112 protein-coding genes, 1 tRNA gene and 3 pseudogenes (2 of these 116 running past the window's edge) are annotated in these 113547 nt (G+C 74.8%); 70 read left to right on the top strand and 46 right to left on the bottom strand.

The genetic code is table 11. From position 1 onward, the window contains the following. From HOP40_RS06100 to HOP40_RS06085, 4 genes are all read left to right on the top strand, one after another. Nucleotides 1-388, top strand: partial view of a PaaI family thioesterase gene (locus tag HOP40_RS06100; RefSeq protein ID WP_172155467.1) — the 3' portion only. Its footprint begins 359 nt before the window's first position; only the last 388 of its 747 coding nucleotides appear in the window; its start codon lies off the left edge, out of view; it ends in the stop codon at nt 386-388. Nucleotides 389-449: 61 nt separating this feature from the next. Then, nucleotides 450-1571, top strand: a complete 1122-nt coding sequence (locus HOP40_RS06095) for an AI-2E family transporter (protein ID WP_172155465.1) — start codon at nt 450-452, stop codon at nt 1569-1571. Between the two features lie 39 nt (nt 1572-1610). Then, a complete protein-coding gene (locus HOP40_RS06090) occupies nt 1611-2435 on the top strand; it encodes an SDR family oxidoreductase (protein ID WP_172155463.1) in 825 nt (274 codons plus the stop codon). Beyond that, nucleotides 2435-3457 (top strand): LLM class F420-dependent oxidoreductase, encoded by a 1023-nt coding sequence (locus HOP40_RS06085; RefSeq protein ID WP_172155461.1) that lies wholly within the window; start codon nt 2435-2437, stop codon nt 3455-3457. Before HOP40_RS06090 ends, HOP40_RS06085 begins: the two co-directional genes overlap by 1 nt. Here HOP40_RS06085 and HOP40_RS06080 read toward each other — a convergent pair. The 7 genes from HOP40_RS06080 to HOP40_RS06050 form a co-directional block, all read right to left on the bottom strand. Continuing rightward, on the bottom strand, nt 3454-4002 hold the full coding sequence (locus HOP40_RS06080; protein ID WP_172155459.1) for a VOC family protein: 549 nt from the start codon (nt 4000-4002) through the stop codon (nt 3454-3456). The genes HOP40_RS06085 and HOP40_RS06080 overlap by 4 nt on opposite strands. A gap of 28 nt (nt 4003-4030) precedes the next feature. Then, a complete protein-coding gene (locus HOP40_RS06075; RefSeq protein WP_172155458.1) occupies nt 4031-5638 on the bottom strand; it encodes a flavin-containing monooxygenase in 1608 nt (535 codons plus the stop codon). 36 nt (nt 5639-5674) lie between these two features. After that, nucleotides 5675-6613 (bottom strand): alpha/beta hydrolase, encoded by a 939-nt coding sequence (locus HOP40_RS06070; RefSeq protein WP_172155457.1) that lies wholly within the window; start codon nt 6611-6613, stop codon nt 5675-5677. Nucleotides 6614-6769: 156 nt separating this feature from the next. Beyond that, nucleotides 6770-7081, bottom strand: a complete 312-nt coding sequence (locus HOP40_RS06065; RefSeq protein WP_172155456.1) for an EthD family reductase — start codon at nt 7079-7081, stop codon at nt 6770-6772. A 135-nt stretch (nt 7082-7216) separates the two neighbouring features. After that, the gene (locus HOP40_RS06060; RefSeq protein WP_172155455.1) at nt 7217-8893 is read right to left on the bottom strand and encodes an AMP-binding protein; all 1677 of its coding nucleotides are present in this window, start codon (nt 8891-8893) and stop codon (nt 7217-7219) included. Between the two features lie 94 nt (nt 8894-8987). Further along, nucleotides 8988-11072, bottom strand: coding sequence for a molybdopterin-containing oxidoreductase family protein (locus tag HOP40_RS06055; protein WP_172155454.1), 2085 nt, complete (start codon nt 11070-11072; stop codon nt 8988-8990). Between the two features lie 4 nt (nt 11073-11076). Beyond that, entirely contained in the window at nt 11077-12696 is a 1620-nt protein-coding gene (locus HOP40_RS06050) for a class I adenylate-forming enzyme family protein (RefSeq protein ID WP_172155453.1), read from the bottom strand. Between the two features lie 99 nt (nt 12697-12795). Between HOP40_RS06050 and HOP40_RS06045 the strand changes: the two genes are divergently transcribed. The 17 genes from HOP40_RS06045 (at nt 12796) to HOP40_RS05965 (ending at nt 27244) form a co-directional block, all read left to right on the top strand. Further along, complete coding sequence (locus tag HOP40_RS06045; protein ID WP_172155452.1) at nt 12796-13245, top strand: hotdog family protein; 450 nt, start codon at nt 12796-12798, stop codon at nt 13243-13245. Then, nucleotides 13242-13694 (top strand): MaoC/PaaZ C-terminal domain-containing protein, encoded by a 453-nt coding sequence (locus HOP40_RS06040; RefSeq protein WP_240157539.1) that lies wholly within the window; start codon nt 13242-13244, stop codon nt 13692-13694. Before HOP40_RS06045 ends, HOP40_RS06040 begins: the two co-directional genes overlap by 4 nt. A 10-nt stretch (nt 13695-13704) precedes the next feature. Next, on the top strand, nt 13705-15093 hold the full coding sequence (locus tag HOP40_RS06035; protein WP_172155451.1) for a phytoene desaturase family protein: 1389 nt from the start codon (nt 13705-13707) through the stop codon (nt 15091-15093). Beyond that, entirely contained in the window at nt 15081-16223 is a 1143-nt protein-coding gene (locus HOP40_RS06030) for an LLM class flavin-dependent oxidoreductase (protein ID WP_172155450.1), read from the top strand. The genes HOP40_RS06035 and HOP40_RS06030 overlap by 13 nt, the downstream gene beginning before the upstream one ends. Then, nucleotides 16220-16594, top strand: a complete 375-nt coding sequence (locus tag HOP40_RS06025) for a nuclear transport factor 2 family protein (protein ID WP_172155449.1) — start codon at nt 16220-16222, stop codon at nt 16592-16594. Before HOP40_RS06030 ends, HOP40_RS06025 begins: the two co-directional genes overlap by 4 nt. Beyond that, nucleotides 16591-17613, top strand: coding sequence for an LLM class flavin-dependent oxidoreductase (locus HOP40_RS06020; protein ID WP_172155447.1), 1023 nt, complete (start codon nt 16591-16593; stop codon nt 17611-17613). Before HOP40_RS06025 ends, HOP40_RS06020 begins: the two co-directional genes overlap by 4 nt. Before the next feature lie 128 nt (nt 17614-17741). Further along, a complete protein-coding gene (locus tag HOP40_RS06015) occupies nt 17742-18950 on the top strand; it encodes a cytochrome P450 (protein ID WP_172155445.1) in 1209 nt (402 codons plus the stop codon). Nucleotides 18951-18960: 10 nt separating this feature from the next. After that, entirely contained in the window at nt 18961-19371 is a 411-nt protein-coding gene (locus HOP40_RS06010) for a nuclear transport factor 2 family protein (RefSeq protein ID WP_172155435.1), read from the top strand. 9 nt (nt 19372-19380) lie between these two features. After that, nucleotides 19381-20952 carry an AMP-binding protein gene (locus HOP40_RS06005; protein ID WP_172155433.1) on the top strand — a complete coding sequence of 524 codons (1572 nt, stop codon included), beginning with the start codon at nt 19381-19383 and terminating at the stop codon, nt 20950-20952. 20 nt (nt 20953-20972) lie between these two features. After that, complete coding sequence (locus HOP40_RS06000; protein WP_172155431.1) at nt 20973-22094, top strand: NDMA-dependent alcohol dehydrogenase; 1122 nt, start codon at nt 20973-20975, stop codon at nt 22092-22094. Nucleotides 22095-22103: 9 nt separating this feature from the next. Then, nucleotides 22104-22532 (top strand): nuclear transport factor 2 family protein, encoded by a 429-nt coding sequence (locus tag HOP40_RS05995; RefSeq protein WP_172155429.1) that lies wholly within the window; start codon nt 22104-22106, stop codon nt 22530-22532. Continuing rightward, on the top strand, nt 22529-22951 hold the full coding sequence (locus tag HOP40_RS05990) for a nuclear transport factor 2 family protein (protein WP_172155427.1): 423 nt from the start codon (nt 22529-22531) through the stop codon (nt 22949-22951). Before HOP40_RS05995 ends, HOP40_RS05990 begins: the two co-directional genes overlap by 4 nt. A gap of 136 nt (nt 22952-23087) precedes the next feature. Further along, nucleotides 23088-23822: a mycofactocin-coupled SDR family oxidoreductase gene (locus HOP40_RS05985; RefSeq protein ID WP_338053071.1), complete on the top strand. Its 735-nt coding sequence runs from the start codon at nt 23088-23090 to the stop codon at nt 23820-23822. Beyond that, nucleotides 23819-24580 (top strand): SDR family NAD(P)-dependent oxidoreductase, encoded by a 762-nt coding sequence (locus HOP40_RS05980; RefSeq protein ID WP_172155425.1) that lies wholly within the window; start codon nt 23819-23821, stop codon nt 24578-24580. The genes HOP40_RS05985 and HOP40_RS05980 overlap by 4 nt, the downstream gene beginning before the upstream one ends. Nucleotides 24581-24646: 66 nt before the next feature. Beyond that, nucleotides 24647-25330, top strand: coding sequence for a TetR/AcrR family transcriptional regulator (locus HOP40_RS05975; protein WP_172155423.1), 684 nt, complete (start codon nt 24647-24649; stop codon nt 25328-25330). 28 nt (nt 25331-25358) lie between these two features. Continuing rightward, the gene (locus HOP40_RS05970) at nt 25359-26189 is read left to right on the top strand and encodes an SDR family NAD(P)-dependent oxidoreductase (RefSeq protein WP_205347099.1); all 831 of its coding nucleotides are present in this window, start codon (nt 25359-25361) and stop codon (nt 26187-26189) included. Then, on the top strand, nt 26189-27244 hold the full coding sequence (locus HOP40_RS05965) for an MBL fold metallo-hydrolase (RefSeq protein ID WP_172155421.1): 1056 nt from the start codon (nt 26189-26191) through the stop codon (nt 27242-27244). The genes HOP40_RS05970 and HOP40_RS05965 overlap by 1 nt, the downstream gene beginning before the upstream one ends. Nucleotides 27245-27528: 284 nt before the next feature. Here the strand turns inward: HOP40_RS05965 and HOP40_RS05960 are convergent. Beyond that, nucleotides 27529-28750: pseudogene (locus HOP40_RS05960) on the bottom strand (IS110 family RNA-guided transposase). Between the two features lie 318 nt (nt 28751-29068). Next, complete coding sequence (locus tag HOP40_RS05955) at nt 29069-30865, bottom strand: acetyl/propionyl/methylcrotonyl-CoA carboxylase subunit alpha (protein WP_172155419.1); 1797 nt, start codon at nt 30863-30865, stop codon at nt 29069-29071. Between the two features lie 154 nt (nt 30866-31019). On the opposite strand from HOP40_RS05955, the pseudogene HOP40_RS36715 reads away from it, so the two are divergent. From HOP40_RS36715 to HOP40_RS05915, 7 genes and pseudogenes are all read left to right on the top strand, one after another. Continuing rightward, nucleotides 31020-32545 (top strand): annotated as a pseudogene (locus HOP40_RS36715) (acyl-CoA carboxylase subunit beta). Continuing rightward, nucleotides 32542-33351: an enoyl-CoA hydratase/isomerase family protein gene (locus HOP40_RS05940; protein ID WP_172155415.1), complete on the top strand. Its 810-nt coding sequence runs from the start codon at nt 32542-32544 to the stop codon at nt 33349-33351. The pseudogene HOP40_RS36715 and the gene HOP40_RS05940 overlap by 4 nt, the downstream one beginning before the upstream one ends. Then, nucleotides 33351-34124, top strand: a complete 774-nt coding sequence (locus HOP40_RS05935) for an ester cyclase (RefSeq protein WP_172155413.1) — start codon at nt 33351-33353, stop codon at nt 34122-34124. Before HOP40_RS05940 ends, HOP40_RS05935 begins: the two co-directional genes overlap by 1 nt. Continuing rightward, entirely contained in the window at nt 34121-35071 is a 951-nt protein-coding gene (locus HOP40_RS05930; protein WP_240157538.1) for an LLM class flavin-dependent oxidoreductase, read from the top strand. Before HOP40_RS05935 ends, HOP40_RS05930 begins: the two co-directional genes overlap by 4 nt. Further along, nucleotides 35058-36290: a cytochrome P450 gene (locus HOP40_RS05925; protein ID WP_172155411.1), complete on the top strand. Its 1233-nt coding sequence runs from the start codon at nt 35058-35060 to the stop codon at nt 36288-36290. The genes HOP40_RS05930 and HOP40_RS05925 overlap by 14 nt, the downstream gene beginning before the upstream one ends. 8 nt (nt 36291-36298) lie before the next feature. Next, nucleotides 36299-36490 carry a ferredoxin gene (locus HOP40_RS05920; RefSeq protein WP_205347098.1) on the top strand — a complete coding sequence of 64 codons (192 nt, stop codon included), beginning with the start codon at nt 36299-36301 and terminating at the stop codon, nt 36488-36490. Next, entirely contained in the window at nt 36490-37641 is a 1152-nt protein-coding gene (locus tag HOP40_RS05915; RefSeq protein ID WP_172155407.1) for an acyl-CoA dehydrogenase family protein, read from the top strand. The genes HOP40_RS05920 and HOP40_RS05915 overlap by 1 nt, the downstream gene beginning before the upstream one ends. 7 nt (nt 37642-37648) lie before the next feature. Here the strand turns inward: HOP40_RS05915 and HOP40_RS05910 are convergent, their stop codons facing one another. Further along, entirely contained in the window at nt 37649-38068 is a 420-nt protein-coding gene (locus tag HOP40_RS05910; protein WP_172155405.1) for a VOC family protein, read from the bottom strand. Between the two features lie 102 nt (nt 38069-38170). Here HOP40_RS05910 and HOP40_RS05905 point away from each other — a divergent pair, with 102 nt between their 5' ends. Then, nucleotides 38171-38743 carry a CGNR zinc finger domain-containing protein gene (locus HOP40_RS05905; protein WP_172155403.1) on the top strand — a complete coding sequence of 191 codons (573 nt, stop codon included), beginning with the start codon at nt 38171-38173 and terminating at the stop codon, nt 38741-38743. Between the two features lies 1 nt (nt 38744). On the opposite strand, the gene HOP40_RS05900 is transcribed toward HOP40_RS05905, so the two are convergent. Together HOP40_RS05900 and HOP40_RS05895 are read right to left on the bottom strand one after the other, a co-directional pair. Further along, a complete protein-coding gene (locus HOP40_RS05900; RefSeq protein ID WP_172155401.1) occupies nt 38745-39239 on the bottom strand; it encodes an SCO family protein in 495 nt (164 codons plus the stop codon). Next, nucleotides 39236-40708, bottom strand: a complete 1473-nt coding sequence (locus tag HOP40_RS05895; RefSeq protein ID WP_205347097.1) for a linalool dehydratase/isomerase domain-containing protein — start codon at nt 40706-40708, stop codon at nt 39236-39238. The genes HOP40_RS05900 and HOP40_RS05895 overlap by 4 nt, the downstream gene beginning before the upstream one ends. A gap of 104 nt (nt 40709-40812) precedes the next feature. On the opposite strand from HOP40_RS05895, the gene HOP40_RS05890 reads away from it, so the two are divergent. Genes HOP40_RS05890 through HOP40_RS05880 form a run of 3 tightly spaced genes read left to right on the top strand, consistent with a single transcriptional unit; the run spans nt 40813 to nt 44083 of the window. Then, nucleotides 40813-42327: a class I adenylate-forming enzyme family protein gene (locus tag HOP40_RS05890; RefSeq protein ID WP_172155399.1), complete on the top strand. Its 1515-nt coding sequence runs from the start codon at nt 40813-40815 to the stop codon at nt 42325-42327. 32 nt (nt 42328-42359) lie between these two features. Continuing rightward, nucleotides 42360-43481 carry a GAF domain-containing sensor histidine kinase gene (locus tag HOP40_RS05885; protein ID WP_172155397.1) on the top strand — a complete coding sequence of 374 codons (1122 nt, stop codon included), beginning with the start codon at nt 42360-42362 and terminating at the stop codon, nt 43479-43481. Beyond that, nucleotides 43475-44083: a response regulator gene (locus tag HOP40_RS05880; RefSeq protein ID WP_172155395.1), complete on the top strand. Its 609-nt coding sequence runs from the start codon at nt 43475-43477 to the stop codon at nt 44081-44083. The genes HOP40_RS05885 and HOP40_RS05880 overlap by 7 nt, the downstream gene beginning before the upstream one ends. 60 nt (nt 44084-44143) lie before the next feature. On the opposite strand, the gene HOP40_RS05875 is transcribed toward HOP40_RS05880, so the two are convergent. Both HOP40_RS05875 and HOP40_RS05870 read right to left on the bottom strand, forming a co-directional pair. Continuing rightward, nucleotides 44144-44220, bottom strand: a tRNA-Pro gene (locus HOP40_RS05875). A 35-nt stretch (nt 44221-44255) separates the two neighbouring features. Further along, the gene (locus HOP40_RS05870; RefSeq protein ID WP_172155393.1) at nt 44256-45197 is read right to left on the bottom strand and encodes a metallophosphoesterase; all 942 of its coding nucleotides are present in this window, start codon (nt 45195-45197) and stop codon (nt 44256-44258) included. Between the two features lie 35 nt (nt 45198-45232). Between HOP40_RS05870 and HOP40_RS05865 the strand changes: the two genes are divergently transcribed. Beyond that, nucleotides 45233-45703: a GatB/YqeY domain-containing protein gene (locus HOP40_RS05865; RefSeq protein ID WP_172155391.1), complete on the top strand. Its 471-nt coding sequence runs from the start codon at nt 45233-45235 to the stop codon at nt 45701-45703. Between the two features lie 96 nt (nt 45704-45799). After that, a complete protein-coding gene (locus HOP40_RS05860; protein WP_172155389.1) occupies nt 45800-45988 on the top strand; it encodes a hypothetical protein in 189 nt (62 codons plus the stop codon). Between the two features lie 47 nt (nt 45989-46035). On the opposite strand, the gene topA is transcribed toward HOP40_RS05860, so the two are convergent. The 3 genes from topA to HOP40_RS05845 form a co-directional block, all read right to left on the bottom strand. Then, complete coding sequence (gene topA / locus HOP40_RS05855) at nt 46036-48753, bottom strand: type I DNA topoisomerase (RefSeq protein WP_172167919.1); 2718 nt, start codon at nt 48751-48753, stop codon at nt 46036-46038. Nucleotides 48754-49035: 282 nt separating this feature from the next. Continuing rightward, nucleotides 49036-49644: a hypothetical protein gene (locus HOP40_RS05850; protein WP_172155387.1), complete on the bottom strand. Its 609-nt coding sequence runs from the start codon at nt 49642-49644 to the stop codon at nt 49036-49038. Between the two features lie 101 nt (nt 49645-49745). Further along, nucleotides 49746-52067 carry a sodium-translocating pyrophosphatase gene (locus HOP40_RS05845; protein ID WP_172155385.1) on the bottom strand — a complete coding sequence of 774 codons (2322 nt, stop codon included), beginning with the start codon at nt 52065-52067 and terminating at the stop codon, nt 49746-49748. 234 nt (nt 52068-52301) lie between these two features. Between HOP40_RS05845 and HOP40_RS05840 the strand changes: the two genes are divergently transcribed. Both HOP40_RS05840 and HOP40_RS05835 read left to right on the top strand, forming a co-directional pair. Continuing rightward, nucleotides 52302-53300, top strand: a complete 999-nt coding sequence (locus HOP40_RS05840) for a serine hydrolase (protein ID WP_172155383.1) — start codon at nt 52302-52304, stop codon at nt 53298-53300. Nucleotides 53301-53391: 91 nt separating this feature from the next. After that, the gene (locus HOP40_RS05835; RefSeq protein WP_172155381.1) at nt 53392-55776 is read left to right on the top strand and encodes a DEAD/DEAH box helicase; all 2385 of its coding nucleotides are present in this window, start codon (nt 53392-53394) and stop codon (nt 55774-55776) included. A 477-nt stretch (nt 55777-56253) separates the two neighbouring features. On the opposite strand, the pseudogene HOP40_RS36710 reads toward HOP40_RS05835, so the two are convergent. The 7 genes and pseudogenes from HOP40_RS36710 to ssd form a co-directional block, all read right to left on the bottom strand. After that, a pseudogene (locus HOP40_RS36710) lies at nt 56254-56484 on the bottom strand (Rv3654c family TadE-like protein); the annotation flags it as partial. Nucleotides 56485-56660: 176 nt separating this feature from the next. Next, nucleotides 56661-56996, bottom strand: a complete 336-nt coding sequence (locus HOP40_RS05825) for a TadE family type IV pilus minor pilin (protein ID WP_172167917.1) — start codon at nt 56994-56996, stop codon at nt 56661-56663. After that, nucleotides 56993-57208, bottom strand: a complete 216-nt coding sequence (locus HOP40_RS05820) for a DUF4244 domain-containing protein (RefSeq protein ID WP_172155379.1) — start codon at nt 57206-57208, stop codon at nt 56993-56995. The genes HOP40_RS05825 and HOP40_RS05820 overlap by 4 nt, the downstream gene beginning before the upstream one ends. A gap of 30 nt (nt 57209-57238) precedes the next feature. Further along, entirely contained in the window at nt 57239-57955 is a 717-nt protein-coding gene (locus tag HOP40_RS05815) for a type II secretion system F family protein (protein ID WP_172155377.1), read from the bottom strand. Continuing rightward, complete coding sequence (locus HOP40_RS05810; protein WP_240157536.1) at nt 57952-58752, bottom strand: type II secretion system F family protein; 801 nt, start codon at nt 58750-58752, stop codon at nt 57952-57954. Before HOP40_RS05810 ends, HOP40_RS05815 begins: the two co-directional genes overlap by 4 nt. Then, on the bottom strand, nt 58749-59918 hold the full coding sequence (locus tag HOP40_RS05805; protein ID WP_172155366.1) for a TadA family conjugal transfer-associated ATPase: 1170 nt from the start codon (nt 59916-59918) through the stop codon (nt 58749-58751). The genes HOP40_RS05810 and HOP40_RS05805 overlap by 4 nt, the downstream gene beginning before the upstream one ends. Continuing rightward, nucleotides 59915-60976: a septum site-determining protein Ssd gene (ssd, locus tag HOP40_RS05800; protein WP_172155364.1), complete on the bottom strand. Its 1062-nt coding sequence runs from the start codon at nt 60974-60976 to the stop codon at nt 59915-59917. The genes HOP40_RS05805 and ssd overlap by 4 nt, the downstream gene beginning before the upstream one ends. Nucleotides 60977-61449: 473 nt before the next feature. Between ssd and HOP40_RS05795 the strand changes: the two genes are divergently transcribed. Then, nucleotides 61450-62265 (top strand): HAD family hydrolase, encoded by an 816-nt coding sequence (locus HOP40_RS05795; protein WP_205347095.1) that lies wholly within the window; start codon nt 61450-61452, stop codon nt 62263-62265. A 343-nt stretch (nt 62266-62608) separates the two neighbouring features. Here the strand turns inward: HOP40_RS05795 and HOP40_RS05790 are convergent, their stop codons facing one another. Then, on the bottom strand, nt 62609-63361 hold the full coding sequence (locus HOP40_RS05790; protein WP_172155362.1) for an oxidoreductase: 753 nt from the start codon (nt 63359-63361) through the stop codon (nt 62609-62611). A 123-nt stretch (nt 63362-63484) separates the two neighbouring features. Here HOP40_RS05790 and acs point away from each other — a divergent pair, with 123 nt between their 5' ends. The 4 genes from acs to HOP40_RS05770 all read left to right on the top strand — a co-directional run bounded on the left by acs (nt 63485) and on the right by HOP40_RS05770 (nt 67431). Beyond that, nucleotides 63485-65455 (top strand): acetate--CoA ligase, encoded by a 1971-nt coding sequence (acs, locus tag HOP40_RS05785; RefSeq protein WP_172155360.1) that lies wholly within the window; start codon nt 63485-63487, stop codon nt 65453-65455. Nucleotides 65456-65477: 22 nt separating this feature from the next. Next, a complete protein-coding gene (arfB, locus tag HOP40_RS05780; RefSeq protein ID WP_240157534.1) occupies nt 65478-65885 on the top strand; it encodes an alternative ribosome rescue aminoacyl-tRNA hydrolase ArfB in 408 nt (135 codons plus the stop codon). Between the two features lie 118 nt (nt 65886-66003). After that, nucleotides 66004-66504, top strand: a complete 501-nt coding sequence (locus HOP40_RS05775; protein ID WP_240157533.1) for a phage holin family protein — start codon at nt 66004-66006, stop codon at nt 66502-66504. A 3-nt stretch (nt 66505-66507) separates the two neighbouring features. Continuing rightward, the gene (locus HOP40_RS05770) at nt 66508-67431 is read left to right on the top strand and encodes an alpha/beta fold hydrolase (protein ID WP_172155356.1); all 924 of its coding nucleotides are present in this window, start codon (nt 66508-66510) and stop codon (nt 67429-67431) included. 117 nt (nt 67432-67548) lie between these two features. Here the strand turns inward: HOP40_RS05770 and HOP40_RS05765 are convergent, their stop codons facing one another. Beyond that, nucleotides 67549-69123 carry a Na+/H+ antiporter gene (locus HOP40_RS05765; RefSeq protein ID WP_172155354.1) on the bottom strand — a complete coding sequence of 525 codons (1575 nt, stop codon included), beginning with the start codon at nt 69121-69123 and terminating at the stop codon, nt 67549-67551. Nucleotides 69124-69158: 35 nt separating this feature from the next. Here HOP40_RS05765 and HOP40_RS05760 point away from each other — a divergent pair, with 35 nt between their 5' ends. Next, complete coding sequence (locus HOP40_RS05760; protein WP_205347094.1) at nt 69159-69440, top strand: UBP-type zinc finger domain-containing protein; 282 nt, start codon at nt 69159-69161, stop codon at nt 69438-69440. Nucleotides 69441-69447: 7 nt separating this feature from the next. On the opposite strand, the gene HOP40_RS05755 is transcribed toward HOP40_RS05760, so the two are convergent. Beyond that, the gene (locus HOP40_RS05755; protein ID WP_172155352.1) at nt 69448-70515 is read right to left on the bottom strand and encodes a glycerophosphodiester phosphodiesterase; all 1068 of its coding nucleotides are present in this window, start codon (nt 70513-70515) and stop codon (nt 69448-69450) included. 163 nt (nt 70516-70678) lie between these two features. Here HOP40_RS05755 and purD point away from each other — a divergent pair, with 163 nt between their 5' ends. The 3 genes from purD to HOP40_RS05740 all read left to right on the top strand — a co-directional run bounded on the left by purD (nt 70679) and on the right by HOP40_RS05740 (nt 73950). Continuing rightward, nucleotides 70679-71944: a phosphoribosylamine--glycine ligase gene (gene purD, locus HOP40_RS05750; RefSeq protein ID WP_172155350.1), complete on the top strand. Its 1266-nt coding sequence runs from the start codon at nt 70679-70681 to the stop codon at nt 71942-71944. A gap of 107 nt (nt 71945-72051) precedes the next feature. Beyond that, nucleotides 72052-73176, top strand: coding sequence for an aminotransferase class I/II-fold pyridoxal phosphate-dependent enzyme (locus tag HOP40_RS05745; protein WP_172167906.1), 1125 nt, complete (start codon nt 72052-72054; stop codon nt 73174-73176). Nucleotides 73177-73197: 21 nt separating this feature from the next. Then, on the top strand, nt 73198-73950 hold the full coding sequence (locus HOP40_RS05740; RefSeq protein ID WP_172155348.1) for a potassium channel family protein: 753 nt from the start codon (nt 73198-73200) through the stop codon (nt 73948-73950). On the opposite strand, the gene HOP40_RS05735 is transcribed toward HOP40_RS05740, so the two are convergent. Next, nucleotides 73901-75043, bottom strand: a complete 1143-nt coding sequence (locus HOP40_RS05735; RefSeq protein ID WP_172155346.1) for a threonine aldolase family protein — start codon at nt 75041-75043, stop codon at nt 73901-73903. The genes HOP40_RS05740 and HOP40_RS05735 overlap by 50 nt on opposite strands. Nucleotides 75044-75194: 151 nt before the next feature. On the opposite strand from HOP40_RS05735, the gene HOP40_RS05730 reads away from it, so the two are divergent. The 6 genes from HOP40_RS05730 to HOP40_RS05705 all read left to right on the top strand — a co-directional run bounded on the left by HOP40_RS05730 (nt 75195) and on the right by HOP40_RS05705 (nt 80452). After that, entirely contained in the window at nt 75195-75707 is a 513-nt protein-coding gene (locus HOP40_RS05730; protein ID WP_172155344.1) for a SigE family RNA polymerase sigma factor, read from the top strand. A gap of 19 nt (nt 75708-75726) precedes the next feature. Then, entirely contained in the window at nt 75727-76467 is a 741-nt protein-coding gene (locus tag HOP40_RS05725) for a hypothetical protein (protein WP_172155342.1), read from the top strand. A 373-nt stretch (nt 76468-76840) separates the two neighbouring features. Then, nucleotides 76841-77419, top strand: coding sequence for a TetR/AcrR family transcriptional regulator (locus HOP40_RS05720; RefSeq protein ID WP_172155340.1), 579 nt, complete (start codon nt 76841-76843; stop codon nt 77417-77419). An 11-nt stretch (nt 77420-77430) separates the two neighbouring features. Next, complete coding sequence (purB, locus tag HOP40_RS05715; protein ID WP_172155338.1) at nt 77431-78840, top strand: adenylosuccinate lyase; 1410 nt, start codon at nt 77431-77433, stop codon at nt 78838-78840. Then, nucleotides 78837-79679, top strand: coding sequence for a phosphoribosylaminoimidazolesuccinocarboxamide synthase (locus tag HOP40_RS05710; protein ID WP_172155336.1), 843 nt, complete (start codon nt 78837-78839; stop codon nt 79677-79679). The genes purB and HOP40_RS05710 overlap by 4 nt, the downstream gene beginning before the upstream one ends. A 50-nt stretch (nt 79680-79729) precedes the next feature. Beyond that, nucleotides 79730-80452 (top strand): DUF2334 domain-containing protein, encoded by a 723-nt coding sequence (locus HOP40_RS05705; RefSeq protein WP_172155334.1) that lies wholly within the window; start codon nt 79730-79732, stop codon nt 80450-80452. Between the two features lie 48 nt (nt 80453-80500). Here HOP40_RS05705 and HOP40_RS05700 read toward each other — a convergent pair whose 3' ends face one another. After that, nucleotides 80501-81142: an MBL fold metallo-hydrolase gene (locus HOP40_RS05700; RefSeq protein ID WP_172155332.1), complete on the bottom strand. Its 642-nt coding sequence runs from the start codon at nt 81140-81142 to the stop codon at nt 80501-80503. Nucleotides 81143-81339: 197 nt separating this feature from the next. Next, the gene (locus HOP40_RS05695) at nt 81340-82329 is read right to left on the bottom strand and encodes an NAD-dependent epimerase/dehydratase family protein (protein WP_172155330.1); all 990 of its coding nucleotides are present in this window, start codon (nt 82327-82329) and stop codon (nt 81340-81342) included. A gap of 87 nt (nt 82330-82416) precedes the next feature. On the opposite strand from HOP40_RS05695, the gene HOP40_RS05690 reads away from it, so the two are divergent. The 11 genes from HOP40_RS05690 (at nt 82417) to purM (ending at nt 94985) form a co-directional block, all read left to right on the top strand. After that, entirely contained in the window at nt 82417-83172 is a 756-nt protein-coding gene (locus HOP40_RS05690; protein WP_172155328.1) for an alpha/beta fold hydrolase, read from the top strand. A gap of 20 nt (nt 83173-83192) precedes the next feature. Next, complete coding sequence (gene purS / locus HOP40_RS05685; RefSeq protein WP_172155326.1) at nt 83193-83444, top strand: phosphoribosylformylglycinamidine synthase subunit PurS; 252 nt, start codon at nt 83193-83195, stop codon at nt 83442-83444. After that, complete coding sequence (gene purQ, locus HOP40_RS05680) at nt 83441-84112, top strand: phosphoribosylformylglycinamidine synthase subunit PurQ (RefSeq protein ID WP_172155324.1); 672 nt, start codon at nt 83441-83443, stop codon at nt 84110-84112. The genes purS and purQ overlap by 4 nt, the downstream gene beginning before the upstream one ends. A gap of 31 nt (nt 84113-84143) precedes the next feature. Then, a complete protein-coding gene (locus tag HOP40_RS05675; protein WP_240157531.1) occupies nt 84144-85259 on the top strand; it encodes a PP2C family protein-serine/threonine phosphatase in 1116 nt (371 codons plus the stop codon). Continuing rightward, a complete protein-coding gene (locus HOP40_RS05670) occupies nt 85256-86848 on the top strand; it encodes a sensor histidine kinase (RefSeq protein WP_172155320.1) in 1593 nt (530 codons plus the stop codon). Before HOP40_RS05675 ends, HOP40_RS05670 begins: the two co-directional genes overlap by 4 nt. After that, complete coding sequence (locus HOP40_RS05665; RefSeq protein WP_172155318.1) at nt 86835-87287, top strand: response regulator; 453 nt, start codon at nt 86835-86837, stop codon at nt 87285-87287. The genes HOP40_RS05670 and HOP40_RS05665 overlap by 14 nt, the downstream gene beginning before the upstream one ends. 28 nt (nt 87288-87315) lie before the next feature. Beyond that, entirely contained in the window at nt 87316-89610 is a 2295-nt protein-coding gene (gene purL, locus HOP40_RS05660) for a phosphoribosylformylglycinamidine synthase subunit PurL (RefSeq protein ID WP_172155316.1), read from the top strand. Then, nucleotides 89607-89978, top strand: a complete 372-nt coding sequence (locus tag HOP40_RS05655) for a sterol carrier family protein (RefSeq protein WP_172155314.1) — start codon at nt 89607-89609, stop codon at nt 89976-89978. The genes purL and HOP40_RS05655 overlap by 4 nt, the downstream gene beginning before the upstream one ends. A 116-nt stretch (nt 89979-90094) precedes the next feature. Beyond that, entirely contained in the window at nt 90095-92284 is a 2190-nt protein-coding gene (locus tag HOP40_RS05650; RefSeq protein WP_172155312.1) for a putative bifunctional diguanylate cyclase/phosphodiesterase, read from the top strand. A 27-nt stretch (nt 92285-92311) separates the two neighbouring features. Next, nucleotides 92312-93850: an amidophosphoribosyltransferase gene (gene purF / locus HOP40_RS05645; protein WP_172155310.1), complete on the top strand. Its 1539-nt coding sequence runs from the start codon at nt 92312-92314 to the stop codon at nt 93848-93850. A gap of 61 nt (nt 93851-93911) precedes the next feature. Beyond that, on the top strand, nt 93912-94985 hold the full coding sequence (purM, locus tag HOP40_RS05640) for a phosphoribosylformylglycinamidine cyclo-ligase (protein WP_172155308.1): 1074 nt from the start codon (nt 93912-93914) through the stop codon (nt 94983-94985). Here purM and HOP40_RS05635 read toward each other — a convergent pair. The 6 genes from HOP40_RS05635 to HOP40_RS05610 form a co-directional block, all read right to left on the bottom strand. Next, entirely contained in the window at nt 94954-95328 is a 375-nt protein-coding gene (locus tag HOP40_RS05635) for a GntR family transcriptional regulator (RefSeq protein WP_172155306.1), read from the bottom strand. The two genes, purM and HOP40_RS05635, sit on opposite strands and share 32 nt — an antisense overlap. Beyond that, nucleotides 95322-96269, bottom strand: a complete 948-nt coding sequence (locus tag HOP40_RS05630) for a DUF1648 domain-containing protein (protein WP_172155304.1) — start codon at nt 96267-96269, stop codon at nt 95322-95324. Before HOP40_RS05630 ends, HOP40_RS05635 begins: the two co-directional genes overlap by 7 nt. Before the next feature lie 85 nt (nt 96270-96354). Next, on the bottom strand, nt 96355-96552 hold the full coding sequence (locus tag HOP40_RS05625) for a DUF3073 domain-containing protein (protein ID WP_172155302.1): 198 nt from the start codon (nt 96550-96552) through the stop codon (nt 96355-96357). A 62-nt stretch (nt 96553-96614) separates the two neighbouring features. After that, a complete protein-coding gene (locus HOP40_RS05620) occupies nt 96615-97862 on the bottom strand; it encodes an MFS transporter (RefSeq protein WP_240157530.1) in 1248 nt (415 codons plus the stop codon). Between the two features lie 177 nt (nt 97863-98039). Then, on the bottom strand, nt 98040-99122 hold the full coding sequence (ygfZ, locus tag HOP40_RS05615; RefSeq protein ID WP_172155300.1) for a CAF17-like 4Fe-4S cluster assembly/insertion protein YgfZ: 1083 nt from the start codon (nt 99120-99122) through the stop codon (nt 98040-98042). After that, nucleotides 99119-99496, bottom strand: coding sequence for a Fur family transcriptional regulator (locus HOP40_RS05610; RefSeq protein ID WP_172167902.1), 378 nt, complete (start codon nt 99494-99496; stop codon nt 99119-99121). The genes ygfZ and HOP40_RS05610 overlap by 4 nt, the downstream gene beginning before the upstream one ends. Before the next feature lie 275 nt (nt 99497-99771). On the opposite strand from HOP40_RS05610, the gene HOP40_RS05605 reads away from it, so the two are divergent. After that, entirely contained in the window at nt 99772-101631 is a 1860-nt protein-coding gene (locus tag HOP40_RS05605; RefSeq protein WP_172155299.1) for a hypothetical protein, read from the top strand. A gap of 45 nt (nt 101632-101676) precedes the next feature. Then, nucleotides 101677-102453, top strand: coding sequence for a hypothetical protein (locus tag HOP40_RS05600; protein WP_172155298.1), 777 nt, complete (start codon nt 101677-101679; stop codon nt 102451-102453). A gap of 24 nt (nt 102454-102477) precedes the next feature. Here HOP40_RS05600 and HOP40_RS05595 read toward each other — a convergent pair whose 3' ends face one another. The 8 genes from HOP40_RS05595 to HOP40_RS05570 all read right to left on the bottom strand — a co-directional run bounded on the left by HOP40_RS05595 (nt 102478) and on the right by HOP40_RS05570 (nt 106469). Then, a complete protein-coding gene (locus HOP40_RS05595) occupies nt 102478-103083 on the bottom strand; it encodes a heme-binding beta-barrel domain-containing protein (protein WP_172167900.1) in 606 nt (201 codons plus the stop codon). Nucleotides 103084-103100: 17 nt separating this feature from the next. Continuing rightward, nucleotides 103101-103229, bottom strand: a complete 129-nt coding sequence (locus HOP40_RS36345) for a hypothetical protein (protein WP_275691339.1) — start codon at nt 103227-103229, stop codon at nt 103101-103103. Nucleotides 103230-103388: 159 nt separating this feature from the next. Beyond that, nucleotides 103389-103688 (bottom strand): DUF1416 domain-containing protein, encoded by a 300-nt coding sequence (locus HOP40_RS05590; RefSeq protein ID WP_172155297.1) that lies wholly within the window; start codon nt 103686-103688, stop codon nt 103389-103391. Next, nucleotides 103688-104533, bottom strand: coding sequence for a sulfurtransferase (locus HOP40_RS05585; protein ID WP_172155296.1), 846 nt, complete (start codon nt 104531-104533; stop codon nt 103688-103690). The genes HOP40_RS05590 and HOP40_RS05585 overlap by 1 nt, the downstream gene beginning before the upstream one ends. Next, the gene (locus tag HOP40_RS05580) at nt 104530-104979 is read right to left on the bottom strand and encodes a DUF4395 domain-containing protein (protein ID WP_172155295.1); all 450 of its coding nucleotides are present in this window, start codon (nt 104977-104979) and stop codon (nt 104530-104532) included. Before HOP40_RS05580 ends, HOP40_RS05585 begins: the two co-directional genes overlap by 4 nt. 40 nt (nt 104980-105019) lie before the next feature. Next, nucleotides 105020-105094 carry a putative leader peptide gene (locus tag HOP40_RS36705; protein ID WP_372451465.1) on the bottom strand — a complete coding sequence of 25 codons (75 nt, stop codon included), beginning with the start codon at nt 105092-105094 and terminating at the stop codon, nt 105020-105022. Between the two features lie 67 nt (nt 105095-105161). Beyond that, entirely contained in the window at nt 105162-105596 is a 435-nt protein-coding gene (locus tag HOP40_RS05575; protein WP_240157529.1) for a thioredoxin family protein, read from the bottom strand. Nucleotides 105597-105653: 57 nt separating this feature from the next. Continuing rightward, a complete protein-coding gene (locus tag HOP40_RS05570) occupies nt 105654-106469 on the bottom strand; it encodes an LmeA family phospholipid-binding protein (RefSeq protein WP_172155293.1) in 816 nt (271 codons plus the stop codon). A 205-nt stretch (nt 106470-106674) separates the two neighbouring features. Between HOP40_RS05570 and HOP40_RS05565 the strand changes: the two genes are divergently transcribed. The 6 genes from HOP40_RS05565 (at nt 106675) to pstB (ending at nt 112649) form a co-directional block, all read left to right on the top strand. Then, the gene (locus HOP40_RS05565) at nt 106675-107418 is read left to right on the top strand and encodes a winged helix-turn-helix transcriptional regulator (protein WP_172155292.1); all 744 of its coding nucleotides are present in this window, start codon (nt 106675-106677) and stop codon (nt 107416-107418) included. Between the two features lie 10 nt (nt 107419-107428). After that, nucleotides 107429-108316: a mycothiol synthase gene (gene mshD, locus HOP40_RS05560; protein ID WP_240157528.1), complete on the top strand. Its 888-nt coding sequence runs from the start codon at nt 107429-107431 to the stop codon at nt 108314-108316. A 231-nt stretch (nt 108317-108547) separates the two neighbouring features. After that, nucleotides 108548-109672, top strand: coding sequence for a phosphate ABC transporter substrate-binding protein PstS (gene pstS / locus HOP40_RS05555; protein ID WP_240157527.1), 1125 nt, complete (start codon nt 108548-108550; stop codon nt 109670-109672). 132 nt (nt 109673-109804) lie between these two features. Next, nucleotides 109805-110773, top strand: coding sequence for a phosphate ABC transporter permease subunit PstC (gene pstC / locus HOP40_RS05550; RefSeq protein WP_172155288.1), 969 nt, complete (start codon nt 109805-109807; stop codon nt 110771-110773). A gap of 221 nt (nt 110774-110994) precedes the next feature. Beyond that, a complete protein-coding gene (pstA, locus tag HOP40_RS05545; protein WP_420821814.1) occupies nt 110995-111858 on the top strand; it encodes a phosphate ABC transporter permease PstA in 864 nt (287 codons plus the stop codon). 11 nt (nt 111859-111869) lie between these two features. After that, on the top strand, nt 111870-112649 hold the full coding sequence (gene pstB / locus HOP40_RS05540; protein ID WP_172155284.1) for a phosphate ABC transporter ATP-binding protein PstB: 780 nt from the start codon (nt 111870-111872) through the stop codon (nt 112647-112649). Between the two features lie 46 nt (nt 112650-112695). Here the strand turns inward: pstB and phoU (HOP40_RS05535) are convergent, their stop codons facing one another. Together phoU (HOP40_RS05535) and phoU (HOP40_RS05530) are read right to left on the bottom strand one after the other, a co-directional pair. Next, nucleotides 112696-113355 (bottom strand): phosphate signaling complex protein PhoU, encoded by a 660-nt coding sequence (gene phoU, locus HOP40_RS05535; protein WP_240157526.1) that lies wholly within the window; start codon nt 113353-113355, stop codon nt 112696-112698. 7 nt (nt 113356-113362) lie between these two features. Further along, on the bottom strand, nt 113363-113547 hold the final stretch of the coding sequence (gene phoU / locus HOP40_RS05530) for a phosphate signaling complex protein PhoU (protein ID WP_172155282.1). Its footprint extends 472 nt past the window's final position; only the last 185 of its 657 coding nucleotides appear in the window; its start codon lies beyond the right edge, outside the window; the stop codon is at nt 113363-113365.

Genomic DNA, 113547 nt, shown 5'->3' with positions numbered 1-113547 from the left:
GCCGGTCCTGTCGGCGACCTCGCGCTGCGCGGTGCTGCCGTCCTCGGGCCCGCCGCCGGCCGCGGAACCCTCGGCCGTGCTGCTCGGGATGCGGACGGGCCCGGACGGCGTGTCCGCCGTCGCCGACCCGGGGCTCGCGAACTACGGCGCGACGGTGCAGGGCGGGGTGCTCGCGACGGTGCTGGCCCACGCCCTCGACGTCGCGACGGGCGGGGTGGAGCTCGACGTCACGTTCCTGCGCGGGGTCGCCGTCGACGGCGCCGCCTTCACCGCCCGCGCGACGCCGGTGCACGCGGGCTCCCGGTTCGCCGCCGGCCGCGCCGAGCTGCACGACGCCGCCGGCCGCCTCGCCGCGGTGGGCGCGGCGAGCAGGTGGCTCACGCCCTGACGACGTGCGCGCGGCGGCCGCGTTGCCGGGTGCCGACCCGCGGGTCTGCCACGATCACCGCGTGACCGACGCCGCGCCCCCCACCCGCACGACGTGGTCGAACCCGTTGTTCGGCTTCGCCGCGGCCGTCGTCACGATCGCGGGGCTGCAGGCGTTCGGCGGGCTGCTCGGGCCGCTGTTCCTCGCGCTGGTGCTGATGGTGACGGTCGCGCCGATCGCGGGGGCGCTGCGCCGCCGGGGCGTGCCGCGCTGGCTCGCCACGCTCGTGACGCTGGGGTCGGTGTACGCGATCCTCGTCGCGCTGGTGGGGTCGCTGGTGTACGCCGTGGCCGAGCTCGCGCGGGTCCTTCCGGGCTACGGCGGGCAGCTCAACATCCTGCTCGGCGAGGCCTCCGAGCTGCTCGCGACGATCGGCGTCGGGCCCGACCAGATCCAGGCCGCGCTCGACCAGTTCGACGTCGGCAGCGTCGTCGGGGTGCTGCAGGGCTTCCTCGCGCAGTTCGCCGGGCTGCTGTCGAACCTGCTGCTGATCCTGTCGGTGCTGCTGTTCATGGCGTTCGACTCCGCGACCTTCCCCGAGCGCCTCCGGGCGCTGGGGCGCACGCGGCCGCACGTCGTCGAGGCGCTCACCGCCTTCGCCCACGGCACCCGCAGCTTCCTGGCCGTCGCCACGGTGTTCGGGCTGGTCATCGCGGCGCTCGACGTGGCGGTCCTGTGGGTCCTCGGCGTGCCCCTGGCGCTGCTGTTCGGGCTGCTGGCGTTCGTCGCGAACTTCGTGCCCAACATCGGCTTCCTCATCGCGCTCGCCCCGCCCGCGGCGTTCGCGCTGCTGGAGGGCGGACCGGGGCTGATGACCGCGGTGGTGGTGTCGTTCATGGTCATCAACGTGCTGCTGCAGACGGTCATCCAGCCGCGGTTCGTCGGCGACGCGGTCGGGCTGTCGGTGACGGTCACGTTCCTCGCGCTGGTGTTCTGGGGCTTCGTCGTCGGGCCGCTGGGGGCGCTGCTGGCCATCCCGCTGACGCTGCTGGTCAAGGCCCTGCTCGTCGACATCCACCCGCACACCCGCTGGATCGACATCCTCATCCGCGACGACGTGCCGGGCGCGGAGGCTGCGGAGGCTGCCGAGGACGACGCTGCGGAGGACGCGACCGCCGACCCCTCCGGTTACAGTCAGCCCTGACTGCCTCGCCTCCGCCTCGCCGACGATCCTGGAGCTCCCGTGACCGATTCCCTGAAGGACCGCACCATCGTCATGTCCGGCGGCAGCCGGGGTATCGGGCTGGCGATCCTCGTCGCGGCCGCGAAGGAGGGGGCGAACGCGGTGCTGCTGGCCAAGACCGACCAGCCCGACCCGCGCCTGCCCGGCACCGTGCACACCGCCGTCGCCGAGATCGAGGAGGCCGGGGGACGGGCCGTCGCCGTGGTCGGGGACGTGCGCGAGGAGGCCGACTGCGCGCGCGCCGTCGCGACCGCCGTGGAGACGTTCGGCGGCATCGACATCGTCGTCAACAACGCCTCGGCGCTGAACCTCACGGGCACCCTCGACCTCGCCCCCAAGCGCTACGACCTCATGCAGCAGATCAACAGCAAGGGCACCTGGCAGCTCACGCGGGCCGCGCTGCCGCACCTGTTCGCGAGCGACGACGCGCAGGTCGTGACGCTCTCGCCGCCGGTCAACCTGGCCCCGCACTGGCTCGGGCGGTTCCCGGCGTACGCGCTGAGCAAGATGGGGATGACGATCCTGACGCTGGGCTTCGCCGCGGAGTTCGCCGAGAAGGGCGTGCGCGCCAACTGCCTGTGGCCGCAGACGACGATCGCGACCGCGGCGGTGGTCAACCTGCTGGGCGGTGCGGAGGCGGCCTCCCGCTCGCGGACCCCGGAGATCATGGGCGACGCGGCGGTGGCGCTGTTCACCGACCCGCAGCGCCCGACGGGGCAGATCCTGCTCGACGTCGAGGTGCTGGCCCGGGCGGGGACGACCGACCTCTCGGCCTACGGCGGCACCGACGACCCCGAGCTCGACTTCTTCGTGGACTCGCTCTGATGCGGCTCGGGCTGGCGCTCGGGTACTGGGGGGCGGGGCCGGACCCGGCCGCGGCGGAGCGCGTCGCGGCGGCCGAGGACCTCGGCTTCGACTCGATCTGGACCGCCGAGGCCTACGGCTCCGACGCGCTGACGCCGCTGGCCTGGCTGGGCGCGCGCACCTCGCGCGTGCGGCTGGGCACCTCGGTCGTGCAGATGTCGGCCCGCACCCCGACGGCCACCGCGATGGCCGCGCTGACGCTCGACCACCTCTCCGGCGGCCGGATGGTGCTCGGCATCGGTGCGTCCGGGCCGCAGGTCGTGGAGGGCTGGTACGGGCAGCCCTACCCGAAGCCGCTGGCCCGGACGCGGGAGTACGTGCAGATCCTGCGCTCGGCGTTCGCACGCGAGCGCGTCGAGTTCGCCGGCGAGCACTACGCGATCCCGCACCCCGGCGGCGCCGGGCTGGGCAAGCCGCTGCGCCCGACCGTCCACCCGCTGCGCACCGATCTGCCGATCCTGCTCGCCGCGGAGGGCCCGAAGAACGTGGCACTGGCGGCGGAGATCGCCGACGGCTGGCAGCCGCTGTTCTACGCCCCGCGCCACGACGCCTTCTACCGCGACTGCCTCACCGAGGGCTTCGCCCGCTCGGGCGCCCGCCGCACCGCCGACGACTTCGAGGTCGTCTGCATGGTGCAGGTCGTCGTCGACGAGGACGTCGACGCCGCGGCCGACCGGATCCGCCCGATGCTCGCGCTCTACATCGGCGGCATGGGGGCGAAGGGCGTCAACTTCCACTACGACGTCTTCGCCCGCATGGGCTACGAGGACGAGTGCGCGCGGATCCAGGAGTCCTACCTCGCCGGGCGCAAGGACGAGGCCGCGGCCGCGGTGCCGCTGTCGATGGTGGAGCAGATCGCGCTGGTCGGGCCGCGGGGCAAGATCGCCGAGGAGCTGGACTCGTGGCGGAACTCGCTGGTCACGACGATGGTCGTGGGCGGCGGGCGGGCCGAGCTGGAGGTCGTCGCCGAGCTGGTCGGCTAGCCGCCCCGGAGCCGGGGCAGCTCGGTCTCCTCGTCCCACACGACGTCACCGGCCAGCACCTGCTGGGCGGTGATCCCCGGCACCGGCACGTCCCAGCGCACGGTCGAGTCCACGAGCTGCAGCAGCGTGCCGAACGCCGAGCGCGGCCGCACGTAGGCCTCCCGCCAGGCGGGCCGGCGCAGGTCGACGTCGACGAGCTCGTACCCCTGGGAGGAGAACGCCCCGATCGCCCGCTCCACGTCGTCGAACAGCAGGGTGACGTGGTGCAGCCCCTCGCCGCGCTTCTCCAGGTACGCGGCGAGGTAGGACGACGGGTCCGTCGGCTGCAGCAGCTCGACCTTCATCCCGCCCGCCAGCCGGAGCTGGAGCGTGCGGATGCCCGTGCCGGCGTAGTCGCCCCCGTTCATGAACCGCCCGCCGAGCACACCGCCGTAGAGGCGGTGCGCGTCGGCGATCGAGCGGGTGGCGACCGCGATGTGGTCGACGCACCGCAGTCCGGTGATGCCGTCCGGCAGGTCCGCCAGGTCCGGCACGGGCCCCGTCACGGTGCTCCCGGGTACCGGCGTGCCGGCCTCACTCGGCGAGGGCGAAGCCCTCGTAGCCCTTGGCCGCGACGTCGTCGCACTTCTGGCGGTACACCCCCACCCCCCCGATGTAGGGCATGAACACCCGCGGCTTGCCCTCGACGTTCGCCCCCATGTACCAGGAGTTGGCGGTGGGGTAGAGCGTCATGTTGCCGGCGTCCTGCACGTGCTGGACCCAGGCGTCCTGGGCGTCCTCGGTCGCCTCGATCGTGGAGTGCCCGCGCTCGCGGAGGAAGGCGACGCATTCGGAGATCCACTCCACGTGCTGCTCGATGGAGACCATCATGTTCGACAGCACCGACGGGCTGCCCGGACCGGTGATCGTGAACAGGTTCGGGAAGCCGGCGACGCCGAGGCCGAGGTAGGCCCGCGGGCCCTCGGCCCAGCGCTCCTTGAGCCGGACCCCGTCCCGCCCCCGGATGTCGATGGACGTGAGCGCACCCGTCATGGCGTCGAACCCGGTCGCGAACACGAGCGCGTCGAACGCGTACTCCCGGTCGGAGGTGCGCAGGCCGGTCGGGGTGATCTCCTGCAGCGGCGTCCGGCGGACGTCGACGAGGTCGACGTTCGGCCGGTTGAACGTCGCGAAGTAGTTCGTGTCCAGGCACGGCCGCTTGGTGCCGAACGGGTGGTCGTTCGGGCAGAGCGCCTCCGCGGTCTCCGGGTCGTGCACCATCTCCCGGATCTTGTTGCGGACGAACTCGGCCGCGGTGTCGTTGGCCGCCTTGTCCACGATGGTGTCGGTGTAGGACAGCAGGATCGAGACCAGGCTGCCCTTGTCCCAGCCGGCCTGGTAGGCCCGGTCGCGCTCCGCGGCGTCGACCTCGAGCGCCGACTGCGTGGGCAGCGGCACCGGGATGCCGAAGCCGGACTCGCGCGCGGCCTGCCGGTGCTCCGGGTAGCGGGCCTTGAGATCGGCCTGCTGCGCCGGGTCCAGCGGCCGGTTGCCCGCGGGCATGGCGAAGTTCGGGGTGCGCTGGAAGACGGTCAGGTGCTCGGCCTGCTCGGCGATCAGCGGGATGGACTGGATGCCCGACGAGCCGGTGCCCACGACGCCGACGCGCAGGCCGGTGAAGTCGACGCCCTCGTGCGGCCAGTGCCCGGTGTGGTACCAGCGGCCCTGGAACGTCTCCAGCCCCGGGATCTCGGGCGTCTTCGACGTCGACAGGCACCCGGTGGCCATGATGCAGAACTGCGCCGACACGCGCTCGCCGCCCTCGGTCGCGACGGTCCAGCGGCCGTTCTCCTCGTCGAACACCGCGGACTCGACCCGCGTCTGCAGCACGACGTCACGGCGCAGGTCGAAGCGGTCGGCGACGTGCTCGATGTAGCGCAGGATCTCCGGCTGCGTCGGGTACTTCTCGGTCCACTCCCATTCCTGCTCGAGCTCGGGGGAGAAGGAGTACGAGTACTCCATGCTCTCCACGTCGCAGCGCGCGCCCGGGTAGCGGTTCCAGAACCAGGTGCCCCCGACCCCGTCGCCCGCCTCGTACACCCGCACCGACAACCCCTGGCCCCGCAGCTCGTGCAGCATGTAGAGGCCCGACAGCCCGGCGCCGACGACGACGGCGTCGAACTCCTCGATCCGTTCCTGCATCCCGATCTCCTCCTCGTCGAGTCGTGTCGTGGACGGTCAGGCCGGCTGCCCGGCCAGGTGCTGGTGGACGGCGTCGGCGACGAAGCCGATGCCGGCGGCGCTGCCGGGCAGGATGTTGACCATCGTGAAGAAGCCGTGCATCTGGCCCTCGAACATCCGCTGCTGCACCGGGACCCCGGCGTCGCGCAGCCGGGCGGCGTAGGCCTCGCCCTCGTCGCGCAGCACGTCGTGCTCGGCGGTGAGCACGACCGCCGGGGGGAGCCCGGCGAGGTCGGCCGCGCGTCCCGGGCAGGCGTCGGGGTCCTCCCGTGAGGCCGCGGAGGGGGCGTAGAGGTCCCAGAACCAGATCATGCTGTCGCGGCTGAGCATCAGCTGGTTGGCGGGGTCGCGGTAGGAGCCGTTGTCGAGGTCGCAGTCGGTCACCGGGTAGACCAGGACCTGCAGGTCGATGGCCGGTCCGCCGGTGTCACGCGCCCGCCGGCTCACGACCGCGGCCAGGTTGCCGCCCGCGCTGTCACCGGCGACCACGAGCGGGACCCGGGAGCCGGCGATGTCCTCCACGCGTCCGGCGGCCCACTGCACGGCCGCCCAGGCGTCCTGCACCGCGGCCGGGTAGGGGTCCTCCGGCGCGAGCCGGTAGTCGACCAGGACCACGGCGCAGCCGGTCCGCTCGGCGAGGGTCCGGCCGAGGGTGTCGAACTCGCCGAGGGCGCCGATCACCCACCCGCCGCCGTGGTAGTAGACGAGCACGCCGCGGGGGGTGCCGGCCGGCACCAGGACCCGGACGGGGAACGACCCGTCCGGCCCCTCGACGACGTGGTCCTCGACGCGGGCCATCTCCGGGCCCGGGCCGTACATGTCCCCGAGCATCGCGGTCAGCCCGCGGGCCTCCAGGGGTGTCATCTCGTGGAGCGGCTTCATGCCGGTCCCGGCCATCTGGGTCAGGAACTGCGTGGTCGCGGCGTCGAGAGCCATGCATCCTCCTCGTGGGGGTCGGACGCGAGGCCGGTGTTCTGGCCCGGCGGCGTGACTCCGACCATAGCCACCAATCGTTAGTTTGAATAGCGTCCGAGTGGCGTCGAGTGGGGCCGTCGGCGCGACCGGCGCCGGAGCGCCGGCCGCGCGGACCGGTCAGGCGAAGCTCTCCGCCTCGCCGGCCACGATCGTCGCCCCCGCGCCCGCGAAGTTGGCGAGGTCGGCGTTCGCCGCCTGGCCCTCGGGCCCGCCGAAACCGGCCGCGAACGCCTCGGCCGACGCGAACTGCAGGGTCGCGACGAGGTGGTAGGGCGAGCTGCTCCCGTCGGGGGAGGGGCCCGCCCAGGACGCGGTGTACGCCTGCACCCCGGGGATCTTGGCGGCGAGCGGCGCGTGCACCTCCCGGTAGTGCCTGTCGAACGCCGCCGGGTCCTCGGGGTGGTTGTAGAGCACGGTGACCTGGTACATGTCGTCCCTCCATCGGTGTTCCTGCGCCCCAGCGGGCAGGTCGTCACAGGGCCGTGGCCCCGAGGTCGACGGGCAGCGCGATGCCCGTGACCGTGCGCGAGCGGTCCGAGGCCGGCCGCACGACCGCGTCGGGGGTCACCGGGAGGAGACCCGCTCGGCCTCGGTGATCCCGGCGGCGGCGAGCTCCTCGGCGATCCGCGCCCGCAGGTCGACCTTCTTCACCTTCGTCCCGGACATCGGCCACTCGGTCACGAACCGGACGTAGCGCGGCACGCGGTAGGACGCGATCCGCCCGACGCAGAAGTCGATGATCTCCTGCTCGGTGGCCTCGCAGCCCGGCTTGAGCTGGACGAACGCGGCGGGGACCTCGACGTAGTAGGCGTCCGGCGCGGCCACCACCTGCACGATGCCCACGGCCGGGTGGCCCAGCAGGAAGCCCTCCACCTCGGCGGCCGACACGTTCTCGCCGCCCACCTTGAGCATGTCCTTGAGCCGGGAGAGGAACGTGAGCCTGCCGTCGGCGTCGGCCACGACGACGTCGCCGGTGCGGAACCAGCCCTCGTCGTCGAAGACCTGCGCGGTGAGCTCCGGGTCGCGGAAGTAGCCGTCGAACGCGTTGGGCCCGCGGAAGAGCAGCTCGCCGGGCGTCCCGGGCGGCTGGTCCACACCCGTCTCGGGGTCGACGACCCGGCAGAGCATGCCGGGCATCGGGTGCCCGCCGGTCGTGACCCGCTTCTCCAGCGGGTCGTCGAGCCGGTTGAGGGTGAGGAACGCCGACGACTCGGTCATCGCCACGCAGGACACGTGGACGGCGTCGGGCAGCCGGGCGGCCATCGCGCGCAGCCGCTCCGCGACGCCCACGACCATCACCACGCGGATCCGGCTCAGGTCGTGCCCGGCGAAGTCGGGCCGGTCGAGCACCGGCAGCCAGATCGTCTCGAAGGCGGCGAGCGCGACCGTGACCCGCTCGCGGACGAGCAGGTCGAGCGTCGTGGTGGGGTCGAAGAACCGCGGGTGCACGAACGCGGCGCCCGCGGTGATGCAGGTGAGCGCGAAGGTGATGCCGCCGCCGTGGAACAGTGGGATCGCGGTCCACACGCGGTCCTCGGGCGTGAGCGGCATGCGCTCGTGGGCGATGCCGTCGGCCAGCCGGGTGACGGCCTCGTGGCTGAGCATCGCGCCCTTGGCCGAGGCGGTGGTGCCCGAGGTGTAGACCAGCAGCGCGGTGTCGCGCACCCGCACCGACGCCGCGGCCGCCGCGACGGTGCCGGGGTCGACGGCCGCCCCGAGCGCCTCGACGTCGGCGCCCGGTGTGAGTCCGGGCCCGCCCGGCCCGCCCAGGTGCACGATGCGGCGCAGCTCCGGGGCGGAGGGCAGGTCGAGCTCGCCCGCGGGCGCCCCGGCGAGGTCGGGGAAGGTCGCGGTGAGCAGGTCGGCGAAGTCGGGCTCGCCGGGGGCGGGCGGGGCGGTCACCAGCACCCGCATCCCGGAGTGGACGACGATCTGCGACAGCTCGGCGCTCTTGAACCGGGCGTTGATCGGCACCGCGACCGCGCCGATGTCGGTGACGGCGAACAGCAGCGCCACCAGGTCGACCGACGCCGGGAGCAGGATCCCGACCCGGTCACCCGGCCGCACCCCCGTCCCGACGAGCCCGCGCGCGAGCAGCTCCGCCCGTGCGGCGAGCTCGCCGTACGTGGCCCGCTCGGCGGGGAAGACCAGCGCCTCGCGGTCGGGGTGCTCGGCCGCGCGGCGGTGCAGCAGGTCGCCGAGCGTGGTAGCCGCCACGGGCCGGCGGGGCGTCGTGCTCACGGGTCCTCCGGAGGCGCGTCGGCGGGCGCGACGAGCGCCCCGGACACCTCCGGTCGCACCGTCGCGAGTGGTGGCCCATGTCACCAGACGGCCGTTAGTTTGTCATGGTCCTAACAGGTGGAACCCGGCGCCGAGATGATCGGGCCCCTCGGACCCGGGTGACGGTCAGCGGGACGTCGGTGAGCAGCGGCATCCCGGTCAGCGGGTCGACGTCGGCCCGGTCGGAGGTCAGCGCGCCGACCGCGGGCGCGCCCCAGCCGTGCGGCACGGCGACCGCGCCGCGGCGCAGGCTGTCGTCCACCTGCGCCACGCAGCGCAGGCTCCCGTGGGCGCTGCGCAGCTCCACCAGGTCGCCGTCGGCGATCCCGAGGTCGCCCGCGTCGGCCGGGTGCAGCCCGGCGGCCGCCGCCTCGCGGCCGGTCCGCGCCCCGCCGTCGTCGGTGAGCTGCGAGTTCAGGTGCCGGATCTGGCGGCGCGGGATCAGGCGCAGCGCGCCGGGCCCGGCCGGGACGAGCGGGGCGGCGGCGAGCTGCGCGACCAGCGCCGGGGGAGCGAGCCGCCACCGGCCGCCGGGCAGCTGGTCGGTGACCCAGCCGTAGACCGCGCGCTCGGCGAGGACCGGGCCGTCGGCCGCGCGCAGCGCGTCGAACCCGACCCGCCCGCGCCCGCCGATCGCGGCCAGCACGTCGTCGTCGGTGGCCGTGTCGGGGTCCAGTCCCGCGGGCAGCACGTCGACGCCGAGCCGGCGCCCCAGCTGGGCGAACACCCACCACATCGGCCGCCGCTGCGCGGCCGGCGCGACGACGGCGGCGGTGTACTGGGTGCTCACCTGCGGCACGTAGCGGTCGACGAACAGCGGCAGGTCGGCGCGCTCGAGCTGGCCCGCGGCGGGCAGCAGGTGGGTCGCGAGCGCGGTGGTGGCGGAGGGCAGCACGTCGACGACGGCGAGCACGTCGAGCCGGGACAGCGCCGCGGACACCCGCTCCGGCTGGGGGAGCGCGAGCATCGGGTTGCCCCCGCCGACCAGCAGCGCGCGCAGGTTCCCCGCCTCGATCTCGTCGGCCAGCGCCGCGGCGGGGTACTCGCCGTAGCGGCCGGGCAGCTCCGGGCGCGAGCGCGGACCGGGGGCGGCGGAGCCGTCGGAGTGCGGGAGCCGGCGGCGGTCGAGCTGGGTGAGGAAGCCGGGGTGGAACCACATCCCGCCCTCGCGGTCGTAGGACCCGGTGACGACGTGCAGCGCCCACAGCAGCCACTCCGTCACGTTCGCCGTGGCCGACATGGACACGCCGGTGCCGGTCTGCCCGGCGATCCTGCCGTGGCGGCGCACGGCGGCCAGCAGGTCGTCGAGGTCGTCGGCGGGCACCCCGGCGAGCGCCGCGGCCGTGTCGCGGTCGAACGGCGCGACGGCGGAGGCCAGCTCGTCGACGCCCTCGGCGTGCGCGTCGAGGTACGCGGCGTCGGCGCCCTCGGGCAGCAGCTCCCGGACGAGGAAGGCGAGCACGGCGTGGTCGGTGCCGGGCCGGACCGCCAGGTGGCGGGTGGCGAGCTTCGCGGTCTCCGTGCGGCGGGGGTCGATCACCCAGACCTCGCCGCGCTCGGCGAGCCGCCGCAGGCGGGCGGTCGGCATCGGCAGCGCGTTGAGGTGCCCGTGCGACACGACGGGGTTGGTGCCGACGAACAGCGCGAGCGTCGCGTGGTCGTGGTCGACGGCGGGGATCAGGCCCGGGTAGCCGCCCATCAGCTCCGCGACGAGCGGCTTGCCCGGCGTGTCGACCGTCGCCGAGGAGTACGCGCTGCGCGAGCCGAGTGCCCGCAGCAGGCGGGTGCCGGCGGTGCGCCCGGCCGGGTCGAAGGCGGCGCCGGTGGCGAGGAAGGAGCCGAGCGCGTCCGGCCCGGACTCCTCGATGATCGGGCGGATGCGCCCGGCGAGGTCGTCGAGCAGCTCCTCCCAGCCCACCCGGACCAGCTCGCCGTCGCGGCGCAGCACCGGGTGGTCGAGCCGGTCGGGCCGGTGGTGGAACGCGCCGAGCGAGCGGCCCTTGGGGCAGGTGTACCCGGCCGAGACGGGGTGCTCCCGGTCGCCGCTGACCTCGACGACGCGGTCGCCGTCGGTGGTGACCCGCAGCCCGCACAGCGAGATGCAGTAGCGGCAGTAGGTGCGGTGCTCGGTGGTGGCCATGCGGTCATCGCCCTCCGGACGGGGGTGGGGCGACCATCCGCGGGGCCTCGGTGACGCCGCGGGCGGCCAGTTCCTCGGCGATCCGGGCCCGGAGCCGGAACTTCTGCACCTTCGTCCCCGACATCGGCCACTCGCCGTCGGCGACGAACCGGACGTAGCGGGGGACCTTGAACGTGGAGATGCGGCCGAGGCAGTGGTCGACGATGTCCTGCTCGGTCGCGGAGGCTCCGGGACGCAGCTGCACGAACGCGGCGGCCACCTCGCCGTAGCGGGCGTCGGGGGCCCCCACGACCTGCACGATCCCGACCGCGGGGTGCTCGCACAGGAAGCCCTCCAGCTCGGTCGCCGCCAGGTTCTCGCCACCGATCTTGAGGCGGTCGTCGAGCCGGGTGAGGAAGCGCAGCGCACCCGTCCCGTCGGCGACGACCTGGTCGCCGGAGGCGAACCAGCCGTCGGCGTCGATGCGCCGCGCCGTGAGCTCCGGGTCGCGGTGGTAGGCCAGCATCCGGGAGACCCCGCGGAACCGGAACTCGCCGGGCGTGCCGGGCGGCACCTCGGCGCCGGTCGCCGGGTCGACCACCCGGACCTCCATGCCGGGCAGCGGCGTCCCGCACGTGGTGGCCCGGCGCTCGGCCGGATCGGCCGGCGAGCCGACGCAGCAGAAGCCCATCGACTCGGTCATGCCCATGCAGGAGAGCTGCACCGCGTGCGGCAGCCGGGCCTGCATCGAGCGCATCCGCTCCGGGCTGCCGACGTTGAGCACCAGCCGCAGCGCCGACAGGTCTGCCGCGGCGAAGTCCGGGTGGTCCAGGACCGGGAGCCAGATCGTCTCGAACGCCGGGAACGCGACGGTGCAGCGCTCCTCGACGAGCTGGCGCAGCGCGCGGCCCGGCTCGAACGTGCCGACGTGCACCATCCCGCAGCCGGCGGCCAGCGCCGTCAGCGCGACGTCGAGGCCGCCGCAGTGGAACATCGGCAGGGGCGTCCAGAAGCGGTCGTCGGGCGTGAGCTCCAGCCTCCGCGCCAGCGACGCGCCCACGTGCACGAGCGACGCGTGGCTGTGCAGGCAGCCGCGCGGCCCGGACGTGGTGCCCGAGGTGTAGAGCATCACCGCGGGGTCGTCCGGTCCGATCGCGGCCTGCGCGGCCTCGACCGCAGCCGCCGCGACGTCGTCCGCGGCGGCCTCGAACGCGGCCCGCCCGGTGGCCCCCACCGGCGCCGGCCCGTCGTCGAGCACGACCACGGGCGGCGCGCCCCCGCCGAGCTCCGCGAGCGCCTCGTCGAGGACCCCGGCGAAGGCGCCGCCGGTCAGCAGCACGGCCAGGTCGGCGTCGTCGAGGAGCCGGCGCAGCTCCGCGGCGCGGAACCGCACGTTGACCGGCACCGCGACGGCGCCGATCCGGGACGCGGCGAGCCAGGTCAGGACGCTGTCGAGGCTGCCGTGCAGGAGCACGCCCACCCGGTCGCCCGGGCGGACGCCGTGGGCCCACAGCGCGGCCGCGAGCCGCCGCGTCCGGTCCGCCAGCTCGGGGTAGGACGCCCTCCCGTCCGGGAAGGCGATGCCCTGCTCCGGAGCGTCGGCGGCGCGGGCGTCGAGGAGGGCGGGGACCGTGGTGCGCATCATCGTGCCTCCCGGGTACCTACCAATCGTTTGACAAACTAGCAGCGACGCCCGACGGTGGACAAGGCATGCGGTGTCGGCGGTCGGGAGGGTGTGTCGGTCATGGCGCTGGTCGCGCAGGAGCAGGTGGCCGCGGTGGTGGGGCACCGCTTCCCGGGTGGTCGCGCGCGCGTGGAGCCCTACGTCGACCGGCTGCTGCGCGACGTCGTCGGCGGGCCGCCCGCAGGACCGGACGGCCTCGCCCACCCGCTCATGGTCTTCCTCGCCGCGCAGGGCGGGCTGGGGGTGGAGCTCGACGAGGTCTTCGCGCTGTTCCACGCCACGTCCGCGGACGGGCCGATGCTCGGCGAGTGGTCGGTGCGGGTGCACCGCCCGCTGCGGGTCGGCGCGGAGTACGCGACGCGGGCGTCGGTCGTCGACGTGGTGCGCAAGCAGGGCGCGCGGACGGGGGCCTTCGACATCGCGACGATGCTGGTCGAGCTGCTCGGTGCGGACGGCGCGGTCGACGCCGAGGTGCGCACGTCGTTCGTCTTCCCCCGGCGGGAGCGGTGAGCGCCCGCGCCGGCGACGCGCTCCCGGCCTGGGAGCTGGACCGCGTCGACCCGGAGAAGATGAAGCTGCTGGCCGCGCTGCTGCGCGACCCCAACCCCATCCACCTCGACCCCGACGCCGTGCGGCGCAACGGCCTCGGCGAGCGGCTGGTCAACCAGGGCCCGACCAACCTGGGCTACGTGCAGAACATGCTCCTCGCCTGGGCGGGCGGCGCCGACCGGATCCGGGCGGTGTCGATGCGGTTCGGCGCCAACGTCTTCGCGGGGGACCGGGTCGTGGCGGGCGGCCGGGTCGTCGCGGTCGCCGACGGGCTGGCCGACTGCGAGGTCTGGCTGGACGTGTTCCGGCCGGGGGAGGACGCACCGGTCCGCGCCCTGACGGGCACCGCGAGCGTCGACGTGTCGGACGCGCGGCCGGCGGGCCGACCGAGAACAGTCGCTGGGGAGTAGGGAGGGTGTCATGCCGAGCTACGACGTCGTGGTGATCGGTGCGGGCGCGGCCGGGCTCACCGCCGGTGCGCTGCTGGCCAAGGAGGGCAAGCGGGTGGTGGTCGTCGACCGCAGCCCGTACGCCGGGGGCCGCGCCATGGCGGTGCCGGACGAGGGGTTCACCGTCAACCTCGGCGGGCACCTCGTCGAGGACGGCGGCTCGGGCATCACCAAGGTGTTCGAGCACGTCGGCAAGGAGCTCGTGCACGGCGAGGTCAGCCGGGAGATGCCCATCTGGGACAACGCCTCGGGCACCTGGGGGTCGATCCGCGACCGCTACGCCGACAAGCGCGAGCTCAAGAAGGTCATCAAGGCGCTGGTCGACACGCCCTACGAGGAGCTCGACCAGTGGGACGACCGGTCGCTGCGGGAGTGGATCCACCAGCACACCCACGACCAGGGCGTGGTCGACCTCTTCGAGTTCATCTCCGTGCTCGAGTGCATGACCGACAACTGGTACGACCACTCGGCCAGCGACAACCTCTACGTGCGCAAGATGCACTTCGAGGAGCGCAACACGGCCGCCTACTCGTTCTGGCCGGGCCAGGGCTGGGACGGCATGTGGGCCGACCTGTCCGACGCGATCACCGCGAACGGCGGCGAGCTGCGGCTGGGCACGAGCGTGCAGCGGGTGGTGATCGAGAACGGTGAGGTCGTCGGCGTCGCCGTCGGGCGGGAGCCGAAGGTGCTGCCCAACGAGTTCTTCGAGGAGGAGGTCCTCGAGGCGCCGTGCGTGATCTCCACGCTGCCCGTCTGGCACGTGCTGGACGTCGTGCCGCGCGAGGAGCTGCCCGAGTGGTACAGCGCCCAGATCGACTTCCTGGCCCAGGACAAGTTCCGGATCGCCTGGCTCGGCCTCTACCTCGCGACCGAGGAGCCGGTGACCCGCTACGACCCGCGCGAGCTGGCCACCTGGACCTCGACGCCGAGCACGGACTGCTCGGGGTTCATGTTCGACCAGACCGCGATGGACCCGTCCTGCTCGCCGCCGGGCACCCACCTGCACGTGATGGGCGCGATCGTGCCCGGCTCCAAGGGGCGCGACCAGCGGTTCCTGCGCGACACCATGACCGCCTTCGAGCACGACCTCGAGACGATGTGGCCGGGCTTCGCGAAGCCGGTCTGGCGGCGCAGGCACCTGGTGTTCGAGCCCTCGTTCGGCGTGATCCAGATGCCCGGCCTGGTCGGCCGGTACCGGCCGCACTGGCGGGCCCCGAACGTCGAGGGCCTCTACTTCGCCAGCGAGACCTTCCGCAGCCGCGGCATCGGCACCGACCGCGCGGCCCGCGCCGCGCTCACGGTCGTCGAGGACTACCTCGGGCGCCGGCTGGCGACCTTCGGCGACGGGTGGCGGTACTGATGGGGCTCCCCCGGCTCGAGCTGGGCGTCCCCGGCCAGATCATGCCGCCCGCCGACGCCGCGGTGCGCTTCGCGCAGCGCAGCGAGGCCGAGGGCTTCGACGCGGTCTGGTGGCCCGACCACCTGATGGGCTGGCACCCCGACACGATGTGGACGCCGGACCTGACCCCGCTCGCGGAGCACCAGCCCAACCCGCACACCTACTTCGACCCGCTGATCATGATGGGCGTCGTCGGTGCGCAGACCGAGCGGATCCGGGTCGGCGTCGTCGTCACCGACCTCATCCGCCGCCACCCGGCCATGGCCGCGCAGGCCGCGCTGACGCTGGACCACGTGACGAAGGGCCGGGCGATCATCGGCCTGGGCAGCGGCGAGAAGCTCAACGTGACGCCCTACGGCATGCCGTTCGACACGCCCGTCGCCCGGCTGTCGGAGGGCATCGACATCATGCGGCTGCTGTGGGAGGCCGACGGCCCGGTCGACTTCGAGGGCCGCTTCCACACCCTCGACCGCGCGGTGCTCGGGCTCTCCCCGTACGGCGGCACGCCGCCGGAGATCTGGACGGCTGCGCACGGCCCCCGGATGCTGCGGCTCACCGGCGCCAAGGCCGACGGCTGGCTGCCCACCAAGATGACGGCACCCGACTACCGCGGCGCGCTGACGACCATCGAGCGCTCGGCGCAGGACGCCGGACGGGACCCGGCCGGGATCACCCCCGGCATGCTCGGCTACATCCTGATGGGGCCCGACGAGGAGACCGTCGCCCGGCTCACCGAGGCCCCGCTGGTGCGGGCCCTGTGCGTCCTGCTGCCGTCCCAGGTGTTCCGCGACCTCGGGGTCACGCCCCCGCTGGACGGCGGCCCGCACGGGTCGGGGTTCCACGACTTCATCCCGACCGCCGTCGAGCGGGCCGAGTCGCTGCGGATCATCGACGCGATCCCGCCGGAGGTGGTGCGGCACTACGCGTTCTGCGGCACGCCCAAGCAGGTGGCCGAGGAGCTCGCGGAGTACCGCCACGCCGGGCTGCGCCACCTGGTCATGTGGAACATCACCGCGTTCGGCGACCCGTCGCTGGCGCGCTGGTCGTTCTCGGCGATGTCGGAGCTGCGCACCCTGCTGGAGGACGCGTGAGCACCGCGCCCGCCGTCGTCGACGGCTACTTCGCCGCGCTCAACGAGCACCGCTTCGCCGACCTGGAGCCGCTGTGGCACCCGGACGGGGAGCTGCACGCCGTCGGGGCGCCGCCGCGGATCGGGCGCGAGGCCGTGCTCGCCCACTTCCCGGCCGTGCTGGCGGGCTTCGCGGAGCACCACGACCGCGTCACGCGGGTGCTGCGGGACGGCGACGCGGTCGTCACCGAGATCCGGTTCGAGGGCCGGCTGCACGACGGGCGGCCGGTCGCGTTCGACGCGGTCGACGTGTTCGACCTGCGCGACGGGGTGATCGTGCGGCTGAGCAGCTGGTACGACACCGCGGCCGTCGCGCGCCAGGTCCGACCGTGAGCACGGCCCCGCCCGGTCCGCTGCGGCTGGGCGTGACCATGCCCGTCGACGACGGGCTGTCCGCTCCCGAGTACCTGCGGCTGGCCCGGGCCGCCGAGGAGCACGGCTACGACTCGGTGTGGGTCGGCGAGGTGGCCGGGCCCGAGGTGTTCTCGATGCTCGGCCTCATCGCCGCGAGCACGTCGCGGATCCGGGTGGGCAGCGGCATCGCCGGGATGTACCCGCGGTCGGCCGCGCTCACCGCGATGGGCTTCGCCACGCTCGCCTCGGCGGCGCCCGGCCGGGTGCTCGCCGGGCTCGGCGCGAGCAGCCCGATGATCGTCGAGGACTGGCACGGCCGGGAGTTCGACGCGCCGCTGGCCACCGCCGAGGGCTACGTGCGGGCGCTGCGCCAGGCCTGGGCGGGGGAGCGCGTCGAGGTGGACCACCCGCGGGTGCACGGGTTCCGGTGCGGGCTGCTGCCGGCGAGCCCCCCGCCGATCGTGCTCGCGGCGATGAACCCGCGGATGCTGCGGCTGGCCGGCCGGGTCGCCGACGGGGTGTTCGTCACGTGGTGCCCGCCCGACGAGGTGCCGGCCAAGCTGGCGCTGGTCCGCGAGGGGGAGCGGGAGGCCGGGCGCGAGCCGGGCTCGGTGTGGGCGATGGCCTCGTTCTGGGGCTACGCGGGCGAGCGCGTCGACGAGGCGACCGCGCGGCTGCGCCGGCTCGTCCTGCAGTACGCCATGGTGCCCACCCACCGGGCCTCGTTCGCCGGGGCCTTCGCCGAGCTCGACCGCGCCACGGACCTCTGGAAGGCCGGTGACCGCAGGGCCGCGCTCGCGCTCGTGCCGGACGAGGCGGTGCACCGGCTCTGCGCCGTGGGTGACGGCGCGAGCGTCGCGCGCCGCGCGCAGGAGCTGCACGCGGCCGGGATCGAGCTGTCGGTCGTGCTCACCCCCGGGGCGTCCGCGGGCGACCTCGACGGCCCGCTCGCGACGATCGCCGGACTGGCCGCCGCCGCACACGCCCCCGCGCACTGAGTCGGCACCGGCGGGACGTCGCCGCTGGTGGAACGCCTTGTCGGGTGCGGGGAGCAGTGCTAGCCTCACCGCTACCAAACGGCCGTTAGACGACGATGACTACTGGCTCCGGAGGTTCCTGCGTGTCCATGACGACCGCACCCGACATCCTGTCCCCCGAGTTCGCCGCCGACCCCTACTCGGCCTACCGGACGATGCGCGACGAGCACCCGCTGATCTGGTTCGAGCCGATGCAGAGCTACGTCATCAGCCGCTACGCCGACGTCGAGCGGGCGTTCAAGGACCCGGTGTTCACCAGCCGCAACTACGACTGGCAGCTGGAGCCGGTGCACGGTCGGACGATCCTGCAGATGGACGGGCGCGAGCACTCCACGCACCGCAACCTCGTGGCCCCGGCGTTCCGCGGGCGCGACCTGATGACCCGGTTCGTGCCGGTCATCGAGCAGAACTCCCGCGAGCTGATCGACGCGTTCGCCGCCGACGGCCACGTCGACCTCGTCCGCCAGTACGCGACCCGGTTCCCGATCAACGTCATCGTCGACATGCTGGGCCTGCCCAAGGCCGACCACGAGCACTTCCACCGCTGGTACACCGCGATCATGGCGTTCCTGTCGAACCTGTCGGGCGACGAGCAGGCCACCGCCGACGGCCTGCGCACCAAGGCCGAGTTCGAGGAGTACCTGCTCCCGATCATCCGCCGGCGCCGCGACGACCCGGGCGACGACCTGCTCTCGACGCTGTGCTCGGCCGAGATCGACGGCGTGCGGATGACCGACGAGGAGGTCAAGGCGTTCTGCAGCCTGCTGCTCACCGCGGGCGGCGAGACCACCGACAAGGCCATCGCGAGCGTGATGAGCAACCTGGTCCAGCACCCGGAGCAGCTCGAGGCCGTCCGCAACGACCACTCGCTGGTCTCCGCCGCGTTCGCCGAGACGCTGCGGCACTCCCCGCCAGTCCACATGATCATGCGCCAGCCCGCGGAGGACGTCGAGCTGTCCGGCGGGGTCGTCGAGGCGGGGAAGACGGTGACCTGCCTGATCGGCGCGGCCAACCGGGACCCCGAGAAGTACGCGGACCCCGACGCGTTCGACATCTTCCGCACCGACCTCGACCTCGGCCGGGCCTACACCGCGGGCGCCAACCACACGGCGTTCTGCCTCGGGCGGCACTTCTGCGTCGGCGCGATGCTCGCCAAGACCGAGCTGGAGACGGGCATCGCCCAGCTCCTCGACGCCATGCAGGACATCCGCTTCACCGACGGCGCGCCGCCGCCGGAGCACGGGGTGTTCACCCGGGCCCCCGCGTCGCTGCACCTCACCTTCACCCCCACCGCCTGAGGAGGCCGCCATGACCGCACGTGCGGAGATCGAGAACGTCCTGGGCCGGGCGGCCTGGGGGTACGACGAGAACGACGTCGACCTCGTCGCCGCCCAGTTCGCCGAGGACGCGTCGATGACGCTGCAGATCGGCCGCGACGGCGACACCGTCGGCCCGTTCGAGGGCCGGGAGGCGATCCGGAAGCTGCACGCCGACTCGCTGGCGGCCCAGACCGACCAGCGCCGCCACAACGTCAGCAACCTGGTCGTCAACGCCGAGACCGCGGACACGGCGTCGACGGTGTGCAACCTGACGCTGCTGTCGATCGAGGGCGGCGCCGCGCGGGTGCTCTCCAGCGGCTGGTACCGCGACGAGCTGGTCCGCGAGGGCGGCGACTGGCTGATCCGGACCCGCCACATCTACCTCGACCTCCCGTACTGAGGCCCGCTCATGCCGAACATCGGGACCATCCCGGCCAAGTGGGCGGCGCTCACGCCGGACGCGGACGCCGTGGTCGACGCGCCGAGCGGGCGCCGGATCTCCTGGCGCGCCCTGGACGAGCGGGTGCGCCGGCTGGCGAACGGGCTGCGCGGGCACGGCGACGGCGGGCTGGGGCTGCAGCAGGGTGACCGGGTCGCGATCCTGGCCAAGAACTCGATCGAGTACCAGGAGCTGTACTTCGCCGCGGGGCGGGCGGGGCTGGTGGCCCAGCCGCTGAACTGGCGCCTGGGTGCGGCCGAGCTGGGGCGGATCGTCGCCGACGCCGCGCCGCGCGCGGTGCTGACCTCCGACGAGTGGCTCGACACGGCCAAGGAGCTGCAGGCCGCGGTCGACGTGCCGCACTGGCTGCAGTACGGCGCCGGCGGCGACGGCAGCTACGAGGACCTGCTGGCCCGCAGCTCCGACGACGAGCCGGAGTGGTCGGCGCACGTCGGGGACGACGACCCGTTCTTCATCCTCTACACCGGGGGCACCACCGGTCAGTCGAAGGGCGCGCTGCACAGCCACCGGAGCGTGTCGTTCGGCATGTTCAACCAGACCGTGGCCGAGCGGATCGTGCCGACCGACGTCTACATGCTGACCGGGCAGATGTACCACATCCCGGTCGTGCTCTCGATGAACTACCTGCGCCACGGGTGCCCGGTCGTCCTCATGACCTTCGACGCCACGACCGCGATGGAGCTCATCGAGGCGGAGCGCGTCTCGGCGTTCCTCGGGATCACGACGATGCTCAACTGGATGATGGCCCTGCCCGGCTTCACCGGGTACGACATCTCCAGCCTGCGCAACGTCCAGTACGGCGGCGGGCCGATGCCGTCGTCGGTGGTGAAGGCCGCGCTCGACGCCTTCCCCTGCACCCTGATCCAGGGCTACGGGCAGACCGAGGGCACGACGATGTGCTTCCTGTCCCAGGAGGACCACGCCGACGCGGTGCGCGGGGTGCACCCGGAACGGCTGCGCTCCTGCGGACGCGAGGGCCTGATCACCACCGTCCGGGTCGTCGACCCCGACGGCGTGCCGGTGCCCAAGGACGGGCGGACCGCGGGCCAGATCGTGGTCCGGTCCGAGGCGAACATGCTCGGCTACCTCAACCGGCCCGACCTCACCGCGGCGACGATCCGGGACGGCTGGATGTGGACCGGCGACATCGCGACGTGGGACGCCGACTCCTACGTGTTCATCGTCGACCGCGCCAAGGACATGATCATCTCCGGCGGGGAGAACATCTACTCGGTGCAGGTCGAGGAGGCCGTCAACCAGCACCCGTCGGTGCTCGAGTGCGCCGTCATCGGCGTGCCCGACGACGAGTGGGGCGAGAGCGTGAAGGCCTTCGTCGTGCTGAAGCCCGAGAGCACGGCCACCGAGGCCGACATCATCGGCACCGCGCGGCAGCACCTCGCCTCCTACCAGAAGCCGCGCTCGGTGGAGTTCGTCGACGCCCTGCCCAAGGCGCCGACCGGGAAGATCCTCAAGCGCGCGCTGCGCGATCCGTACTGGGCCGACCGCGACCGTTCCGTCTAACCAGTCACCAAGGAGCACCGATGAAGACCACTGGAGCACTGCTGTGGGAGCCCGGCACCAACTCGGGCTGGAGCGTCGAGGACATCGAGATCGACCCGCCCAAGGACCGCGAGGTCATGGTGCAGCTCGCCGCGTCGGGCATCTGCCACAGCGACCACCACCTCGACGACGGCGTCATCCCGCTGCCGTGGGCGCCGGTGCTCGGCGGGCACGAGGGGGCGGGCGTCATCACCGAGGTGGGGCCGAACGTCACCGACCTCGAGGTGGGTGACCACGTCGTCCTCTCCTTCCTGCCCTCGTGCGGGAAGTGCCGCATGTGCGTCTCCGGCCGCTCGAACATGTGCGCGCTCGGCGCGGGCGTGCTCGCCGGCTACGCCCCCGACGGCACGCACCGCGTGCACGCCCGGGGCAAGGGCGTGGGCTGCATGTCGTTCCTGGGCACGTTCGCGCCCTACGTGTGCGCACCCGTCGACGGCGTCATCAAGATCGACAAGGACATCCCGCTGGACAAGGCGGCCCTGATCGGCTGCGGCGTGCCCACCGGCTGGGGGTCGTCGGTCTACGCCGCCGACATGCAGATCGGTGACACGGTGGTCATCGTCGGCATCGGCGGGGTGGGGATCAACGCGGTGCAGGGCGCCCGGCACAAGGGGGCGAGGAACATCATCGCGGTGGACCCGGTGGCGTTCAAGCAGGAGCAGGCGGAGGCCTTCGGTGCCACCCACTCCGTGTCGGACTACGAGGCGGCCGCCGAGCTGGTCGGCCGGCTGACCGACGGCCAGGGGGCCGACCGGGTGATCATCACGGTCGGGATCGCGCACGGGAACCTGCTCAACCCGGCGCAGGAGATGACCCGCCGCGGCGGCGTCATCGTGCTGACCTCGGCCGCGCCGATCCTGCAGCGCGACGTCGAGTTCGACCTGTTCACCTTCGCCATGTCGGGCAAGCGGCTGCAGGGCTCGCTGTACGGCACGACCAACTCGCGCAACGACGTGCCGCTGCTGTGCGAGCTGTACCGCTCCGGCCAGCTCATGCTCGACGAGCTGATCACCCGCACCTACCGGCTCGAGGACATCAACCAGGCGTTCACGGACATGCAGGAGGGCAAGAACCTGCGTGGCGTGATCATGTACGACCACTGAGGGGCTGACATGAGCGACCGGGCGACCGACATCCAGCAGATCATGAACGCCACCTACGTCTACGCGCGCGGGCTCGACCTGTTCCGTCCCGAGGAGGCGGTGTCGGCCTACACCGACGACGCCTACTGGGACGCGACGGCGGTGGGGCTCAAGCGGTTCGAGGGGCGCGAGGAGGTGCTCGGCTTCTTCACCTCCGACGCCGAGACGATGGCCGAGCAGTACCACCTGATCACCAACCACGTGATCGAGTTCGACGGCCCCGACGCCGCGCACGGCACGAACTACGTGCTCGCCGAGGGCTCGACGAAGAGCGGGGCCTCCATCAAGGCCGCCGCGCTCAACGAGGACACCTACCGGCGGGTGGGCGACCGCTGGCTGATCTCCGGCCGGACGATCTCCCCCCTCACCGCACCGCAGATGGAGGGGTTCGACGCATGAGCGGCGCCGACGTGGTCGAGCGCTACCTGCAGATCATGAACGAGCTGGACATCGACGCGCTCGCCGACCTGCTCACCGACGACGTCGTCGTCCGGTTGCCGTACGCGCCGGACCCGATCCCGAGGACCACCGAGGGCAAGCAGGACGTCCTCGCGCTCTACTCCGGGTTCCCCTCGCTGATCTCTCCGCCGGGGTTCCACGACATCGACATCCGGGAGATCGGCGGCGGGCCCGCGGGAGTCACGGAGTTCGTCGCGGAGTACCGCAGCGACTGCACGATGCTGCCGACCGGCATGCCGTACCGGAACGGCTACATCAGCCGGTTCACCGTGCGCGACGGCAGGCTCGCGGCGTTCGCGGAGTACTTCGACCCGCTCGTCTTCCTGCAGGCGCAGGGCGCCACCGTCGCCCGTCCGTAGCAGCGGAGATCCAGCACACCGAGAGGAGCACGGGAGCATGGCCGGACGGGTGCAGGGCAAGGTCGCCTTCATCACCGGGGCCGCACGGGGACAGGGGCGCAGCCACGCGGTGCGCCTCGCGTAGGAGGGCGCGGACATCATCGCGATCGACTCCTGCGCGCCCATCAGCACGGTCGACGAGTACCCCCTGCCCACCGAGGAGGACCTGGCCGAGACGGTGGCCGAGGTCGAGCGGCTCGACCGGCGGATCCTCGCCCGCCGGGCCGACGTGCGGGACGCGACGGCCCTGACGGCGGTGCTCGAGGAGGGCGCGGCCGAGCTCGGCGGCGTCGACATCGTCGTGGCGAACGCGGGCATCGCGAGCTACGGGCTGTCCTGGGAGCTCACCGACGAGATGTGGAAGGAGATGCTCGACATCAACCTCACCGGCGTCTGGCAGACGGCGAAGGCCGCGGTGCCGCACCTGCGCACGCGCGGCGGCGGGTCGATGGTCTTCACCAGCTCGATCGGCGGGCTCAAGGGCATCCAGCACGTCGCGCACTACGTGTCGGCCAAGCACGGCATCGTCGGGCTGATGCGCACCATGGCCAACGAGCTGGCGCCCTACGGCATCCGGGTCAACACGGTGCACCCCACGAACGTCGACACGCACATGATCCAGAACCCGGGCACGTGGGGCATGTTCGCGCCCGACGAGCCCGAGCCGACGCAGGAGATGGCGATGCCGGGCTTCATGTCCCTCAACGCCCTGCCGGTGCCGTGGATCGAGTCGGTCGACATCAGCAACGCGGTGCTGTTCCTGTCCAGCGACGAGGCCCGCTACATCACCGGGGTCACCCTGCCGGTCGACGCCGGCGCGGCGGTCCGGTGAAGGTCGCGGGGGCGGTCGGGATCGTCACCGGCGGCGCGTCGGGCCTCGGCGCGGGCACCGCCCGCATGCTCGTGGAGCGCGGGGCGCGGGTCGGCGTGCTGGACCTGCCGTCGTCGGACGGGGCCGGGCTCGCGGCCGAGCTGGGCGACGCCGCGCTGTTCGTGCCGGCCGACGTCGCCGACGCCGCGCAGGTGGAGTCGGCCGTCGGGGAGGTCGCCGCCCACTTCGGCCGGATCGACGTCTGCGTCAACGCGGCCGGCATCAGCCCGGCCGCGCGGGTGCTCTCGCGCAAGGGGCAGCTGCACCCGCTGGACGTCTTCCGGAAGACCGTGGAGATCAACCTCGTCGGCACCTTCGACGTCCTGCGCCACGCCGTCGCCGCGATGGCCCGCAACGAACCCGGGCCCGACGGCGAGCGGGGCCTGATCGTCAACGTGTCCTCGGCCGCGGCGCTGGAGGGGCAGGCGGGCCAGGCGGCCTACGCGGCGTCGAAGGGCGGGATCGTGGCGCTGACCCTGCCCCTGGCTCGCGACCTCGCGATCTGGGGCGTCCGCGTGATGACCGTCTGCCCGGGGATCATGGACACCGGCATGCTCGCCGGGGCGGGCGAGGAGCGCCGGGCCGCGCTGATGGACCTGCACGTGTTCCCCAAGCGGCTCGGGCGTCCCGCCGACTTCGCCCACCTGGTGGCGAGCTTCATGGAGAACGAGCTGCTCAACGGCGAGGTCGTCCGGCTCGACGCGGCGACCCGCCTCTGATCGGGGGCGATCTACCAAACGGTAGACTGGATCGATCCGATCAGGACCTGAGGGGATGTGGCGCGGATGCGGCAGCCGGCGGGCAGGAGTGTGCGGCGCTCCGGGGGTGAGCGCAAGCCCCGGGAGGAGCGGTGGGCCGAGCTGATCGACGTCGCCACCCAGGTGTTCTACGAGAAGGGCTACGACGGCGCCTCGCTGCAGGACATCGCCGACCGGCTCGGGATGCTCAAGGGCAGCCTCTACTACTACATCCAGTCGAAGGAGGACCTCCTCTTCGACGTCATCAGCACCGTCCACCGCGACGGGCTCGCCGTCGTGCGCGCGTGCGCCGACCGGCCGGGTGACGCGCTGGAGCGGCTGGAGGGCGTGATCCTCGGCCACGTCGAGCACACCTGCCGCAACCTCGTCCCGACCGCGGTGTTCCTGCACGAGCTGTCCTCCCTCCCGGAGGAGCGCTCCCGCGAGGTGCTGGGAAGCGAGCACGCCTACCAGGGCGTGTTCCGCGACCTCATCGAGCAGGCGCAGCGCGACGGGCTGGTCCGGCCCGACGTCGAGCCGCGGCTGGCCGCGCTGTCCGTGCTGGGCTCGACGAACTGGGTGTACCGCTGGTTCCGCCCGGGCGGCACGTTCCCGCCGGAGGCGATCGGCGCGCAGTTCGCCGACATGGCCATCCGTGGCATCGCTACCGAGGAGGCGCTGGCGGCCCGGGCCGGGCGCCGCGCCGCGCTCACCGCGGCGGCCGGCAGCTGAGCCGGCCCCACCGACCACCAGGAGACCCGTGTCCGACCCCCGCACCGCTCCCGACCGCGCCGCACTCCCGCTGAGCGGCCGGACCGCCCTGGTGACGGGGGGATCCCGCGGGGTCGGCCGCGCCGTCGCGCTGCGGCTGGCCGCCGACGGTGCCGCCGTCGCCGTGAACTACCGGCGCGACGCCGACGCGGCCGCCGAGGCCGTGGCCGCGATCGAGGCGGCGGGCGGCACGGCCCGCGCCTACCGCGCGCCCGTCGACGACCCCGACGCGGTCGCCGCGCTGCCCGCGCTGGTCCGCGCCGACCTCGGCCCGGTCGACCTGCTGGTCAGCAACGCCGGCACGGCCAGCCGCGGCACCGCCGTCGCCGACACGGCCGACGAGGAGTACCTGCGGCTCCTGCGGGTGCACGTGCTCGGCCCGCTCGCGCTGGTCCGGGCGCTGCTGCCGGACCTGCGGGCGGCGGGGCGGGCCGACGTCGTCGTGGTCTCCAGCGCGATCGTGGACGCGGCACCGCCGGGCGGCGCGGCCTACACGATGGCGAAGGCCGCGCTGGAGGCGGCGGCCCGCACGCTGGCCCGCGAGGAGCGCGCCCACGGGCTGCGCGTCAACATCGTCGCGCCGGGGCTGGTCGCCACCGACATGGGGGAGCGCCTGGTCGCGGCCACCGCGGGCGGGGCCACCCTGGCCGAGCTGGACGCGAGCTACCCCTTCGGCCGGGTCGCGCGGCCGGAGGACGTCGCCGGGGTGGTGGCGTTCCTCGCCTCCGCCGACGCCGGCTACGTCACCGGGCAGCGGCTGCTCGTCGACGGCGGCGGGCCGGACTCCCGGATCGTGGCGGCGTCCGGGGGTGGGCGCTGATGCGCGCCGGAGCGCTGCGCGTGCAGGCCGAGGACCCCGAGCGGCTCTGGAGCGACCCGGGCGTCTACGCCGTGGCGCCGGGCGTGCACCGGATCCCGCTCCCGCTGCCGGGCGACGCGCTCAAGGCCGTCAACGTCTACGCCCTCGACCTCGACGCCGACGGCGGCACGCTGCTCGTCGACGCCGGCCAGATGCGCAGCGGCGCCGACGCGCTGCTCGCCGCGGGCCTGGCGGCGCTGGACCGCAGGCCGGCCGACGTCCGCACCGTGCTCGTCACCCACGTCCACCGCGACCACTACACGCTCGCCGTCGAGCTGCGCCGCGAGCACGGCACGGCTGTGGCCCTCGGCGCGGGGGAGCGCGAGTCGCTGCACGTGGCGGCCGGACCGACGCACGCGCTGGCGCCCCAGCTCGAGGCGCTGCGCCGGTGCGGCGCCGACGCGCTGGTCCGCGAGCTGTCGGAGCTCGACGGCCGCGACGGCATGCCGCGCGACATCTGGGAGGAGCCCGACGACTGGCTGGCCGACGGCGCGGTGCTGGCGGCGGGCGAGCGCGAGCTGCGGGCGGTCGAGACCCCGGGCCACACCACCGGCCACCTCGTCTACCACGACGAGCCCGGCGCGCTGCTGTTCGCCGGCGACCACGTCCTGCCCCACATCACGCCGTCGATCGGGTTCGAGGCGGTGCGGGCCCCGCACCCGCTGCGCGACTACCTCGGGTCGCTGCGCCGGGTCCGCGCGATGCCCGACGCGAGGCTGCTGCCCGCGCACGGCCGGGTCACCCCGAGCGCGCACGCCCGCATCGACGAGCTGCTCGGGCACCACGACGCCCGGCTGGCCGCCACCGAGCGGGCCGTCGCGTCGGGCCGGGACACCGCGGCCGCCGTCGCCGACGGACTGACCTGGACCCGCCGGGAGCGGGCGCTGACCGAGCTCGACGCGTTCAACCGGATGCTCGCGGTGCTGGAGACGGAGTCCCACCTGGACCTGCTCGCGCTCCAGGGCCGGCTGGTCGTGGAGCAGGTCGACGGGGTCGGGCACCACCGGACGCCGTGACGCGGGCGCCCCGCGCCCCCCGCCCCCGCGCGCCCACAGCCCCGCGCGCCCACAGCCCCCCGCGCCGCCCCCACCGGGTGACAGTGGAGTGGCTTTACTGCCACTGGGCGCCAGTAGAGCCACTCCACTGCCACGGGCGGCGGCGGTGGGCGGGCGGGCAAGGGTGGGGCGGGCGAGCATCCCTCATCGGTGACAGTGGAGTGGCTTTACTGCCACTGGGCGCCAGTAAAGCCACTTCACTGTCACGGAGGGCGGGGGGCGGGGGGGGTGTCTCTATGGGGTTGTCAAGCGGCGGCGGGCGCCGGGCGAGGCTCCGAGGACGTTGGCGGTGCGTAGGGCGTGCGGTCGCGGAGCATGGCGTAGATGACGTCGGTGCGGCGGCGGGCGAGGCAGATCAATGCGGCGTTGTGCCGCTTGCCTTGGGCTCGTTTGCGGTCGTAGTAGGCGCGGCTTGTCGGGTCGGCGAGGCTGGCGAACGCCGACAAGAACAGCGCGGACTTCAGGGCGTGGTTCCCGCGCTGGGAGCGGGTCTCGCCCTTGATCGAGGTCCCGGATCTGCGGGTGACGGGAGCGAGGCCGGCGTAGGCGGCGAGGTGCCCGGCGGTGGGGGAACGCGGCGCCGTCCCCGACGATGGTGAGGATCTTGAGGGCGGTCCTGAACCCGAGGCCGGGCATCGAGATCAGGACCTCGGCAAGAGGGTGGGCCTCCAGGCGGGACTCGAGCTCGGCGGCCAATGTGTCGCGCTCGGCGCGGACCTCCCGCAGTTGGGTGGCGACGCCGACGATGACGCGGCCGAACGCGGTGGTGCCGGGGACGACGACGGTCTGGGCGTCGAGCGCGGCGAGGATCTGCGCGGGCAGGGTCTTGGCCAGCCGCGGCGAGCGAGGGCGCATCGCGGCGGTGATGCCGTCCTCGCCGAGCTGGCGCAGCGCGTCGGGTGTGGGGGGGCGGCGGCGAGCAGGTCGAGTACCCCCGCCGCGGTCCATACGGGGTCCGAGCAGGCGTTCCAGCGCGGGATGGACGTGCAGCAGGGCGTCGCGCAGGCGGTTGATGAGCCGGGTGGACTGAGCGGCGAGGTCGTCGTCGTAGCCGGCGAGCACGGTGAGTTCGGCGAGGATCTCGTCGTCGGTGCCGACCCGGCGCAGGGTGTGGGGCATGGTGCGGGCTGCGTCGGCGATGACGTAGGCGTCACGGGCGTCGGTCTTGCCCTGTCCGGGGTGCAGGTCGGCGATGCGGCGCATCGCCAACCCGGGCAGGTAGGCGACCTCGATCCCCAGTGACCGGGCGACCGCGACGGCCAGGGCACCGATCGAGGCGGGCTGATCGACGACCACCAGCACCCGTCCGTGCACGGACAGCTGCTGGAAGATTTCGGCCAGCGCGGTCTCGTCGTTGGGCAGCGGCTTGTCGTGCAGCCGCTGCCCGGTCGGGTCCAGCGCGCAGGCGTGGTGCACCGATTTGCCTACGTCGAGCCCGCAGAACACGGTGAAGTCGTGCTCGGGGATCTTGTCGGACTTCGACAACGACGCCTCCTTAGCCGCTGGGGCAGGCCGACCCGGGCACCCGCGCCGGCAGCCACGTTACGAGCAGACCACGCGAGCGGGTCAGGTCTCTATCAGCGGTCGTTGGCGCCCTCCGACCACGGTGACAACACCCCCCAGATCATCGACGACAGGGGCGACAAGTCATGCCGTGACCGGTGGCCTGCAAGCCCTCATCGGGCTTGATCAAGAAGGTAACGGGGGCGCGTGGGCGGGCGGGGCGCGGGTGCGCGGGCGAGGGGGTGCGCGGGCGAGGGGGCGCGCGCGGGCGCGGGCGGGCGGTCAGGTGGTGAAGCGCACCAGCGGCTTCCCCGCGGCGACCGGGTCGCCCGGGGCCACCAGCACCTCCTGCACCGTGCCGGCGACGTCGGAGCGCACCTCGATCTCCATCTTCATCGCCTCGAGCACCGCGAGGACCTCGCCCACCCCGACCTCCTGACCGGCCACGACCGCCACCGCGACCACGGTGGCGTCCATCGGCGCGACCGGCGGCGCCCCGGGCCCGGACACGACCGCGTCGGCGCCGGACCCCGACCGGGAGGGCCGGGCGGCGGGCGCCGCGCCGGGACCGGCCGGTCGGGCCAGGCCGGGCACCGCGACCTCCACGGGGCCCCGGTCGGTCGCGATCCGCACCCGGCGGACCGGGACGGTGCCGGCCGTCGCCGGTGCGGCGGGGGCCGGCGCGGTGGCGGCCGGGCGGTCGGCCGGGTCGGGCGCCCAGTCCCGGGCCACCGACCCGGTGTCGTGGGTGCCGGCCGCGAAGGACTCCGTGGCGAGCACGCCGCGCAGGTAGGGCGCGGTGGTCGGGACGCCGACCACCCGCAGCTCGTCGAGGGCGCCGATCAGCCGGCGCCGGGCGAGGTCCCGGTCCCCGCCCCAGGCGAGCACCTTGGCGAACATCGAGTCGTACTCGGCCGCGACCGCGTCGCCGGACTCGATCCCGGTGTCGCAGCGCAGCCACGGGCCGTGGGGCAGGGCGAGCTCGTGCACCGGCCCCGGCGCCGGGCGGAAGGACTCCCACGGGTCCTCGGCCGCGATGCGGGCCTGCACCGCGTGCCCGTCGAGGCGGACGTCGTCCTGGGTGAACCACAGCGCCTCGCCCGCGGCGATCCGCAGCTGCGCCGCCACCAGGTCGATCCCGGTGACCATCTCGGTGACGCCGTGCTCGACCTGCAGGCGGGTGTTCATCTCCAGGAAGAAGAACTCGCCGGTGGCGGGCAGCACCAGGAACTCGACGGTGCCCGCGCCGCGGTAGCCGACGGAGCGGGTGACGCGCAGTGCGGCGTCGTGCAGCGCGGCCCGCAGGTGCGGCGCGAGGCCGGGCGCGGGGGCCTCCTCGATCAGCTTCTGGTGGCGGCGCTGCACCGAGCAGTCGCGGTCGCCGAGGTGGACCACGGTCCCGTGAGCGTCGGCGAGCACCTGGACCTCGACGTGGCGGGGCCGGTCCAGGTAGCGCTCCAGGTGCACCTCGGCCCGGCCGAACGCGGCGTCCGCCTCGCGGCCGGCCGCGGCGATCGCGTCGGCGAGCCCGCCCGCGTCCTGGACGACCCGCATCCCGCGGCCCCCGCCGCCGAACGACGCCTTGACGACCACCGGCCAGCCGAGCCCCTCCGCGAGCGCGGTGGCGCCGGGGAGGTCGGCGGGATCGAGCGTGCCGTCGCTGCCCGGCGCGACCGGGACCCCGCAGCCCGTGGCGACCGCCCGCGCGGCCACCTTGTCGCCCATCCGCGCGACGACGTCGGCGGGCGGCCCGACGAACACCAGCCCCGCGGCCTCGACCGCCGCGGCGAACCCGGCGTCCTCGGAGAGCATGCCGTAGCCGGGGTGGACCGCGTCGGCGCCGGACGCCTTCGCCGCCGCCAGCACCGCGTCGACGTCGAGGTAGGAACGCCTGGCCGGAGCGGGGCCGATGCGGTGCGCCTCGTCGGCGAGCCGCACGTGCAGCGCCCCGGCGTCGACGTCGGAGTGGACCGCCACCGAGCGCAGCCCCAGCTCGCGGCAGGACCGGATGACGCGGACCGCGATCTCGCCGCGGTTGGCGACCAGGACGGTCGCGATGGGCTGCTCGATCCGCTGCATTGGCGGTCCTCTCTCGGCGGGGCGTCGACCCTCGTGCGGTACTGTCTACCAATCGGCCGTCTGGTAGTCTAGCGTCGCCCCGATCGTCCCCCATCCCCGCGCACACGGAGGTCACGTGACCGTCGAGAGCGTTGACACGCGACCGGCCGCCTCGATGGCGGACAGGATCGCCGAACTCCGCGAGCGCCGCGAGCGTTCGCTGGAGATGGGTGGGCCCGAGGGCCTGCGCCGGCACCGCGAGTCCGGCAGGCTGCCCGTCCGCGAGCGCATCGACATGCTGGTCGACCCCGGCTCGTGGTTCGAGATCGGCGCGCTGGCCCTGCCGGAGCTGCGGACCGCCAAGCACATCCCGGGCGACGCGGTCGTCACCGGCTTCGGCCTGCTCGACGGCAGACGGATCGGCGTGATCGGCATCGACGCGAGCGTGGTCGCCGGCACCACGGCCCCGGTCAGCATGCGCAAGCAGGGCCGGCTCATCGAGCACGCGCAGCGCCACGGCTTCCCGCTCGTGCTGCTCTGCGACGCCGACGGCGGGCGCATGCCCGACGTCTCGGGCTGGCGGTTCTCCGGGCTGCCGCTGGACTTCACCTCGTTCCTCAAGCCGCCGCCCGGTGAGCCGGTCGTCCCGCGCGCCGCGGCGGTCCTCGGTCCGTCCTACGGCGACTCCGCCCTGCACGCCTCCACGGCGCACTTCGTGGTGATGCTCCGGTCGGCCTCGCTCGCGCTCTCCGGGCCGTCCGTGGTCGAGCCCGCGATCGGCGAGAAGGTCACCGACGCCGAGCTGGGCGGGCCGCAGGCGGCCACCGAGGCCGGCAACGCCCACCTCGTCGTGGAGTCCGAGGCCGACGCGATGGACGCGATCGCGGCGTTCCTGTCCTACCTGCCGCCCAACTCGTCGCAGCCGGCCCCGACGGCACCGCCGCTCCCGCCCGCCCGCGACCCCGCCGATCTCGCGTCGATCGTGCCGCTCGGGTCCCGGGCCGGCTACGACGTGCGCGACGTCTTCGCCTGCCTCGCCGACGAGGCCAGCATCCTGCCCTGGGCCGACGGCTGGGGCGGGTCGGTCCTCTGCGCGCTGGCGCGGATCGAGGGCCGCCCGGTCGGCCTGGTCGGCAACCAGCCGATCGTGCGCGCGGGGGCGCTGGACCCCGCCGCGCTGGCCAAGGAGCGCACGTTCGTCCAGATGTGCGACACGTTCGGCCTCCCGCTGGTGTTCCTGCACGACGTCCCGGGGCTGATGATCGGCACCCAGGCCGAGCGCGGGGGCATCCTGCACGGCTACGAGGCGCTGGTCTCCCAGATCGCCGAGGCGCGGGTGCCGAAGGTGGGCGTGGTCCTGCGCAAGGCCTACGGCGGCGGGCACTTCGGATGGGCGGGCGGCCGACCCGGCCGGACTTCCTCTACGCCTGGCCCTCCGCCGAGCTCGGGTTCATGGCCCCCGAGACCGGCATCCGCACGATCCACCGCCGCCGCCTCGAGAAGGTCCTGGCCGAGCAGGGCCCGGCCGCGCACGCGGCGCTGGTCGAGGAGCTCACGGCGGAGTGGATCAGCGAGGCCGAGCCGTGGGAGGCCGCGGCGAACCTCTCGCTCGACGACGTCATCGAGCCGGCGCAGACCCGCGCCGTCATCGCCACGAGCATCGACATCGCGAGCCACGGACGCACCGGGGGGATCCGGTGACCACGACGGCAGCGGTCGACCGGCACGACGGCGCGGCGCCGCCGAACCTGCGCTGCGAGACCGACGGGCCGGTCGCCGTGATCACGATCGACGCGCCGGAGAAGCTCAACGCGATGGGTCGCACCTTCTGGCCCGAGCTGCGCGAGGCCCTGGCCGCGCTGGAGGCCGACGGCAGCACCCGCGCCGTCGTGATCACCGGCGCGGGCGACCGGGCGTTCTCCGCGGGCGGGGACATCACGAGCTTCGCCGCGCTGGCCGACGTCACCGCGCAGCGCGCGTTCCAGCAGGACTGCATGCGCACCTTCGCGGCGGTGGAGGAGTGCCCGCTGCCGGTGATCGCCGCCGTCAACGGCTACGCGATGGGCGGCGGGTGCGAGCTCGCCCTCGCCTGCGACATCGTCGTCGCCGCCGACACGGCCACGTTCGGCATGCCCGAGACCGCCGTCGGGCTGGTCCCCGGCTTCGGCGTGCTGCGCGCGCCGTCGGTGATCGGGCGGCACTGGACCAAGCTGATGATGTTCGCGGGCGAGCGCGTGGACGCCGCGACGGCGCAGCAGATCGGGCTCGCGCAGAAGGTGGTGCCCGCCGCCGAGCTGATGGACGTGGCGCGCGCGCTGGCCGTCCGCGTCGCGGCCGCCGCACCGCTGGCCGTGGCCGCCGGGAAGAGCCTGGTTAACCGGGGCGTCGACCGGGGGGAGTTCGACCACTCCACCGCCGCGCTGACCACGCTGCACGCCACGGCCGACGCGGCCGAGGGCATCGCCGCGTTCGCCGAGAAGCGCGCGCCGGTGTTCGAGGGCCGCTGATGGAGCCCCTCGTCGCGCTCATGCGCCGCTACGTCGTCGACTACACGAACCGGCACGACACGTCGGTGTGCGCCGAGATCATGGAGCCCGACTACGCGCTGCGGATGGGCCCGCACCTCGTCGCCGGGCGCGACGACGCCTACGTCCCGGCCGCGCAGGCGCAGTTCCGCCAGTTCCCGGGCCTCGGCCTCACCGTCCACGAGATCGTCACCAACGGCGACCGGCTCGCCATGCGGTTCTCCGAGCACGGCGCGTCGAGCCGGCACGGCGGCGCGGTCGCGGTGTGGGGCGGGCTCGGCCTCTACCGCTGGAACGGCACCCGGCTCACCGAGAACCTGGTCGAGCAGGACTACCACGCCCGGCGGGTCCAGCTCGCCTCCGGACGGCCCGCCTCCGCGGAGCCACCCGCCCTCGCCCCGTGGGACACCCCGGCGGTGTCGGCCGACCCCGCGGCCGAGGCGGCCGTGCGGGAGTGGATCGACGCGGGCCTGCCCGGCGACGCGGTCCGCTACGACGACGGCAGCGCCGGCCCCGACCTCGACGACGCGCGCACCACCGTCGACGACCTGTTCTCCGCGGGCGACCGGGTCGCCTTCAGGCTCACCCGGACCGGGCGCTACGCCGGCGGCCTCGACGGGGTGGAGCGGACCGGCACCGACGCGACGCTGTCCCTGGTCGGGCTCGTCACCGTCACCGGTGGCCGGGTCACCGACGGCCGCGTCGTCCGGGACCGCCTCGGCTTCGCGCGGGCCCTGGCCGGGGCCCGGACGTGACCCGGATCCGGGTCGGCCTCTACTACGACCTCCGCAACCCCGGCACCGCGCGGCCGTGGCCGCAGGTCTACGCCGACGCGCTGCGCCGGATCGGCGAGGCCGAGCGGCGCGGCGTCGACGCGATCTGGACGAGCGAGCACCACGGGTTCGACGACGGCTACCTGCCGGCGCCGCTGACCTTCGCCGCGGCGATCGCGGCGCGCACCGAGCGCGTGCGGGTCGGGACGGCCGTGGCGGTGGCGCCGCTGACGCACCCACGGGCGCTGGCCGAGCAGGCCGCGGTCGTCGACATCCTCTCCGACGGGCGGCTGGAGCTGGGGCTGGGCGCCGGGTGGCGCGAGCCGGAGTTCGCCGCGGTCGGCGCCGACTTCCGGGGCCGGTACGACGCGCTGGAGAGCGCGATCGGCGACGTCGAGCGGTTCTGGGCCGACGGCACCGCGACCCCGCCGCCGGTGCAGCGCCCGGTGCCCGTCTGGGTGGGGGCGCGCGGCCCGCGCGGCGCGCGCATCGCCGGGCGCACGGGCGCCGGCCTGCTGTGGATCGACCCCGAGCTGCTCGGCCCGTACCGCGAGGGCCTCGCGGCCGGCGGCCACGACCCCGGCGCGGCCCGGATGGGCGGGCTGGTCAACCTGTTCCTCGCCGACGACCCGGACGCCGCCCGCGAGCGGATCCGCCCGTCCGGGCGGCACAACCGCAGCAGCTACTCCGGCAACGACCGCGGCGCGGCCCGCGGCTCCGCCGCGTTCCCGAAGCTCGAGGTGTGCACGGCCGAGCAGGCCGCGGAGCGGATCGCCGAGCGCACCGCCGGGCTGCCCGTCACCGACGTCTTCTGCTTCGCCGACATCGCCGGGCTCGCGCCGGACCTGGTCGACCGGCACGTCGAGCTGGTCGCCGCCGGCCTGCCCCGGCTCCTGCACGAGAGGACGGACGCGCATGCACCTGGATGACGACCTGCTGACGCGGCGGGCCAGCGCCGACCCCTACGCGGTGCTGGCGGCCCTGCGCGAGCACGACCCGGTGCACTGGAGCGACGCGCACCGGGCGTGGCTGCTCACCCGCTACGACGACGTGTCGGCCGCGTTCCAGAACAAGGCGCTGTCCAGCGACCGCGTCCGCCCGCTGCGCGAGGCCCGGCGCTCGTCGGACGCGACCGCGGCGTCGGACCGGGTGCTGGAGCTGCTGTCGGGCTGGATGGTGGTCAACGACCCGCCGGTGCACACCCGGCTGCGCAAGCTGGCCGGCGGGGCGTTCAAGGCCCAGCGCATCTCGGCGATGGGCGAGCAGATCACCGGGCTGGTCGACGGGCTGCTCGACGGGTTCGCCGGCACGGGCGACCTCATCTCCGCGGTCGCCTACCCGCTGCCGGCGACCGTCATCGCGACCATGCTCGGCGCCCCGGTGGCCGACCGCGACCGGTTCCGCGACTGGTCCGACGAGCTCGCGCTGGTGGCGTTCGGCACCGGCGGCACGGCCCGGGCCGACCGTCACGAGCGGGCGCTGCGCGGGCTGCGGGAGATGGACGACTACTTCCGCGGGCTGATCGCGCTGCGCCGCCGCGAGCCGGGCGAGGACATGCTCACGGCGATGATGGCGACCGACGAGGACGGCGACGACCGCCTCGCCGACGACGAGCTCGTCGCGATGTGCGCGCTGCTGCTGTTCGCCGGGCACGAGACCACCACCAACTCGATCGCCAACGCCACGCTGGCGCTGCTGCGCCACCCCGACCAGCTCGACCGGCTCCGGGCCGAGCCGGACCTGCTGGCCCCGGCCGTCGAGGAGCTGCTGCGGTTCGAGGGCCCGATCAAGGTCCTCAACCGCTGGGTCGTGGCCGACACCGAGATCGCCGGGCGCGCGATCTCGCCCGGGCAGCGCGTCCACCTCGTGCTGGCCTCGGCCAACCGCGACGCGACCCGGTTCGCCGATCCCGACCGGCTCGACATCGGTCGCACCCCCAACCCGCACATCGCGTTCGGGAAGGGGATCCACGCCTGCATCGGCGCGCAGCTGGCCCGGATGGAGACCCGGATCGCGCTGGGCCGCATCGTCGAGCGCCTGCCCGGGCTCCGCCTGGCCGGGGAGCCCGAGTGGAAGGACAGCCTCGCATCGCGCTCGCTGGCCGCGCTGCCGGTGGAGCACCGGGCCGGGCAGGCGGCCGCGGTATGAGGATCAGCGTGGACTCCTCGCTCTGCGAGGCGCACAGCCAGTGCTACGTCGTCGACCCGGACCTGTTCCCGCTCGACGACGACGGCTACAGCGCCGTCGGGCAGGACCGGCCGGTGCCGGCGGGCGAGGAGGACGCGGCGCGGCTCGGCGTGTCCGCCTGCCCGGTCGCCGCGCTGCGGGCCGACGACGGGGGAACCTGATGCGCCGCACCCTGTACGAGACCGAGCACGAGGCGTTCCGCGAGTCGTTCCGGCGCTTCCTCGACACCGAGGTGGTGCCGCACCACGAGCGGTGGGCGGCCGCCGGGATCGTCCCCCGGGAGCTCTACACCGCCGCCGGCCGGTCCGGGTTCCTCGGCACGGACGTCCCCGAGGAGTACGGCGGGGGAGGGGTGCGGGACTTCCGGTTCAACGCCGTCGTCGCCGAGGAGGTCATGCGCGGCGGGGCCGCCGCGGCCGGGCTGGGCCTGACCCTGCACAACGACATCTGCCTGCCCTACTTCCTCGCGTTCGCGAACGACGAGCAGAAGCAGCGCTGGCTGCCCGGCATCGTGTCCGGGGAGCTCATCACCGGCATCGCGATGACCGAGCCCGGGACCGGCTCCGACCTCGCGTCGATCGCCACGACCGCGCGGCGCGAGGGCGACGAGTACGTCGTCGACGGGGCGAAGACGTTCATCACCAACGGGATCAACGCGGATCTGATGATCACGGCGGTGAAGACCGACCCCACGCAGAAGCACCGGGGGATGAGCCTGCTGGTGCTGGAGCGGGGGATGGCCGGTTTCGAGCGGGGGCGCAACCTCGACAAGCTCGGCCAGCACGCCCAGGACACCGCGGAGCTGTCGTTCGCCGGCGTCCGGGTGCCGGTGGCGAACCTGCTCGGGTCGGAGGAGGGGCAGGGCTTCACCCAGCTCGTCACGAACCTGCCCCAGGAGCGGCTGTCCATCGGGATCGCCGCGGTGGCCGCCGCGCGCACCGCGCTGGAGCAGACGCTGGAGTACGTGAAGGAGCGGAAGGCCTTCGGGCAGCCGATCGGGTCGTTCCAGAACTCGCGGTTCGTGCTGGCCGAGATCGCCACCGAGGTCGACATCGCCGAGCACTACGTCGACGACTGCGTGCGCGCGCTCAACGCGGGCGAGCTCACCGCTGTCGACGCGTCGAAGGCGAAGTGGTGGTGCACCGAGCTGCAGGGTCGGGCGGTCGACCGGTGCCTGCAGCTGCACGGGGGCTACGGGTACATGAACGAGTACCCGATCGCCCGCGCCTACGCCGACGCCCGGATCACCCGGATCTACGGCGGGACCACCGAGATCATGAAGGAGGTCATCGGCAAGGCGCTGGGCCTGTGACCCGGCGCTACGCCGCGCGGGCGCCGACGACCTCCAGGTAGTGCGGGTTGTGCATGACGCCCAGGACGTTGCCGAACGGGTCGACCACCGACGCGGTGGTGAAGCCCGAGCCGTCGCCGTGCTCGGTGACCGGCTGGTACTCCGTGGCGCCCATCTCCAGCAGGCGGGCGACGGTGCCGGGCAGGTCGTCGACGTGCCAGTGCATGACCGCGCCGCCCGGCGCGCCGGTACCGGGCGGGGCGTAGCGGCGGTCGATGAAGCCGATCTCGTCGCCGTCGTCGCCGATGCGGAACTCGACGTAGGCGGGGGCGGCCGGGGCAGGCGGGTAGGCGTAGTAGGCCTCGGTGTCGAACAGCCGCGCGTACCAGTCGCGGGCGGCGGTGACGTCGTCGGCGTAGAGGTTCAGGGTCGCGAATCCACGGAACATCGGAGGGCTCCTGCCGCTCGGGCGGCCCGGGTGTGACCGCTCACTGAAGTTAGCCGGTCACAGTGTGACCGGTCAACCCCTTTTGCTGGTAACGTCTGCGGCGTGAACCCCCGGCACAACGCCCCCGCGTCGCTGGCGCTCGTCCAGGACCTGGTGAACACCTGGTTCGGCCACCTCTCCGGCGGTGCCGACGACGGCCTGGCCACCCGCGCGGACCTCGCGCGGTTCTGCCGCGAGCACGGCGTCGACGTCGCCGAGGACGACGTCACCGACGACGAGGTGGCGCTCGCGCGGGTCGTCCGCGAGGGGGTGCGCGCGGCGCTGGCCCGCCACGACGACGCCGGACGGGAGCCCGTCGACGGCGAGGCGCTCGCCCGCCTGGCCGCGGTCGCGCCGGACCTGCCGCTGCACGTGGGCCTCGCGGGCGACCCCGCGGCGCTCGTGCCGGTCGGGGGCGGGGTCCGCGGCCTGCTGGCCGACCTGCTCGGCCGCGCGGTCACCGCCGCCGGCGACTGGCCGCGCCTGAAGGTCTGCCGCCACCCCCGCTGCCGGGCCGCGTTCTTCGACCGCTCCCGCAACGGGTCCGGCGTGTGGTGCTCGATGGCCGTCTGCGGGTCGGACACCAAGAAGCGGGCGTTCGTGGAGCGGCGCCGGGCGAGGTCGCAGGCCGGGTGAGCTACCCGGCGAGCAGGCGTCGGAGGTCGTCCGCGATCGTCTCCGCCGTCGCGTGGTCGGGCCAGTGGTGCGCGGGCCGCCCGGCGGCGTCGAGCAGGTAGGTGATCGCGGTGTGCGGCACCTCGTAGCCGTCGGGGGTGTCGCGGCGCCGGGCGAAGACGCGGAACGCGCGCTTGGCGTCGTCGACCTGCTCGGGCGTCCCGGTCAGCCCGGTGAACCGCGGGTGCGACGCGGCGAGGAACGCCGCCAGCACGTCCGGGGTGTCGCGCTCGGGATCGACACTGACGTAGAGCGGCACCAGCGGCGTGGGGCCCGACGTGCGCTCGAGGGCGTCGAGCGCGGCGCCGAGTTTCGCCAGCGCGCGCGGGCACACCACCTTGCAGGCGGTGAACCCGAACTGGACGAGCTGCCAGCGGCCGGCGTAGCTGCCCTCGGTGACCGGGGTGCCGTGGTGGTCGACCAGCGAGTACGTCGCGCGGATGGGCGGGGCGGTCACGGCGCGGCCACCAGGTCGACGGCGGGCCCGTCGGGCACCTCGACCACGAGCGCGTCGCCGTCGCGGCGGCCGGTGACCTCCTGGCCGTCCAGCCGCAGCCGGGTGCCCGGGGCGAGCCGGTCGAGCGTCACGGTGCCGCCGCCGGGCACGGTGCGGTCGCGCCGCAGCCGGGCGTGCAGCACGCCGTCGACGACCTCGGCCCGGCTGACCTCGACGTCCCGCTCGACCTCGACGAGCGCGGGCTCGGCGTGGTGCGCGGCGTCCCACGGGCGGTTGTAGAGGCCCCACAGGCCGTCGGCGACGTTGAGCCGGGCGTAGCCGAGCAGGACGTTGCCCGTCATCGGCTCGATCAGGGTGCGGTGGCCGTCGGCGTCGGTCGGGGTGTCGTTGCGCGGGTAGTGCAGGCCGCCGTCGACCCGCTTCGGGCCCATGAACCGGTCGGCGTGGGCGAGCAGCCCGTCGAGGGTCGCGCGGTCGCCCATCTCCGAGGCCCAGGCCGCGACCCAGCCGGTGTCGCAGGTGTCGGACACGACGGTCTGGCCCATGACCTGCATCGCCGGGGCCGACCGGACCGACAGCGTCCCGTCCGGGCCCGGGACGAGGAAGTCGGCGACCTGGCGGGGGTAGTGCTCGCGGACGAACTCGCGGTTCCACATCGACATCAGGGCGCCGCACCAGGCGTCGACCCAGGGGGACAGGGCGTCGTTGCCGCGCACCGCCCGGCTGTCCTCGGAGACCATCATCGCGTAGTGGCCGCGCTCGTCGAGGCGCCCGAAGTCGGCCCACACCCGCTCGTACCCGGCGACGACCTCCTCGGCGCGGTTCCCTCCGGTGATCAGGTCGTGCAGCCGGAAGCCGAGGATCGCGGGCTGGTTGCAGATCTGGAACACGCAGTTGGGCTCGCAGGCGACGCCGACGTAGCCGTTCTCGACCATCTGCCAGTAGAGGTGGTCGTTGAGGGTGTCGCGGTCGTAGGCGAACACCTTCTCCTGCCCGCCCCAGAAGAACGACCAGTGCCGGAACGAGAGCGAGCCGGGCTCGGCGTAGCGGTCGTCGGCGAAGAGCTGGTCGTGCAGCAGCGCGCACGACTGCACGTACGCCGAGTACATGATGTTGTCGCGGACGACCGGGTCCCACTCCTCGTGCAGCCGGTCGGACAGGTGGGCGTTGAACACCGAGCCACCGCGGGAGACGTCGCGCCAGTACATCCACACGTCGGGCTCGAGCAGCTTCGTGATCAGCCGCTCGATGGTCGGCCGGAACACGCCGGGCGCGGCCGGGAGCCGGTGGCGGTGGGTCAGCGCGAGCCCGTAGACCATGTACGCGAGCTGGAACCGGTAGCTGCCGAAGTCGTCCTCGCCCAGGCCCCGCCCCTGCATGCCCGACCAGTCGTGGGGCAACCGCCGCGACAGGTTGTCCCAGTGCCGCAGGTGCCCGAGCTGGTCGGCGTCCAACGTCGTCGTCGTCACTCCGCGGAACGTACCGATCCCGGGCGACGCCACCACACCCGTTCGGGTGTGCCGGGACGCGGCGGAGTCCGGTGAGCTGTCCGCTCCTGAGTGCGGAGGTCGGTGTGGACGGTCCTGGGGACATCCTGCGGGTGGCGGCGGCGCGGTTCGGCGCGAAGACGGCGCTGGTGACGGCGACGCGGACGCTGACGTTCACCGAGCTCGACGCACTCAGCGACCGCGTGGCGGCGTGGCTCGCTGTGCGCGGCGTCCGCCCGGGCCAGGTGGTGTCGCTCTACGCGCAGAACCGGTGGGAGTGGGTCGTCACCGCGCACGGCGCGCTGAAGGCGGGCGCGGTCATCAACCCGGTCAACGTCATGCTGACGCCCGAGGAGCTCGCGTTCGTGCTGCGCGACTGCGGGTCGGCCACGGTGTTCACCAGCGCCGAGCAGGCCGGCACCGTCGTCGAGCTGACGCGCGACCTCCCCGAGCTCGGCACCGTCGTCGCGTACGGGGAGGCCGACGGGGCCGTGGGCTTCGCCGAGGTCCTGGCCTGCACGGACCCCGTGCCGGAGGTCGTCACGGACCCCGCGGCGCCGTCGACGATCGGCTACACCTCGGGCACGACCGGTCACCCCAAGGGCGCGGTGCAGAGCCACCGGGCGGTGCTGTGGAACTGCGCCACGACGGCCACGGTGCACGGCCGCCACGCCGGCGACGTCGTCGTCACGGCGCTGCCGGCGCCGCACGTCTACGGCAACGTCGCGATCAACGGGACGTTCCTCGCCGGCGGCACCGTCGTGCTGATGGAGCGGTTCGCGCCGGGCGAGGCGCTGCGGCTGATCGGCGAGCACCGGGCCACGCTGTTCGAGGGCGTGCCGGCGATGTACGCGATGCTGCTCGCCGACCCCGGCATCGCCGACGCCGACCTGTCGTCGCTCACGCGGTGCACGGTCGGCGGGCAGACGATCGCGCTGTCCACGATCGAGCGCTGGGAGACCCGCTCCGGCGCCCCGCTGATCGAGCTGTGGGGCATGACCGAGATCGCCGGGCTCGGCACCACCCACCCCCTGCACGCGCCGCCGGTGCCCGGCTCGATCGGTGTCTCGCTGCCCGGGGTGCAGGTGCGCATCGCCGACCTCGAGGACGTGCGGCGCGACGCGGCCCCGGGGGTCCCGGGTGAGCTGATGGTGCGCGGCCCGATCGTCATGATCGGCTATCACGGCAACCCGACGGCGACGGCCGAGGCGATCGAGCCCGACGGCTGGCTGCACACCGGCGACGTCGCCACGATGGACGAGACCGGGCACGTCTTCGTCGTCGACCGGCGCAAGGACATGATCATCACGGGCGGCTACAACGTCTACCCCGCCGAGGTCGAGCGCGTGCTGGCCGGGCACCCCGCCGTCGCGATGGTGGCGGTGGGGCCGGTGCCCGACCCGGTGCGCGGCGAGCTGGCCTGCGCCTACGTCGTGCCGGCCGCCGGGACGAGCCCGACCGAGGAGGAGCTCATCGCGCACACGGCCGGGCACCTGGCGGCCTACAAGCGCCCGCGGCTGGTCCGGTTCGTCGACGCGCTGCCCGCGACGTCGACGGGGAAGATCATGCGCCGCGAGCTCATCAAGCAGTTCACCCCGTGACAGGTGCCGCCGCGTCGGCGTTGAATGGCGCGGTGGACGACGAGCTCGAGGCGGTCGCCCGGGAGCAGGCCGAGCTGGTCGCGCTGCTGGACCGCCGCACCGCGCTCCGCGCCACGCTGGAGCGCCTCGCGGCCGACGGTGACGTCACGTGGGTGGCCGAGCCCGTGCCCGGCGACGACGAGCACGGCGAGTACCTCGTGCTGGGGCAGGTCCACGGCGACCGCACCGGCCTGCTGCGCGGGCTGCGCGTCCCCCGCGGGCTCGGCCTCACCGGCAAGGTGCACGACACCGCGAGCCCCCTCTGGGTCGACGACTACCTCCGCGCCACGGGCATCACCCACACCTTCGACGGGCACATCGAGGCCGAGGGCGTCCGCCGCCTGCTCGCGGTGCCGGTCCGGCGCGCGGGCCGGGTGCTCGGGGTGCTGGCCGTGGGTGCCCGCGTCGACGGGGCGTTCGGCGACCGCGCGGTCGAGCGGGCGCGCGCCGTGGCCGACGAGGCGGCGCTGGCCGTCGCCGTGGCGGAGCAGGCGCGGCTGGCCCGCGAGGTCGCCGTGCACGAGGAGCGCAGCCGCGTCGCCGCGGCGCTGCACGACAGCGTCGGGGCGCTGCTGTTCGCCATCGGCTCCGGGGTGGCGGGGCTGGCCGAGACCGCGGGCGGCGACCCCGAGCTCGTCGCCCGCCTCGACCGGCTGCAGCGCCAGGCGAGCGAGGCCTCCACGGCGCTGCGCGACTCCCTGCGGACGCTGCGCGCCTCGCCGTCGGCCCTCGCGCTGGCCGTGACGCTGCAGGCCGACTGCACCGCGTTCACCGACCGCACCGGCGTCCCCGCCGAGCTCGTCGTCCTCGACGAGGACCCACCGCGGCTCCCGCCCGCGGGCACGGAGGTGCTGGTGGCCGCGTTCCGGGAGGCGCTGCTCAACGTGGAGAAGCACGCGCGGGCCGGGGCCGTCGTCGTCACCGCCGGGCACCACCCCCGCGGCGACCGGATCGTCGTGGCCGTCACCGACGACGGTCGGGGCCTCCCGGCCGACCACGCGCCGGGCATCGGCCTCACCCACACCGCCGACGCGGCCGCCCGGCTCGGCGGGAGCGTGCGCGTGGCGTCGCCGCCGGAGGGCGGCGCGACCTGGCGCATCGAGCTGCCGTGCTGAGCGGTCGCGGCATCCGGGTCGTCGTCGTCGACGACCACCCGGTGGTGCGCGACGGCGTGGTCACCCAGCTCGACCGCCACGGCGACATCCGCGTCGTCGGGAGCGCCGCCGACGCGGCCGCGGCCGTCCGGCTCTGCGCCGCGGAGAAGCCCGACGTGGTGCTGCTCGACCTGCGCCTGCCCGACGCCGTGGCCGTCGACGTCGTGCCCCGGATCCGCGAGGTCTCACCCGCCAGCCGCGTGCTGCTGTTCACCGCGTTCCCCGAGCACGCCGCGGTGGCCCCGTCGCTGGCCGCGGGCGCGTGCGGGCTCGTCGTCAAGGACGCGTCGGGCACGGTGCTGCGCGACGCGCTGCGCGAGGTGTTCCGCACGGGCCGCTACGACGGTGCCGGCACCGCCGGCTCGGCCGCCGCCCCGGTCACTCCTCGCGAGTACGACGTCCTGCGGCTGGTCGCGTTCGGCCACACCAACGTCGAGATCGGCGAGCAGCTCGGGCTGTCGGTGAACACGGTCAAGACCTACCTGCACAACGTCATGGGCAAGCTGCAGGCCCGCAACCGCGCCCAGGTCATCGCGAACGCGCGGGCGCACGGGCTGCTCTGACAGACGCTCCCTGGGAACGGCGAAGGCCCTCCGGACCGTGTGGTCGGAGGGCCCTGCGTGTGGTCGGGGTGACAGGATTTGAACCTGCGACCTCTTCGTCCCGAACGAAGCGCGCTACCAAGCTGCGCCACACCCCGATGGCCCGTGATCGTGCTGCGAGCCGTGGACCACTCTAGCCGACGTCCGCCGCGGCGTCCGCGGGGGTGGCGTCCGCCGCCGTCGGGACCGCCGGGCGGGCGACGAGGGTCAGCAGGGTGGCCTCCGGCGGGCAGGCGAACCGGACCGGCGCCCACGGGGACGTGCCCAGACCGGCGGAGACGTGCAGGTGGGTGTGGGTGCCCCAGCGGGAGGCGCCGCGGGCGCGGGAGCGGTCGATGCCGCAGTTGGTGACGATCGCGCCGTAGCCGGGCAGGCGGAGCTGGCCGCCGTGGGTGTGGCCGGCCATGACGAGGTCGTAGCCGTCGGCCGCGAACGCGTCGAGGACGCGGGGCTCGGGGGAGTGCGTGAGGCCCAGGCGCAGGGCGTGGCCCGGGGCGGGGCGACCGGCGATGCGGTCGTAGCGGTCGAGCCCGAGGTGCGGGTCGTCGACGCCGGCGACCGCGACGGACACGCCGTCGACGTCGACGCTGAGCCGGGCGTGCGTGGCGTCCTGCCAGCCGCGCTCGACCATCGCCGCGCGCAGGTCCCGCCAGGGCAGCAGCTCGCCGGTCGGCTTGGTGCGCGTGCCGGTGAGGTAGCGGGCGGGGTTCTTCGGGGTCGGGCCGAAGTAGTCGTTGCTGCCGAACACGAACACGCCGGGCCGCGAGAGCAGCGGGTCGAGCGCGGCCATCACGCTCGGGACGGCGCGGGTGTGGGCGAGGTTGTCGCCGGTGTTGACGACGAGGTCGGGCTCCAGCGCGGCCAGCTCGGCCACCCAGCGCTGCTTGCCGCGCTGGCCCGGCGTCATGTGCAGGTCGGACACGTGCAGCACCGTCAGGGGCCGCGTGCCGGGGGCGAGGACCGGCACCGTGGCCTCGCGCAGCGTCCAGCGGCGGCGCTCGACACCCGCCCCGTAGGCGACGGCGGCCGCGCCCGTCGTCGTGGCTCCGATGGCGAGCCGAGCCCAGCTGTTCACCGCCCCAGGGTACGTCGGGGGTACCGTTCCGCGGCGTGAGCACCCTGAAGGCGCAGCTGCGGGCCGACCTGACCGCGGCGATGAAGGCCCGCGACGAGCTGGTCAAGTCCACCCTGCGGATGACGCTGACGGCCATCGGCAACGCCGAGGTCGCCGGCACCGAGGCGCGTGAGCTCTCCGACGACGAGGTGCTCAAGGTGATCGCCAAGGAGGCGAAGAAGCGCGCCGAGTCGGCGGAGGCGTTCGCCGGGGCGGGCCGTGACGAGCTCGCCGCGCAGGAGCGGGCCGAGGGCGAGATCCTCGACCGCTACCTGCCCACCCAGCTCTCCGACGACGAGCTGGCCGCGATCGCGCGCACCGCCGTCGACGAGACCGCCGCGGAGCTGGGCGAGCGGCCCGGCCCGCGTCAGATGGGGCAGGTCATGAAGAAGGCCAACGCCGCCGCGGCCGGCCGGGCCGACGGCGGGCGGGTCGCCGCCGCGGTGAAGGCGCTGCTCGTCGGCTGACCGTCGCGTATCAGGCGCACCGCCGCGCACCACCTACCGCCGTCGAGGGCGTCGGCGCGGCCCCGGGGGCCCGCCCGGTGGGAACGAGGTGGCGCGATGGACCGGACGGCACCGGCCGAAGGGTGGCGGCGGCTGGCGTGCGTGGTGCTGGCCGCGCTCGCGGTGGCCGTCGGGATCATGGCGCTGGGCACGCAGCAGGCGCGGGCGGCCGAGCCGTCCGGTCCGGGCGCGTGCGCGAGCGGGGTCGTGTGGCGGGAGGCGTTCGCGGGCGACCTCGCCTGCTGACCCCCGTGAGTGGATACGAGTGCTCCGGCACTCGTATCCACTCACGGCTACTTCTCGACCGGGGCCTTCTTGCGCGTCGCCGGCTTGCGGGCCGCCGGCTTCTTCGCGGGCGCCTTGCGCGCCGGGGCCTTCTTCGGCGCCGGCGCCTTCGCCCGCCGCTCGGCCAGCAGCTCGCTGGCCCGCTCGTCGGTGATCTGCTCGACGCTGTCGCCCTTGCGCAGGCTCGCGTTCGTCTCGCCGTCGGTGACGTACGGGCCGAACCGCCCGTCCTTGATCACCATCGGCTTCTTCGAGTTCGCGTCGACGCCGAGCTCGCGCAGCGGCGGGGTGGCCGCGGCCGTGCGCCGCCCGCGCTGCTTGGGCTGCTTGTAGATCTCCACGGCCTCCTCGAGGGTGACCGTGAACAGCTGCTCCTCGTCGGTGAGCGACCGCGAGTCGGTGCCCTTCTTGAGGTAGGGCCCGTAGCGGCCGTTCTGCGCGGTGATCTCCTCGCCGGTCTCCGGGTCGGTGCCCACCAGCCGTGGCAGCGACAGCAGCCGCAGCGCGTCCTCGAGCGTGATCGTCTCCGTCGACATGCCCTTGAACAGCGACCCGGTGCGCGGCTTCGGCTTCGCGGGCGCCTTCTTCGGCTTGGCCCCCTCGGCGGCCGGCGGGGCCTCCGGCTCGGGCAGGACCTCGGTGACGTAGGGCCCGTAGCGGCCCTCCTTGGCGACGATCTCGTGCCCGCTGATCGGGTCGACGCCCAGCGAGCGGCCCTCCTGCGGCACCGAGAACAGCTGCTCGGCGACCTCGGGCGTGAGTTCGTCGGGCGGCAGGTCCTCGGGCAGGTTGGCGCGCTGGGACTGCCCGTCGCGCACGCGCTCCAGGTAGGGGCCGTAGCGGCCGACGCGGACCACGACGTCGTCGAAGACCGGCACGGAGTTGATCTCCCGCGCGTCGATCTCCTCCAGGTTGACGCCGACGAGCTTCTTCAGCCCGCCCGCGCGCGCCACCGAGCCCTCGGAGCCCTGCTCGGCGCCGAAGTAGAAGCCCGACAGCCAGCTCGTGCGGCCCTGCGTGCCGGCGGCGATGGCGTCGAGCTCGTCCTCCATGGCGGCGGTGAAGTCGTAGTCGACGAGCCGGCCGAAGTGGTGCTCCAGCAGCCCGACGACGGCGAACGCGATCCACGAGGGGACCAGCGCCTGCCCCTTCTTCCACACGTACCCGCGGTCCTGGATCGTCTTGATGATCGAGGCGTAGGTGGACGGGCGGCCGATGCCGAGGTCCTCGAGCTGCTTGATCAGGCTCGGCTCGGTGAACCGCGACGGCGGGTTGGTCGAGTGCCCCTCGGCCGTGAGCGACGCGGCCGTCAGCGACTGGCCCTTCGTCAGCTCGGGCAGGCGCGACTCGGCGTCGTCGGCCTCGCCGCCCGCCTGGTCGTCGACGGTCTCGACGTAGGCGCGCAGGAAGCCGGGGAAGGTGATGGTGCGCCCGGACGTCGCGAACGTGACGGCCTCGCCGGTGGCGGCCGTGCCCGCGATGCGGACGCTGACCGTCGTGCCGCGCGCGTCGGCCATCTGCGAGGCGACGGTGCGCTGCCAGATCAGCTCGTAGAGGCGGAAGTCGTCGCCGTCGACCTCGCGGGCGATCTCGCCGGGCGTGCGGAAGACGTCGCCCGCGGGCCTGATGGCCTCGTGGGCCTCCTGCGCGTTCTTGACCTTCCGGGTGTACTGCCGCGGCTGGTCGGGGACGTAGGCGTCACCGTAGAGCTCGCGCGCCTGGCTCCTGGCCGCGTCGATGGCCGAGGCCGACAGCGTGGTGGAGTCGGTGCGGAGGTAGGTGATGTAGCCGTTCTCGTAGAGCCGCTGCGCGCTGCGCATCGTGCGGTCGGCGGAGAAGCGGAGCTTGCGGCCGGCCTCCTGCTGCAGCGTGGAGGTCATGAACGGCGGGTAGGGCTTGCGCGTGTAGGGCTTCGACTCGACCGACTCGACGGTGAGGTCGCGCCCCTCCAGCGCCTCGGCCAGGCGGCGGGCGCCGGCCTCGTCGAGGGCGGTGGCGTCGGACTTGAGGCGGCCGTCGGGGCCGAAGTCGCGGCCCGTGGCGACCCGGGCGCCGTCGATCGCGACCAGGCGCGAGCCGAACTGGCGCGGGGTGGCGTCGGCGCCCGCGTCCATCTGCGCGGCGATGTCCCAGTACGACGCCGACACGAACGCCATGCGCTCGCGCTCGCGCGCCACCACGATCCGCGTGGCCACCGACTGCACCCGGCCCGCCGAGAGCTTCGGCATGACCTTCTTCCACAGCACGGGGGAGACCTCGTAGCCGTAGAGGCGGTCGAGGATGCGGCGCGTCTCCTGGGCGTCGACCATGTCCTGGTCGAGGTCGCGCAGGTTCTCCACCGCGGCGCGGATGGCCGGCTCGCTGATCTCGTGGAAGACCATCCGGCGGACCGGGACCTTCGGCTTGAGCGTGTCGAGCAGGTGCCAGGCGATGGCCTCGCCCTCGCGGTCGGGGTCCGTGGCGAGCAGGACCTCGTCGACGGACTTCAGCGCCTCACGGAGCTCGGCGACCTTGCTGCGCTTCTCCGGCGTGATGATGTAGAGCGGAGCGAAGGAGTTGTCGACGTCGACGCCCAGGCGGGCCCAGGCCTCGCCCTTGTGCTTGGCGGGGACGTCGGCGGCACCGCGGGGCAGGTCGCGGATGTGGCCGACGGAGGCCTCGACGACGTAGTCCTTGCCCAGGAACTTCTGGATCTTCGCGGCCTTCGTGCCCGACTCGACGATCACCAGGCGGCGCGTCGGCCGTCCGGTCGTGGCGGCCCGGGGCGTGGACGTGCGACGCCCGCCCCCGGACTTCGGGGTGCCGGTGCTCTCCCCGGTCTCGGGTGTCGAACTCGTCGTTCCGGTGGTCACAGTGTCCTGTCCTTCGCGGCTGCGCGGAGGTTCCGCCCTCGCAGTATGCGTGCCTCGTCTTCCGGCCTACACACCGATACCGGGCCTGCCCACCCACGCAGGGTGTCGCCTCGGTCACACCGGGGCCCTCGTGCCGGGGGAGCCTAACCACCCTTGTCAACCCGCGCGGCGCCCCCAGCACCGCGGCCAGTCGGTGTCGGCGACCCCTCGCGGCACCGGTCCGACCAGCTCGACGAGCCGCTGCACGCGCCGCGTCCCGCTGATCCTCAGGACCGTGCCGTCGCCCACGCGGGCGGGCGGGATGCCGAGCCGCGTGGTGGCCGCGACCAGCGGGAGGTGGGTCTGCGGGGCGTCCGGGTCGAGCAGGAGGAGGTACCCGCCGCGCTCGTCGGGGCGGCCCGCGGACAGGGCCCACAGGCGCAGGGCCGCGCCGTCGAGCTGCCACCCGGCGGGGACCGCCTTGACGCCTTCACCCGCTCGTCCGGGTGCCAGCCACTCCGCGGCGAGCGGGACGAGGTCGCAGCGGAACGCCGTGCGGACCGAGGGGGTGCCCGCGGCGGTGGTGACGGAGGTGACGGGGATGCCGGTGGCCGCGCAGGCGGCGACGACGGCGCGGGCGCGTCCGGCGTCGATGAGGTCGGCGGAGAGCCGGGCCTGGTCGCCCGCGCCGAAGCGGACGATCCGGCCGGGGCCGCAGAGCAGGCCGGCGAGGTCGCGGACCCCGGCGGGGCGCGCGTCGGCGGAGAACAGCGACAGCTGCGGCACGACGCGCAGGATAGAACACCCGTTCGATCCGGTCTCCCCCCGACGCGCCGGAGGCCGCCCACCCGACGGGTGGACGGCCTCCGTTCTGCGGGGGAGCTCGGTCAGGCGACCGCACTCTCCGCGGGGGTGTCGGTGATGGACGTCGAGCGGCGCTTGGCCACCACGAGCGCCCCGACGATGATCGCGACCGCGACGAGCGCGATGGCGATGCTGATCACCGGGTTGGCCGTGGAACCCACGGACAGGGCCACGACGGCCGGCGCGATGAGCACCGAGACCAGGTTCATGACCTTGAGCAGCGGGTTGATCGACGGGCCGGCGGTGTCCTTGAACGGGTCGCCCACGGTGTCACCGATGATGGTGGCCTCGTGCGCGGGCGAGCCCTTGCCGCCGTGGTTGCCGTCCTCGACCAGCTTCTTCGCGTTGTCCCACGCGCCACCGGAGTTGGCGAGGAAGATCGCCATCAGGGTGCCGGTGGCGATGGCGCCGGCCAGGTAGCCGGCCAGCGGGCCGACGCCGAGGCCGAAGCCGACCGCGATCGGCGACAGGATGGCGAGAAGGCCGGGGGTGGCCAGCTCGCGCAGCGAGTCGCGCGTGCAGATGTCGACGACGCGGGAGTAGTCGGGCCGCACGGAGTAGTCCATGATCCCCGGGTTCTCCCGGAACTGGCGGCGCACCTCGAACACGATCGCGCCCGCGGCCCGGGTGACGGCGTTGATCGCCAGACCCGAGAACATGAACACGACCGAGGCGCCGATGATCACGCCGACGAGGGTGTTCGGGGCGAACACCTCGTAGGCGAAGGCGGTGCCGGCGTCGCCCAGTGCGACGCCCGCCTCGGCCAGCGCCACCGTGATCGCGTCGCGGTAGGAGCCGAACAGCGCGGTGGCCGCGAGCACGGCCGTGGCGATCGCGATGCCCTTCGTGATGGCCTTCGTCGTGTTCCCCACCGCGTCGAGCTCGGTGAGGATGTCCACGCCGGCGCCGGTGACGTCGCCCGACATCTCGGCGATGCCCTGGGCGTTGTCGGCCACCGGGCCGAACGTGTCCATGGCGACGATGACGCCGACCGTGGTGAGCAGGCCGGTACCGGCCAGCGCCACCGCGAACAGGGCCACCGTGATCGAGCCCGTGGCCAGCGCGAACGCGCCGAACACGGCCGCGCTGATCACCAGCGCGGTGTAGACCGCGGACTCGAAGCCGATCGAGATGCCGGACAGGATGACCGTGGCCGCACCGGTGAGCGAGGACTTGCCCACGTCCTGGACGGGCTTGTCCTCCGTGCCGGTGTAGTAGCCGGTCAGCTTGAGGATGGCCGCGGCCAGCACGATGCCGATGATCACGGCGACCGTGGCCAGCAGGCGCGGGTCGGTGCCCGCCATGTCGCCGACGACCGTGGCGTCGGACGGGTTGGTCAGCCCCTCGAAGGTGCCCGGGAGGTAGACGTAGGCGGCGACCGCGCTGAGCACCGCGGAGATGCCCGCGGAGATGTAGAAGCTCCGGTTGATCGTCGTCAGGCTGCCCTCGTTCGGGCGGGTGCGGGTGATGTAGACGCCGATCACCGCGGTGATCACGCCGATGGCCGGCACGATCAGCGGGAACAGCAGGCCCTGCAGGCCGAACGCGGCGGTGCCGAGGATCAGCGCGGCCACGAGCGTCACGGCGTAGGACTCGAAGAGGTCCGCGGCCATGCCGGCGCAGTCACCCACGTTGTCGCCGACGTTGTCGGCGATCGTGGCGGCGTTGCGGGGGTCGTCCTCGGGGATGCCCTGCTCGACCTTGCCGACGAGGTCGGCACCCACGTCCGCGGCCTTGGTGAAGATGCCGCCGCCGACGCGCATGAACATCGCGAGCAGCGCGGCACCGAAGCCGAAGCCCTCCAGCACGCGGGGAGCGCCACCGGCGTAGACCAGCACGACGACGGCCGCACCGAACAGGCCGAGGCCGACGGTGAACATGCCGACGACGCCGCCGGTGCGGAACGCGATGCGGGTGGCCTTCTCCCGGCCGCCCTCCTCGCGCGACGCCGAGGCGACCCGGATGTTCGCGGCCGTGGCCAGGCGCATGCCCAGGCTGCCGATGGTGGCCGAGAACAGCGCGCCGATCAGGAAGAAGATCGAGCGGCCGATGCTCTCGCCGAAGTTCGCTGCGGGGAGCGCGAACAGCAGGAAGAACACGATGACGACGAAGACGCCGAGCGTCTTGAACTGGCGGTTGAGGTACGCCGTGGCGCCTTCCTGGACCGCTCGGCCGATGTCCTGCATCTTGTCGGTACCCGCGTCAGCAGCGAGGACCTCCTTGCGCAGGACGAAGCCGATGGCCAGGGCGGCGAGGGCGACCACCGCGACCACACCGACGATGATGTAGTCGTTCGACGCGAGCGCGATCGAGTTCGCGTCCGCGGCGAGGGTGGACCGAGACATCCGTCCTCCTGGTTCTGTGGATCACATGGGCCAGGGGGAGCAGACGTCGACCCTGGCGTCGTCACGAGCCGTCTCCGCAGGTGAGCGCGGTGACGGGCGGGTGCAGTGTAGATGTGTGACCCAGGCCGCGCTGCAGCGGAGGGGCGTCGCGCCGGTCCCGCAACGATAGGGTCACGAAGTGCTCGTAGGGTGCGTACCCGTGAACTCCGACGGTGTGCCGTTCGTGATCCGCCCGTGACGAACCGCGCCCGTCCGGTCGCCGCCGGTGGTCTGGTGGCCGCCTGCCTCGCCGTGATCTGCCTGGCCATCCCGCTGGTCGCGGCGGACGACCGCCCGCCCTCGCCCGTGGCCGCGCGGCTGGTCGTGGCGCCCTCGGCCGGGGACGCCGAGCCGTCCGCCGACGCCGGTTCCGTCGCCGACGGCCTCGCCGTCGGGGGCCTGCCGCTGCCCGACGTCGCCGCCGGGCTGGGCAGCATCGTCCCGGCCGCCCGCACCGGTCTGGCCCGGGCCGCCGTCGAGGCCGCGCAGTCGGCGGCCGCGCCCGCGACCGAGCTCGGGGTGGCCGTGCTCGACCGCGTCACCGGGGAGACGGCCGTCGGGGACCGCGGGGCCGAGCCGTTCTACACGGCGTCGCTGTCGAAGCTGGTGGTCGCGGTCGACATGCTCGACCGGCGCCGCACCGAGGGGCTGGTGGTGACTCAGCAGGACCTCGACCTGGTGCGCCGCGCGCTCGGGCCCAGCGACGACGGCGCGATGAACGCGCTGTGGACCCGCTTCGACGGGGTCGGCGCAGCGGCACGGGTGAGCGCCGCCGTGGGCCTGACCGGCACGACCGCGCCCGCCGACCCGTCGCAGTGGGGCGAGATGTCGGTGCCGGCCACCGACTACCTGCGCCTCTACGACCACATCCTCACCGGCATGGCCGACGCCGACCGCACGTTCCTCGTCGACGCGCTGGCCGCGGCGCCCGCGACCGCCCGCGACGGCTTCGACCAGGCCTTCGGCCTGCTCGACCCGGGGGTGGACGGGCCGGGCGCGCCCGGTGCGGCGGCCAAGCAGGGCTGGATGTGTTGCTTCTCGGGGCAGTACTACCTGCACAGCGCGGGCCTGGTGGGTGCCGACGAGCGGTTCGTCGTGGCGGTGCTGACCCGCGTGCCCAGCTCTCCCGGCTGGAACGCGGCCCGGGCCGACGTGACGGACGTGGCGGAGGCCGCGGTGCGGGCGCTGGCCTGAACCGCTGCACCACCGGGCCGGCCGACCGGACTGTCGGGGCCGTGTGCCAGCCTCGGTCCCCGTGGACGGCGGCGAGCGCAGGGGTGCGGCGGTGACGGCCGACCGCGGGGAGGCACTGCTGCGCCGGGTGCTCGCCGGGGCCGGCTCCGCGCATCCCGCCGACGACCCGTTCGGGCCCTGGCCGTCCGGCGGGGGCCCGACCGGTGACGGCCCGCTGCGCCACGTCGCCACCGTGCCCGCCCGCGAGGGCGACGTCGTGCCGTGGCCCGGCTGGGTGGCGGCGCCGGTGCGCGAGGCGTTCGTGCGCCGCGGGGTGGGCGCCCCGTGGCGGCACCAGGCCGAGGCGGCCTCGCTCGCGCACGCCGGGCGCGACGTCGTGGTGGCCACCGGCACGGCGTCGGGGAAGTCGCTCGCCTACCAGCTGCCGGTGCTCTCGCGGCTCGCCGAGGACCCACGCGCCACCGCGCTCTACCTCTCGCCGACCAAGGCGCTGGCCGCCGACCAGCTCCGCGCGCTGGCCGAGCTCGACCTGCCCGGCGTCCGGCCCGCCCCGCTCGACGGCGACACCCCGCTGGAGGAGCGCGACTGGGCCCGCGCCCACTCGCGCTGGATCTTCAGCAACCCCGACATGCTGCACCGCGCCGTCCTGCCCCGGCACAGCCGCTGGGCCACCTTCCTGCGTCGGCTGTGCGTCGTGGTCGTCGACGAGTGCCACACCTACCGCGGGGTGTTCGGCTCGCACGTGGCGCTGCTGCTGCGGCGGCTGCTGCGGGTGGCCGCCCGCTACGGCGCCCGCCCGACCGTCGTGCTGGCCTCGGCCACCGTGGCCGAGCCCGCCGCGTTCGCGAGCCGGCTCACCGGGCGCGCCGTCACGGCCGTCACCGTCGACGCCTCCCCGCACGCCGGGCGCACCGTCGCCCTGTGGGAGCCGCCGCTGCTGCCCGAGCTGACCGGCGAGAACGGGGCCCCGGTGCGGCGCCCGGCGGGCTCCGAGGCGGCGCGGATGCTCGCCGACCTCGTTGTCGAGGGCGCCCGCACGCTCGCCTTCGTGCGCTCGCGGCGCGGCGCGGAGCTCACCGCTCTGGGGGCGCAGCGGCTGCTCGCCGACGTCGACCCCGACCTGGCCGCACGCGTGGCGGCCTACCGCGGCGGCTACCTCCCCGAGGAGCGCCGCGCGCTCGAGGCGGCCCTCGCGAGCGGTGCACTGCTCGGGGTGGCCACCACCAACGCCCTCGAGCTGGGCGTCGACATCGCGGGGCTCGACGCCGTGGTCGTCGCCGGGTTCCCGGGCACCCGCGCGTCGTTCTGGCAGCAGGCCGGGCGCGCCGGGCGGGCCGCCGACTCGGCGCTGGTCGTGCTCGTGGCCCGCGACGACCCGATGGACACCTACCTCGTGCACCACCCCGACGCGCTTCTCGGCGCACCCGTCGAGGGCTGCGTGCTCGACCCGGCCAACCCCTACGTGCTGGCGCCGCAGCTGGTCTGCGCGGCCGCGGAGCTGCCGATCACCGAGGACGACGTCGAGGAGCTGTTCGGCGGGGCGCCGGCCGCGGCCGTGCTCGACGAGCTGGTGGCCGACGGCGTGCTGCGCCGTCGCCCGGCCGGCTGGTTCTGGCCCTCCCCGCGGGAGCGGCCCGCAGGCTCGGTCGACATCCGCGGCTCGGGGCTCGGGCAGGTGGCCGTGGTGGAGGCGGGCACCGGGCGGATGCTCGGCACGGTGGACGCGGCCTCGGCGCCCGCCTCCGTGCACCCCGGCGCGGTGTACCTGCACCGGGGCGAGAGCCACCTGGTGGAGGAGCTCGACCTCGACGCGGGCGTCGCCCTGGTGGTGGCGGCCGACCCCGACTGGCGCACCGACGCGCGCTCGACCGCCGACGTCGAGGTCGTGCGGGTGCTGTCGCGGCGCGAGCACGGGCCGGTCGGCGTCGCGTTCGCCGAGGTGGACGTGACCTCGCAGGTGGTGGCCTACCAGCGCCGCGCCCCCGACGGCACCGTCCTGGAGACCGTGCCGCTCGACATGCCCGAGCAGACGCTGCGCACGCGGTCGGTCCTCTACGACGTCGACGACGCCGCCCTGGCCGCCGCCGGGGTCGGGCCCGACGACTTGCCCGGTGCCCTGCACGCCGCGGAGCACGCGGCGATCGGTCTGCTGCCGCTGTTCGCGATCTGCGACCGCTGGGACATCGGCGGCATGTCGACGGCCCTGCACCCGCACACCGGCCGCCCCACCGTCTTCGTGCACGACGGCCACCCCGGCGGGGCCGGGTTCGCCGAGCGCGGGCACGAGGTGCTGCGCGCCTGGCTGACGGCCACCCGCGCCGCGATCCGCGACTGCGGCTGCCGCAGCGGGTGCCCGTCGTGCGTGCAGTCGCCCAAGTGCGGCAACGGCAACGCGCCGCTCGACAAACGGGGTGCGGTGCGGGTGCTCGACGTGGTGCTCGCGGCCCTGGCCGGGCCGGTGACCGCGGGCGGCTGATCCGGCGTCCCGCCGGCTCGGGAGGTGGTTGCCGGCCGGTCCGCGGGGCAGCGGGCCGGCCGGCAACAACCGATTCGCGGTGAGCCGGCCGGGGGTTGCGTCGGGGGGACGCGCCGGGCCCTCCGCAGTTCGGGGAGCGGGTCGGTGCGGAACGGGGCGTGAGCTCCGTCGTGACACCAGTAGGCACTCCCGGAGCCTCGCGCACCAGCGGCCGTCGACGATCGGCAGAGTGGCGACGACGAGCGTCCTGATCAGGCCTTTTCGGTCACCCGTCCCGCTGATCGGGAGCGGTTCGGGCACTCGGACGACCGCCCACCGTGCACTGGGTCCGCTCGTCCCGCCCGGGTGCCCGCTGGTCGCGTCGTAGCGCGCGCTCGGCCCGGCCGGGGCCCCGGATCCGTCGCCGGCGGTCGGTGCGGGGCCGGCGCGGGCCCGCGCCGTGGCGACCGGCGGACCCAGCACGGCGAGACCGAGGTCGGTCTCGACCTCCACGAGCGCGTCCCACCCGTCGAGCCGGCACGTCCGGACGCGGACGCCGGTGTGGGCCGCGATCGCGGCCGCCCGTGCGCAGGCGGCCTCCGGACCGTGGACGGCGTGCCCGGCCGCGGCGAGCGCCGCGAGGTCGGCGGCGGCCTCCGCGCGGTGGCGGGCGGCGATGCCGCCGCCGAGCTCGAGGCCGATGACGAGCAGGCCGACCAGGACGGCCACGGCGCCGGCCGCCCACACGGTGGCGAAGCCGTCGTCCGGTGCAGCCGGCCTCGTCCGGCCGGCTGTGGTGCTCCCGACCGCCGTGCTCCCGGCCTCGGTGCTCACAGCCGCCGTGCTCCCGGCCTCGGTGCTCACAGCCGCCGTGCTCCCGGCCTCGGTGCTCCCGGCTGCGGTTCTCACGGTGCCACCCCCGGTTCGAGCACGGCAGCCGCGCGGGCACCGACCCGCAGCGGCAGCGGGGGCACCGCGGCGGCGGTGACCTCCACGAGCACCTCGTCACCGCGCACGACGAGCTCGATCCGGGCCCCGAACGGGGCCAGCCGGGCGGCGATCTCCCGGCCGCGGTCGGGCTCGCCGCGCGCGGCGAGGCGGGCGAGCTCCCGGGCGGCGTCGATGCAGCGCACCGACACCGCCACGGAGGCGACCGCCCCGACTGCGACGGCGAGCACCGCGACGAGGCTGCACAGCGCGAGCGCCGCCTCGACCGTGACGGCCCCCGCGTCGCCGCTCAGAACGTGGTGCTGAGCGCGCGCGTGACGAGGTCGGTGAGCGCGGTGACGACGCTCTCGCCGCTCACCACCGCGTAGAGCACGGCGGCGAAGGCGGCCGCGGCCACCGTGCCGATCGCGTACTCGACCGTCGACATGCCGTCGTCGTGGCGAGCGAGCAGGCGCAGGCGCTGCACCGGGGTGCTGGTCGGGATCGTGGACAGGGGACTGGACATGGGGCTCCTTCGTCGGAACGGACACGGTGGTCACCACCGTGCGAGTGCCTGGCCCGCCAGGCCGATGACGACCGGGGCGATGCCGAGGACCAGGAAGGCGGGCAGGAAGCAGAGGCCGAGCGGCCCCGTGATCAGCACGCCCGCCCGCTGGGCGCGCGCCTGTGCGGAGTCGGCGAGCTCGGAGCGCACGCGCGCGGCCTCCGCGACGGCCACCCGGGCCAGCGCGGCCCCGGTGCCCGCCGAGCGACCGGCAGCGCGGGCGAAGACCGCCAGCACCGGGACCTCCTGCGCCGCGCGCCACGCGTCGTCGGGATCGGAGCCCAGCTCCAGCAGGCCCGCGACCCGTCGCAGCTCGACGCCGCAGGGACCGGGCAGCGGCCCGGCGGCCGCCGCGACCGCCGACGCCACCGGCAGCCCGGCCCGCAGGCACACCGCGAGGAGCTCCCAGCCGGTGGCGAGCGCGGCCAGGTCGGGGGGCGCCGAGCGGGCGGGCAACCGCTGCGCGACGAGCAGCGCGCCGAGCGCCCCGAGGGCGGCGACCGCGCCCGCGACCGGCCCGCCGAGGACCGCGCCCAGCGCGGCGCCCGCCACGGTCCCGACGGCGATCGACGCGGGTCGCAGCGCCGCGGGTGCGGTCGCGACCGTCCGCCGGGTGGCGCGCAGCCGCGCCGCGCCGGCGCGGTGCCCGCCCGTCAGGAGCGCGGCGGCCAGCAGGAGCAGCGCCGGGGGAGTGACGGCGGGACTCATCGCGGCACCGCCGCGCGCAGGATCTGCTCGGTCCACGCGACGCCCGCGGCGGCCAGCGCCACCCCGACGACGAGGAGCGCCTGACCGAGGAGCCCACCGCGCAGGACCCCGAGGGGATCCGCGCCGACGAGCTGCCCCAGCGCGAGACCGAGCGCGGGCAGGGCGGTGAGGACGAGCGCCGTGGCGCGGGGCCCGGCGAGCTCGGCGCGCACCCGGGCGGCGAACCGCACCCGCTGCCCCAGGTCGGCCCCGGCGCCGGCGAGGAGCTCGGCGAGCGGCACGCCGCTGCGGTCGGACAGCGCCCAGGCGGCGGCCAGCCGCTCGACGTCGGCGCGCACCTCGGGGTGGTGCTCGGCGCCGCGCCGCAGCGCCTGCGGGACGTCGTCGCCGAGCCGGCTCGCCGCCGCCGCGGGAGCGAGCAGCGCCCGCGCCCGCGGCCCGTCGGCCGAGGTCCCTCCGAGCGCGGTCGCGGGATGGGCGCCCGCGGCCAGCTCGTCGGCCATCCGGTGGACGGCGGCCGCGAGCTCGCCCGCCGTGCCCGCGGTGACGGCCTCGCGGCGCCGGGCGGCCCGGCGGTGCCGCACGGTGGCCGCGACGAGCAGGCCGGCCACGGCGCCGCCCGGGCCGGCGAGGACCAGGCCCAGCCCACCGCCCGCGAGCAGCGGGACCGCCGCTCCCGGCTTCCGCCAGGACCACGTGGCGACCGGACCGGGACGCAGCGCCCCCAGCCGCGCGACCGCGGCGGGAGGGGGCAGGCAGAGCACCGCGGCGGCGAGCACCGCACAGGCCGCGCTCACCACGGCGCCGCCACCTCCCGCTCGGCGAGCAGCCGCCCGAGCACCGCGCGCTCGCCGGTCCAGCCGCCGGTGCGCGTCCACGCGGGCCGCACGACCACTTCCGCACCGTCGCGGGCGAGCACGCCCACCGCGTCGAGCACGCGCGCCCCGCCGCGCAGGCGCCGCATGTGCAGCACCACCTGGACGGCCGCGGCGAGCTGGCTGTGCAGCGCCGGCCGCGGCATCCCGCCGAGCGCTGCCAGCGCCTCCAGGCGGGCGGGCACCTCGTTCACCGAGTTGGCGTGCACCGTGCCCGCACCGCCGTCGTGGCCGGTGTTCATCGCCGAGAGCATCTCGGCGACCTCCGCGCCGCGGACCTCCCCGACGACGAGCCGGTCGGGCCGCATCCGCAGGGCCTGGCGCACGAGGTCGCGCAGCGCCACCCCGCCCGCGCCCTCGATGTTGGCCGGGCGCGACACCAGCCGCACGACGTGCGGGTGCCGCGGGGACAGCTCCTGGGCGTCCTCGACGCAGAGGATGCGCTCCCGCGGGTCGACGGCGCTGAGCAGCGCGCCGAGGATCGTGGTCTTCCCCGTGCCGGTGCCGCCGGACACGAGCAGGGCCAGCCGGGCGGCGAGCACCGCCCGCAGCAGGGCCTCCCCACCGGCGTCGATGGTGCCCATCCGGCGCAGGGCCGCGAGGTCGTGCGCCGCGGGCCGCAGGACGCGCAGCGACAGGCACGTGCCGTCGGCCGCGACGGGCGGCAGCACGGCGTGCAGGCGGACGCCGGCGTCGGCCAGCCAGCCGTCGACGAAGGGGGAGGCGTCGTCGAGCCGGCGCCCGGCGGCCAGCGCCAGCCGCTGCGCGAGCCGGCGCACGGCCGCCTCGTCGGGCAGGCGCACCCCGGCCGGCTCGGGCCCGGTGCCGCGGTCGACCCACACCGCGCCCCCGCCGTGGACGAGCACGTCGGTGGTGCGGGGGTCGCGCAGCAGCGCGTCGAGCGGCCCGGCGCCGACGAACTCCTCGCGCAGCACGCGCAGCGCGTCGAGCACGTCGAGGTCGGAGGCGACGCCGCCGGACTCGGCCCGCACCGCCGCCGCGACGGCCGCCGAGCCCGTGCCGTCGCCGGTGGCCGCGAGCCGCGACCGGACGCGCTCGACGAGCACGCCGCCCGCCCGCTCGCTCACGACCCGCCCCCGGTGACCAGCGCCAGCTCCGCGAGCACCGCGCGGGCCGCACCGGCCAGCGGCCCCCGTGCCCGGCCCGGCGCCTCACCGCGCTCCAGGGCACGGGCCAGCCCCGGCTCGGGCCGCATCGTGGCCAGCAGCGGCAGCTCCAGGGCGCGCGCGACCTCCGCGGCGTCGACACCGCCGGGCGCCGGGCCCCGCACGACCAACCGCGGCACCGCCCCGTGCTCGGCCAGCACCGCGACGACGCGGGCCGCCGCCGCGCACGACCGGACGTCGGCGGGCACCACGAGGACCACCAGGTCGGCCGCGCCCAGCGCGGCGGCCGCGGCGTCGGTGCCGTGGCGGGGCAGGTCGCAGACCACCGTCTCGCCCGCGCGCCGCCCGGCGTCGATCACCGCCGTGACGGCCGCGGCGCCCGGCCCGCCCGCCGCGCGGTCGCAGGAGAGCAGGGCGAGCTCGCCGCCGCCGCGGCCCGCGACGGGAGGAGCGGGCAGGGCCGCGTGCAGCGCGGCGGCCGGGACCCGGCCACCCGCGACCCCGACGCCGGGCCAGCGCAGACCGTCGAGGTCCTCGGCGCCCAGGACGAGGTCGAGGCCGCCCCCGAGGGGGTCGCAGTCGACCAGCAGCGCCCGCCGCCCGGCCCGGACCGCCGCCACCGCGACGGCGGCGGCCAGCACCGAGGCCCCCGCCCCGCCGCGCCCGCCGACGACGCCGACCACCGGCCCGCGCCCGCGCGGCTCCTCGGTGGCCTCCGACAGCGCCGCGACCAGCCAGGGCTCGGCCTCGGGGAGCGACACGACGTGCTCCGCCCCGATCGCGACGGCCTGCTGCCACACCGCGGGCGGCGGCTCGCCCCGGACCGCGACGACGACCCGCCCGCGCCGCGGCAGGCCGTGGCGGGCGCACTGCTGCGCGGCGGCGGCGTCGAGCAGCACCACGGGAGCTTCGGCCCACTGCCGCCGCGCCGCGGTGGCGTCGACGGCGCGGTCGAGCTCGCATCCCGCGGCGGCGGCCAGGCGCAGCACCGCGTCGAGCAGGTCGGGATCGGACACCATCACGAGCCCCCGCCGAGCGGGTCCCTGTCGAGCCGGTCCCTCTCGTGCGAGCCCCTGCTGCGGTCGCTGCACAGCGGCCTCCCCCCGTTCGCGCCCCGCCCGGTGCGGGGACGGGAACCAGGGTGACCCGGGAACGGGCCGTCGGACCGACGAACCGTTCCGCTGTGGACGGACGGCGACCGATGTGGACAACCGGGCTGCGACGGGCGCCGGCCGTCGGGGGCGTCCGGGAGGATGGGGCGGGGTGCGCCCCGCACGGGACGACCCCCGCCAGGGGGGATTGGCGGGGGCCGTCGTCGGTTCAGCTCCGGGGGGTCGAGCTGAACCTCGCCCGGACGAGTCCGGACGGCACCAACTGTAGCCCGACACCGGGCCGTCCGCGCACCCCTGGACGGAGCATCTGCGCCGAGTGCCCGCGCGCCCGGCCCCCCGCGCCACCTGCGGTCCTGCGGCGTCTGGCAAGCTCGCTCGACGTGCCAGCCGCGCCGTCGACACCCCTGCCGGAACGCCCCACGGTGGCGGCCTTCTTCGACCTCGACAAGACGATCATCGCGGGGTCGAGCGCGCTCGCGTTCAGCCGCCCGTTCCGCCGCCAGGGACTGATCAGCCGGCAGGCCGTCCTGCGCAGCGGCTACGCCCAGCTCCTGCTCGTCCTGTCCGGAGCCGACGCGACGACGATGGAGTCGCTGCGCCGCCGGATCACGGCGCTGTGCACGGGCTGGGAGGTCGCGCACGTCAGCGCGATCGTCGCGGAGACGCTGCACGAGATCGTCGAACCGCTCGTGTACGCCGAGGCCACCTCGCTGATCGCCGAGCACCGGGCCGCGGGCGAGGAGGTCGTCGTGCTGTCGGCGTCGGGGCAGGAGGTCGTCGAGCCGATCGCGGCGCTGGTCGGCGCCGACCGCTGCCTGGCCACGCGCATGCGCGTCGTCGAGGGCCGCTACACCGGCGAGATCGAGTACTACTGCTACGGCGAGGAGAAGGCCCGCGCCGCCCGCGACATCGCCCTGGCGCGCGGCTACGACCTCGCCGACTGCCGCGCCTACTCCGACTCGATCACCGACCTGCCGCTGCTGGAGGCCGTCGGCCACCCGACCGTGGTCAACCCGGACAAGGCGCTGCGTCGCCTGGCGCTGGAACGCGGCTGGCCGATCCTGACGTTCAGCGCGCCGGTGGCGCTCGGGGTGCGGTTCCGCCCGCCGGTCCCGGTGGTCGCGGCGCTCGGCGGGGTCGGGGTGGCGGCGCTCGCGGGCGCCGGATGGTACGGGCTCCGGCACCGTCGCGGGTGACCTCCGGGCACTGAACCGGTGCACCTCCCGGCGGCTCTTGCCTGTGACGGGCACCACCGGTTAGACAGGGGGCACGGACTCCTGGGAGGCCAGGGGCGGTGCGGCAGAGAAGCACCCGTCCTCCCGACCAGGGCTCCGTGCGCGAAGGAACGGGCACTCCACGCACAGCACGCCGCGGGAGGCATGTCGTCGTGGGCCTGCGTACCGGGACGCCGGACGCCGAGGCCACCAACACGACACGTAGTGCACGCCTGGATCCCGATCCGTCGCGTGTGGACGGGCGGTGCCCCCCGGGAGGGGGGCGCCGCCCGTTCCGCGTCCCGGGGGACGCCGGTGCGCCGGTTCAGCTCCGCGCGTCCGCCATCGCGGTCGCCTCGCGCGCCCCGGCCTCCCACTGCGCGCAGCAGTGCAGGATCCACGCCCCCACGCCGTCGGCCCCGCCCGTCGCGAACCCCTCGGCGGCGGCGCGGTACTCCGCGGCCCGGCGCAGGTGGCCCACCTCGGGGACGGTGAGTCCACGGGGGTCGAGCCCGGCCGCCACCGCGGTGAGCCGGGACGCGGCCCGCGCGACGACCCCGTTCGCGGACCCGAACGGCGCCAGCGCCAGCAGCTCCCCGTGCACCACGGCGGCCAGGACCGGCGCCGGTGCCCGGGTGCCGCCGGTGAGCAGGCCGGCCAGCAGCGCGAGCCGGTCGGCGAGGCCCGGCCCGGAGCGCGGGCGGCCGAGCTCGGCGTGGTGGCGGTCGGCGGCGACGAGGTCGGCTGCGGCCAGCACGTGCAGCCGGGCCAGCGCCTGCGACGGCGAGGTCCGCCACGCGCCCAGCAGCCGCCCCGACTCCTCGGCGATGCGCACGGCACCCGCGAGGACCGGGTCGGTGACGGTGTCGGGGGAGTCGAGCGGCGCCCCGTCGAGCGCGGCCGACGCGCGGGCGGCCCGGATGCCCGCCTCGGCGGCGCCCGCCGGCCAGCCCTGCCGCCCGTTGGCCGGGTGGTTGTGCACCGCCACGACCGCGTCGCGGGCCCGCGCCACCGCCTCGGCGACGCCGGGGAGCTCGGTGAGCGGCGCGAGCGGATCCGGGGCGTTCACCCGAACCATGCTGCCAGTAGGGGCAGTACTGGCCGGACAGCCGGTGCGCTGTCCGGTGCCGCCCGATAGCGTCGCCCCGAGAATCGCGTGCCGGGCGACGTCGCCCGGCGGATGACGACCAGGAGGGTACGGATGGCCGACTCGGGACCCACGCTCAGCAACCTGTCCACGGAGAGCCGCAGCTTCCCTCCCAGCGAGGAGTTCGCGGCCCAGGCGAACGCCACGGAGGAGTGGTACGCCCGGGGGGCCGACGACCGCGAGGGGTTCTGGGCGGAGCAGGCCGACCGGCTGCACTGGCACCAGAAGTGGGACGAGGTGCTCGACTGGCAGCCCCCGTTCGCCAAGTGGTTCGTGAACGGCAAGCTCAACGTCGCCTACAACTGCGTCGACCGCCACGTCGACGACGGGCACGGCGAGCAGGTCGCGTTCCACTGGGAGGGCGAGCCCGGCGACTCCCGCACCATCACCTACGCCGACCTCAAGCGCGAGGTCAGCAAGGCGGCCAACGCCCTGGTCGAGCTGGGTGTCCAAGCGGGCGACCGCGTGGCGATCCAGCTGCCGATGATCCCCGAGGCCGTCATCTCGATGCTGGCCTGCGCGCGCCTCGGCGCGATGCACAGCGTCGTGTTCGGCGGGTTCTCCCCGGGTGCGCTCAAGGCCCGCATCGAGGACGCCGAGTGCAAGCTGCTCATCACCTCCGACGGGCAGTTCCGGCGCGGCAAGCCGGCGCCGATGAAGGAGAACACCGACGAGGCGGTCGCGCAGACGCCGACGATCGAGCACGTGCTCGTCGTCAAGCGCACCGAGACCGAGGTGCCGTGGACCGAGGGCCGCGACGTGTGGTGGCACGACGTCGTCGACAGGCAGTCCGACGAGCACGAGCCCGAGGCGTTCGACGCCGAGCACCCGCTGTTCATCCTCTACACCTCGGGCACCACCGGGAAGCCGAAGGGCATCCTGCACACCTCGGGCGGCTACCTCACGCAGGCGGCGTACACCCACCACGTGGTGTTCGACCACAAGCCCGGCGAGAGCGTCTACTGGTGCACCGCCGACATCGGCTGGATCACCGGGCACAGCTACATCGTCTACGGGCCGCTGGCCAACCGCGCCACGTCCGTCATGTACGAGGGCACGCCGAACACCCCGCACGAGGGCCGGCACTGGGAGATCGTGCAGAAGTACGGCGTCTCGATCTACTACACCGCGCCCACGCTCATCCGCACGTTCATGAAGTGGGGCAAGGAGATCCCGGAGAAGTACGACCTCTCCTCGCTCAAGGTGCTCGGCAGCGTCGGCGAGCCGATCAACCCCGAGGCCTGGATGTGGTACCGGGAGAACATCGGCGGGAACCGCTGCCCGATCGTCGACACCTGGTGGCAGACCGAGACCGGCGCGATCATGATCGCCCCGCTGCCCGGCGTCACCGCCACCAAGCCCGGCTCCGCGATGCGCACGATCCCCGGCATCAGCGCCGAGGTCGTGTCCGAGGAGGCCGAGCCCGTCGGTCCCGGCGGCGGCGGGTACCTCGTGCTCGACAAGCCGTGGCCGTCGATGCTGCGCGGCATCTGGGGCGACGAGGAGCGCTACAAGGACACCTACTGGTCGCGCTTCGCCGACCAGGGCTACTACTTCGCGGGCGACGGTGCGAAGTACGACGACGACGGCGCGATCTGGCTGCTGGGCCGCGTCGACGACGTCATGAACGTGTCCGGGCACCGCATCTCCACCACCGAGGTGGAGTCCGCGCTGGTCAGTCACCCGACCGTGGCCGAGGCGGCCGTCGTCGGCGCGGCGGACGAGACCACCGGCCAGGGCATCGTGGCGTTCGTGATCCTGCGCGGCAACGCGGCGAAGGACGGCGGCGAGGAGGCGATCAAGGCCCTGCGCGACCACGTCGCCAAGGAGATCGGGCCGATCGCCAAGCCGAAGAAGATCCTCGTCGTCGAGGAGCTGCCCAAGACCCGCTCGGGCAAGATCATGCGGCGGCTGCTGCGCGACGTCGCGGAGAACCGCGAGGTCGGCGACGTCTCGACGCTCGCCGACTCCACCGTGATGAACCTGATCTCCTCGGGTCTCAGCGAGGGCAAGTCGGAGGACTGACCTGCCCGACGACGACCTGCACGTGCGAGGGCCGCTGGTGCTTCCCGGGAGGGAGCTGCACTGGCGGTTCTCGCGCGCCTCGGGCCCGGGCGGGCAGGGCGTCAACACGACCGACTCGCGGGTGGAGCTGTCCTTCGACCTCGCTCGCTCGCCGTCGGTACCCGACGACCTGCGCTCCCGGGCGCTCGAGCGCCTCGGCGGGCGCCTCGTCGACGGCGTGCTGACGGTCGTCGCCTCGGAGCACCGCAGCCAGCTGCGCAACCGCGAGGCGGCCCGCGAGCGGCTGGCCGCGACGCTGCGCGGGGCCACCGCGGCCGACCCGCCCGCACGACGGCCGACGAAGCCGTCGAAGGGCGCGAAGCGCCGGCGGATGGACGAGAAGACGCGCCGGGGCCGGATCAAGCGCCTGCGCGGCCGTCCGGAGGACTGAGCGGGGCCGTACACGACGAGGGGACCCGGCGCGCCTGGCCGGGCAACCGGGTCGACCTCGTGGAAGGATGGCGTCCCGATCATCGAGAGATGCTCCCGGCACGCACAGGAGGACAGTGGTGGCCAGCTCGACCAGCTCCAGCGGCGCGGGGGTCCCGCCCGTGCTGCCCTCGATCCCGCTCGCGAAGGAGCCGGCCGTGCCGGCGTCGGAACAGTCGATCGGCACGCTCGTCCGCGAGGCCACCGCCCAGGTGTCGACGCTGGTCCGCGCCGAGGTCGAGCTGGCGCGTTCCGAGGTCACCGCCGAGGTGAAGAAGGGCCTGCAGGGCAGCATCTTCTTCATCGTCGCGCTCGTCGTGGCGCTGTTCAGCCTGTTCTTCCTGTTCTTCGCGCTCGGCGAGACGCTCGCGCTGTTCCTCAACCGCTCCGCGTCGTTCTGGATCGTCTTCGGGATCATGATCCTGGTCGCCGGCGTGTTCGGACTGTTCGGCTACCTGCGGGTGCGCAAGATCCGCAAGCCGGAGCGCACGATCAGCTCGCTGAAGGAGTCGGCGCAGGTGCTGTCGAACCGCGGCCACGGCGAGCAGCAGGGCCGGCTGAACGGCCACGGCACCCGCTGACCCGTGCGCGCGCCCGATCCGTCGTCGGTGCGCGTCCCCGGCCCGTGGTCGCACCGCGAGGTGTCGGCCAACGGGATCCGGCAGCACGTCGTCGAGTGCGGTGACGGGCCGCTGGTCGTGCTGCTGCACGGCTTCCCGGAGTTCTGGTGGACCTGGCGCCACCAGCTCGTCGCGCTGGCCGAGCACGGGTTCCGCGCCGTGGCTGTCGACCTGCGCGGCTACGGCGACACCGACAAGCCGCCCCGCGGCTACGACCTGTGGACCCTCGCGGGCGACGCCGCCGGCCTGATCGGGGCGCTCGGTGAGACCCGCGCGCACGTCGTCGGGCACGACTGGGGCGGGCTGATCGCGTGGACGGTGGCCGCGCTGCAGCCCCGGCGCGTCCGCTCGCTGACGGTGCTCGGGGCGCCGCACCCGCTGGCCGTGCGGTCGCAGTTCGTGCGCGACCTGCGCGGCCAGGGTCGGGCGACGGCGTCCTACGCGCTCGCGTTCCAGGTGCCGCGCTGGCCCGAGCGCGCCCTGCGCGTCGACGACGGGGCGCGCGTCGAGCGGATCCTGCGCGGCTGGGCGGGGCCGGACTGGGCGGCCTCCGACGACTTCGCCGAGGCCGCCGCCCGGTGCCGCAGCGCGATCCGCGTGCCGGGCGTCGTGCACTGCGCGATGGAGTACTACCGGTGGGCGTTGCGATCGCAGTTCCGGGGCGACGGGAGGCGGTACGCGGCCGCGGTGTCCCGGCCCGTCGACGCGCCGGTGCTGCAGGTCCACGGCGCGCTCGACCCGTGCCTGCTGCCGTCGACGGCGGCCCGGTCGGGGGAGTGGGCGGCCGGGCCGTTCCGGTCGGAGGTGCTGGACGGCGTGGGGCACTTCCCGCACCAGGAGCGCCCGGACGCCGTGAACGCGCTGCTGGCGGGGTTCCTGACGCCCTGACCCCGACTCACTCGCAACCAGACCCCGACTCGCGGGCTTTCCGGAACGGCCCGCGAGTCGCGGTCTCCGTGCGAGCGAGTCGCGGTGACCGTGCGAGCGTGCCGTGGGGCGGGCGGGTCAGCCGTCGTCGCGCGCCAGCATCGCCTCCTCCAGGTCGAGCTGGCGCTGCACCCGCCGCAGGATCTCGTCGTCGATCTCGCCCGCGTCGCGCCGGGCGACGAACGTGTCGCGCTCGCGGGTGAGCATCTCGCGCCGCAGCCGGTTGTAGGCCGCCCCGGGGCTCTCGCCCGTCTCCGACTCCGGCCGCCCGAGCTGCTCCCACACCTGGTTGGCCCGCATCTGCGCGAACCGCCGCAGCTTCTCCGCGGTGTGCGCCGTCGCCCCGCCCCCGGAGTCGGTCATGAGCTCGTCGAGGCGCCCGATGGAGGCCTGCACCGCCGCGTACTGCGCCTGCGCCTCGGCGAGCACCTGGGCCTCGCCGCTCGTGTCGCGGACGCCGAGGCGGTGGATGATCGCGGGCAGCGTCAGCCCGTGCAGCAGCAGCGTCGCGATCGTGACGAAGAAGGCCAGGAAGACGATCGTGTCCCGCCCGGGCACGGTAGCCGGGATCGCGAAGGCGGCGGCGAGCGTCACCACCCCGCGCATCCCCGACCAGGAGATCACCGCCGGCACCTGCCACGGCGGCCGTGGATCCGCCTTGCGCACGCCGCGGAACAGCGCGCGCGGGAGGTAGGTCGCGGGGAACACCCACACCACCCGGGCCAGCACCGTGGCCGCGGTGACGGCGAGCCCGTAGAGCACGAGGCGCCCGGCGTCGCCCGCCTGCGCGATGACCGTGGTCAGCTGCAGCCCGATGAGGGCGAACACGACCGACTCCAGGATCGTGTCGCTCGCCTGCCACACCGCCTGCTCCTGCAGCCGCGACGCGTAGCCGCCCTCGGGCGCGTGGTGGCCCAGGTACAGCCCGGTGACGACGACGGCGAGCACGCCGGACGTGTGCGCCTCCTCCGCGACCAGGTACACCGCGAACGGCACGACGAGCCCGAGCGCGCTCTCCACGCGGGCGTCGTGCAGGTGCATCCGGACCCGGTGCACGAGCCAGCCGACGGCCAGCCCGATCACGGTGCCGCCGACGGCCGCGGCCAGGAACATCCAGAGCCCGTCCAGCACGGAGACCGCGGTGCCGGCGGCGGCCGCGACGAACACCCGGAACAGCGTCAGCGCGGTGGCGTCGTTGATCAGGCTCTCGCCGCCGAGGATCGTCATGACCCGCCGCGGCAGCCCCAGCCGGCGGCCCACGGCCAGCGCGGACACGGCGTCCGGCGGGGCCACGACGGCGCCCAGGACGAGTGCGGCGGCCAGCGACAGCTCGGGCACCAGCCACCACGCCACCAGCCCCACGGCCAGCGCGGTGAACGCGGGCAGCCCGACGGCGAGCAGGCCGATCGGACGCCGGTTGGCGCGGATCCCGAGGTAGGACGACTCCAGCGCCGCGGAGTACAGCAGCGGCGTCAGCACGACGAGCAGGACGACGTCCGGCTCGATCTCCAGTCCCTCGATCCCGGGCAGGAACGACGCCGCGATGCCGGCGACGACCAGCACCAGCGGCGCGGAGACGTCGAACCGGCGGCACACCGCGGTGATGGCCAGCGCCCCCAGGACGAGGACGAGCAGGGTCAGCTCGACGTGCATCGGACGGTTCGCGGCTCGGGGCTCATGGGTGAAGGATGACCGACATGACCTGCGCGCACACAGTGACCTTCGACGAGGGGAACTGGTCCGAACCCGCCCCCGACAGCGCCGACGGCTGTGCCGACTGCCGCGCGATCGGCGACGACGTCTGGGCCCACCTGCGGCTCTGCCTGACCTGCGGGCACGTCGGCTGCTGCGACTCCAGCCCGCACCGCCACGCCACCGCGCACGCCAAGGAGCACGACCACGCCGTCGTCCGGTCCTTCGAGCCGGGCGAGGCGTGGCGGTGGTGCTACGTCGACGAGCGGATCGTCTGAGCCCCCGCTACGCCGCCCGGTGCAGCGCCCGCGCCGCGACGGCGGTGTCGGGGTTGTCGGCGAAGACCCCGTCGATGCCGGTGGCGAAGAACGCGGCGTACTCGGCGAACGCGTCGCCGTAGTCGGTGGGCCCGCCGGCCGAGCGCAGGCCCACCGGCAGGAACTGGTTCTCGTTGCGGAACGTGTAGGGGTGCACGACCAGGCCGGCGGCGTGGGCGTCGGCGACCAGGGAGGTCGGCGCCCCGAGCGTCCCGTCGGCGTTGCGGGCGATCACGAGGTCCTTGTACGGGCCGATGCCGTCGGCGAAGGTCGCGATGTCGGCCAGCGCCTCGGGCGTCAGGAGGTCGAGGTAGGTGCGGGTGTCGCCCGTGGCCGCGAGGTCGGCGGGCGCGCCCTCGTCGTCGAGCAGCGCGACGAGCGGCACGGCGAGCACCCGGTCGAGTGCGCGCAGGTTGGTCGTCTCGAAGGACTGGACGAACACCGGCGCGTCGGGCCGGTTGAGCCCGGCCGCCTCCAGCGCCGCGACGAGCGGGGGCTCCAGCGCCAGGCCCAGCCCCGCGAAGTAGGTGGGGTGCTTGGTCTCGGGGTAGACCCCGATCTCGCGCCCCAGCTCCGCGGACAGCCGGGTGCGCAGCTGCAGGACCTCCTCGAACGTGGGGATCTCGAAGCGCCGGTCGTAGATCGTGTTCTCCTGGCGGATCTCCGGGATCCGCTCGGTGGCGCGCAGGGTCCGCAGCTCGGCGAGGGTGAAGTCCTCGGTGAACCAGCCGGTGTGGACGAAGCCGTCGACCGTCTTCGTGGTGCGGCGGTCGGCGAACTCCGGGTGCGCCGCGACGTCGGTGGTGGTCCCGATCTGCGACTCGTGCCGAGCCACCAGGACGCCGTCGGCGGTGCTGACGAGGTCGGGCTCCATGAAGTCGGCGCCCATCCGCGCGGCGAGCTCGTAGGAGGCCAGCGTGTGCTCGGGGCGGTAGCCCGCCGCGCCGCGGTGCCCGATGACGACGACCGACGCGGCCCCGCCCCCGGTCTGCCCGGCGCGGGCTGGCGGGGCGGCGACAGCGGTCAGTAGGGCCATGTGGTGTCCTCGCAGGTGGAGAAGGCGGGGTCGGATCGACTACGCGCACACTCTCCCGCTCCGGCGACGGTGCGGTCACGGCGGGAAGTCGGACCCGTGTCGGGGCGCTGAACGACGGGTGCGCCGACGCGGCCCCGCGGGCGCCGCTCTAGGCTTCCCGACCGTGCGCGTCCTGGTCGTCGGGTCCGGTGCTCGAGAGCACGCCATCCTCCTCGCCCTCGCGCAGGATCCCGGGGTGACGGCGCTCGCCTGCGCCCCGGGCAACGCGGGAACGGCGTCGGTCGCCGAGCAGCGGGGGCTCGACGTCCTCGATCCGGCCGCCGTCACGGCGCTGGCCGGCGAGTGGCGGGCCGACCTCGTCGTGATCGGTCCGGAGGTGCCGCTCGTCGCGGGCGTCGCCGACGCCGTGCGCGCCGCCGGGATCGCGTGCTTCGGCCCGGGCGCCGACGCCGCGCGGATCGAGGGCTCCAAGGCGTTCGCCAAGGACGTCATGGGCGCTGCCGGAGTGGCGACCGCCGGGTGCGAGATCGTCGACAACCCCGCGCACCTCGACGCCGCGCTCGACCGCTCCACCCCGCCCTACGTCGTCAAGGACGACGGGCTCGCCGCGGGCAAGGGCGTCGTCGTCACCTCCGACCGCGACCTCGCGCGCGCCCACGCCATGACGCTGCTCGACGGCGGGCACCCGGTGCTGCTGGAGGCCTTCCTCGACGGGCCGGAGGCGTCGCTGTTCTGCCTCGTCGACGGCGAGGTGGTCGTGCCGCTGCTGCCCGCGCAGGACTTCAAGCGCGTCGGCGACGACGACACCGGCCCCAACACCGGCGGGATGGGCGCCTACGCGCCGCTGCCGTGGGCCCCGCCGGACCTCGCCGACGAGCTGGTGGAGTCCGTCGTCGCGCCGGTCGCGCGGGAGATGGTGGCGCGCGGCACCCCGTTCACGGGCCTGCTCTACGCCGGGCTGGCGCTCACCTCGCAGGGCCCGTCGGTGATCGAGTTCAACTGCCGCTTCGGCGACCCGGAGACCCAGGCCGTGCTCGCGCTGCTGCGCACGCCGCTCGCCGGGCTGCTGCACGCCACCGCGACCGGCACCCTCGCCGACCTGCCCCCGCTGGAGTGGGCCGAGGGCGCCGCGGTCACCGTCGTCGTCGCGGCCGAGGGCTACCCCGGGACCCCGCGGCTGGGCGACCCGATCACCGGCGCCGACGCCGACGGCGTCCTGCACGCGGGCACCCGCCGCCGCGACGACGGGGCGGTCGTGTCCTCGGGCGGACGGGTGCTGTCGGTCGTGGGCACCGGCGCCGACCTCGCCGCGGCCCGCGACGACGCCTACCGCCGGCTCGAGGGCGTGCACCTCGCCGGCTCGCACCACCGCACCGACATCGCGCTGCGCGCCGTGCGCGGGGAGATCGGCGTGCCCTCGGTGCGGTGACCGCCCGAGGTGGGCCGGTCGCCGTCGCCGCGGTTTCCTAGGGTGAGGGCGTGTCGATCCCCCTGCCCACCGCCTCCCGCCGCGCCGAGATCCCCCCGTTCCACGTCATGGACGTGTGGGCGGCGGCCGGGGAGCGGCAGCGCACCCACGGCGACCTGGTCAACCTCTCGGCCGGTCAGCCCTCCACCGGCGCCCCCGCCGCGGTGCGGGCGGCGGCGACCACCGCGATCGCGGAGCAGGTCCTCGGCTACACCGTCGCGCTGGGCGTCCCGGAGCTGCGCGCCGCGATCGCCGGCCACTACGGGCGCACGTACGGGCTCGACGTGCCGCCCGAGCAGGTCGTCGTCACCACCGGGTCGTCGGGCGGGTTCCTGCTGGCGTTCCTGGCGGCGTTCGACGCGGGCGACCGCGTGGCGATGGCCCGTCCCGGCTACCCCTGCTACCGCAACATCCTGTCCGCCCTGGGCTGCGAGGTCGTCGAGCTGCCGTGCGGTCCGGAGACCCGCTACCAGCCGACCGTCGAGATGCTGGAGGCGCTCGACGAGCCGGTGAAGGGCCTCGTCGTCGCCAGCCCGGCCAACCCGACCGGCACGGTGCTCGCCCCCGCCGAGCTCGCGGCGCTGGCCACCCACTGCGAGGCGACCGGCGTGCAGCTCGTCAGCGACGAGATCTACCACGGCATCTCCTATCCGGGCACCCCCGCGACCACGTGCGCGTGGGAGACCTCGCGCGAGGCGGTCGTCGTCAACTCCTTCTCGAAGTACTTCTCGATGACGGGCTGGCGGCTGGGCTGGCTGCTGCTCCCGCCGCGGCTGCTGCGCGCGGCCGACCGCGTCGCCGGGAACTTCACCGTCTGCCCGCCCGCGCTCGCGCAGCAGGCGGCGCTCGGGGCGTTCGCGGAGTCGAGCTACGCCGAGGCCGACGGCCACGTCGGGCGCTACGCGGTGAACCGCGAGCTGCTGCTCTCCGGGCTGGCCCGCCTGGGCATCACGCAGGTCGCGCCGCCCGACGGGGCGTTCTACGTCTACGCCGAGGTCTCGCACCTGGCGGCCGACTCGATGGACCTCGTCTACCGGCTGCTCGCCGACGTCGGGCTGGCCGTCGCGCCCGGTCTCGACTTCGACCCCGTCGACGGGCACCGCTGGATCCGGCTGTCCTGCGCCGGGTCGACCGAGGACGTGCGCGAGGCGCTGGTGCGGCTGGAGGCGTGGATCGGGACGGTTCCCCGCTGATCGGGATTACTGTCCCGCGGCATGGACGGTGAACCGCGCATCGAGGCCTGGGACCGGCGGGTCGACTGGTGGCTCACCGCGCTGGCGGTGGTGTTCCTCGCCGCGTACGCGTGGCAGGTGCTCGACCCGGCGATGCCCGAGCCGGGGGCGACGCTGCTGGAGGCGCTCGTCACCGGCATCTGGATCACGTTCGGCCTCGACTACGTCGTGCGGATCTGCCTGGCGCACCGGCGCTGGCGGTACGTCGGCACGCACCTGCTGGACCTCGCGATCCTGGTGCTGCCCATGTTCCGGCAGCTCCGCGCGCTGCGGGTGATCACCGTCATCAGCGTGCTCAACCGCCAGCTCCGCGACGACGCCCGCGGCCGGGTCGTGTTCTACGTCGTCGGCAGCGTGACGCTGATCGGGTTCGTCGCCTCGCTGGCCGTGCTCGACGCCGAGCGCGACGCACCCGGCGCGTCGATCACGACGTTCGGCGACGCCGTCTGGTGGACGCTGACGACCGTCTCGACCGTGGGCTACGGCGACCGCTTCCCCGTGACGTTCGAGGGGCGGGTCGTCGCCGGGGCGCTGATGGTGGCCGGGATCGCGCTGCTCGGCGTCGTCACCGCGTCGATCGCGAGCTGGTTCGTGGAGAACCTGCGGCGCGCGGGGGAGAAGGCGGCCGAGGACATCGAGGACGTCGAAGGGCAGCTGGGCGCGGTGCTGGCCGAGCTGCGGGCGCTCAACGCCCGTCTGGACGCACTGGAGCGCGACCGGCGTCCGGCGTCCTGAGCCCGCGCTGCACCGGGGCGTAGACGGAGCGGCCGGCGCTGCCGTCGCCCGGGGCGCCGATGCGCTCGAGCGCGGCGGCGATGTCGGCGTCGTCGACGTCGGCGTGGGTCATCAACCGGACCTGCCCCGACATCGCCGACGCCCGGACGCCCGCCTCCTCGAAGCGGTTCAGCGTGCCGTCGAGGTCGGCGACGGCGACGAGCACGATGTTGGTCTGCGGCACCGCGGCCTGCCAGCCGCGCTCGCGCAGGCCGTCGGCGAGGGTGCCGGCGCGGCGGTGGTCGTCGGCGAGGCGGTCGATCCGGTCCAGCGCGACGAGACCGGCGGCGGCCAGCACCCCGCCCTGGCGGACACCGCCGCCGAGCATCTTGCGCAGCCGCCGGGCCTCCTCGACGAACTCCGCGGACCCCGCGACCAGGGAGCCCACCGGGGCGCCGAGGCCCTTGCTCAGGCACACCTGCACGGTGTCGGCGCCGACGGTGAGCGCGCCCGGGGGCACCCCGAGCGCGGCGGCGGCGTTCCACAGGCGTGCGCCGTCGAGGTGCACGCGCAGCTTCGCGGCGCGCGCGGCTGCGGCCACGGCGGCGTGCTCCTCGGGCGCGGTGACGGTGCCGCCGGAGGCGTTGTGGGTGTTCTCCAGGCACAGCAGGGTGGTGCGCAGCGTGTAGTACGGGCCGGTGCTGCCGGCCGCGCGGCGCACGGCGTCGGGGGTGAGCTTGCCCGGCCCGCCGTCGTGCGGCAGCGGGCGCGGCATGCCGCCGGCGAGCCACGCGGCGGTGCCCAGCTCGGCGTCGAGGACGTGCGCGCCGGCCGGGGCCAGGAACGCGTCTCCGCGGGCGACGTGCGCCATCAGCGCGATGAGGTTGCCCATCGAGCCGCTCGGCGTCCAGAGCGCGTCGGCGGCGCCGAGCAGGCCCGCGACGCGGTTCTCGAGCTCGCGCATCGTGGGGTCGCGGTCGAGGACGTCGTCGCCCACCTCGGCCGCGGCCATCGCCGCGCGCATCTCCTTGGTGGGCCGGGTGACGGTGTCCGAGCGCAGATCGATCGGACCTGCTTTCGCGGACGCCCGGCGGGAACGTGAGGTGGGTCGCACAGCACCCGATTCAACCAGCCGGATCCGGTGCGGTTGCGCGAGGGTCACGGTCCGGTCACGAGATTGCGCCGATCGGGGGAAGCTCGCGGAGGCGTGCAACCGTGGCCGACCGCGCGCCCGTCCAGGGGGCGACGGGGAGGAGGGGACCGCGGTGGACCAGGCCGCCGAGGCGGAGTTCGAGGCGTACTTCCGGGCGCGCCGCGACGCCGTCCGCCGCACCGCGTACCTGCTCTGCGGCGACTGGCACCGCGCCGACGACCACGCCCAGGCCGCGTTCGTCGCGCTGCACCGGCACTGGCGGCGCATCCGCGACCGGGGCGCGCTCGACGCGTGGATGCGGCGGACCGTGGTGCGGTCGGTCGTGGACGAGTCGCGGCGGCCGTGGCGGCGGGAGCGGTCCACCGACGTCGTGGAGGCGGGGGCGGTGGCATCCGGCTCCGACGGGGTGGCCACGCGGCACGTCCTCGTCGACGGGCTGCGTTCCGTCCCGCCGCGCCAGCGGGCCGTGCTCGTGCTGCGCTACCTGGAGGGGCTCGACGTCGCCGGCACGGCCGCCGCGCTGGGCTGCTCGGAGGGCACGGTGAAGAGCCAGACCTCGCACGGGCTCGCCGCCCTGCGCGCGGTGCTGGGCGACGCGCTCGACGACCTGCGACCGGCCGGCTGAGAGGGAGAGGAGGAGTTCGATGACCGACGACGACCGCATCGCGGCCCTGTTCTCCGAGGCCGCCTCGGACGCCCCGCCGCCCGGGTTCGACCACGACCGCGTGGTCGCGACCTCCCGGCGGATCACCGCCCGCCGCCGCTCCGCCGTGCTCGGCGGCGCGATGGCGCTGCTCGTCGTCACCGGGGTGGGAGTGGCGACCGGGCTGCCCGGCTCCGGTGCCGGCTCCGGTGAGCTGACGTCGGCCGCGGCACCCGCCGCCGCGCCCGAGGCGCCCGCGGACCCGGCGCCCGCCGGGTCGGCGCTCGCGGAGTCGGCTCCGGCGGAGGACGCCGCGGCCCAGGCGCCGGAGGCTCAGCTCCCGGAGTCGCTGCGCGACCAGCCGGAGTTCACCGGCGCGCCGCTCGGCCCGGGCACCACGGAGTGCGCGCAGCGCCAGGACCCGGCGCTGCGGGCGTTCGTGGAGGAGGTGCTGCCGGAGGTGGCCGGCGCGACCGAGGCCGCGGTCACGATGGACTGCCGGCCCGGCGGGGAGCGGGGGGTGAGCCTGGAGGTCGACGACGCCGGCACCCCCGGCCTGCTGACGGTCGAGTACCTGCCGCCGGGCGAGGTGGCGGGGGCGACGAGCGGGACGTCGGCGTCGTCGGTGACGGCGTCGGGGGGCACGGTGGTGGTCACGGCCAGGGGTGACGGGCCGGGGGCGCCCGTGCCGTTCGAGGGCCGCCTGGACACCGCGGCCGCCTACCTGGCCCCCCGCCTGTAGACGCCGCCCGCCCCGCCCCGCCAGGGGCCGCGCCGCCCGCCCCCGCCGCGCCCGCCGCCCGCCCCCGCCCGCCCCCCGCCGCGCCCGCCGCCCGCCCCCCGCCCGCCAGCGCGCCGCCCGCCAGCGCCGCCGGCCCCCGCCGCGCCGCAGCCCGCCCGCCCGCCCGCCCCGCCGTCCGCCGCCCCCCTCCGCGTGACAGTGGAGTGGCTTTACTGCCACTGGGCGCCAGTGGAGCCACTTCACTGTCAATCGGGGGGCGGGGGGGCCGGGGGCGGGCGGGCGCAGCCCGCGGGGGCGCCGGCGCAGGGCCCTTGGCAGCGGCCGGGAGGGCGCCGCGGCGGGGCGCCGGTCCGCCGCGCGGGACACTGGAGTCGTGGGCACCCCGAAGGGCGAGCGCCGCCGCGCCGAGCTGGTGGCGGCCGCGGCCGACCTGCTGCGCTCCGGCGGCTTCGACGCCGTCCGCCACCGCGCCGTGGCCGAGCGGGCCGGGCTGCCGCTGTCGTCCACCACGTACTACTTCGACTCCCTCGACGACCTCGTCGTCGCCGCCACCGAGCGCACCAGCCGTGACGAGCTCGCCGAGGGCCGCGCCCGGCTCGACGCCCTCGCCGAGGGTCCGCCCGACACCGCCGCGCTGATCGAGATCGTCCTCGACCAGCTGCTCGGGCCCGAGTCCCGCGACGGCGGCCTCGACGCCGTGCTGCTGCGCTACGAGCGGCTCGTCGGCGCCGGGCGTCGCCCCTACCTCGCCCCGCTGATGCGCGAGCTGCGCGGCGAGCTCGACGCCCTGCTCGCCGAGGTCCTCGCCCGATGCGGGCGGCCGCTCGACCCGGACGCGCTGCGCGAGCTCGTCGCGCTCGTCGACGGGTTCGTGGTGAGCGGGCTCATCGAGGCCGACCCGGATCCGCGTGCGACGGCCCGCGAGGTGCTGTCGCGCGTGCTCGGTCCGTAGGCTGCCTGAACGTGATCCCCAACGTCCTGGCCGCGCGGTACGCGAGCCGTGAGCTCGTGGCGCTCTGGTCGCCCGAGAACAAGATCGTCCTGGAGCGCCGCCTGTGGATCGCGGTGCTGCGCGCCCAGCGCGAGCTCGGCGTCGAGGTGCCCGACGGCGTCGTCGAGGACTACGAGCGCGTCGTCGACCGCGTCGACCTCGCCTCGATCGCCGAGCGCGAGCGCGTCACGCGCCACGACGTGAAGGCGCGGATCGAGGAGTTCAACGCGCTCGCCGGCCACGAGCACGTCCACAAGGGGCTCACCAGCCGCGACCTCACCGAGAACGTCGAGCAGCTGCAGATCCGGCTGTCGCTGGAGCACGTGCGCGACCGCACCGTCGCCGTGCTGGCCCGGCTCGCCCGCCGCGCCGCGGAGAACGCCGAGCTGACGATGGCCGGGCGCAGCCACAACGTCGCCGCCCAGGCCACGACGCTCGGAAAGCGCTTCGCAAGCGCCGCCGACGAGCTGCTCGTCGCCTACGCGCGGCTGGAGGAGCTGCGGTCGCGCTACCCGCTGCGCGGCATCAAGGGCCCGATGGGCACCGCGCAGGACATGCTCGACCTCCTCGACGGCGACGCCGCCAAGCTCGCCGACCTGGAGACCCGCGTCGCCCGGCACCTCGGCTTCGAGGCGACGCTCACGAGCGTCGGCCAGGTCTACCCGCGCTCCCTGGACTTCGACGTGCTCACCGCGCTCGTCCAGCTCGCCGCCGGGCCGTCGTCGCTCGCGACCACGATCCGGCTGATGGCCGGGATCGAGCTGGCCACCGAGGGCTTCCAGCCGGGGCAGGTCGGCAGCTCGGCGATGCCGCACAAGATGAACTCGCGCTCCACCGAGCGGATCAACGGGATGATGGTCCTGCTGCGGGGCTACGCCGGCATGGCGGGCGAGCTGGCCGGGTCGCAGTGGAACGAGGGCGACGTCTCCGACTCCGTGGTCCGCCGCGTCGCCCTGCCCGACGCGTTCTTCGCGTTCGACGGGCTCGTCGAGACGACCCTCACCGTCCTCGACGAGTTCGGCGCCTATCCGGCCGTCATCGCCCGCGAGCTCGACCGCTACCTGCCCTTCCTCGCCACCACCTCGGTGCTGATGGCCGCGGTGCGGGCGGGCGTCGGGCGCGAGACGGCGCACGAGGTGATCAAGGAGCACGCGGTCGGCGTCGCGCTGGCCATGCGGGAGAAGGGCCAGTCCGAGAACGACCTGATGGCCCGCCTCGCCGCCGACGAGCGCCTCGGCGGGTCGTTCGACGGCCTGCTGACCGACCCGCTGGCGTTCACCGGTGCGGCCACCGCGCAGGTCGCGGCCGTCGTCGCGCGGGTGGACGGGATCGTCGCCGCCCACCCCGAGGCCGCCGTCTACACCCCCGGAGCCATCCTGTGAAGCTGCTGCACTCGGGCAAGGTCCGCGACGTCTACGCCGACGGCGACGACCTCGTCCTCGTCGCGTCCGACCGCCTCTCCATCTACGACGTCGTCCTGCCGACGCCCGTGCCGGACAAGGGCGCGCTGCTCACGCAGCTGTCGCTGTGGTGGTTCGAGCAGCTCACCGACCTGGTGCCGCACCACGTCGTCTCCGCGACCGACGTGCCCGCCGAGTTCGCCGGGCGCGCGGTGCGCTGCCGGCGGCTGGAGATGCTGCCCGTCGAGTGCATCGCGCGCGGCTACCTCGCCGGGCTGGGGCTCAAGGAGTACGAGAAGCAGGGCACGGTGTCGGGCGTCGCGCTGCCGCCGGGGCTCGTCGAGGGCTCGAAGCTGCCCGAGCCGATCTTCACGCCGACGACGAAGGCGCCGGTCGGGAAGCACGACGAGTTCCTGTCGTTCGCCGAGGTCGAGGAGCTGATCGGGGCCGAGCGCGCGGCGCGGGTGCGCGACCTCACGCTCGCGGTCTACACCCGCGGCGCCGAGACGGCCGCCGCGCAGGGCCTGCTGGTGGCCGACACGAAGCTCGAGTTCGGGCTCGACCCGTTGGGGGAGATCGTGCTCGCCGACGAGGTCCTGACGTCGGACTCCTCGCGCTTCTGGCCCGCCGACCGCTGGTCCCCGGGCGGGCCCCAGTTCTCGTTCGACAAGCAGTTCGTGCGCGACTGGTCGGCCGGGCTCGACTGGGACCGCACCCCGCCCGGCCCCGAGGTGCCCGCCGACGTCGTCGAGGCCACCCGGGCGCGGTACGTGGAGGTGTACGAGCGGCTCACCGGCCGTGAGTGGAAACCGTCGTCCTGACGACGGTCGCCACTCACGAGCCGTTCACGTCGGTGTGGCTCCATGACGGTGTGGCCCGCCTGATCGTCTCGCTGTCCGGTCTGACCGACGACTCCCTGCCGCGTGGCGCGGCGTTCGCCGAGGCGCTCGACGCCCGCGGCGTCGCGGTCTCGCAGCTCTACCGTCCCGGCGCCTGGGACGGGCGGTCCGACGCGCCGCTGGTCGGCTGGCTGCACGGGCGCCGGGAGCGCGGTGACGCGATCGTGCTGCACGGCTTCGACCACACCGCCGGCCCGGCCCGCGTCGGCCGACGTGCCGAGTTCGCCGCCCTGCCGCGGCACGAGGCCGGCCTGCGGCTGCGCGCGGCCCGGCGCACGCTCGGCGCGGTCGACCTGCGCACCGACCTGTTCGTCCCGCCCCGCTGGATCGCCTCCGCCGGCACGGTCGAGGCGCTGCGCGAGCAGGGCTTCACGATGTACGCCGACGAGAGCGGGGTGCACCGGCTCGACGCCCCCGGCGCGGTCCGCGCCCGCGTGCTCGGCTTCCGCGCGTCGGGGGACCGGCGGCCGGTCGCCGACGACGCCCGGGCGGCCGAGGCGTGGCGCTGCCGGGTGCTGGTGGCCGAGGTGGCGCGGGTCGTGCGCCGCGGCGGCGTCGCCCGGATCAACGTGCGTGCCAAGGACCTGCGCAAGCCGGCCCGGGTGGAGGCCGCGCTGGCGGCGGTCGACGCGGCGCTGGCGGCCGGCGCGGTGCCGGTGACCTACCGCCTCGCGGCGGCGCGCCGAGCGGCCTGACACTCCGGAAAGCCCGCGAGTCGGGCTCTCGTTGCGAGCGAGTCGCGCTCAGAGCGCGGTCGGCTCGCCCTCGTCGAGCACCCGGACCTCGGTGCCCTCGGGCGCGAGGGTGGTGAACAGCCCGTAGAACACCTGCGGCCGCGCGAGCAGGCCCTGGTGGATCGGCACGGCGGTGCGCGGGGTCATCGCGCGCAGGTAGTCGACGGACTCCGACGCCTTGAGCCACGGCGCCGCGGTCGGCAGCAGCAGCACGTCGACCGGGGTGGGCAGGACCGGGAAGGCGTCGCCGGGGTGCAGGTGCGTGCCGTCGACGAGGTAGGCGTTGTTGGGGATCACCGGCAGGTCGGGGTGGATGACGGCGTGGTCGCCGCCGAGCACCTCGACGCGGGCGCCGGCGAGGGCGAGGGCGTCGCCGGGCGTCGCGACCTCGTGGCCGGCGCCGGACAGCGGACCGGCCGACAGCTCGTCGGCGGTGCCGCGGTCGACGACCAGCCGGGCGTCCGGGTTGGCGCGCAGGAGTGCGGCGAGGCGGTCGGCGTCGAGGTGGTCGGGGTGCTGGTGGGTGACCAGCACGGCGTCGAGGCCGGTCAGGGACTCGAAGCCCGAGGAGAACGTGCCGGGATCGATCAGGAGCCGGGCCGCGCCGGTGTCGAGCAGCACGCAGCTGTGGCCGAAGTGGGTGATCTGCACGGGCCCAGCCTGCCACCGGAGTCGTGACCCGTGCCGGGTCGGACGACTCGCCGGGGGGAGCGGCGAACTCGCCGGACCCATTCGGCGAACTCGCGCAACGACAGCCCGACTCGCTCGCAACGAGACCGCGACTCGCGCGGTGGGAAGGGCGCGACTCGCTCGCAACGAGAGCCCGACTCGCGGGTTTGTGGTGGGGCTCAGGGGGCCGGCGGCAGGAGGGCCGCCTCCTCGGCGGGTGTGAGCCCCGCCTTCCGCTCCCGCCCCACGCCCAGGCTCCGCTCGTGCTCCAGGCTCGCCCGGACCGTGTCGGCGATCGGGCGGCACCGCAGGCCCGCCGCCGCGGCCGGGGCGGTGTCGCGGGCCGCGATCCCGGTGTGGGTGTCCGGCAGCCACAGGGGCAGCGAGCGCGGTCCCGACCACGGCGCCACCCCCGCCGCCTCCAGCGCGGCGGGCGCCAGCGGCACGAGGACGAGGTCGGGGGCGCCCACCGCGGCCGCGATCTCGTCGAGCACCGCGCCGAGGGTCGAGCGCGGCCCGCTGCCGTCGAACACGCCCGTCCGCCCCTCCTCCCCGCACGCGACGATCCACGCGGCCAGGTCCCGCACGTCGACGAGCTGCACGGGCTGGTCCCGGACGTCCGGCACGAGCGCCCGGCCGCCGCGGGCGAACCGGGCGGGCCAGTAGCCGAAGCGGTCGCTGAGGTCGCCGGGGCCGCAGATCAGCCCGGCGCGCACCACGAGCGACCGCGGGTGCCCCGCCCGCACGGCCTGCTCCGACGCCACCTTGACGGCCCCGTAGGCGTCCGGGCCGTCGGCGAGGTCGCCGGCCTCGCGCGGCTCCAGCAGCGGTGCGTCGACGCCCTGACCGGGCGTCGCGGGGTCGGCGTAGACGTTGAGCGTCGACACGAACGTCCAGTGCCCCGCGGTCGTGGCGAGCGCGTCCAGGGCGTCGCGCACCCAGGGCAGCGACATCGTCGCGACGTCGACGACGGCGTCGAACCGCTCCCCGCGCAGCGCGTCGAGGGCGCCGGGCGCGTCCCGGTCGGCGACGACGAGCGACGCGCCGTCCGGCACCGGCCCGGACTCCCCGCGCGCCACGCACACCACCTCGTGCCCCCGCGCGAGCGCCTCGGCCGCCACCGCGCGCGAGAGGAACCGCGTGCCGCCGAGGACCAGCCACCTGCCCATGACGGCAGCCTGGCGCGGCCGGGGACACCGATCAAGGCCGTTCGCCCAGGGCCGATGAGTTGGTGGCACGCCCTACGTCGTAGGGGCATGGAGAGCGGATACGCCGACGTGAACGGCCTGCACATGTACTACGAGATCCACGGCGAGGGCGGCACGCCGCTGGTCCTGCTGCACGGCGGGGTGATGACGATCGACCTCACCTACGCCGGCCTGATCCCCACCCTGGCGACGCGCCACCGCGTGATCGCCGTCGAGTTCCAGGCCCACGGCCGTACCGCCGACATCGACCGCGACATGACCTACCCGGCCCTGGCCGGCGACGTCGTGGCCCTGCTCGACCACCTCGGCGTCGACCGCGCCCACGTCATGGGCCACAGCATGGGCGGGGGCACCGCGCTCGAGCTCGCCGTGTCCCACCCCGACCGGCTCCTCTCGGTGGTGCCGATCTCGGCGAGCGTGCGCCCCGAGGGCTCCCACCCCGACCTCGCCGACCCCGGCACGTACGTCACCTCCACCCGGATGCCGACGGCGCAGGACTTCGCCGACATGTCCGAGGCCTACGCCCGCCTCTCGCCCCACCCGGAGCGGTTCGAGCAGCTCCCGATGCGGACGATGACGACGGTCGAGGGCTGGACCGGCTGGACCGACGAGCAGCTCGCCGCGATCACCGCGCCCGTGCTCGTCGTGCTCGGCGACCACGACTTCACGACCGCGGCGCACGGCGCGGTGATGCAGGAGCTGATCCCCGGGTCGCAGCTGGCGGTCCTGCCGGGCACCACGCACATGCAGGCCCCGCGGCGCGCCGACCTGCTCCTGCCCATGCTCGCGGCGTTCCTCGACTAGGCACCCGTAGGCTCTGGGGCGTGGCCAGAGTTGTGGTGGACGTGATGCCCAAACCGGAGATCCTCGACGTGCAGGGCCAGGCCGTCACGCGTGCGCTGGGCCGCATCGGCGTGGCCGGGGTGGCCGAGGTGCGGCAGGGCAAGCACTTCGAGCTCGACGTCGACGACTCGGTCGACGACGAGACCCTGCACCGGATCGCCGGCGAGCTGCTCGCCAACCCGGTGATCGAGGACTGGGTGGTGCGGCGCACGTCCGAGACGGTGCAGCCGTGAGGATCGGGGTCATCACGTTCCCCGGCACCCTCGACGACGTCGACGCGATCCGGGCGGTGCGCTACGCGGGCGCCGAGCCCGTCGCGCTGTGGCACGGCGACCACGACCTCGCCGGCGTCGACGCGGTGGTCGTGCCCGGCGGCTTCTCCTACGGCGACTACCTGCGCGCGGGCGCCATCGCGAGCCTCGCGCCGATCATGACCGAGGTGAAGGCCGCGGCCGCGGGCGGGATGCCGGTGCTGGGCATCTGCAACGGCTTCCAGATCCTCTGCGAGGCCGGGCTGCTCCCGGGTGCGCTGGTGCGCAACGCCGGGCTGCACTTCCTGTGCCGCGACCAGCGGCTGCGCGTCGAGTCGACCGACACCGCGTGGACCGGTGCCGCCACGGCGGGCCAGGAGATCGTGGTGCCGCTCAAGTCGGGCGAGGGCCGGTTCGTCGCCGACGCCGAGACGGTCGCGCGGCTCGAGGGCGAGGGGCGCGTCGTGTTCCGCTACCTGGGCGGCAACCCCAACGGCGCGCTCGCCGACATCGCGGGCGTCGCCTCGGCCGACGGCCGGGTCGTCGGCCTGATGCCGCACCCCGAGCACGCCATCGACCCGCTCACCGGCCCGTCCGATGACGGCCTCGTGCTGTTCACCTCGGTGCTGGGAGCGGCGGTCGGCAGCTGAGGTGACCCATCCCGGACGCGCTGTCCTCCTCGTGGAGGACGACCCCGGCGACGCCTTCCTCGTCGGGGAGCTGCTCGCCGAGGTCGAGCCGGAGCTGCGCCTGACGGTGGCGGCCTCCCTGCCGGAGGTCGTCGACGGCGGCCTGCTCGCGGACGCCGAGTGCGTCCTGCTCGACCTCAACCTGCCCGGCACGAACGGGCTGGAGGGCCTGCACGCCATCCTCCGCGCCGACGCCGGCGCGGCCGTCTGCGTGCTCACCGGCCTCGACGACGAGCACCTCGGCGTCGCCGCCGTCGCCGCGGGGGCGCAGGACTACCTGGTCAAGGGCAAGGTCGACGGGCCGCTGCTGATCCGCGCCATCCGCTACGCCGTGGAGCGTCGCCGCGCCGAGACCAGCCAGCTGCGGCTGCGCGAGGAGCAGCTGGTCGCGGCCGAGGCCACCCGCCTGGAGCGCGGTCTGCTCCCCACTCCGCTGCTCGACGGCAGCCCGGTGCGGGCCCGCGCGTTCTACCGCTCCGGCCGCGCCCGCAGCGTGCTGGGCGGCGACTTCTACGACGCCGTCCGCGGCCCCGACGGCACCGTGCACGCGATCATCGGCGACGTCTGCGGCCACGGCCCGGACGAGGCCGCGCTCGGCGCGCTGCTGCGGGTGTCGTGGCGCGCGCTCGTGCTCGCGGGCGTCGACGAGCCGCAGGTGCTGCCCAAGCTGCAGCAGGTGCTGGTCAGCGAGCGGCACGACGTCACCCTGTTCACGACGGTCTGCACGGTCGCGATCGCGCCCGACGGCGAGGCCCACGTGCGGCTCGCCGGGCACCCGGCGCCCGTCGTGATGCACCCGCCCGTGCAGGTCGAGCCGCTGATCGGGCTGCCGCTGGGCATCGCCGAGCACGCCGGCTGGGACGCCGAGCCCCTCGCGCTGCACCCGGGCTGGGCGCTGCTGCTCTACACCGACGGACTGATCGAGGGGAAGGGCCCGGTGCCCGACGAACCGCTGTGGCCCGAGGGCCTCATCCGGCTGCTGCACGACGAGCGCGACACCCCGCACGACGACCTGCCCGCCCGCCTCGTGGAGCGCGCGCAGGTCCTCAACGGCGGCCCGCTGTCCGACGACGTCGCCATCCTGCTGCTCTCGGCGGACCGGACGTGACGACCCGCCCCCTGCTGCGCCGCCGAGGCCGCGACGCCGAGGACCGCCGGCCGCTGCGGCGCCTGTTCACCGTCGGCGCCGTGCTGGTGGCGCTGCTCGCCCTCGCCGCGATCGTGCTCGGCGGCATGGCGCTGTCGGGCCTGTCGGCATCCCGGGCCGTGCTGCTGGACCGGGTCTCGCCCGCGCTGGACGCCGCGCAGGGCCTGTCCGTGGCGCTGCTCGACCAGGAGACCGGCGTCCGCGGCTACAGCCTCACGAACCGGCCCGAGTTCGTCACGCCCTACGACACCGGGCGGGCCGCCGAGGCCGCCTCGCTCACCGAGCTGCGCGAGCTCGTCGACCGCCAGGCCCTCGACGCCGACGTCGACGCGGTCGCCGCCGCGGCGCAGCGGTGGCGGGAGGGGTACGCCGACCCGGCCGTCGCCGCGGTCGCGAACGGGACGCCCGCGCCCGACGCCGTCCAGGGGCGGGTGCTGTTCGACCAGGTCCGCACGCGGGCCGACCTGCTGCAGCGCGACCTGACCGTCCGGCAGGCCGAGGCCCGGGCCGCCGTGGCGTCCGCGGCGGCGTTCGTGCAGTTCGCGGCCGTCGGCGTCGCCGGGGTGCTGGTCCTCGTGCTGGTCACCGTCGGGCTGGCGCTGAGCCGCACCGTCCTGCGCCCGGTGTCCGACCTCGCCGCGCAGGTGCGGGCCGTGGTCAACGGCGACGCCCAGCAGCAGGTCCGCGTCGACGGGCCGCGGGAGATCGTCGAGCTCGGGGCCGACGTCGAGGCGATGCGGGTGCACATCCTGGCCGACGTCGACCGCCTGGAGGAGGCGAACCGCCGGCTCGAGGAGCAGGGGCGCGAGCTGGAGCGCTCCAACCGCGACCTCGAGCAGTTCGCCTACGTCGCGAGCCACGACCTGCAGGAGCCGCTGCGCAAGGTGTCGAGCTTCTGCCAGCTCCTGCAGCGCCGCTACGGCGGGCAGCTCGACGACCGCGCCGACCAGTACATCGAGTTCGCCGTCGACGGCGCGCAGCGCATGCAGCGCCTGATCAACGACCTGCTCTCGTTCTCCCGCGTCGGCCGCACCACCGAGGGCTTCGTGCCGGTGCCGCTCGGCGAGGTCGCCGCGTCGGCCGCCGCCGGGCTGGAGACGACCCGCGCCGAGCTCGACGGCGAGGTCGTCGTCGGCGACCTGCCCACCGTCTCCGGCGACCCGCAGCTGCTGCGCCAGCTGTTCGCCAACCTCATCGGCAACGGCCTGAAGTTCCACCGCGAGGGCGTCGCCCCGGTCGTGCACGTCTCCGGGGAGGAGCGCGACGGCGTGGTCGAGGTCACCGTGCGCGACAACGGCATCGGCATCGACCCCGACTACCAGGACAAGGTCTTCGTGATCTTCCAGCGGCTGCACGCCCGCGACGTCTACGCCGGCACCGGGATCGGCCTGTCGCTGGCGAAGAAGATCGCGGAGTTCCACGGCGGCGGGATCCGCATCGTGCAGGGCGACGGGCCCGGTGCGACCCTCACCGTGAGCTTCCCGGCCGCCCCGGACCCCACCCGCACCGACGACGCCCCTCTCGAGGAGTCCCTGCATGACCACGCCTGAACCGCGGATCGTCAACGTCCTGCTCGTCGAGGACGACCCCGGCGACGTGCTGATGACCCGCGAGGCGTTCGACGAGTACCTGCACAACCGGCTCGACGTCGTCACCGACGGGGCGGAGGCGCTGTCCTACCTGCGCCGCGAGGACCCCTACACCGACGCGCCGCGGCCGGACCTGATCCTGCTGGACCTCAACCTCCCGCGCCGCGACGGCCGCGAGGTGCTCGCCGAGGTCAAGGACGACCCGGAGCTGCGCCACATCCCGGTGATCGTGCTGACGACCTCGCGCGCCGAGGAGGACGTGCTGCGCAGCTACCAGCTGCACGCCAACGCCTACGTCACCAAGCCGGTCGACTTCGAGGGCTTCATCGAGGCGATCAAGCAGATCGACCACTTCTTCGTGAGTGTGGTGCAGCTCCCGTCGGGCCGCGAGGGGAGCTGACCCCGGCCGTTCCGTAGGCTCAGGAGTCGTGGTCGCCTCCCCTCCCGTGCCCGCCGTCGACACCGTCGCCCGGGCCGCCGCCTCGCCGGACCAGCCGCAGCCCTACCGCGAGCTCGGCCTGAAGGACGACGAGTACGCGCGCATCCGCTCCATCCTCGGCCGCCGTCCGACCGACGCCGAGCTGGCCATGTACTCGGTCATGTGGAGCGAGCACTGCTCCTACAAGTCGTCCAAGGTGCACCTCGCCTACTTCGGCGAGCGGACGACGCCGGAGATGCGGAGCAAGATGCTGGCCGGGATCGGCGAGAACGCCGGCGTGGTCGACATCGGCGACGGGTGGGCCGTCACGTTCAAGGTCGAGTCGCACAACCACCCGTCCTACGTGGAGCCCTTCCAGGGCGCCGCCACCGGCGTCGGCGGGATCGTCCGCGACATCATGGCGATGGGCGCCCGCCCGATCGCGGTGGCCGACCCCCTGCGCTTCGGCCCGGCCGACGCCCCCGACACCGCGCGCGTGCTCCCCGGCGTCGTCGCGGGCGTGGGCACCTACGGCAACTCGCTGGGCCTGCCCAACATCGGCGGCGAGGTCGTCTTCGACGCGGGTTACGCGGGCAACCCGCTGGTCAACGCCCTGTGCGTCGGGGCCATGCGCACCGAGGACCTGCACCTGGCGTTCGCGTCGGGCACCGGCAACAAGATCGTCCTGTTCGGCGCGCGGACCGGGCTCGACGGCATCGGCGGCGTCTCCGTGCTGGCCAGCGAGACCTTCGGCGAGAGCACTGGGCGCAAGAAGCTCCCCAGCGTGCAGGTGGGCGACCCGTTCACCGAGAAGGTGCTCATCGAGTGCTGCCTGGAGCTGTTCCACGCCGGGCTGGTCGTCGGCATCCAGGACCTCGGCGGCGCCGGCCTGTCCTGCGCCACGAGCGAGCTCGCGAGCGCCGGTGACGGCGGCATGCGCATCGACCTCGACGCCGTGCACCTGCGCGCCACCGGCATGACGCCCGCGGAGATCCTGTCCAGCGAGTCGCAGGAGCGCATGTGCGCCGTCGTCCGGCCGGAGGACGTCGAGGCGTTCCTCGACGTCTGCCGCAAGTGGGACGTGCTGGCCGGCGTGATCGGCGAGGTCGTCGACGGGGGCCGGCTCGTCATCACCTGGCAGGGCGAGACCGTCGTCGACGTGCCGCCGCGCACCGTCGCCCACGACGGCCCGGTCTACCGGCGGCCCGTGCAGCGCGGCCCCGGCCAGGACGCGCTCGTCGCCGACGTCCCCGACCGGCTGCCCCGCCCGTCGGGCCCGCTGGAGCTGCGCGCGGAGATCCTGCGGATGGCCGCCAGCCCGAACCTGTGCAGCCGGGCCTGGGTCACCGACCAGTACGACCGCTACGTCCGCGGCAACACCGCGAGCGCGCAGCCGGCCGACGCGGGCGTGGTCCGCGTCGACGAGGTCACCGGGCGCGGCGTCGCCGTGGCCACCGACTGCAACGCCCGCTTCGTGGCGCTCGACCCCTACACCGGCGCGCAGCTCGCGCTGGCCGAGGCCTACCGCAACGTCGCCACCTCCGGCGCCGTGCCGCTGGCCGTGAGCGACTGCCTGAACTTCGGCTCGCCCGAGGACCCGCACGTCATGTGGCAGTTCCAGCAGGCCGTGCGTGGCATCGCCGACGGCTGCGCGCTGCTCGGCGTCCCGGTCACCGGCGGCAACGTCAGCTTCTACAACCAGACCGGCGACCGCGCGATCCTGCCGACGCCGGTGGTCGGCGTCCTCGGCGTCATCGACGACGTCGCGGGCCGCGTGCCGTCCGGCTTCACCCGCGACGGCGACGCCGTGGTGCTGCTGGGGGAGACCCGCGACGAGCTCGGCGGCAGCGAGTGGGCGCACGTGGTGCACGGGCACCTCGGCGGCCGCCCGCCCGCGGTCGACCTGGCCGCGGAGTTCCGCCTGGCGGGCCTGCTGGCCTCCTCGGCCGCGCGCGGCCTGCTCACCGGCTCGCACGACCTGTCCGACGGCGGGCTCGCGCAGGCCCTCGTCGAGGCCTGCCTGGTGGGCGGGCGCGGGGCGCGCGTCTCGCTGCCCCTGGCCGACGCGTTCGTGTCCCTGTTCGCCGAGTCGGCGGGCCGGGTGCTGGTCACCGTCGCGCCCGAGGACCTCGAGGAGCTGCTCGACGCCGCCGGCACCGCGAACGTGCCGGCGCAGATGCTCGGCACGACCGGCGGGTCGGCGCTGGCCGTGGGCGCGCTGGAGCCGCTGCCGCTCGCGGAGCTGCGCACCGCGTGGGAGGGCACCCTCCCGGCCCTGTTCGACGTGCCCGCCGCGGGCGCATGACCGCTGCGGACGACGGCGACGGGCTCGCCGAGGTGCTCGCCTGGCTCGACGGCGGCCCGGCGCCCGAGCGCCCCGTCCTGCGCGCCGCGGTCAAGGAGAGCCTCGCGGCCCTCGCCGTCGCGGCACCGGGCCGCAGCGTCGAGGTGCGGGTGCCGCCGTTCGGTGCCGTGCAGTGCATCCCGGGCCCGCGGCACACCCGCGGCACTCCGCCGAACGTGGTGGAGGCCGATCCGCGGACCTGGTTGGCGCTGGTGACGGGTCGCGTGAGCTGGGACGATGCCCTGAGGGACGGATCGGTGCGGGCCTCGGGCGCCCGGGCGGGCGACGTCGGGGCACTGCTCCCGCTGGGCCGAACGGCCCACAACTGATTGTCAGGCAAACTGATGAAACAGGACCGGACGTACTGGCGTAAGTACTGAACGATACGGAGAATCACGCCGTCCGGGGGTTCCTCCCCGACCATACGGGTGAAGGAGGTGTCGGGATGGCAGCACCGCGCAGCGTGCCCGGCTCTCCCCGCGCCCGGACGGCGGCAGCCGGTACCCCGTCCCGCGCAGCCGGCTCGCCGCTCTCCCTGCACCGCCTGGCCGCCCGCTGGGCCGAGCTGGCCCCCACTGCCGACGCCGGCCTCACCGCCCGGCTCGCCACCCTGCTGCGCCGCCTCGCCACCACGCTGGCGGCCGAGCCCTACTGGCCCATGGCCGCCCGCGACATCGGCGCCGACCTGCTCGCCAGCGGCCTGTGCGGGCTCCCGGGCGAGGTCGTCGACGCGGCGGAGGAGGTGCTGCCCGCGTCGCTGCGCCTGCTCCGCGAGCAGGGTCCGTTCGTGCTGGGGCCCGGCGGCGCCGACGCGGGGGAGCGGCTCGTCGCCGCCCTCGACGAGCTCGTCACCGGCTTCACCGGCGCGCTGCGCGACCGGGCCGTCGCCGAGCAGGTCGAGGTCGTCACCACCACGCTGCGCGCGCAGGCCGGGGTGCAGCGCGCGCTGGCGCTGACCGAGAGCCACTACCGCGCGGTCTACGCCGAGGGCGCGGTCGGCATCGGCGTGGTCGGCCTCGACGGGCTGGTCCTGGAGATGAACCCCGCGCTGCGCGAGATGTTCGGGCTGCGCGGCCCGCTCGACCAGCCGCGCCCGGTCACCGACTTCGTCCACCCCGACGACCTGGGCAGTGTCGTCAGCGGCTTCCGCCGCCTCGTCCACGGCACGGCCGACGTCCGGCGGATGGAGCTGCGCTTCGTCCGTCCCGACGGGCTCGTGCTGTTCACCGATGTGGTGGCGTCGCTGGTCCGCGACGCGTCCGGCGCGGCCACGCACCTGCTGGCCGTCATCGAGGACCAGTCCGAGCGCACCCGGCTGCGGCTGCGGCTGCAGCGCGCGTCCTACCACGACCGCCTCACGCAGCTGCCCAACCGCGCGCTGTCCGAGCAGTGGGTGCACCGGTCGTTCGAGCCGGGCGGGCCGGAGTGGGTCGGCATCTGCGCGCTCGACGTCGACGGGCTCACCCGCGTCAACGACGGGCTGGGGCACCAGGTCGGCGACCAGGTCCTGCTCGCCGTCGCGGCCCGGCTGCAGATGGCCGCGGGCGAGCACCTCGTCACGCGCACGGGCGGCGACGAGTTCGCCGTGCTCGTCGCCGACCCGGAGGGGCTGCCCGCGGTCTGCCGGATCGCCGACCACGTGCTGGAGGCGTTCGCCACGCCGTTCCTCGTCGGCGGGCACACCCTCAGCGTCACCGCGAGCGTCGGGGTGGCCGCGTCGGCCACCGCCACGGCCTGCCCGGAGGAGCTGATGCGGGCCGCCGACGTCGCGCTGAACTGGGCGAAGACGCACGGAGGCGGGCGCCGGGTGCTGTTCGACCCGGAGCGCGACGCGGGCGAGTCGGCCCGCTTCGCCCTGCTCAACGGGATGGCCGGGGCCATCGACCGCGAGGAGTTCCGGCTGGTCCACCAGCCGCTCGTCGGCCTCGGCGCCGACCCGCGGATGCGCGGGGCCGAGGCGCTCGTGCGCTGGGACCACCCCGAGCAGGGGCTGCTCGGGCCGGGCGCGTTCATCGAGCTCGCCGAGCGCAGCGGGATGATCGTGCCCCTGGGCCGCTGGATCCTGCGCACCGCGTGCGCCCAGGCGGCGGCCTGGCACCGCGAGCTGGGCGAGGACGCGCCCTACGTCAGCGTCAACGTGTCCCCGGTGCAGCTCGTCGAGCCCGACTGGGTCGGCGAGGTCGCCGCCGCGCTCGCCGCCACCGGGCTGCCGGCGCGCCTGCTGCAGCTGGAGATCACCGAGCAGGCCGTGCTGGGCGACGAGGGCGCGGCCCTGGAGGCGCTGCGCGCCCTGCGGGCCGCGGGCGTCCGGCTCGCCCTGGACGACTTCGGCACCGGCTGGTCGAGCCTGGCCTGGCTGCGCCGCCTCCCGGTGCACGCCCTGAAGATCGACGGCTCGTTCATCGACGGCCTGCGCCACCCCGACGCCGACCCCGTCGACTCCGCCATCGTCGGCTCGCTGATCGGGATGGCGCACGCCCTCGGGCTCGAGGTCACGGCCGAATGGGTGGAGACCGGCCTGCAGGCGGAGCGCCTCGCGGGCCTCGGCTGCGACGTCGGGCAGGGGCGGTGGTTCGGTGACGCCGGTCCCGCGGAGTGGGTTCCGGATCTCCTGCGGCGTAGCATCGCGACCTGAACGGCCGTCCACGAAGGGGAGCGAGCGTTGGGTCCCGACACCCGAACCGAGTCCGACCCGACCGACGACGAACCCCGTGAGGAGTGCGGCGTCTTCGGCGCCTGGGCGCCCGGCGAGGACGTCGCCAAGCTCGCCTACTACGGCCTCTACGCGCTGCAGCACCGCGGCCAGGAGGCCGCCGGCATCGCCGTGTCCGACGGTCGCCGCATGGTCGTGTTCAAGGACCTCGGCCTGGTCAGCCAGGTGTTCGACGAGCAGACCCTGAGCTCGCTCAAGGGCCACATCGCCATCGGCCACTGCCGCTACTCCACCACCGGGTCCACGACCTGGGAGAACGCGCAGCCCACGTTCCGCACCACGGCCACCGGCAGCGGCATCGCGCTGGGCCACAACGGCAACCTGGTCAACACCGCCGAGCTGCGCGACGAGGTCGCCGCGCTCGTCGACGAGCCGGCGTCGGGCCGGTCGCACATCCGGTCGAGCACCGACTCCGACCTCGTCACCGAGCTGATGGCCGCCACGGCCGCCGACATCGGCGTGGAGGAGGCCGCGATGCGGCTGCTCCCGCGCCTGCGCGGGGCGTTCTCCCTGGTCTTCGGCGACGAGCAGACGCTCTACGCCGCCCGCGACCGCCACGGCGTCCGCCCGCTGGTGCTGGGCCGCCTGGAGCGCGGCTGGGTCGTCGCCAGCGAGACGGCGGCGCTCGACATCGTCGGTGCCTCGATGGTCCGCGAGGTCGAGCCCGGCGAGCTGCTCGCGATCGACGCCGACGGCATGCGCAGCTCGCGCTTCGCCGCGCCCGAGCCCAAGGGCTGCGTCTTCGAGTACGTCTACCTGGCCCGACCGGACACCACGATCGCCGGTCGCTCCGTGCACTCCACGCGCGTCGACATCGGCAAGCGCCTGGCCCACGAGCACCCCGTCGAGGCCGACCTGGTGATCCCGACGCCGGAGTCCGGCACGCCCGCCGCCATCGGCTACGCCCAGCAGTCCGGCATCCCGTACGGCCAGGGCCTGGTCAAGAACGCCTACGTCGGCCGCACGTTCATCCAGCCGAGCCAGACGATCCGCCAGCTCGGGATCCGCCTCAAGCTCAACCCGCTGCGCGAGGTCATCCGCGGCAAGCGGCTCGTCGTCGTCGACGACTCCATCGTGCGCGGCAACACCCAGCGCGCGCTGGTGCGGATGCTGCGCGAGGCCGGGGCGCTGGAGGTGCACGTGCGCATCGCGTCGCCGCCCGTTCGCTGGCCCTGCTTCTACGGCATCGACTTCGCCACCCGCGCCGAGCTCGTGGCCAGCGGCATCGACACCGAGGGCGTCCGCCGTTCCATCGGCGCCGACAGCCTGGGCTACGTGTCGCTGGAGGGCCTGATCGCGGCCAGCGAGCAGCCCCGCACCCGGCTGTGCTCGGCCTGCTTCGACGGGGAGTACCCCATCCCGCTGCCCGAGGAGGCGCGGCTGGGCAAGCACCTGCTCGAGCCCGTCCCGGTGGACGTCTCGGGGGCCGCCTCGGGCGACCCCGGGCCGGTCTCCGTCGGGCCCGGCGCCGCGCTCGACCGTCCCTGAGCTCCCCCCGACCCGCACGGCGCACGATCACGCGCCGTCCGCCCGAGAGCGAGATACGAGCATGCCGACCGACCTGCCCGGAGCCAGCTACGCCGCCGCAGGGGTGGACATCGAGGCGGGGGAGCGCGCCGTGGACGCGCTGCGGCCCTACGCGGAGAAGGCCAACCGCCCCGAGGTGCTCGGCGGCATCGGCGGCTTCGCGGGTCTGTTCGCGCTGAAGATCGGCAAGTACACCGAGCCGGTGCTCGCCGCCTCCACCGACGGCGTCGGCACGAAGGTCGCGATCGCGCAGGCGATGGACAAGCACGACACCATCGGGCTCGACCTCGTCGCGATGGTCGTCGACGACCTCGTCGTCTGCGGCGCGGAGCCGCTGTTCCTGCAGGACTACATCGCCGTCGGGAAGCTGGTGCCCGAGCAGGTCGCGTCCGTCGTCAAGGGGATCGCGGAGGGCTGCCAGCAGGCCGGCTGCGCGCTGCTCGGCGGCGAGACCGCGGAGCACCCGGGGCTGATGGAGGTCGGCGGGTACGACATCTCCGGCACCGGCGTCGGGATCGTCGAGGCCGACGCGATGCTGCGTCCCGACCGCGTCCGCCCCGGTGACGTGCTGGTGGCGCTGGGGGCCTCGGGCCTGCACTCCAACGGCTACTCGCTGGCCCGGCACGTGCTGCTCGACATCGCGCGGATGTCGCTGGAGGGGCACGTCGAGGAGTTCGGCCACACCCTCGGCGAGGAGCTGCTCGTCCCGACGCGCATCTACGCCCGCGACTGCCTCGCCCTGGCCGCCGAGACCGGCGTGCGCACGTTCGCCCACATCACCGGCGGCGGCCTGGGCCGCAACGTCGAGCGGATCCTGCCCGACGGCCTGAGCGCCGTCGTCGAGCGCAACACCTGGACCCCGGACCCGATCTTCAACCTCATCGCCTCGCGCGGCCGCGTGGAGCGCGCGGAGATGGAGAAGACGTTCAACATGGGCGTCGGCATGGTGGCCGTGCTCCCGGCCGACGACGTCGACCGCGCGCTCGCCGTCCTCACCGCCCGGCACGTGCCGGCGTGGGTGCTCGGCGGCGTCTCCCGCACGACCGACGCTAACGCGACCCGCGTCACGCTCCGGGGCGACCACCCGCGGTTCTGAGTCCGCGCACCAGCGCCACCAGCTCCTCCTCGTCGAGGTCGATCCGGCGGGCGGCCTCCACGAGCTGCCGGGCCAGCTCCACGACGCCGGCCCGGCCGTCGTCGGCCCCCGCGCGCACGGTGGCGCCCCGCCCGCGGCGCAGCTCGATGAGCCCGTCGTCGCGGAGCTGCTGGTAGCCGGCCAGCACGGTGTGGATGCTGACGTCGAGCGAGGCCGCGAGCTCCCGGGCGGGCGGCAGCCGCTCGCCCGCTGCGACCTCGCCGTCGCCGATGGCGCGGCGGACGGCGGCGGCGATCTGCTCGTGCAGCGGCGTGGGGCGGGCGGGGTCGACGCGGATCAGCACGCGAGGATGCCGTTCAGCAGCCCGGCGGCGGTCTGCGGGTCGTCGACGGTGACGGCGAAGCGCCGCCCCGACCGGCGGACCACGACGAGCGCGGGCCCCGAGCGCAGGACCACCCCGCTGCCGCCGGGGACGACCCGGTAGCCCCAGCCGCCGAACTCGGCCGCCGAGACGTCGTCGACCATGGCCGACGCCACGTCGGAGAGGGGCACGACGATCCGCGGCCACCCGACGGGACCCAGGCCGACGCGGAGCCCGCGCCGGTCCACGGTGACGCGCACGGCGCTCGTCGCCGCGACCAGGAGCCCGGCGGCAGCGAGCGCGACGACCGCGACCAGCGGGGCCCCGACCGGTCCGAGCGCCGCGGCGCCCAGCAGGAGCGCCGCACCGAGCCCGGCCAGCGGGCGCGAGACGACGGTGCGCGACCAGCTCGCCCGCTCGGTGTCCCCGAGCTCGACGGCGGGCACCGCGGCGGGTGCGGCCGGGGCGGCGGTCGGGCTCGCCGGCGTCAGGCGGTGGACGACCCACCCGACGGCGGCGCCCGCCACGAGCCCGGCGGCGAGCCACCACGGCTCCAGCACGGCGTCGGCGGCGTCGGCCAGGTCGAGGTTGGCCGCGGCGGCGGCGCAGGTGATCACGCCGACGAGCGCCGCGACGGCCCACGACAGGCCGACGGTGAGGCGCCCCCCGTCGGGTCCGGTGGCCGACCGTGCGCCGCGCGCCGATCCGGCGAGCAGGCCGAACAGGACGGTGAGGAACAGCGCCAGCCCGATCTGCACGGCGAGGAGCGCCACGCGTCCGGTGTAGCCGTCGGCGGTGCCGTCCAGCGCGAAGTGGCTCGCGACCGGATCGGGCAACCGGTCGGCCGCCAGTACGAGCAGAGCGCACGCCGGCAGCTGGGCCGGCAGGTGCGGAACGGCGGCGAGAAGACGGGTGCGGGGCACCGGAACCTCCTACTTGTTATGTTTGAACCATAACAAGTAGTCGGCCCGGCCCGCTACCTCGTTCGTCGTGCTGCGTGGAACCCGGTCAACGCCGGTAGTCGTCGTCCCTGTCGGACTCGGGGGCGTAGGGGTCGTACTCGTCCTCCGCCTCCGTGTCGTGGAGCACCGTCCCACCGCCGACGCCGATCTCGCGCTGCAACGCGTCGAGATCCATGGTGGGGGAGCTGTACTTGAGTTCCCGGGCCACCTTCGTCTGCTTGGCCTTGGCTCGTCCGCGCCCCATGGCTGGTCCCCCTTACAACAGGGAAGGGGCGGCCGGATGTCTCGGCGGCCCCATTCATGTCATCAGTGTCCTGTCACCACCGTACCGTGCCTACGCCCGGGCGTGCGACGTGGCACCGGCGGTGTCACGTTGCCTGCGTCACCCGGCTCCCGGAGGCCCCGGAGGGTGAGGAGTGCTAGTGCCGCGGCGACCGTGCCGAGGGCGAGCATCGCGGGCCACCCGGCGACCTGCGCGACGAACCCGCCCACCACCGGGGTCGCGGCGGCGGCGAGGTAGTTGGCGGTGTTGGACACGGCCATCGCGGTCGCGGCCCGACCGGGCGGGGCGAGCTCGCCCGCGGCGGTGAAGACCAGCCCGTTCCAGCTGATGGCCAGCGCGGCGGCGGGGACGAGCACCACGGCGAGCAGGACGACCGGACCCGGCTGGAGCAGCGCGGCGGCGCCGAAGCCGACGGCGACGAGCGCGGCGACGATCCGCAGCGGCCGCAGCCTGCTGCCCGCGCGGTCGGACCAGAACCCGTTGCCGAGCCGCCCGGCGGCACCCAGCACCTGCGTGAGCGCCAGCAGGGCCCCGGCGGCGGCCAGCGGCATCCCGCTGCCGGTGTGCAGGACCTCGACGAGGAAGACCGAGCCCAGGAACTGCGGGACGACCAGCAGCAGCCCGCCCGCGCTGAGGCGCTGCAGCCGGCGGTCGGCCAGGACGTCGAGCATCCGGCCCGCGGGGCGGGAGCCCCGTGCCGGGGCGTCCGGTGGCTCGCGGACGAACGCGGCCACGGCCACGGCCGCGAGCAGGCAGACCGCGGCGAGCACGAGGAACACCGCAGGCACCCCGCCGGCCGTGGCCACGGCCGGTAGTGCGACCGCGGCCAGCGCGGCCCCGACCGGCACCGACGTCTGCCGCACGGCCATCGCCAGACCCCGGCTGCGGGCCGGGAACCAGGTCATCACCGCGCGCCCGCTGGCGGCGTTGACCGACGCGCCCGATGCCCCGGCAAGCATGAGCAGCGCGCCGGCGGCGAGCGGGTGCGGGACCAGCGCCGCCGCGGCCAGCGCGGCGGCCGAGCCGACCAGACCGATCGCCATGACGCCGCGCTCGCCGAACCGGTCGGCGGCCGCGCCCCACGGGATGAGGGTGGGCACCAGCCCGACCGAGATCGCGCCGATCATCAGGCCGACGCCGGCGAGGTCGAGGTCGAAGTGCGCCCGCAGCGCCGGCGTGACGGCGGCGAGACCCAGGAAGTAGGCCGCGGTGGCGGCCTGGGCGGCGCTGCCGACGGCGAGCACCACCCAGCGGTAACGGGGTGCGTCCACGTCGCGGACGCTACGCCGGGTTCTCGCGATGCGGGAGCACCGTCCCACCTATTGGACGCACCAGGTCACGCCCAGGATTGCAGGAAGGCCACCTTGTGGACGGTTGTCGTCCTCAAGGTGGCCTTCCTGCAACTGGGGGGACGGCGGCGACCCGCGCGGCCCGGCGGCGGAGGGGGGTCAGCCGCGCAGGCCGCCCTGCGCCGCGCGCCCGGGCGGCGGGGCGCCGTCCTCCGCCGGCACCGAGTCGGGGTCGATCCGGGCCGGGGACGCCCGCTCGTCGACCCCGGCGACGAGGTCGGCGTCGACCGCCACCGAGCGCTTGACCAGCGCCAGCGCCACCGACCCGAGCTCGTGGTGCTGCACGACGGTGCCCACGCGGCCGACCGTCCGGCCGCCGTGGGTGACCGGGTCGCCGGGCACGGGCAGGTGCTCGTCGCCCGCGTCCAGGTGCAGCAGGACCAGGCGGCGGGGCGGGCGTCCGAGGTTCGCGACCCGCGCCACCGTCTCCTGGCCCCGGTAGCAGCCCTTCGTCAGGTGGACGGCCTCGCCGATCCAGCCGACCTCGTGCGGGATCGTGCGCTCGTCGGTGTCCAGGCCCAGCCGCGGTCGCCCGGACTCCACGCGCAGCGCCTCGAAGGCCATCGTCCCCGCCTCGCGGGCTCCGGCGTCGGTGAGCCGCCGCCACCAGGCGTCCTGCTCGGCGCGGGGGACCAGCAGGTCGGCCGCGTCGACGCCGGGCCACGGCATCCGCCGGACCACCCCGCCGCCGGGCAGCGCGAGCGCGCCGTGCGGCCGCCCGGGCACCGGGACGCCGGCCGCGGTGAGGACGTCGGCCGTGTCGGGGCCGACCACGCTGAGCACCGCGAGCTCCGCCGTGGCGTCGCGCGGCTCGACCTTCGACCAGAACACCATCTTGGTCAGGTAGTCCAGCAGCGGCGGGACGTCGCCGGGCTCGGTGTCGAGGTACACGGTGTCGGCGGTGTGCGCCACGACCATGTGGTGCAGGACGCGGCCGTTGAGGTCGAGGATCAGCGCCTCGGTGCCGGTGTCGGCGGGCAGCTCGCTGACGTGCTGGGTGAGCAGCAGGTGCAGCCAGCTCAGCCGGTCCTCGCCCGTCACGGCGATCACCCCGCGGTGGCTGCGGTCGACCACCGCGGCGCCGCGGGCCATCCGGCGCTGCTCGGCGAGCGGGTCGCCGCGGTGCGGGGGCACCGCTGCGTCGCGGTCGGGGGCGTCGGGCGTCAGCTCGGTGCCGGTCACGCGCCCGCCTCCGCGGCGCAGTCGCGGCAGCGGCCCGACAGCGCGACGTGGGTGACGTCGAGCTCGAACCCGACCGACCCGCGCAACCGGGAGGACAGCTCGTTCATCAGATCGGTGGGAGTCTCGGTGACGGCCCCGCACTCGTGGCAGACGAGGTGCACGTGCTGGTGCTCGGCCTCGGAGTAGTTCGGGGCGCCGTGGCCCAGGTGGGTGTGCCGCACCAGCCCGAGCTTCTCCAGCAGGTCCAGGGTGCGGTAGATCGTGGTGATGTTGACGGCGGGCGCGACGGCCTGCACCTGCGCGCAGATGCGCTCCGGGGTGGCGTGACCGAGGTCGCGCACGGCGTCGAGCACCAGCTGCCGCTGGGGGGTCATCCGGAAGCCGCGCTGGTGCAGCGTGCGCCTGAGGTCCTCCGGTCCGTCGGCGTCGTCGCGCCGCTCACCTGCGGTGTCGAGCCGCGTCGAGGTGTCCACGGAACCGATGGTAGGCCGCCGCACGGGGTGCCCGTCGGCCGCTTCGTCCCGAACCGCGGCTGCCGGTCGACGGCCCTCTCGGTATGCTGCGAAAGGGTGAACGGCCGGGATCGGGCGAAACGACCCCCCTACCCTCGGCGGAATGCACGGTGACGGCACGCACGGGAGGGCTAGCGATGACGAGTGACGCGGGGGTGCCCGGCGCGCCACGCTTCGACGTCGTGCTGCGCGGCTACGACCGGCGCCAGGTCGACGAGCACGTCGACCGGCTGCAGCGGGTCCTCGCCCGGATGCGCGCCGATCTCGACGTCGCGCGCAGTCAGCCGATGCCCGTCGTCTCCGCCAGCCAGCCGATGCGGCCCCGTCCGACGCCGCGCCCACGGCCCGGCGGCCAGGCCGGCGACCCGGACACCATCGGCACCTTCACCGACCGCATGGAGAGCATCCTCGCGGCCGCCGAGGAGGAGGCCGCCGAGATCCGGCGCAACGCCCACCGTGCGGCCCGCGCCGAGACCGAGGGCGTGCGCGCCCAGGTCGCCGACCTCATCCGGCAGCGCGACGCCGTGCTGGCCGAGCTCACGCGGATGCGTTCCCAGCTCGAGGGCCTGCTGGCGGCCCCGACCGCGGCGATGCCCGCGCACGAGCCGGGCAACCACCCGCTGCCGGGTCGCCGCGACGGCGACCTCTCCCGGCACGGCCGGCCCGAGTTCGGCCCCCGCCCCGCCGGTGCCCCGCCCCGCCCCGCGCCCGGTGCGCCCGACGGCGACGCGCGCCGCGCGTCGCAGCCCGCCCCCGCCGCCGGCCCCCCGGGCCCGTCGCCGGAGAAGCCGGCACCGGCCCCGACCGGCAGCGCGCCGGGCTCCGGCCCGGCCACCACCGCGCTGCCCCCGGGCCCGGGCTCCGGCGACCGCCGCGGCCCCGGTGGGTCCGCCGAGCCGTCCCGGCCGTCGCCCACGCCCGGTCGCGGCACGCCGTCGCCGACGCCCGTCCGGGCCACGGGTTCGCACGCCGGCCCGCCCGCCGGCGCCTCGTCCCCGTCGTCGGCTCCGGGCTCGCCGTCGGCCGGGTCGCAGCCGGCCGGGTCGCCGTCCGCGGGCTCGCAGCCCGCGGGGGCACAGCCTGCCGGGTCCCCGTCCGCCGCCCGGTCCACCGGCGCGCAGCCGGTCGGGTCCGGATCGTCGGCCGGTGAGCGTGACGGTTCCGCCCGTCCGTCCGGGTCCTCCGCGTCCCCCGCCGCCTCGGCCCCCTCTGCCTCTGCCGAGAACCGGACCGAGCGGTCCGACGGCGAGCGCCCGGCCGACCGGGGCGTCGGTACCCCCGGCGGGGCCGCCATCACCCGTGCATCGCAGCCGGCCCAGCAGCAGCAGACCGAGGCCGTCCGCCCCGGGGCCGCCGCCGGTGCGCAGAACGGCCGGCCGCAGAACGGGCCGGCGTCGAACGGCCAGCCCCAGAACGGGCAGCCCCAGAACGGGCAGCCCCAGAACGGGCAGCCCCAGAACGGCCAGTCCCAGAACGGCCAGTCCCAGAACGGCCAGTCCCAGAACGGGCAGGCGTCCCACGGCCAGCCCCAGAACGGCCAGCCGCAGGCGGCCCGGGCGCAGTCGGGTGACCCACGTCCGGGTGGTTCTCCCACCGCCTCCCCGGCGTCCGACGTCGTCACGGCGAAGGACAAGGCGCCCACGGCCCGGCCCGAGCGCGAGGCCGGCAAGGCCGCCCACCGGCTGCCGACCGGTGCCTACCCGGCCGTGAACGACAGCGGGCCGTCGATGCGCCCGCGCAGCGCGCCCGAGCCCGAACCGGCCGACCTGTTCCGGCCGGCGCAGCGTGCGACCACGCCGGATGCGCAGGCCGCGGGCGAGCGCACGTCGGTCGTGCGGCGCCCGGAGCAGGCCGCGGGTGCCGAGCCGTCGCCGTCCGGCACCGTCCGCCCCGACGAGCCGACGGTCCTCTCCCCGGCGCCCGGCACCGGTCGGACCGACCAGTCCGACGGCCGGACGAGCGACTCCCGGCCCAGTTCGTCGTCACGCTCCGCGTGAGGCTGGTTGCACATCGTTACGCCGGACGGCGTACGGTGCGCAACCATGCAGCTGGCTCTGACGCCTGAGGTGCTGGTCCCGGTCGGTGCCGGAGCCCTGCTCCTCGTCATCGCCCTCGTGGCTTTCCTCCTCGTTGCACGGCGGCGTCGGCGCGCCCGTGCCCTCGCCGCGACGGTCGCCGACCCGATGGTGGCCGACCCCGTCGTGGGAACCGACGCCGGCGCCGACCCCGATCCCGGGAACGGCACCGGTCACGACGGCGCGTGGTCCGACCCCACCGAGCGCGTCGGTTCCGGCCGCACGGTCGCCGCGGCCGTCGCGCAGGCCCTGGCCGCGCGCGAGGCGCAGGCGCGGTCGGGCGGCTCGACGCCGAGTGAGCCGGCCACCGGCCTGAGGGCGCCCGCACCGGACACCGCTGCGCGCAACGGCGCCGCGCACCCGGCCGCCGCTGCCCGCAACGGCACCGCGCACCCGGCCGCGCCCGAGCCGCCGGCTCCGGACCAGGGGAGCCGCGACGCCGCCCCGCCGCGCGAGACCGTGACGCCCGACGTCGCCCCCAGTGCCCGCGGCGACGCCCGCGACCGCCTGCTCGCGGTCCTGCTGGACGACCCGGTGCGCGCGGTCGGCGCCACCGTCGAGCTCGACGCCTGCCGGCGCCAGCTCGCTCGGCTCACCGACTCGGTCCGCCACGAGCGCGAGGCGCTGCGGTCGGTGCTCGCCCGGCTCGCCGACACCGGGCTGGGGCGCGACCAGCTGGCGCGCCTGTCCGGGCTGTCCGACGCCGAGCTGCGCGACCTGCCCGACCGCGTCGGCGTGGGCTGACGCGCGTGCGGGTGGGCTGAGGCGTCAGCCCGCGATGCGGCTCAGGCGCGCCGAGAGGTGCGGCTGCATCGGCTGGCCCATCATCGCGCGCTCGTCGACGTAGGCGAGGTCGCCGCCCTCCACGAGCCCGTAGAGCCGGTGCGAGGCCTGCACGTCCTGCGCGGTCGGCGTGCGCACGACGGCGTCGGTCTCGATCTCCCACGAGCGGAGGTCGAGCGCGCGGCCGTAGAAGACCTCGACGATCCCCGTGGCGTGGGTTAGGAGCACCTCGAGCTGCCTGCCCTCCTGCGGGCGCCAGAAGCCCGTCTCCCGGGCGGCGGGCCGGATGACCTTCCCGTCGTCGTCGAGCAGCCAGGCGCGCGCCTCGTAGGACAGGAACGGGCGCCCGTCGTGGGCGAAGACGAGCTGCTGGCCGTAGGCGAAGGGACCGTCGATCGTCGGGTAGACGACCTCGCCCGCCCCGCGCCACACGCCGATCAGCGGCAGCAGGCCCAGGCACTGCTGGTGCAGGTCGGGACCCTCGCGCAGGTTGGCGGTGTCGTCGGGGACGGGGAGGTCCTCGAAGCGCGGCCGGTTGCGGCGGGGCGAGTCGGGGGCGGCGTTGGCCGGGCCGGTGATGGTGCCGGGGATCTCGCCGTCGGGCCCGCTCACGACGCCGGCTCCGTGACGGTCCCGGGCGTCGGCTCGGTGGTGAACAGCCGTCGGAGCAGGTAGCCGGTGTAGGCCACCGTGCCGCCGCTGGCCGCGATCAGCAGGCCGGTGAAGAACCAGTGCACGGGGAGCCACCCTAGTGGCACCACCGGCCCGCCTGTTGCAGGAAGGCCACCTTCACACAACGAGGTTGCGTGAAGGTGGCCTTCCTGCCACGTGGCGGTGGCGGTGGAGCGGCGCCGTGGAGCGGGTGGCCGTGGCGCGGTGGCCGGGTGGAGGGGCGCTCAGGCCACCGACACCAGCGTCTGGTGCAGGCCGGGGGCGTCGGCCTCGAGCACGGCCTCCCCGTTGCCGCTGCGGCTCAGCGCGCGCAGCGTCCAGGTGCCGGGGGCGGCGAAGAAGCGGAAGTCGCCGCTCGCGCTGGCCACGACCTCGGCCGTGAACTCGCCGGTGCCGTCGAGCAGCCGGACGAAGGCGCCGCCGACGGGCTCGCCGCCCGCGACGACGCGCCCGGCGAGGACGGTCTCCTTGCTGAGGTCGGTGCCCGGGGGCAGCGACACGGACTGGTCAGGAGCGCCGCACATCAGCCCTTGCTCCCCGCGCCGAGCTCGATCGGGACCCCGATGAGCGAGCCGTACTCGGTCCAGCTGCCGTCGTAGTTCTTGACGTCACCGTGGCCGAGCAGCTCGTGCAGCACGACCCAGGTGTGCGAGCTGCGCTCACCGATGCGGCAGTAGGCGATGGTCGGGCGCGAGCCGTCGAAGCCCTCGTCGCCGTACAGCTTGGCGAGGTCCTCGTCGGACTTGAACGTGCCGTCCTCGTTGGCCGCCTTGCTCCACGGGATGTTGATGGCGCCGGGGATGTGGCCGGGCCGCTGCGACTGCTCCTGCGGCAGGTGCGCCGGCGCCAGGATCTTGCCGGAGAACTCGTCGGGCGAGCGGACGTCGACCAGGTTCTGGCTGCCGATGGCCTCGACGACCTCGTCGCGGAAGGCGCGGATCGAGGTGTCGGCGGGCTTCGCCGTGTAGGTCGTGGGGGTGCGCTCGGTGCTGTCGGTGGTGAGCGGGCGCCCGTCGAGCTCCCACTTCTTGCGGCCGCCGTCGAGCAGCTTCACGTCGGCGTGCCCGTACAGCTTGAACTGCCAGTACGCGTAGGCGGCGAACCAGTTGTTGTTGCCGCCGTAGAGGACCACGGTGTCGTCGTTGGAGACGCCCTTGGCCGAGAGCAGCGCGCCGAACTGGTCGGCGTCGACGATGTCGCGGCGGACGGAGTCCTGGAGCTCGGTGGTCCAGTTGACCTTCACGGCGCCGGCCAGGTGGCCGCCGTCGTAGGCGGCGGTGTCCTCGTCGACCTCGAGGAACACGATGCCGTCGGTGCCGATGTTCTTCTCGGCCCAATCGGCGGTGACGAGGACGTCCTCGCGGCTCATGCTGTGGCTCCCTGCTGGTTGCGGTGCGTGCGGAATCGGTGGAGGAGGGCGTACATCTCGCAGCCCAGGCAGAAGCCGAAGGCCGCGTTGAGGAAGGCGGCGACGAGCGCGAACGCCGTGGCGACGACGCCGAGCACGGAGAGCCCGGTGAGGTAGCCGACCGTGCCGACGACGGCGAACACGAACCCGACGAGCTGCGAGAACCGCACGGGGGCGGCGTCCTCGCGCTCGGTGGGCGGGCTCAGCCGCGGTGCGACGAGCGTGCGGAACAGCAGCGGGTACGGCGCGAAGCGCGGCCCGGCGAACGCGGCGAGCGCGAACACCACGGCCTGCGCGGCGAGCAGCCAGCCGCTGCCGGTGAGCAGCACGACCGCGAGCACGACGGTGGACAGCGCCGCGGCGAAGCGGACGCCGCGCGGATCGAGCGGGGGGTCCGTTGCGGACATGGAGGTGCTCCTGAGACGAGCGGATGAGGGACGCGGATGCTCAGGAGGCGTGACACAGGCAGCTGCCGACGCGGCACAGGTCCACTGCGCGGCGACGGGTCAACGGCCAGAACACGGTACGAGCCTAACCCAGCGTCCCGACCTGCAGGAGCGTGATCCCGCAGGTCGGACGGACCCGTTCCTCACAGCGCACCCAGGGCCGGGGCGAGCGCGGCCTCCAGCTCGGCCGCGCGGGGCAGGCCGGAGACCCGGACGAACTCCGCGCCGGACCGGTCGAAGGCGACGACGGTGGGCGTGCGCAGCACCCCGAGGGCGCGCGCGACCTCCGGCCGCTCGGCGACGTCCACCTCGGCGTGCGCGACGCCCGGCTGCCGCGCCCGCAGGTCGTCGATCAGCTCCGCGGTGCGCCGGCACGGCGTGCAGACCGGGGAGGAGAGCTGCAGCAGCAGCACGCGGTCGCCGTCGGCGGGCGCGGTGCCGGCCAGGGCCCACCCGCCGGCCGCCCCACCACCGCTCGCCCCGCGGCGGTCGGCGGTGGCGCGCAGGCGCCCGTCGCGGCGGCGCAGCACCAGGCCCACGGCCGTGGCGAGCACCAGGGCGGCGACCAGCACCGTCACGCCGAGGAGGTCCACACGCGCGCCAACGCCGGCCGGTGCCGGTTTAGTCCGCGGGGGTCACCCGGTCGTGGTGGCCGGGGCGCCGAGCAGCAGGTCGGTCGTGCTGCCGCTGATCTCCAGGACGCCGTCGACGGCCTTCAGCTCGGTCGGCGTGACCTGCAGCGGGAGCGAGCCCGGGTCGACCTCGACGGTGAACCGGTCGGCCAGCGAGCTCTGCACGGACTCCGGCAGCGGCGCGGCGTCGGGGCCGCCGATGCGGACGTCGCGCGGGACGATCCGCACGAGCCCCTCGGCGAGGTCGAGGCCGACGATCGCGGAGACCTCGGTGTCCTCGCCGAGCACCGCGGTGGTGCCGACGAGCCGGGCGACCGTGTCGGGGTCGACGTCGGCGAGCGACGGGTCCGCCCCGTCCTCGACGGCCGCCTCGAGCGCGTCGGCGTCGAGCGACTCGATGCGCAGCTTGTCGACGCTGCCCAGCAGCCGCTCGATGTCGTCGGCGCCGATCCGGACGGTGCCGTCGGCCTCGGCGACGCGCAGCGACGTCGGACCGGACCCGAGCACCTCCGACAGCGGGGCGTCGACGTCGCGGAGCTGCGCGACGATCTCGACCTCCTGCAGGTCGCCGACCTGCAGCCGGTCGGCGGTGACGTCGATGCTGGAGTAGCGCCCGGCCAGCGCCTGCGTGACGAACGGGAAGCCGTTGATGCGGACGTCCGGGTCGTCGGGCAGGCCGATCTGCTCGCGCATCTGCCGGGAGACGGCCGACTCGGCGAGCGCGGCGGCACCGAAGTCGAGCCCCACGAGCACTCCGGCGAGCACCACGAGTCCGACGATCAGGCGCTTCATCCGACCTCCGACGACGACTGCGGTCACCCCGGAGACCGTAGAGCGGGGCGGGTCCCCGGCCGTCCCCGGGTCGTGACCTGTGCCGCGGTACTAGGGCTCCGGGCCGGTCGCGGGCTATTCTTCGTCGATCCGCGCGGGTCTCGTCCCGATCACGTGGATGTGAACACGGTGCGTCAACGTCGCCCGCCGTTTCTCCAGAGGGGGCGAACGACGCCCCGATGAGGAGGAACAGATGGAGCTCCTTCTGCTGACGGCCGACCCCGACCCGGGTTCGGTGCTGCCGGCGCTCACGCTCCTGCCGCACGGCGTGCGCACCGCCGCGCCCGAGGTGGCGGCGCTGCTGGACGCGGGTCCGCACGACGCGGTCCTCGTCGACGCCCGCACCGACCTGGTCGCCGCGCGCAGCCTGTGCCGCCTGCTGGGGAGCACGGGCACCGACGTGCCGGTCGTCGCGATCCTCACCGAGGGCGGCCTGGTGGCCGTGTCCGGCGAGTGGGTCGTCGACGAGATCCTGCTGCCCGGGGCAGGTCCGGCCGAGGTCGACGCCCGGCTGCGGCTGCTCAAGGCCCGCCCCGGCGCCGACAGCGGCGGCGGGAGCGGCGCGCTGGTGCTCGGCGAGCTGGTCATCGACGAGGCCACGTACGCGGCGCGCCTGCGCGGGCGGCTGCTGGAGCTCACCTACAAGGAGTTCGAGCTGCTCAAGTACCTGGCGCAGCACGCGGGCCGGGTGTTCACCCGCGCGCAGCTGCTCCAGGAGGTGTGGGGCTACGACTTCTTCGGTGGCACCCGCACCGTCGACGTCCACGTGCGCCGCCTGCGCGCCAAGCTCGGCACCGAGCACGAGCAGATGATCGGCACCGTGCGCAACGTGGGCTACAAGTTCGTGCGCCCCGGCCGCGGGGCGATCGGCGCGCCCACCCTGGAGGCCGACGACGAGGACGCCGACGCCGACGAGCGGCTGAGCTTCCGCGCGTAGGCTCGATCATGTGACCGAACTGCAGTGGCGCGCCGGGCTCGACGACGACGGCGTGGCGGTGGTCCGCGCCCTGGCCTCCGCCGCCGCGGCCGCCGACGGCAGCGCCCCCCTCTCCGACGAGGTGCTGCTGCAGCTGCGCAGCGCCGGCGCCGCGCACCTGCTGGCCCTCGACGGCGACGACCTCGTCGGCTTCGCGCACCTCGACCCGGCGGGCGGCGGCGAGCTGGTCGTGCACCCGCGCCACCGGCGCGCCGGTCTGGGCCGTCGGATCGTGCACTCGCTCGTGGACCGGGCCGGTGACGCTGAGTTGCGCGTCTGGGCCCACGGCGAGCACCCGGGGGCCGTCGCGCTGGCCGCCGAGTTCGGTCTGGTGCGGGTCCGCGAGCTCTGGCAGATGCACCGGGAGATGCCCGACGCGCCCGCCGCCGTCGAGCTCCCCGCGGGCGTCACACTGCGCCCGTTCGTCGTGGGCGCCGACGAGGAAGCGTTCCTGCGCGTCAACAACGCCGCGTTCGACTGGCACCCCGAGCAGGGCGGCTGGGGGCGCGAGCAGGTCGCCGAGCGCGAGGCCGAGCCGTGGTTCGACGCGGAGGGCTTCCTGCTCGCCGTCGACCCCTCCGACCGGCTGCTCGGCTACCACTGGACCAAGGTCCACACCGAGCCCGAGCGGATCGGGGAGGTCTACGTGCTCGGCGTCGACCCGTCGGCGCAGGGCACCGGGCTGGGCGCCGCGCTGACGATCGCGGGGCTGCGGCACCTGCACGCGCGGGGCCTGCGGCAGGTGCTGCTCTACGTCGAGTCCGACAACGAGGCGGCCGTGCGGGTGTACCGCAAGCTCGGTTTCACCGTCCGCCACAGCGATGTCCTGTTCGCCCGGAACGCAGCCCCCGCGGGCTGACGGCCACGCGCAGTTCACCGGTTCGCCATGTGACCGGCGCAACGGAACGCGCAGGTCACGGGGCGATCACGACCCCCACCGAACGGGTGTCCTGCCTCACCTTCGGTGATGTGTTCATTCCGCGTTCATCTGTTCGGGGGAGCGCGTCCACCGGCGCTACCTACCGTCCTCGGCGAGCGGCCACCCCGAGCCGCACCGACCCTTGCGGTCCTACGACGGAGGAACCTTCACGTGAAGATCGTGCGGCACAGCGCCCGTGCCCGAGTTGCCGCTGTCGGCCTGGCCACCAGCGGTGCGCTGCTGCTGGCCGGCTGCGGCGCGGCCAACGAGTCCGGCGCCCCGGCCGAGGCGGGCGGCGAGGCCGCCGCGTCGGCCAGCGCGTCCATCGCCGGCGCCGGCGCCACGTCCCAGCAGGCCGCCATGGAGGCCTGGGTCGCCGGCTTCAGCTCGGTGGCCCCCGACGCCACCGTCAGCTACGACGCCGCCGGCTCCGGCGCCGGACGCACCCAGTTCGTCGACGGCGCCGTGCAGTTCGCCGGCAGCGACTCCGCGCTCAACGACGAGCAGCTCCCCCTGGCCCAGACCCTCTGCGGCGGCGCCGACAACGTCATCCAGCTCCCGCTCTACGTCTCGCCGATCGCGGTCATCTTCAACCTGCCGGGCGTCCCGACGCTGCAGCTGAGCGCGTCGAACATCGCCAAGCTCTTCAACGGCTCGATCACCAACTGGAACGACCCGGCGATCGCCGCCGAGAACCCCGGCGTGACGCTGCCGGACCTGGCGGTCACCCCGGTCAACCGCGCGGACGACTCGGGCACCACCGAGAACTTCACCGAGTACCTCTCGGCCGCGGCCCCCGCCGACTGGACCTCCGAGCCCGACGGCGTGTGGCCGCTGAGCGGCGGCGCGTCCGCGCAGGGCACCTCCGGCGTGGTCGGCCTGGTCGGCTCCGGCGCGGGCTCCATCGGCTACGCCGACGAGAGCCAGGCCGGTGAGCTGGGCAAGGTCAGCGTGCAGGTCGGCTCCGAGTACGTCGCCCCGACGGCCGAGGCGGCCGCCGCGGTCGTCGCCGCGTCGCCGCGCGTCGAGGGCGGGGGCGCCGCCAACTTCGCGGTCGAGCTCGCCCGCGACACCACGGCGGCCGGCACCTACCCCGTCGTGCTGGTGTCCTACACGATCGCGTGCACCCAGTACGCGGACGCGGCCGTCGCCGACACGGTGAAGGCGTTCCTGTCCTACATCGCCAGTGACGAGGGCCAGCAGGCGGCGAACGCCAACGCCGGCAACGCCCCGATCACCGACGAGCAGCGCTCGCAGTTCCTGCCGGTGGTCGAGTCGATCGGCGCCGCCGGCTGAGTCGGTCGTCACCCGGCCGGCCAGATCCTGGCCGGGGAGCCCGGACGGTCGTCATCATGGGACCGTCCGGGCCCTCCCGGTCCACCCCCCACCCACCCACCAGCTTCCGCGAGAACCGCCGGAAGGGATGACGTGAGCACAGACACCAGCCCGCGGCCGCAGGCCGCGGCTCCGCCCGCCACCACGACGAAACCGGTGGTGCAGCCGGGCGACCGGGTGTTCTCCGGCCTGGCCAAGGGCTCGGGGATCCTCATCCTCGTCGTGCTCGCCGGGGTGGCCGCCTTCCTCATCGCCCAGTCGCTCCCGGCGATCGCCGCACCCGCCGACGAGATCCAGGGCGGTGGCGGCTTCGTCGTCTACGTCTGGCCGCTGGTGTTCGGCACGCTGCTCGCGGCGGTCATCGCGCTGGTCATCGCCACGCCGCTGTCCGTCGCCGTGGCGCTGTTCATCACCCACTACGCCCCGCGCCGGCTCGCCGCCGCGCTCGGCTACGTGATCGACCTGCTCGCCGCGGTGCCCAGCATCGTCTACGGCCTGTGGGGCGCCTACACGTTCTCCATCGCCTCGGTGCCCTTCCTCCTGTGGCTCGAGGAGAACCTCGGCTGGATCCCGCTGTTCGCCGGGCCCGCCTCGAACGCCGGGCGCGCGATGCTCGTCGTCGGCGCCGTGCTCGCCATCATGATCCTGCCGATCATCACCGCGGTCGCCCGCGAGGTCTTCCTGCAGACGCCCAAGCTGCACGAGGAGGCCGCGCTCGCGCTCGGCGCCACGCGCTGGGAGATGATCCGCATGGCGGTCCTGCCGTTCGGCCGCTCCGGCATCATCAGCGGCGCGATGCTCGGCCTGGGCCGCGCCCTCGGCGAGACGATGGCCGTCGCCCTGATCCTGTCGATCTCCGGTGGCGTCACCTTCAACCTGATCAGCAACGGCAACCCGGGGACGATCGCGGCCAACATCGCGCTCCAGTTCCCCGAGGCCAGCGGTGTGGCCGTCAACGTGCTCATCGCCTCGGGCCTGGTGCTGTTCCTCATCACCCTCGCGATCAACTCGCTCGCCCGCTACATCATCAACCGACGCCGTGAGTTCTCGGGGGCCAACTGATGACCGTCAACACCGAGAAGCGTGACGCGGTCGACGCCGTGATCGTCGAGCCCGCTCCGCTGCAGCGGCAGGGGCAGCTGCCCCGCTGGTCCGTGCCCGGCGGCATCGCCCTCACCGCGGCGGTCGTCGGGGGCGTGCTGGCGCTCACGGGCTTCAACACCGGCCTGTTCGTCGTCGCCACCGCCGTGCTGTTCGCGGTCGGCCTCTACGTCGTGTCGCGGATGGTCGAGGGCCGGCGCAAGGCCACGGACCGCCTCGTCACCACGGTCGTCACGTCGGCGTTCCTGCTGGCGCTGCTGCCGCTGGTCTCCGTGCTGTGGACCGTGATCAGCAACGGCCTCACCCGCTTCGACGCCGAGTTCTTCACCTCGTCGATGCGCGGTGTGGTCGGCGAGGGCGGCGGGGTCTACCACGCCATCCTCGGCACGCTGATCATCACCGCGCTCGCCGCGCTCATCTCCATCCCGATCGGGCTGCTCACCGCCGTCTACCTCGTCGAGTACGGCAAGAACAGCCGGCTGGCGCGGTCGATCACGTTCTTCGTCGACGTCATGACGGGCATCCCGTCGATCGTCGCCGGCCTGTTCGCGGTGGCCCTGTTCACGCTGCTGCTCGGGCCGGGCGCCCGCCTCGGGTTCGCCGGTTCCGTCGCGCTGTCGGTGCTGATGATCCCGATCGTCGTGCGCGCCACCGAGGAGATGCTCAAGATCGTCCCCAACGAGCTGCGCGAGGCGGCGTTCGCCCTCGGCGTGCCGAAGTGGCGCACGATCCTCAAGGTCGTCATCCCCACCTCGGTCGCGGGCATCGCGTCGGGCGTCACGCTGGCGATCGCCCGCGTCATCGGGGAGACGGCGCCGCTGCTGGTGGCCGTCGGCGTCACGACCGGCGTCAACCTCAACCCGTTCGACGGCCGCATGGCGACCCTGCCGGTGTTCTCGTACTTCTCGTACGCGACGCCCGGCGTGCCGCGCGAGCCCTACCTGGACCGCGCGTGGGCCGCGGCCCTGGTCCTGATCATCATCGTCATGGTGCTGAACCTGCTGGCGCGACTCATCGCCCGCGCGTTCGCCCCGAAGACCCGATAAGGGAGCATCCCGTGGGCAAGTCGATCGACGCCAAGAACCTGAACATCTACTACGGGTCGTTCCTCGCGGTCGAGGGCGTCAGCATGGCCATCCGGCCGAAGACGGTCACCGCGCTGATCGGCCCGTCGGGCTGCGGGAAGTCGACCTTCCTGCGCTCGATCAACCGCATGCACGAAGTCATCCCCGGCGCGCGCGTCGAGGGTGTGCTCGAGCTCGACGGCAAGGACCTCTACGGCCCCGGCATCGACCCGGTCGGCGTGCGCCGCCAGATCGGCATGGTGTTCCAGCGCCCCAACCCGTTCCCGACGATGTCGATCTACGACAACGTCATCGCGGGCCAGCGCCTGAACAACAAGAAGATGCGCAAGGAGGCCACCGACACGCTGGTGGAGCAGTCCCTGCGCGGCGCGAACCTGTGGAACGAGGTCAAGGACCGCCTCGACAAGCCGGGCTCGGGCCTCTCGGGCGGCCAGCAGCAGCGCCTGTGCATCGCGCGCGCCATCGCCGTGCAGCCCGACGTCCTGCTGATGGACGAGCCCTGCTCCGCGCTCGACCCGATCTCGACCCTCGCCATCGAGGACCTGATCAACGAGCTCAAGCAGGAGTACACGATCGTCATCGTCACCCACAACATGCAGCAGGCCGCCCGCGTCAGCGACTTCACGGGCTTCTTCAACATCGAGGGCACCGGCAAGCCCGGGCACCTGGTGGAGATGGACGAGACCAAGACGATCTTCTCGCAGCCCTCGCAGAAGGCCACCGAGGACTACGTCTCGGGCCGCTTCGGCTGAGCACGATCCGCACGCACGGCACCGGGAGCCCGGCGCGGGCCCGACCTCAGATCGGGATCGCGTCGGGCTCCCGGCCCGTCACGGCGTAGACGGTCTCGCGCGCCACGGCCACGGCGTGGTCGGCGAAGCGCTCGTAGTACCGCGCCAGCAGGGTGATGTCGACGGCCTTCGCGACGCCGTGCGGCCACGCCGGATCCATCAGCACCTCGAACATCCGCCGGTGCAGGACGTCCATGGCGTCGTCGTCGTGGTCGAGCTCGATCGCGCGGATGACGTTGCGCGAGCGCACCACCTCGGACGCCTTCACGGCGAGCGCGACGGCGAGCCGCCCCATCTCGGCGAAGTCGTCGCGCACCTCGGGGGGCAGCACGGAGTCGGGGTGGCGGCGCTGGACCGCCTCGGCGACGTGCAGCGCCAGCCGGTTCATCCGGTCGATGTCGCCCGCCGAGCGGATGGTGGAGACGACGGCGCGCAGGGGGCCGGCCACGGGCTGGTGGAACAGCAGGGCGTCGCGGGCGAGGTCCTCGATCTGCGCGCGCATCGCCTCCAGCTCGCGCTCGCGCGCGATGACCTGCGCGGCGAGGCGCTCCCGGTTGTCGAGCAGCGCGGCGGTGGCGTTCTGCAGCGAGCCCGCGGCGTGGACGCACATGCGGCCCAGCAGGTCGGTGAGGTCGGCCAGCTGCTGCGACAGCGGTGCGGGGGCCACGGGGGCGTCAGACGGCCAGCGGACCGGGCATCCGGCCGGTGACGACGTAGACGATGCGGCGGGCGACGGCGACCGCGTGGTCGGCGTAGCGCTCGTAGAAGCGGGCCAGCAGGGTGATGTCGACGGCCGGGCCGACGCCGTGCTCCCAGGCGGGGTCCATCAGCACCGTGAACATGTGCCGGTGCAGGTCGT

The sequence above is a fragment of the Pseudonocardia broussonetiae genome (genome assembly GCF_013155125.1).
GTDB lineage: Bacteria > Actinomycetota > Actinomycetes > Mycobacteriales > Pseudonocardiaceae > Pseudonocardia > Pseudonocardia broussonetiae.
This window is presented reverse-complemented; position numbering and strand designations above follow the sequence as displayed.

Bases quoted from the DNA above. Each gene is read 5' to 3' on its own strand.
- HOP40_RS05590 (WP_172155297.1), bottom strand. From the start codon at position 103,688: ATGTGCGGCGCTCCTGACCAGTCCGTGTCGCTGCCCCCGGGCACCGAC.
- HOP40_RS06070 (WP_172155457.1), bottom strand. From the start codon at position 6,613: ATGGCTCTCGACGCCGCGACCACGCAGTTCCTGACCCAGATGGCCGGG.
- HOP40_RS06055 (WP_172155454.1), bottom strand. From the start codon at position 11,072: ATGGCCACCACCGAGCACCGCACCTACTGCCGCTACTGCATCTCGCTG.
- HOP40_RS05740 (WP_172155348.1), top strand. From the start codon at position 73,198: ATGGACGGTGAACCGCGCATCGAGGCCTGGGACCGGCGGGTCGACTGG.
- purM (WP_172155308.1), top strand. From the start codon at position 93,912: ATGCCGACCGACCTGCCCGGAGCCAGCTACGCCGCCGCAGGGGTGGAC.
- HOP40_RS06085 (WP_172155461.1), top strand. From the start codon at position 2,435: ATGCGGCTCGGGCTGGCGCTCGGGTACTGGGGGGCGGGGCCGGACCCG.
- HOP40_RS05990 (WP_172155427.1), top strand. From the start codon at position 22,529: ATGAGCGGCGCCGACGTGGTCGAGCGCTACCTGCAGATCATGAACGAG.
- HOP40_RS05845 (WP_172155385.1), bottom strand. From the start codon at position 52,067: ATGTCTCGGTCCACCCTCGCCGCGGACGCGAACTCGATCGCGCTCGCG.
- HOP40_RS05745 (WP_172167906.1), top strand. From the start codon at position 72,052: ATGGACGTGTGGGCGGCGGCCGGGGAGCGGCAGCGCACCCACGGCGAC.
- HOP40_RS05580 (WP_172155295.1), bottom strand. From the start codon at position 104,979: ATGTCCGCAACGGACCCCCCGCTCGATCCGCGCGGCGTCCGCTTCGCC.
- HOP40_RS05925 (WP_172155411.1), top strand. From the start codon at position 35,058: ATGCACCTGGATGACGACCTGCTGACGCGGCGGGCCAGCGCCGACCCC.
- HOP40_RS06065 (WP_172155456.1), bottom strand. From the start codon at position 7,081: ATGTACCAGGTCACCGTGCTCTACAACCACCCCGAGGACCCGGCGGCG.
- HOP40_RS05955 (WP_172155419.1), bottom strand. From the start codon at position 30,865: ATGCAGCGGATCGAGCAGCCCATCGCGACCGTCCTGGTCGCCAACCGC.
- HOP40_RS06015 (WP_172155445.1), top strand. From the start codon at position 17,742: ATGACGACCGCACCCGACATCCTGTCCCCCGAGTTCGCCGCCGACCCC.
- HOP40_RS05695 (WP_172155330.1), bottom strand. From the start codon at position 82,329: ATGGGCAGGTGGCTGGTCCTCGGCGGCACGCGGTTCCTCTCGCGCGCG.
- HOP40_RS05820 (WP_172155379.1), bottom strand. From the start codon at position 57,208: ATGTCCAGTCCCCTGTCCACGATCCCGACCAGCACCCCGGTGCAGCGC.
- HOP40_RS05610 (WP_172167902.1), bottom strand. From the start codon at position 99,496: ATGACCCCCCAGCGGCAGCTGGTGCTCGACGCCGTGCGCGACCTCGGT.
- HOP40_RS05585 (WP_172155296.1), bottom strand. From the start codon at position 104,533: ATGAGCCGCGAGGACGTCCTCGTCACCGCCGATTGGGCCGAGAAGAAC.
- HOP40_RS05815 (WP_172155377.1), bottom strand. From the start codon at position 57,955: ATGAGTCCCGCCGTCACTCCCCCGGCGCTGCTCCTGCTGGCCGCCGCG.
- HOP40_RS05665 (WP_172155318.1), top strand. From the start codon at position 86,835: ATGACCACGCCTGAACCGCGGATCGTCAACGTCCTGCTCGTCGAGGAC.
- HOP40_RS06045 (WP_172155452.1), top strand. From the start codon at position 12,796: ATGGCGCTGGTCGCGCAGGAGCAGGTGGCCGCGGTGGTGGGGCACCGC.
- pstA (WP_420821814.1), top strand. From the start codon at position 110,995: ATGGTCGAGGGCCGGCGCAAGGCCACGGACCGCCTCGTCACCACGGTC.
- HOP40_RS05605 (WP_172155299.1), top strand. From the start codon at position 99,772: ATGACGAGTGACGCGGGGGTGCCCGGCGCGCCACGCTTCGACGTCGTG.
- HOP40_RS05910 (WP_172155405.1), bottom strand. From the start codon at position 38,068: ATGTTCCGTGGATTCGCGACCCTGAACCTCTACGCCGACGACGTCACC.
- HOP40_RS06050 (WP_172155453.1), bottom strand. From the start codon at position 12,696: ATGATGCGCACCACGGTCCCCGCCCTCCTCGACGCCCGCGCCGCCGAC.
- HOP40_RS05975 (WP_172155423.1), top strand. From the start codon at position 24,647: ATGCGGCAGCCGGCGGGCAGGAGTGTGCGGCGCTCCGGGGGTGAGCGC.
- HOP40_RS06000 (WP_172155431.1), top strand. From the start codon at position 20,973: ATGAAGACCACTGGAGCACTGCTGTGGGAGCCCGGCACCAACTCGGGC.
- acs (WP_172155360.1), top strand. From the start codon at position 63,485: ATGGCCGACTCGGGACCCACGCTCAGCAACCTGTCCACGGAGAGCCGC.
- HOP40_RS05860 (WP_172155389.1), top strand. From the start codon at position 45,800: ATGGACCGGACGGCACCGGCCGAAGGGTGGCGGCGGCTGGCGTGCGTG.
- HOP40_RS05755 (WP_172155352.1), bottom strand. From the start codon at position 70,515: ATGGCCCTACTGACCGCTGTCGCCGCCCCGCCAGCCCGCGCCGGGCAG.
- HOP40_RS05935 (WP_172155413.1), top strand. From the start codon at position 33,351: ATGGAGCCCCTCGTCGCGCTCATGCGCCGCTACGTCGTCGACTACACG.
- HOP40_RS06005 (WP_172155433.1), top strand. From the start codon at position 19,381: ATGCCGAACATCGGGACCATCCCGGCCAAGTGGGCGGCGCTCACGCCG.
- HOP40_RS05655 (WP_172155314.1), top strand. From the start codon at position 89,607: ATGACCGCTGCGGACGACGGCGACGGGCTCGCCGAGGTGCTCGCCTGG.
- HOP40_RS05915 (WP_172155407.1), top strand. From the start codon at position 36,490: ATGCGCCGCACCCTGTACGAGACCGAGCACGAGGCGTTCCGCGAGTCG.
- HOP40_RS05965 (WP_172155421.1), top strand. From the start codon at position 26,189: ATGCGCGCCGGAGCGCTGCGCGTGCAGGCCGAGGACCCCGAGCGGCTC.
- HOP40_RS05565 (WP_172155292.1), top strand. From the start codon at position 106,675: ATGGAGCTCCTTCTGCTGACGGCCGACCCCGACCCGGGTTCGGTGCTG.
- HOP40_RS05995 (WP_172155429.1), top strand. From the start codon at position 22,104: ATGAGCGACCGGGCGACCGACATCCAGCAGATCATGAACGCCACCTAC.
- ssd (WP_172155364.1), bottom strand. From the start codon at position 60,976: ATGGTGTCCGATCCCGACCTGCTCGACGCGGTGCTGCGCCTGGCCGCC.
- HOP40_RS05600 (WP_172155298.1), top strand. From the start codon at position 101,677: ATGCAGCTGGCTCTGACGCCTGAGGTGCTGGTCCCGGTCGGTGCCGGA.
- HOP40_RS06010 (WP_172155435.1), top strand. From the start codon at position 18,961: ATGACCGCACGTGCGGAGATCGAGAACGTCCTGGGCCGGGCGGCCTGG.
- HOP40_RS05690 (WP_172155328.1), top strand. From the start codon at position 82,417: ATGGAGAGCGGATACGCCGACGTGAACGGCCTGCACATGTACTACGAG.
- HOP40_RS06075 (WP_172155458.1), bottom strand. From the start codon at position 5,638: ATGCAGGAACGGATCGAGGAGTTCGACGCCGTCGTCGTCGGCGCCGGG.
- HOP40_RS05650 (WP_172155312.1), top strand. From the start codon at position 90,095: ATGGCAGCACCGCGCAGCGTGCCCGGCTCTCCCCGCGCCCGGACGGCG.
- HOP40_RS05625 (WP_172155302.1), bottom strand. From the start codon at position 96,552: ATGGGGCGCGGACGAGCCAAGGCCAAGCAGACGAAGGTGGCCCGGGAA.
- HOP40_RS05725 (WP_172155342.1), top strand. From the start codon at position 75,727: ATGACCGACGACGACCGCATCGCGGCCCTGTTCTCCGAGGCCGCCTCG.
- HOP40_RS06035 (WP_172155451.1), top strand. From the start codon at position 13,705: ATGCCGAGCTACGACGTCGTGGTGATCGGTGCGGGCGCGGCCGGGCTC.
- HOP40_RS05760 (WP_205347094.1), top strand. From the start codon at position 69,159: ATGACCGACATGACCTGCGCGCACACAGTGACCTTCGACGAGGGGAAC.
- HOP40_RS05790 (WP_172155362.1), bottom strand. From the start codon at position 63,361: ATGGTTCGGGTGAACGCCCCGGATCCGCTCGCGCCGCTCACCGAGCTC.
- HOP40_RS05765 (WP_172155354.1), bottom strand. From the start codon at position 69,123: ATGCACGTCGAGCTGACCCTGCTCGTCCTCGTCCTGGGGGCGCTGGCC.